This is a genomic window from Providencia sp. PROV080, assembly GCF_033688105.1.
Lineage (GTDB): Bacteria > Pseudomonadota > Gammaproteobacteria > Enterobacterales > Enterobacteriaceae > Providencia > Providencia zhejiangensis.
On record NZ_CP096346.1, the window covers coordinates 3,402,620 to 3,517,962 of the forward strand.

The 115,343-nt window shown below is 40.5% G+C and carries 115 protein-coding genes, 1 tRNA gene and 1 other RNA gene (2 of these 117 running past the window's edge); 46 read left to right on the plus strand and 71 right to left on the minus strand.

What is annotated here, in order from left to right; genetic code table 11:
* Positions 1-1,314, minus strand: the 5' portion of a protein-coding gene (locus M1F03_RS15255; protein WP_249999282.1) for an MFS transporter. 18 nt of this gene lie to the left of the window's left edge; only the first 1,314 of its 1,332 coding nucleotides appear in the window; the start codon lies at positions 1,312-1,314; the stop codon falls past the left edge of the window.
* A gap of 98 nt (positions 1,315-1,412) precedes the next feature.
* Between M1F03_RS15255 and M1F03_RS15260 the strand changes: the two genes are divergently transcribed.
* Positions 1,413-2,306, plus strand: a complete 894-nt coding sequence (locus M1F03_RS15260) for a LysR family transcriptional regulator (protein WP_318839991.1) — start codon at positions 1,413-1,415, stop codon at positions 2,304-2,306.
* Between the two features lie 156 nt (positions 2,307-2,462).
* Here M1F03_RS15260 and M1F03_RS15265 read toward each other — a convergent pair whose 3' ends face one another.
* The 24 genes from M1F03_RS15265 to M1F03_RS15380 all read right to left on the minus strand — a co-directional run bounded on the left by M1F03_RS15265 (position 2,463) and on the right by M1F03_RS15380 (position 25,671).
* Positions 2,463-3,563, minus strand: a complete 1,101-nt coding sequence (locus tag M1F03_RS15265) for an ABC transporter substrate-binding protein (RefSeq protein ID WP_154623510.1) — start codon at positions 3,561-3,563, stop codon at positions 2,463-2,465.
* A 62-nt stretch (positions 3,564-3,625) separates the two neighbouring features.
* A complete protein-coding gene (locus M1F03_RS15270) occupies positions 3,626-5,830 on the minus strand; it encodes a TonB-dependent siderophore receptor (protein ID WP_318839992.1) in 2,205 nt (734 codons plus the stop codon).
* A 521-nt stretch (positions 5,831-6,351) separates the two neighbouring features.
* A complete protein-coding gene (locus M1F03_RS15275) occupies positions 6,352-6,651 on the minus strand; it encodes an HdeA/HdeB family chaperone (RefSeq protein ID WP_014657621.1) in 300 nt (99 codons plus the stop codon).
* 317 nt (positions 6,652-6,968) lie between these two features.
* Positions 6,969-7,205, minus strand: a complete 237-nt coding sequence (locus M1F03_RS15280) for a HEAT repeat domain-containing protein (protein ID WP_154635708.1) — start codon at positions 7,203-7,205, stop codon at positions 6,969-6,971.
* 788 nt (positions 7,206-7,993) lie between these two features.
* Positions 7,994-8,722: a hypothetical protein gene (locus M1F03_RS15285; protein ID WP_318839993.1), complete on the minus strand. Its 729-nt coding sequence runs from the start codon at positions 8,720-8,722 to the stop codon at positions 7,994-7,996.
* Positions 8,723-8,779: 57 nt separating this feature from the next.
* Positions 8,780-9,942 (minus strand): IS3 family transposase gene (locus M1F03_RS15290; RefSeq protein WP_130574490.1). Its coding sequence is split into 2 segments (ribosomal slippage): positions 8,780-9,678 and positions 9,678-9,942, totalling 1,164 coding nucleotides; the frame shifts between segments, so codons are not numbered across the junction.
* Positions 9,943-9,996: 54 nt separating this feature from the next.
* Entirely contained in the window at positions 9,997-10,356 is a 360-nt protein-coding gene (locus M1F03_RS15295) for a hypothetical protein (RefSeq protein ID WP_318839994.1), read from the minus strand.
* A 40-nt stretch (positions 10,357-10,396) separates the two neighbouring features.
* Positions 10,397-12,958 carry a fimbria/pilus outer membrane usher protein gene (locus M1F03_RS15300; RefSeq protein ID WP_318839995.1) on the minus strand — a complete coding sequence of 854 codons (2,562 nt, stop codon included), beginning with the start codon at positions 12,956-12,958 and terminating at the stop codon, positions 10,397-10,399.
* Positions 12,959-13,003: 45 nt separating this feature from the next.
* Entirely contained in the window at positions 13,004-13,756 is a 753-nt protein-coding gene (locus M1F03_RS15305) for a molecular chaperone (protein WP_251464642.1), read from the minus strand.
* The gene (locus M1F03_RS15310; RefSeq protein ID WP_318839996.1) at positions 13,753-14,436 is read right to left on the minus strand and encodes a molecular chaperone; all 684 of its coding nucleotides are present in this window, start codon (positions 14,434-14,436) and stop codon (positions 13,753-13,755) included. Before M1F03_RS15310 ends, M1F03_RS15305 begins: the two co-directional genes overlap by 4 nt.
* A 10-nt stretch (positions 14,437-14,446) precedes the next feature.
* A complete protein-coding gene (locus tag M1F03_RS15315) occupies positions 14,447-15,016 on the minus strand; it encodes a fimbrial protein (protein ID WP_251464644.1) in 570 nt (189 codons plus the stop codon).
* Positions 14,982-15,536, minus strand: coding sequence for a fimbrial protein (locus M1F03_RS15320; protein ID WP_272661153.1), 555 nt, complete (start codon positions 15,534-15,536; stop codon positions 14,982-14,984). The genes M1F03_RS15315 and M1F03_RS15320 overlap by 35 nt, the downstream gene beginning before the upstream one ends.
* The gene (locus M1F03_RS15325; protein WP_251464646.1) at positions 15,511-16,209 is read right to left on the minus strand and encodes a molecular chaperone; all 699 of its coding nucleotides are present in this window, start codon (positions 16,207-16,209) and stop codon (positions 15,511-15,513) included. The genes M1F03_RS15320 and M1F03_RS15325 overlap by 26 nt, the downstream gene beginning before the upstream one ends.
* Positions 16,210-16,255: 46 nt before the next feature.
* Positions 16,256-16,834 (minus strand): fimbrial protein, encoded by a 579-nt coding sequence (locus M1F03_RS15330; RefSeq protein ID WP_251464647.1) that lies wholly within the window; start codon positions 16,832-16,834, stop codon positions 16,256-16,258.
* Positions 16,835-17,078: 244 nt separating this feature from the next.
* Positions 17,079-18,098, minus strand: a complete 1,020-nt coding sequence (locus tag M1F03_RS15335) for a hypothetical protein (RefSeq protein ID WP_251464648.1) — start codon at positions 18,096-18,098, stop codon at positions 17,079-17,081.
* Positions 18,099-18,269: 171 nt separating this feature from the next.
* Entirely contained in the window at positions 18,270-18,860 is a 591-nt protein-coding gene (locus M1F03_RS15340; RefSeq protein WP_251464649.1) for a fimbrial protein, read from the minus strand.
* Complete coding sequence (locus M1F03_RS15345) at positions 18,826-19,353, minus strand: fimbrial protein (RefSeq protein ID WP_251464650.1); 528 nt, start codon at positions 19,351-19,353, stop codon at positions 18,826-18,828. Before M1F03_RS15345 ends, M1F03_RS15340 begins: the two co-directional genes overlap by 35 nt.
* Positions 19,353-19,871 (minus strand): fimbrial protein, encoded by a 519-nt coding sequence (locus M1F03_RS15350; RefSeq protein ID WP_061064387.1) that lies wholly within the window; start codon positions 19,869-19,871, stop codon positions 19,353-19,355. The genes M1F03_RS15345 and M1F03_RS15350 overlap by 1 nt, the downstream gene beginning before the upstream one ends.
* 15 nt (positions 19,872-19,886) lie before the next feature.
* Positions 19,887-20,513 carry a fimbrial protein gene (locus M1F03_RS15355; RefSeq protein WP_251464651.1) on the minus strand — a complete coding sequence of 209 codons (627 nt, stop codon included), beginning with the start codon at positions 20,511-20,513 and terminating at the stop codon, positions 19,887-19,889.
* Between the two features lie 46 nt (positions 20,514-20,559).
* Complete coding sequence (locus M1F03_RS15360; protein ID WP_251464652.1) at positions 20,560-21,324, minus strand: fimbria/pilus periplasmic chaperone; 765 nt, start codon at positions 21,322-21,324, stop codon at positions 20,560-20,562.
* A 79-nt stretch (positions 21,325-21,403) separates the two neighbouring features.
* Positions 21,404-23,935, minus strand: coding sequence for an outer membrane usher protein (locus M1F03_RS15365; protein WP_251464653.1), 2,532 nt, complete (start codon positions 23,933-23,935; stop codon positions 21,404-21,406).
* Between the two features lie 63 nt (positions 23,936-23,998).
* Positions 23,999-24,538: a fimbrial protein gene (locus M1F03_RS15370; RefSeq protein ID WP_081335911.1), complete on the minus strand. Its 540-nt coding sequence runs from the start codon at positions 24,536-24,538 to the stop codon at positions 23,999-24,001.
* Between the two features lie 38 nt (positions 24,539-24,576).
* Complete coding sequence (locus M1F03_RS15375) at positions 24,577-25,104, minus strand: fimbrial protein (RefSeq protein WP_251464655.1); 528 nt, start codon at positions 25,102-25,104, stop codon at positions 24,577-24,579.
* Positions 25,105-25,311: 207 nt separating this feature from the next.
* Positions 25,312-25,671 carry a helix-turn-helix domain-containing protein gene (locus M1F03_RS15380; RefSeq protein WP_196713600.1) on the minus strand — a complete coding sequence of 120 codons (360 nt, stop codon included), beginning with the start codon at positions 25,669-25,671 and terminating at the stop codon, positions 25,312-25,314.
* Positions 25,672-26,830: 1,159 nt separating this feature from the next.
* On the opposite strand from M1F03_RS15380, the gene M1F03_RS15385 reads away from it, so the two are divergent.
* Together M1F03_RS15385 and M1F03_RS15390 are read left to right on the plus strand one after the other, a co-directional pair.
* A complete protein-coding gene (locus M1F03_RS15385; RefSeq protein WP_272661165.1) occupies positions 26,831-27,349 on the plus strand; it encodes an FKBP-type peptidyl-prolyl cis-trans isomerase N-terminal domain-containing protein in 519 nt (172 codons plus the stop codon).
* A 218-nt stretch (positions 27,350-27,567) separates the two neighbouring features.
* Positions 27,568-28,755 carry an MFS transporter gene (locus M1F03_RS15390; RefSeq protein WP_251464657.1) on the plus strand — a complete coding sequence of 396 codons (1,188 nt, stop codon included), beginning with the start codon at positions 27,568-27,570 and terminating at the stop codon, positions 28,753-28,755.
* A 1,537-nt stretch (positions 28,756-30,292) separates the two neighbouring features.
* Here the strand turns inward: M1F03_RS15390 and M1F03_RS15395 are convergent.
* The 18 genes from M1F03_RS15395 to M1F03_RS15480 all read right to left on the minus strand — a co-directional run bounded on the left by M1F03_RS15395 (position 30,293) and on the right by M1F03_RS15480 (position 46,896).
* Positions 30,293-30,691 carry a CrcB family protein gene (locus tag M1F03_RS15395; protein WP_196713603.1) on the minus strand — a complete coding sequence of 133 codons (399 nt, stop codon included), beginning with the start codon at positions 30,689-30,691 and terminating at the stop codon, positions 30,293-30,295.
* Between the two features lie 11 nt (positions 30,692-30,702).
* Positions 30,703-31,083, minus strand: a complete 381-nt coding sequence (gene crcB, locus M1F03_RS15400) for a fluoride efflux transporter CrcB (protein ID WP_154622752.1) — start codon at positions 31,081-31,083, stop codon at positions 30,703-30,705.
* A 45-nt stretch (positions 31,084-31,128) separates the two neighbouring features.
* Entirely contained in the window at positions 31,129-31,725 is a 597-nt protein-coding gene (locus tag M1F03_RS15405) for an ATP-binding cassette domain-containing protein (RefSeq protein WP_251464658.1), read from the minus strand.
* Between the two features lie 34 nt (positions 31,726-31,759).
* Positions 31,760-32,995, minus strand: coding sequence for an SLC13 family permease (locus tag M1F03_RS15410; protein ID WP_251464659.1), 1,236 nt, complete (start codon positions 32,993-32,995; stop codon positions 31,760-31,762).
* A gap of 102 nt (positions 32,996-33,097) precedes the next feature.
* Entirely contained in the window at positions 33,098-34,273 is a 1,176-nt protein-coding gene (locus M1F03_RS15415; protein WP_163862931.1) for an ion channel, read from the minus strand.
* A 28-nt stretch (positions 34,274-34,301) separates the two neighbouring features.
* Positions 34,302-35,297, minus strand: a complete 996-nt coding sequence (gene yut, locus M1F03_RS15420; RefSeq protein ID WP_163862933.1) for an urea transporter — start codon at positions 35,295-35,297, stop codon at positions 34,302-34,304.
* Positions 35,298-35,406: 109 nt separating this feature from the next.
* A complete protein-coding gene (locus tag M1F03_RS15425) occupies positions 35,407-36,372 on the minus strand; it encodes an urease accessory protein UreD (protein ID WP_251464660.1) in 966 nt (321 codons plus the stop codon).
* A gap of 2 nt (positions 36,373-36,374) precedes the next feature.
* Positions 36,375-37,007: an urease accessory protein UreG gene (gene ureG, locus M1F03_RS15430; protein WP_053110480.1), complete on the minus strand. Its 633-nt coding sequence runs from the start codon at positions 37,005-37,007 to the stop codon at positions 36,375-36,377.
* 31 nt (positions 37,008-37,038) lie between these two features.
* Entirely contained in the window at positions 37,039-37,725 is a 687-nt protein-coding gene (locus M1F03_RS15435) for an urease accessory protein UreF (protein ID WP_196713607.1), read from the minus strand.
* Between the two features lie 26 nt (positions 37,726-37,751).
* A complete protein-coding gene (gene ureE, locus M1F03_RS15440; protein ID WP_251464661.1) occupies positions 37,752-38,414 on the minus strand; it encodes an urease accessory protein UreE in 663 nt (220 codons plus the stop codon).
* An 80-nt stretch (positions 38,415-38,494) separates the two neighbouring features.
* Positions 38,495-40,213: an urease subunit alpha gene (locus tag M1F03_RS15445; RefSeq protein ID WP_053110486.1), complete on the minus strand. Its 1,719-nt coding sequence runs from the start codon at positions 40,211-40,213 to the stop codon at positions 38,495-38,497.
* A gap of 62 nt (positions 40,214-40,275) precedes the next feature.
* Positions 40,276-40,701, minus strand: coding sequence for an urease subunit beta (gene ureB / locus M1F03_RS15450; protein ID WP_163862943.1), 426 nt, complete (start codon positions 40,699-40,701; stop codon positions 40,276-40,278).
* Between the two features lie 20 nt (positions 40,702-40,721).
* Positions 40,722-41,024, minus strand: a complete 303-nt coding sequence (locus M1F03_RS15455; protein WP_163862945.1) for an urease subunit gamma — start codon at positions 41,022-41,024, stop codon at positions 40,722-40,724.
* A 390-nt stretch (positions 41,025-41,414) separates the two neighbouring features.
* Positions 41,415-42,194, minus strand: coding sequence for an ATP-binding cassette domain-containing protein (locus M1F03_RS15460; RefSeq protein WP_163862947.1), 780 nt, complete (start codon positions 42,192-42,194; stop codon positions 41,415-41,417).
* Positions 42,194-43,000: an ABC transporter permease gene (locus M1F03_RS15465; protein ID WP_163862949.1), complete on the minus strand. Its 807-nt coding sequence runs from the start codon at positions 42,998-43,000 to the stop codon at positions 42,194-42,196. Before M1F03_RS15465 ends, M1F03_RS15460 begins: the two co-directional genes overlap by 1 nt.
* Positions 42,997-43,965, minus strand: coding sequence for an ABC transporter permease (locus M1F03_RS15470; protein ID WP_163862951.1), 969 nt, complete (start codon positions 43,963-43,965; stop codon positions 42,997-42,999). The genes M1F03_RS15465 and M1F03_RS15470 overlap by 4 nt, the downstream gene beginning before the upstream one ends.
* Positions 43,965-45,512, minus strand: a complete 1,548-nt coding sequence (locus M1F03_RS15475; protein WP_251465240.1) for an ABC transporter substrate-binding protein — start codon at positions 45,510-45,512, stop codon at positions 43,965-43,967. The genes M1F03_RS15470 and M1F03_RS15475 overlap by 1 nt, the downstream gene beginning before the upstream one ends.
* 139 nt (positions 45,513-45,651) lie before the next feature.
* Positions 45,652-46,896 carry an ammonium transporter gene (locus tag M1F03_RS15480; protein WP_163862955.1) on the minus strand — a complete coding sequence of 415 codons (1,245 nt, stop codon included), beginning with the start codon at positions 46,894-46,896 and terminating at the stop codon, positions 45,652-45,654.
* Positions 46,897-47,606: 710 nt separating this feature from the next.
* Between M1F03_RS15480 and M1F03_RS15485 the strand changes: the two genes are divergently transcribed.
* From M1F03_RS15485 to M1F03_RS15505, 5 genes are all read left to right on the plus strand, one after another.
* On the plus strand, positions 47,607-47,957 hold the full coding sequence (locus M1F03_RS15485) for a hypothetical protein (protein WP_251464662.1): 351 nt from the start codon (positions 47,607-47,609) through the stop codon (positions 47,955-47,957).
* Between the two features lie 51 nt (positions 47,958-48,008).
* Positions 48,009-48,440 carry a hypothetical protein gene (locus M1F03_RS15490; RefSeq protein ID WP_251464663.1) on the plus strand — a complete coding sequence of 144 codons (432 nt, stop codon included), beginning with the start codon at positions 48,009-48,011 and terminating at the stop codon, positions 48,438-48,440.
* 98 nt (positions 48,441-48,538) lie between these two features.
* Complete coding sequence (locus M1F03_RS15495; protein WP_251464664.1) at positions 48,539-48,925, plus strand: hypothetical protein; 387 nt, start codon at positions 48,539-48,541, stop codon at positions 48,923-48,925.
* Positions 48,926-49,063: 138 nt separating this feature from the next.
* Positions 49,064-49,387 carry a hypothetical protein gene (locus tag M1F03_RS15500; protein WP_251464665.1) on the plus strand — a complete coding sequence of 108 codons (324 nt, stop codon included), beginning with the start codon at positions 49,064-49,066 and terminating at the stop codon, positions 49,385-49,387.
* Between the two features lie 274 nt (positions 49,388-49,661).
* Positions 49,662-50,045: a hypothetical protein gene (locus M1F03_RS15505; protein WP_251464666.1), complete on the plus strand. Its 384-nt coding sequence runs from the start codon at positions 49,662-49,664 to the stop codon at positions 50,043-50,045.
* Positions 50,046-50,141: 96 nt separating this feature from the next.
* Here M1F03_RS15505 and M1F03_RS15510 read toward each other — a convergent pair.
* Positions 50,142-50,218, minus strand: a tRNA-Ile gene (locus tag M1F03_RS15510).
* Positions 50,219-50,462: 244 nt separating this feature from the next.
* Positions 50,463-51,059, minus strand: a complete 597-nt coding sequence (locus tag M1F03_RS15515; RefSeq protein WP_154622942.1) for a GNAT family N-acetyltransferase — start codon at positions 51,057-51,059, stop codon at positions 50,463-50,465.
* 254 nt (positions 51,060-51,313) lie between these two features.
* Between M1F03_RS15515 and M1F03_RS15520 the strand changes: the two genes are divergently transcribed.
* Positions 51,314-53,335, plus strand: coding sequence for an NADPH-dependent 2,4-dienoyl-CoA reductase (locus M1F03_RS15520; RefSeq protein WP_251464667.1), 2,022 nt, complete (start codon positions 51,314-51,316; stop codon positions 53,333-53,335).
* A 74-nt stretch (positions 53,336-53,409) separates the two neighbouring features.
* On the opposite strand, the gene sstT is transcribed toward M1F03_RS15520, so the two are convergent.
* Entirely contained in the window at positions 53,410-54,663 is a 1,254-nt protein-coding gene (sstT, locus tag M1F03_RS15525) for a serine/threonine transporter SstT (RefSeq protein ID WP_154622944.1), read from the minus strand.
* Between the two features lie 273 nt (positions 54,664-54,936).
* On the minus strand, positions 54,937-55,896 hold the full coding sequence (locus M1F03_RS15530; RefSeq protein ID WP_154622016.1) for a TerC family protein: 960 nt from the start codon (positions 55,894-55,896) through the stop codon (positions 54,937-54,939).
* Positions 55,897-56,514: 618 nt separating this feature from the next.
* On the opposite strand from M1F03_RS15530, the gene M1F03_RS15535 reads away from it, so the two are divergent.
* From M1F03_RS15535 to M1F03_RS15555, 5 genes are all read left to right on the plus strand, one after another.
* On the plus strand, positions 56,515-57,183 hold the full coding sequence (locus M1F03_RS15535) for a DedA family protein (RefSeq protein WP_154622015.1): 669 nt from the start codon (positions 56,515-56,517) through the stop codon (positions 57,181-57,183).
* Between the two features lie 251 nt (positions 57,184-57,434).
* Positions 57,435-57,740, plus strand: coding sequence for a DUF883 family protein (locus M1F03_RS15540; RefSeq protein WP_154622014.1), 306 nt, complete (start codon positions 57,435-57,437; stop codon positions 57,738-57,740).
* Positions 57,741-57,745: 5 nt separating this feature from the next.
* A complete protein-coding gene (locus M1F03_RS15545; RefSeq protein ID WP_318839997.1) occupies positions 57,746-58,150 on the plus strand; it encodes a phage holin family protein in 405 nt (134 codons plus the stop codon).
* On the plus strand, positions 58,137-58,436 hold the full coding sequence (locus M1F03_RS15550) for a YqjK-like family protein (RefSeq protein WP_251464668.1): 300 nt from the start codon (positions 58,137-58,139) through the stop codon (positions 58,434-58,436). The genes M1F03_RS15545 and M1F03_RS15550 overlap by 14 nt, the downstream gene beginning before the upstream one ends.
* 233 nt (positions 58,437-58,669) lie before the next feature.
* Positions 58,670-59,065, plus strand: coding sequence for a DoxX family protein (locus tag M1F03_RS15555; protein WP_154622011.1), 396 nt, complete (start codon positions 58,670-58,672; stop codon positions 59,063-59,065).
* A gap of 94 nt (positions 59,066-59,159) precedes the next feature.
* On the opposite strand, the gene M1F03_RS15560 is transcribed toward M1F03_RS15555, so the two are convergent.
* Positions 59,160-60,056, minus strand: a complete 897-nt coding sequence (locus tag M1F03_RS15560; RefSeq protein ID WP_154622010.1) for a LysR family transcriptional regulator — start codon at positions 60,054-60,056, stop codon at positions 59,160-59,162.
* 128 nt (positions 60,057-60,184) lie between these two features.
* On the opposite strand from M1F03_RS15560, the gene M1F03_RS15565 reads away from it, so the two are divergent.
* The 10 genes from M1F03_RS15565 to dagF all read left to right on the plus strand — a co-directional run bounded on the left by M1F03_RS15565 (position 60,185) and on the right by dagF (position 69,676).
* Positions 60,185-60,886 carry a pirin family protein gene (locus M1F03_RS15565; RefSeq protein ID WP_251464669.1) on the plus strand — a complete coding sequence of 234 codons (702 nt, stop codon included), beginning with the start codon at positions 60,185-60,187 and terminating at the stop codon, positions 60,884-60,886.
* 208 nt (positions 60,887-61,094) lie between these two features.
* Entirely contained in the window at positions 61,095-63,029 is a 1,935-nt protein-coding gene (locus tag M1F03_RS15570) for a BglG family transcription antiterminator (RefSeq protein ID WP_196713616.1), read from the plus strand.
* 1,153 nt (positions 63,030-64,182) lie between these two features.
* Positions 64,183-64,521: a transcriptional antiterminator gene (locus tag M1F03_RS15575; protein ID WP_163862981.1), complete on the plus strand. Its 339-nt coding sequence runs from the start codon at positions 64,183-64,185 to the stop codon at positions 64,519-64,521.
* An 18-nt stretch (positions 64,522-64,539) separates the two neighbouring features.
* A complete protein-coding gene (locus M1F03_RS15580; RefSeq protein WP_154621967.1) occupies positions 64,540-64,905 on the plus strand; it encodes an SFCGS family glycine-rich protein in 366 nt (121 codons plus the stop codon).
* On the plus strand, positions 64,905-65,201 hold the full coding sequence (locus tag M1F03_RS15585; RefSeq protein ID WP_154621966.1) for a DUF4312 family protein: 297 nt from the start codon (positions 64,905-64,907) through the stop codon (positions 65,199-65,201). Before M1F03_RS15580 ends, M1F03_RS15585 begins: the two co-directional genes overlap by 1 nt.
* Before the next feature lie 27 nt (positions 65,202-65,228).
* Positions 65,229-66,020, plus strand: a complete 792-nt coding sequence (locus M1F03_RS15590; RefSeq protein WP_163862983.1) for a DUF4311 domain-containing protein — start codon at positions 65,229-65,231, stop codon at positions 66,018-66,020.
* A gap of 2 nt (positions 66,021-66,022) precedes the next feature.
* Positions 66,023-66,673: a DUF4310 family protein gene (locus M1F03_RS15595; protein WP_154621964.1), complete on the plus strand. Its 651-nt coding sequence runs from the start codon at positions 66,023-66,025 to the stop codon at positions 66,671-66,673.
* Between the two features lie 25 nt (positions 66,674-66,698).
* Complete coding sequence (locus M1F03_RS15600) at positions 66,699-67,838, plus strand: amidohydrolase/deacetylase family metallohydrolase (RefSeq protein ID WP_318839998.1); 1,140 nt, start codon at positions 66,699-66,701, stop codon at positions 67,836-67,838.
* Complete coding sequence (locus M1F03_RS15605; protein WP_251464670.1) at positions 67,822-68,934, plus strand: DgaE family pyridoxal phosphate-dependent ammonia lyase; 1,113 nt, start codon at positions 67,822-67,824, stop codon at positions 68,932-68,934. Before M1F03_RS15600 ends, M1F03_RS15605 begins: the two co-directional genes overlap by 17 nt.
* 1 nt (position 68,935) lies before the next feature.
* Positions 68,936-69,676: a 2-dehydro-3-deoxy-phosphogluconate aldolase gene (gene dagF / locus M1F03_RS15610; protein ID WP_196713619.1), complete on the plus strand. Its 741-nt coding sequence runs from the start codon at positions 68,936-68,938 to the stop codon at positions 69,674-69,676.
* Between the two features lie 221 nt (positions 69,677-69,897).
* Here dagF and rnpB read toward each other — a convergent pair.
* Both rnpB and rsmI read right to left on the minus strand, forming a co-directional pair.
* Positions 69,898-70,270, minus strand: an RNA gene (gene rnpB / locus M1F03_RS15615) — RNase P RNA component class A.
* Positions 70,271-70,322: 52 nt separating this feature from the next.
* A complete protein-coding gene (rsmI, locus tag M1F03_RS15620; RefSeq protein WP_154621960.1) occupies positions 70,323-71,195 on the minus strand; it encodes a 16S rRNA (cytidine(1402)-2'-O)-methyltransferase in 873 nt (290 codons plus the stop codon).
* Positions 71,196-71,255: 60 nt separating this feature from the next.
* Between rsmI and M1F03_RS15625 the strand changes: the two genes are divergently transcribed.
* Genes M1F03_RS15625 through dolP form a run of 4 tightly spaced genes read left to right on the plus strand, consistent with a single transcriptional unit; the run spans position 71,256 to position 74,632 of the window.
* A complete protein-coding gene (locus tag M1F03_RS15625; RefSeq protein ID WP_251464671.1) occupies positions 71,256-73,004 on the plus strand; it encodes a penicillin-binding protein activator in 1,749 nt (582 codons plus the stop codon).
* A 48-nt stretch (positions 73,005-73,052) separates the two neighbouring features.
* The gene (locus M1F03_RS15630; RefSeq protein WP_154621958.1) at positions 73,053-73,436 is read left to right on the plus strand and encodes a YraN family protein; all 384 of its coding nucleotides are present in this window, start codon (positions 73,053-73,055) and stop codon (positions 73,434-73,436) included.
* 20 nt (positions 73,437-73,456) lie between these two features.
* Entirely contained in the window at positions 73,457-74,047 is a 591-nt protein-coding gene (diaA, locus tag M1F03_RS15635) for a DnaA initiator-associating protein DiaA (RefSeq protein ID WP_070928925.1), read from the plus strand.
* 9 nt (positions 74,048-74,056) lie between these two features.
* Positions 74,057-74,632 carry a division/outer membrane stress-associated lipid-binding lipoprotein gene (gene dolP, locus M1F03_RS15640; RefSeq protein WP_154621957.1) on the plus strand — a complete coding sequence of 192 codons (576 nt, stop codon included), beginning with the start codon at positions 74,057-74,059 and terminating at the stop codon, positions 74,630-74,632.
* 60 nt (positions 74,633-74,692) lie between these two features.
* Here dolP and mtgA read toward each other — a convergent pair whose 3' ends face one another.
* The 3 genes from mtgA to arcB all read right to left on the minus strand — a co-directional run bounded on the left by mtgA (position 74,693) and on the right by arcB (position 78,656).
* A complete protein-coding gene (mtgA, locus tag M1F03_RS15645; protein ID WP_251464672.1) occupies positions 74,693-75,418 on the minus strand; it encodes a monofunctional biosynthetic peptidoglycan transglycosylase in 726 nt (241 codons plus the stop codon).
* Between the two features lie 8 nt (positions 75,419-75,426).
* Positions 75,427-76,077 carry an isoprenoid biosynthesis glyoxalase ElbB gene (gene elbB, locus M1F03_RS15650; protein WP_251464673.1) on the minus strand — a complete coding sequence of 217 codons (651 nt, stop codon included), beginning with the start codon at positions 76,075-76,077 and terminating at the stop codon, positions 75,427-75,429.
* 233 nt (positions 76,078-76,310) lie between these two features.
* Positions 76,311-78,656, minus strand: coding sequence for an aerobic respiration two-component sensor histidine kinase ArcB (gene arcB, locus M1F03_RS15655; RefSeq protein ID WP_163862993.1), 2,346 nt, complete (start codon positions 78,654-78,656; stop codon positions 76,311-76,313).
* 958 nt (positions 78,657-79,614) lie between these two features.
* Here arcB and gltB point away from each other — a divergent pair.
* Both gltB and M1F03_RS15665 read left to right on the plus strand, forming a co-directional pair.
* Positions 79,615-84,078 (plus strand): glutamate synthase large subunit, encoded by a 4,464-nt coding sequence (gltB, locus tag M1F03_RS15660; RefSeq protein WP_154621893.1) that lies wholly within the window; start codon positions 79,615-79,617, stop codon positions 84,076-84,078.
* A 10-nt stretch (positions 84,079-84,088) separates the two neighbouring features.
* A complete protein-coding gene (locus M1F03_RS15665) occupies positions 84,089-85,504 on the plus strand; it encodes an FAD-dependent oxidoreductase (protein WP_318839999.1) in 1,416 nt (471 codons plus the stop codon).
* 69 nt (positions 85,505-85,573) lie between these two features.
* Here M1F03_RS15665 and sspB read toward each other — a convergent pair whose 3' ends face one another.
* From sspB to zapE, 5 genes are all read right to left on the minus strand, one after another.
* Positions 85,574-86,065: a ClpXP protease specificity-enhancing factor gene (gene sspB, locus M1F03_RS15670; RefSeq protein ID WP_251465242.1), complete on the minus strand. Its 492-nt coding sequence runs from the start codon at positions 86,063-86,065 to the stop codon at positions 85,574-85,576.
* 8 nt (positions 86,066-86,073) lie between these two features.
* The gene (gene sspA / locus M1F03_RS15675) at positions 86,074-86,715 is read right to left on the minus strand and encodes a stringent starvation protein SspA (protein WP_154621896.1); all 642 of its coding nucleotides are present in this window, start codon (positions 86,713-86,715) and stop codon (positions 86,074-86,076) included.
* A gap of 1,307 nt (positions 86,716-88,022) precedes the next feature.
* A complete protein-coding gene (gene rpsI, locus M1F03_RS15680; protein WP_004258235.1) occupies positions 88,023-88,415 on the minus strand; it encodes a 30S ribosomal protein S9 in 393 nt (130 codons plus the stop codon).
* Positions 88,416-88,430: 15 nt separating this feature from the next.
* Entirely contained in the window at positions 88,431-88,859 is a 429-nt protein-coding gene (rplM, locus tag M1F03_RS15685; RefSeq protein WP_004925433.1) for a 50S ribosomal protein L13, read from the minus strand.
* Positions 88,860-89,127: 268 nt separating this feature from the next.
* On the minus strand, positions 89,128-90,261 hold the full coding sequence (zapE, locus tag M1F03_RS15690; RefSeq protein ID WP_251464675.1) for a cell division protein ZapE: 1,134 nt from the start codon (positions 90,259-90,261) through the stop codon (positions 89,128-89,130).
* 345 nt (positions 90,262-90,606) lie between these two features.
* Here zapE and zapG point away from each other — a divergent pair, with 345 nt between their 5' ends.
* From zapG to M1F03_RS15710, 4 genes are all read left to right on the plus strand, one after another.
* Positions 90,607-91,011, plus strand: coding sequence for a Z-ring associated protein ZapG (gene zapG / locus M1F03_RS15695; RefSeq protein ID WP_154622910.1), 405 nt, complete (start codon positions 90,607-90,609; stop codon positions 91,009-91,011).
* 458 nt (positions 91,012-91,469) lie between these two features.
* On the plus strand, positions 91,470-92,864 hold the full coding sequence (locus tag M1F03_RS15700; RefSeq protein ID WP_167520937.1) for a Do family serine endopeptidase: 1,395 nt from the start codon (positions 91,470-91,472) through the stop codon (positions 92,862-92,864).
* Positions 92,865-92,985: 121 nt separating this feature from the next.
* On the plus strand, positions 92,986-94,050 hold the full coding sequence (gene degS / locus M1F03_RS15705) for an outer membrane-stress sensor serine endopeptidase DegS (RefSeq protein ID WP_154622912.1): 1,065 nt from the start codon (positions 92,986-92,988) through the stop codon (positions 94,048-94,050).
* Between the two features lie 843 nt (positions 94,051-94,893).
* Positions 94,894-95,607, plus strand: a complete 714-nt coding sequence (locus M1F03_RS15710) for a hypothetical protein (RefSeq protein ID WP_251464676.1) — start codon at positions 94,894-94,896, stop codon at positions 95,605-95,607.
* A 705-nt stretch (positions 95,608-96,312) separates the two neighbouring features.
* Here M1F03_RS15710 and murA read toward each other — a convergent pair.
* From murA to mlaF, 7 genes are all read right to left on the minus strand, one after another.
* Positions 96,313-97,575: a UDP-N-acetylglucosamine 1-carboxyvinyltransferase gene (murA, locus tag M1F03_RS15715; protein ID WP_154624909.1), complete on the minus strand. Its 1,263-nt coding sequence runs from the start codon at positions 97,573-97,575 to the stop codon at positions 96,313-96,315.
* Positions 97,576-97,739: 164 nt separating this feature from the next.
* Positions 97,740-97,994, minus strand: a complete 255-nt coding sequence (gene ibaG / locus M1F03_RS15720; RefSeq protein ID WP_154624908.1) for a BolA family iron metabolism protein IbaG — start codon at positions 97,992-97,994, stop codon at positions 97,740-97,742.
* Between the two features lie 138 nt (positions 97,995-98,132).
* A complete protein-coding gene (gene mlaB / locus M1F03_RS15725; protein ID WP_154624907.1) occupies positions 98,133-98,423 on the minus strand; it encodes a lipid asymmetry maintenance protein MlaB in 291 nt (96 codons plus the stop codon).
* 4 nt (positions 98,424-98,427) lie between these two features.
* A complete protein-coding gene (mlaC, locus tag M1F03_RS15730; RefSeq protein ID WP_163863000.1) occupies positions 98,428-99,054 on the minus strand; it encodes a phospholipid-binding protein MlaC in 627 nt (208 codons plus the stop codon).
* A gap of 34 nt (positions 99,055-99,088) precedes the next feature.
* Positions 99,089-99,586 carry an outer membrane lipid asymmetry maintenance protein MlaD gene (mlaD, locus tag M1F03_RS15735; protein WP_163863002.1) on the minus strand — a complete coding sequence of 166 codons (498 nt, stop codon included), beginning with the start codon at positions 99,584-99,586 and terminating at the stop codon, positions 99,089-99,091.
* A 3-nt stretch (positions 99,587-99,589) separates the two neighbouring features.
* Positions 99,590-100,372, minus strand: coding sequence for a lipid asymmetry maintenance ABC transporter permease subunit MlaE (gene mlaE, locus M1F03_RS15740; RefSeq protein ID WP_154624904.1), 783 nt, complete (start codon positions 100,370-100,372; stop codon positions 99,590-99,592).
* A gap of 6 nt (positions 100,373-100,378) precedes the next feature.
* On the minus strand, positions 100,379-101,182 hold the full coding sequence (mlaF, locus tag M1F03_RS15745) for a phospholipid ABC transporter ATP-binding protein MlaF (protein ID WP_249999315.1): 804 nt from the start codon (positions 101,180-101,182) through the stop codon (positions 100,379-100,381).
* A gap of 483 nt (positions 101,183-101,665) precedes the next feature.
* Here mlaF and kdsD point away from each other — a divergent pair, with 483 nt between their 5' ends.
* From kdsD to rnk, 11 genes are all read left to right on the plus strand, one after another.
* A complete protein-coding gene (gene kdsD / locus M1F03_RS15750) occupies positions 101,666-102,634 on the plus strand; it encodes an arabinose-5-phosphate isomerase KdsD (RefSeq protein WP_154624902.1) in 969 nt (322 codons plus the stop codon).
* 15 nt (positions 102,635-102,649) lie between these two features.
* Complete coding sequence (gene kdsC, locus M1F03_RS15755) at positions 102,650-103,210, plus strand: 3-deoxy-manno-octulosonate-8-phosphatase KdsC (RefSeq protein WP_318840000.1); 561 nt, start codon at positions 102,650-102,652, stop codon at positions 103,208-103,210.
* A gap of 15 nt (positions 103,211-103,225) precedes the next feature.
* Positions 103,226-103,819: an LPS export ABC transporter periplasmic protein LptC gene (lptC, locus tag M1F03_RS15760; protein WP_251464677.1), complete on the plus strand. Its 594-nt coding sequence runs from the start codon at positions 103,226-103,228 to the stop codon at positions 103,817-103,819.
* The gene (gene lptA, locus M1F03_RS15765) at positions 103,803-104,351 is read left to right on the plus strand and encodes a lipopolysaccharide ABC transporter substrate-binding protein LptA (protein ID WP_154624899.1); all 549 of its coding nucleotides are present in this window, start codon (positions 103,803-103,805) and stop codon (positions 104,349-104,351) included. The genes lptC and lptA overlap by 17 nt, the downstream gene beginning before the upstream one ends.
* A 5-nt stretch (positions 104,352-104,356) precedes the next feature.
* Entirely contained in the window at positions 104,357-105,082 is a 726-nt protein-coding gene (gene lptB, locus M1F03_RS15770; RefSeq protein ID WP_154624898.1) for an LPS export ABC transporter ATP-binding protein, read from the plus strand.
* A gap of 165 nt (positions 105,083-105,247) precedes the next feature.
* Positions 105,248-106,693: an RNA polymerase factor sigma-54 gene (rpoN, locus tag M1F03_RS15775; protein ID WP_154624897.1), complete on the plus strand. Its 1,446-nt coding sequence runs from the start codon at positions 105,248-105,250 to the stop codon at positions 106,691-106,693.
* A gap of 22 nt (positions 106,694-106,715) precedes the next feature.
* Positions 106,716-107,003: a ribosome hibernation promoting factor gene (gene hpf / locus M1F03_RS15780; RefSeq protein ID WP_154624896.1), complete on the plus strand. Its 288-nt coding sequence runs from the start codon at positions 106,716-106,718 to the stop codon at positions 107,001-107,003.
* Between the two features lie 102 nt (positions 107,004-107,105).
* Complete coding sequence (ptsN, locus tag M1F03_RS15785; protein WP_154624895.1) at positions 107,106-107,573, plus strand: PTS IIA-like nitrogen regulatory protein PtsN; 468 nt, start codon at positions 107,106-107,108, stop codon at positions 107,571-107,573.
* Positions 107,574-107,741: 168 nt separating this feature from the next.
* On the plus strand, positions 107,742-108,593 hold the full coding sequence (gene rapZ, locus M1F03_RS15790; protein WP_154624894.1) for an RNase adapter RapZ: 852 nt from the start codon (positions 107,742-107,744) through the stop codon (positions 108,591-108,593).
* Positions 108,593-108,865, plus strand: a complete 273-nt coding sequence (gene npr, locus M1F03_RS15795) for a PTS phosphocarrier protein NPr (RefSeq protein ID WP_154624893.1) — start codon at positions 108,593-108,595, stop codon at positions 108,863-108,865. Before rapZ ends, npr begins: the two co-directional genes overlap by 1 nt.
* 188 nt (positions 108,866-109,053) lie before the next feature.
* A complete protein-coding gene (gene rnk / locus M1F03_RS15800; RefSeq protein WP_154624892.1) occupies positions 109,054-109,464 on the plus strand; it encodes a nucleoside diphosphate kinase regulator in 411 nt (136 codons plus the stop codon).
* Positions 109,465-109,588: 124 nt separating this feature from the next.
* Here rnk and M1F03_RS15805 read toward each other — a convergent pair whose 3' ends face one another.
* Both M1F03_RS15805 and pmbA read right to left on the minus strand, forming a co-directional pair.
* Complete coding sequence (locus tag M1F03_RS15805; protein WP_318840001.1) at positions 109,589-109,996, minus strand: YcxB family protein; 408 nt, start codon at positions 109,994-109,996, stop codon at positions 109,589-109,591.
* A gap of 199 nt (positions 109,997-110,195) precedes the next feature.
* Positions 110,196-111,536, minus strand: coding sequence for a metalloprotease PmbA (gene pmbA, locus M1F03_RS15810; RefSeq protein WP_154624890.1), 1,341 nt, complete (start codon positions 111,534-111,536; stop codon positions 110,196-110,198).
* A 174-nt stretch (positions 111,537-111,710) separates the two neighbouring features.
* Here pmbA and yjgA point away from each other — a divergent pair, with 174 nt between their 5' ends.
* The gene (gene yjgA / locus M1F03_RS15815; RefSeq protein ID WP_154624889.1) at positions 111,711-112,256 is read left to right on the plus strand and encodes a ribosome biogenesis factor YjgA; all 546 of its coding nucleotides are present in this window, start codon (positions 111,711-111,713) and stop codon (positions 112,254-112,256) included.
* Between the two features lie 383 nt (positions 112,257-112,639).
* Here the strand turns inward: yjgA and M1F03_RS15820 are convergent, their stop codons facing one another.
* The 4 genes in view from M1F03_RS15820 to nit1 are tightly spaced (at most 23 nt apart) and all read right to left on the minus strand, a layout consistent with a single transcriptional unit that may run on beyond the window.
* Entirely contained in the window at positions 112,640-112,948 is a 309-nt protein-coding gene (locus tag M1F03_RS15820) for a barstar family protein (RefSeq protein WP_154624888.1), read from the minus strand.
* An 11-nt stretch (positions 112,949-112,959) separates the two neighbouring features.
* Complete coding sequence (locus M1F03_RS15825) at positions 112,960-113,442, minus strand: ribonuclease domain-containing protein (protein ID WP_196713753.1); 483 nt, start codon at positions 113,440-113,442, stop codon at positions 112,960-112,962.
* Between the two features lie 23 nt (positions 113,443-113,465).
* The gene (gene tldD / locus M1F03_RS15830; protein WP_163863009.1) at positions 113,466-114,911 is read right to left on the minus strand and encodes a metalloprotease TldD; all 1,446 of its coding nucleotides are present in this window, start codon (positions 114,909-114,911) and stop codon (positions 113,466-113,468) included.
* A 5-nt stretch (positions 114,912-114,916) separates the two neighbouring features.
* Positions 114,917-115,343: the final stretch of a deaminated glutathione amidase gene (gene nit1 / locus M1F03_RS15835; RefSeq protein WP_154624886.1), read on the minus strand. Its footprint extends 428 nt past the window's final position; only the last 427 of its 855 coding nucleotides appear in the window; its start codon lies off the right edge, out of view; its stop codon occupies positions 114,917-114,919.

Sequence of the window (115,343 nt, forward strand, 5' to 3'; positions counted from 1 at the left end):
GGCGACTAATGACAGTAAACCGATAATCGCTGCGGCCATAAAAGTATATTGATAGCGCAATAAGTCATTTTGGACGCTGACGACACTAAAAATAGACACCAACACGACCGTTCCTACACTGAACGCAACTTGGCGATTAATGTTCCATAACACACTGCCTTGCAATAAATCCTTCCCTGTAAAATCAATTAATGCACTGATCTGAGCAGTATTAGTACACAGCCCTCCACCTGCTCCCATTAATAAATAAGCAACTATGAGTAAGGCCAAATCTGAGTAACTTGATACCCAAAACAGCAACATAATCCCTAAGCTATGAGTCGTAATTCCTACAAAAAATAGCGTTTTCTTACCAATCTGGTGATAGAGATAACCACCACTTAACATTGATAGCAAAGCCCCCGCGGCATATAACAGCATAAACATGCCCGTCTGAGCTGCGCTAAAATGTAAATTATTTTGTAAGTTAAAAATATTGAGTAAATTGACACCGGTAAATACACCAGGTACTGCGTAATAAACAATAAAAGCATTACGCAAATGACTATTTACGAGTAACTGAAAATTCAAAATAGGCGCCGAACATTTTTTGGCGTATTGAAGATATAAAACCAGAATAAAAGCAGAAAATAGAAAACTGCTCAGAGCTAGTACGGTACTGTGATAATCGTTATAAAAGGAAAAAGATAACAACAAGAACAGTAAACTAAAACTCACCATAATCAACCCTAATACATCAGGCTTTTCTCTTTGTTGCCGTCCATCATTTTTCACCCATGACCACGCTAAAATTGCCGCAAATAATGAAAAAGGCAGATTTGCGTAAAATACCCAGCGCCACGAGAATGAATCAATAATCATTCCCCCTACCGCCGGAGAAAATGCAGGTGCAATTAGGGCGACAACCATAATTAAAGTTGAAATACGATGGCGCTCTTTACCTGGAAATAGCTCAAAAACAAGCGCCTGTCCCACAGGGATCAGTAACCCACCAGCAACACCTTGAATAAAACGCCAAATGATCAAGCTATAAATTGAATGACTCAGTCCACACAATAAAACACTGACTGAGAATAACAGCATAGACAGACTGAGCAGCTTTTGGTTACCTAATTGTCCTGCTAGCCATAAACTCAATGGCATGATCAAGACTAAACCTAAGATATAACTATTAGCGACCCAAGCCACCATTGATTGGCTGGTAGAAAACGCTGAAGCAATATCAGGCAATGCAATCGCTGACATAAAAATATTAATACAGTCGATAAAGAAGCCAATTAAAAAAACAGTTGCGATTTTATATCGATAAGACATACCTACCTCCGGCGCACAAGAGTAGGTATTCCCCCTTTCTTTGTCGATATAAGAGGATTAAACTCATTGTTTAATAATGGCAAACAATCAGACTGATTATGCAAAAAAACCTTAAGCAAATAACCACTTTTCTACAAGTGGTTGATTCGGGATCTTTTACCAAAGCGGCTGATATTTTAGGCATGAGCCGCTCTATGGTCAGTATTGATATTAAACAATTAGAGATACGGTTGAATGTCAGCCTGCTCATACGTAATACACGTAATATTGCCCTCACCGAAGCAGGAAAACATTTTTATGATGACTTTAAACCTATCCAATTAGAGATAGAAGAAGCGTTTGAAAGAAGCCAAAATTTAGCAACCAATGTCACAGGCTTACTACGTTTTTCATCCACTAATGAATTTGGACAACGTTATATTTTGCCATTACTCCCTGAATTTTGCCGTCTTTATCCTAAATTACGACTGCAATACAGTTTCAATTCTTCATTAGATGATTTAGTCACCGAAAAATTAGATCTTGCAATACGTTTAGGTAATTTAAAAAGCTCATCCCTAAAAATACGTAAAATTGGTGAATACCAAATCTCTATTGTGGCAACCCCTGAACTATTAAAACACTATCCCGTTAAAGGGATTAACGATTTAGCACAAATTCCTTGGATAACCCATTCATTACTGAATTGGCAAGATACACAATACCTGCTAAAAAATACGCTAGGGGAAAAATACCCTCTTCCCATCATAAAAGGCCAATATGAATCGAATTCGGCAGCGGTGATCCACCAAATGGTACTGGCCTCTCTTGGGGTCGCTATCTGTCCTGATTGGCTCGTCAATGATGATATTCATGCAGGGCGTCTCATTCGTTTACTACCTGAGTTTTATCTACCTTCACAGAATATTCAGCTACTTTATCCAAATAGCACCACTCTACCTGCAAAAACTCGTGTATTTATTGATTACTTAGTTGGAAAATTTAGCCTATAAAAAAGCCGTGTCCTATCGCATCACGGCCTAAAAATAACATTTCTACGGTTAATAACGCTAAAAACGACTCAGCAATTAATAATGAAAGAGCTAGGCCAGACTATGTATGAATGAGCGTCATTAGCAATAGTGAAATATTAAAGTATGACGCATATATTAAAGGGTAATCCAAAACACCCCATTCGCTTTAATAGCCGTAAACTGCTGTAAGAATTCCTGCAAATTTTGTTCAGGCTGTAAAGTTGTAAAAGTTTGCGGATGCATAAACTTAGCCATAGCTTCAATAGCAAAAATATTCATTGGGTTATTATAGAAGTTATGATAAATCGCCATGACATGCTTCTCTTTCACTGCTGTCAGCGATGAAATTCCTTGGCGATCGACAAGCTTAGCCAATTGCTTTTTAGCCACCGTTGCATCTGCATCATAACCCAGTTTAACGGCCGTTGAGCGACGATTAAAATTCTGCCAATCTGCGCCGGTTAATACATAAAATTCAGGGTTTAAGGTAATAATATTTTCAATTGAGCTTTCAGCACCTTTAGCCGGAAAACTGTCTTCCACTAAATTGTTACCACCCGCAAGACTTGCTAAAACCCCAAAACCTGAACGACCATAAAGTTGGCAACAACTATCAGCAAATAAGCCTGCATTAGCCTCAATTAATACCGACGGATACGGTTTTTTCAGCTGCCCTTCAATGGCGGCTAGTTTTTCTTGGTACAGTGTCGCAAAGCGGTTTGCACGTTCCTGAGTTCCTAATAATTCGCCTAATAACACAATACTTTTTGGCGTGTTATTGGCGATATCCATACGGAAGTCAATAAAAATAACCTTGATCCCTGCGGCTTCCAGTTGTGGCATAAATTGGCTATCGCGCATCGCGGCATAATTAGATTTATGCATTAATACCACTTCAGGCGCCAGCTCAAGTAATTTTTCAATTTGAATGCCCGTTTCGCGGGTTTTTCTTAAGGTTGGTATGTTAGCTAATTCAGGAACCGCAGAAAAATAAGCCTGTTTTAAATCAGGCGCGTACTGTTCTAACGAATCACTCCAGCCAACAATACGTGAGAAAGCGTCTTTTCCCCCCGCAATATCGACCGATAAAATATCTCGCCCATCGATCAAAAATAGTTTGTCGACGGGAAGATCGACACTCACTTTGCGGCCTTGCAAATCAGTCATCACAGTGGGCGTTTTAGCTGATGCAATCACACTGACTAAACATAGTAACCCAGTTAATAGCCATTTCATTCAATAACCTCATTGAGTCATAAAGATGAGCCATCAATAAGATGGCTCACAAGATATTCAACTTAAAACGTCACACTATAATTCAACGCAAAAGTTCTTCCTCTACCTTTATAGGTATACAGATCTGCTGCACCATAATTCGGACTATATAATTTTGGCGCACGTTGCCCCCAAATCGTGGTGTAATCTTCATCCAGTAAATTTTCTACCGCAAAACTGACTTTACCAACTGGCAATAAATAACTGCTTAAGAAATCCACGGTATTATAACCATCAAGCTTGTTACCATCCGCATCGGAAACATTAAAGGTTTGCTGGCTTTGTAAACGTAGAGACCAATCATTTGGCTCCCATCCCACATATGCAGTGACTTTTGATGGGCTAGCAAATTTAACGCTCCATTTCTCCCATTTACCATCCACTTTGGTTTCTGATTTTTGCAGATTAAAGTTACTACCAACACTCCAATCACTATCTTCAAAGAAATAATCAACAGCCCCTTCCACGCCATAAATACGACGTTTATCTGACTTCATATAGATAGTCATATCCGCGTTATTAATGTCATAACTTCTGTCTGACAATGAATAATAAGCGGCAATTTGTGTGCGTAAATTATCTCCAGTATAGCGCCACCCCAGTTCATAGGAGTCAACTTTAATACCTTTCACTTTAGTATCATTAATATTAACGCTATTTTCTAATGCAAGATGCCCATTAGCATCTGGGGTTGCTGCATATTTCCCTGTTCCATAATATTTGGCAATATCGGGAATTTCAAAACCTTGAGAGAAATTAAACCATGTTTGCTGGTTTTTAGTTAAATTCACCAATAAGCCTGCATTAAATAACAAGTTATTATAATCGGTATTCCCCCCCGGCACAGCATCGGCAGATTTAATTTTACCTTCTGCTATTTGCTGTTGTTGCGCATACCCAACAAAGTCATCCACTTTGTTTTCAGTATATTGATAGCGCACACCGCCGCTTAAAGTGAATATTGGATTAATATCGTAGCTACTTTGCAAGAAAGCGGCCATATTGGTTGTGGTATAACTTGGATAACGCCCAACTTGATAGGCTTTTTTCAAATCCATGCCACCCGATTCTTTCGCTTTATCTAAATTAAAGAACATTTGATTAGCACGAAATTGTTCGTGCTCAGCGTCAGCACCATACGTCAGCGTCAAATGCTCAACCGGCTCGCTATTAAACGTCAGCTTAGTACCATAGAAATTGGTTTTTTGATCAGAGGCGCTAATACTGGTGACATCCTTTGCCTTATTTAGCGTAGGGAATGGATAGAATTTTTGTGACTCATCACGATAATAAACTTGGGCAACAAAATCTTGCCCCCAAAGGTCACCATTCGAATATTGTAAATTCAGCATGTGACGCTCAGTACCAGGTAAGCGATCTGAATTTAATTTATCACTATTATGAGCCTCGCCTTGGCCTTTCACCGCCGCAAAATCTTTGCCTAAATAAAGTCCATGTTTACCATCGGACTCACTTTTATAATATTGAACCGTGGCTTGTAGCTGCTGATTATCATCAATATTAATAACCCCAGCGCCCATGACATCCAAGCGGTCAGAAAATTGTAGGCCTGTTTGTGTATTATCAATATTAATTGCCTTACCTTTGCCATCATACCAACCACCATAACGTTGATAGGCAACGGATAAACGACCATGGGCGTTTTCATTCCCCCCACTCATGGCCGCGGCAATATTTTCATCATGATCTTTGCCATTACTAAAGCCGGTTTTTCCGCCAATTTGTAAGTCGACTTGTTTTTCTTCTTGGCCTTTTTTGGTGACAATATTAATTAATCCACCACTACTACCGCCACCATATAAAGAAGTGGCGCCAGAAATCACTTCAATATGGTTAATATTAAACGGGTCGATAGAATCTAATTGGCGGCTATCACTACGTGAAGAATTTAAACGGACCCCATCCACCATCACAATCATTGAGCGGCCACGCATATTCATACCGTAATTAGTACGCCCTTGACCGCTAACACTCATGCCGGGGATCAATTGTGACAGAATATCTTTTAACTCTTTACCTCCTTCTGCTTGCTGTTCTATTTCCGCATTATCGATAACCCAAGTAGTTTGAGCCATCTCCGACACACTTCGATAAGAACGCGTTGCCGAGACAGTCATTTCATCTTGTTTGTTTTCTGCTGCGAATGTTGCTGGTGCAATAAAAGAAGCAAAACATGGAGAGAGTATCCAAAGATGCCTAATTTTCATGTGCCTAAGATCCTAATAGGTTGTCGTGTTTTTTTACAGGCCGCTGCCGATAACATTACGGCTTTTTATCCGGCTAAATTAGCGGATAATTTTAACTGATAATAAACATACTATTAAGAACTATTATCATTCTTGTGTCTTTTTTTAGACATCGCCGACGGAAAGAAGAGGGAAAAGCAGAATATTTATAAATCAGAAAAAGAAATGTTGGAGAAGGTCAGACAAAAAGCAGGATTATCGAATCTTGAATTGCCATTAATGGACACTTATAAATAAAGTGGCTAGAAAGCGTTGCTCTAATTAAAACGATATATAAAACAAATAGTAGGGTGTTTGCCTTTAATTAAACTAAAAACAAACACCATATTAACAAGGCTTTGATTTTGTACTACCCATGATATTTCAAGTGACAACGTTGCTGATTAGGTTCGCTCGTACTCGCCACAACATTTATCTGTGCTTAACGACTTGCTCACTTATCACCTAAGTTAAACTCAAATTATTTAGGGTAGAAACTTAACTTATTTTTTTGACGCTAAGTAATCTTGTAGTGTGCCTTCAGGATGTTTCTTACAGAACTCAACGATTTGTGGCGCTTCTGCAACACTCTGTTCTGTTAACGCAACATAATCGCCACCTTTAAATTGTGTATCCATATTGGTGATCCACAATGCAACAGGTGCCCAGCTTTGTGGGTTCAGGTTAATATATTCCTGACAAGTCATTTTTTCAGGCGTGACAATATTCGAGTCCGCAGCCATCGCATTAAAAGAGAATGCTGCCATTGCAGCTAAAACGCTAGAGATAACAATCTTTTTCATTATAAACCTCTTATGTGTATAAATAATGCATAACAATGTGGCTGTTTATTTTTATCACAAACTTATTAAAGTTTATATAATCTTATTAGGATAATAAGATTATAATAAAACAAAAACGACCATCCAATTAAGGCGTTTTAATAACAAAAAATAAGTCATTATTAATGACAACTAATTAACAACATAACAAAAAATTTTTTGCTGTTAAAAAGCTGAAATAAAAATACATACTAAAGAGAGTATAAATTATTATTGTTTAATATTTTTAAACTAATTAAAGGTTGGTCAATATCATAAAATTAATTTATAAGAGAGCCTCAGTCATTATATGTAACTAAGCGACTAAAATGCTCAGATAGCTTGCTTAAAGAGCGGATGGAAGATACCGCCACTTCTTTATTTGGATCTTTGCATAGTTCAATTAATCTAATCACTGCATCTTGTTGTTCTATTGTCGCTTTATAATCACCCAATGCGGAGATCGCCGCGATCTTGACATCATCGTTACCTCGAAAAGTCAACTCGATAAGTGTCCCTATAATTTGTTTTTCCATGGTTTAGCCTGTTGTAGTAAGAAATAAGTGAATGTAATTGGTTATTTTAAGTTAAATAATTAATTACATCCTACTGTATTCAAGAACAGTTTAAGTGGCTAATTGGAGATTTACTCCCATTTATTATATGTTTTAATATTTATAGCGATAGTTCAAGTTAGACGTAAGATTTATAACATAAAATACTCGTCGTTGGATGAAAGGGCACTATCCTTCATTAAAAAACACGACTCATAGTTTAAAATCGCCATCCATACTCATTACGTACTCAGAGAAGATCGCTATGTATAAAACCTAATTGTTGAACATCAAGTTGTTGTAATACTAAATCTGGTTGAAAATGGGAATCAATTAAAGATACCTGCCGTAAAATTGATATATTCAGGACGAATAGGTATAATGTGGAGTTATAATATAGAAAAATATGAAGGCAAAAATATTATGAAGTTAAAATCTATTGAAGATTAAGACAGGCACCTGAAACTACTAATTCCACCACATGAATATTTTATAAGAGGTAACTTAATGATATTAATATAGTTACCACATAAAAAAACCGTTTAAAAAACAGCAAAAAAATCTACTTAACCATTTCAAATTAAGAAATAAGTAACATTTGTTATATTTTAACTTACTAGTTGTACTTATTAAACCCCAACACTTAATTAAGTGATTCTTTATTTAAAAAATCAACCAAAAATATATTAGAAACAATTCAATTAAACATTACAAAAAAAACAAATTAAAATAGCAACCTCTCATATTAAATAAATATGAGAGGGATTACATTACTTAGCAAATATAGATAAGTCTAAAGCACCATAATAAACACCAGGCTCAATATAGTTCTCGTCTTTGCATAAATTCCAGTCAATAGTAAATTCGCCGCTATAGGTGGAACTGCTTTCTAGTTCAATATCAAAAGTTTCACCAGTAAAGAGAATATCGCCCTCATCATCACAGTCTGAACCATTCTGATTAATTATCCCTTCAATATATAAACCGTTATCTTCATAATCTTCATTAATTAAATAGAATTTATTGGGTTCATTAATGATGTGTCCAGTCTGCAATCGAACTGAGCCTAAAACTGTATTACCAACTTGGCTATCACAATCAATTTCAACAGTCACTTGTTCATAATCAACAAGCCCTGTTGACTCATCAGAAGCAAGATAAAATCTAGGTGAAGTATTTCCATTTACATCAATAGTACAAGCATCTAATACATTGATATTAATAGAGCTAATTAAAACTTGTGACAAATCCCCCTCAGGTATAGGAGACAATGAAGCCGCATATAAATTATCAATGCGCTCTAAATCACTTAACGCGATAAAATATTCTCCAGGCGCTGCATCTTCAGGAGACAAAAATTTAATCACGCCACCTGTCACAGTAATATCTACAGAACGATCGTCATCAGCATCAAAAAAGTCATCCCCTGTGTCAGGATTAGGGGGCGTTAAACAATATGAATTACCTCTGACTGGCTCTAAATTATCAATATCAATCACTTCACCATCATGGACTCGAACAAACCCTTCATCTGTTGAACCATCATATTGTACTGGTCAAGTCCAAGTGGACACTTTTAATTGATAATTTTCATACTCAACAGGGCTCACATCCCCGTTAGCTGTATGAAGCCTTTTTACGTTATAATACTTCATGTAAGCCGTAACATCCGCAACCATTTCTTCGTAAGTTGCGTGATGGACTTTTAATATCCAGTCATGCTTTAAGCTTCCAAAGAAGCGTTCAACTACTGCATTATCCCAGCAAGCGCCTGTGTCGCCCATTGATTGCTTTATACCCATTCTGACTAAGGCTTTCCTTAGCTTTTTACTGGTGTATTGCGAACCGCGGTCGCTATGGAAGATAACTCCCTTAGGGTGCTTTCTTAGCCAATAAGCTTGTTGCAATGACTTTAAAACTAAGTCTGTCGTCATGCGTTTACTGATCGACCAGCCAACAATACGCCGCGAATAAAGATCCATGACCACGCTTAAATACATCCAGCCCTGTGCCGTTTTTAAGTAGGTAATATCACCCGCCCATACTTGGTTGGGCCGTTCTGGGTTAAAGTCCATACTGACTAAATTCGGCGCAGCCAAATGACGTTTATCGCGCTGTGTTGTTACCTTGTAAGCTACGCGCTGCCTAACGACAAGGTTAAGCCTTTGCATGATGGAACGCGTTTTATAACGACCAATAGCGAAGCCATGCTGATTCAGTTTTTTCATTAATTCACGGCTACCCAAGCTTTCACGGCTGTCTTTAAAAAGTTGCTTAGCTGTGCGATACAACATCAGTGTATCCTCAGTAATGAGCTGTGCTGGGCGTTTATCCCATGCATAGTAGCCTGAACGACTAAGCCCAAGCGTCTTACAACTTAAGCCTACTGGGTAGCCTTCTTGCCGTGCTTGGTGAATAAACTTAAAGTTTATTTCATTTCCTTGGCGAAGAAGGCCGAAGCCTTTTTTAATATTTCTTTCTCCATGCGCAAACGCTTGTTTTCAGCGCGTAGTTTGCGTAGCTCAGCACGCTCATCATCAGATAGAGCAACACCGCTGGCTTGGTCTTCAAAATGCTTTTTCCAAGCATAAATTTGGTTGGGATTAACACCTACGGCCTGAGCCGCTTCAACCACGCTGTAACCTTGCTCCGTCACCAAGGCAACAGCTTCTTGTTTGAATTCTTTGGTGTAGCTATTATATTTACGTTTCTGATTCATAATCACTCCAAGTCAGACAACTTCTAGTGTCTCAAATTGAAGTGTCTATTTGAATTAGACCAGAACATATTCAACCCATTCTGCTATTGCTGAATAATTTAAGGAAAAGTACCCTACATGATTATTATATTCATCTATTAAATAAAAATAATAGTGCCCATCCTCTTCGTATAGAATATCGTCACCAATACAAAAATATACGACATCCGTAATAGCGATCAACCCATCTAAAGATCTATTTGCAGTATTATACCTTGGTCCACTTAATGACACGCTTGCATTCGTCGAAACATAGGCAATTTCTGTATCCGGTGGAATGGTAACATCAATAGTATTAGCAAACCCTAATGAGCTATTCAGTAAACATAACGCTAAGATGGCCTTAACGACGTTTCTTTTTAAAGTCAATGCCATTATTTAACTCCTAAATTTAATATTCGCCATTTCACGCTGATTACTGACACGTTAAGTTAATTTTTCTAATTGGGTTGTCTTCCGTTACTGCAATATCTTTCAAATGAGAATAATGAGCACCACACGATGCACTGTGGCTATTTCCCCATTGGATCAGCAATGTTCCGGAATCAGGTAACCCACTCATATAAAGTTGGCCGTTATCACCCACAATACTGGTGTTTTCTTCATTTGTTTCATCATCAACCAGCTTAGCAATCGCCCCAAAAGGGATCACACCGTCTCGATAGGTTAGTGAAATTAGTGCCTGCATCCCGACACGTGTTGGGAATTTCGCTTTAACCACCGCGCCTTTCGTCGGGTAAACGTTTTGCGAGGTCTTTGGTAACGTCACATCATCGGGTAACGTATTCACATTCAAACCAATGGTATTTTTGGCGTATTCGTTCACGTTCGGGGCAACCGCATAACCAAACATATCAATTTTTGCATTACCTTGATTTAACGAGGTCCCATCCGCATCCGGTGCTTCAACTAACACCACCGAATTGCCTAATGTTCGTGCTAGTGTCACGCCACCTGAATGGATCACCATCCCACCATTGACACCCGCATTCACAGAAGAAGAACTTGATGAATAGTTATATCCCCCAGAAAAGCTGCCTTTTGAGGTGTTGTAATTCAGACTAATGGCGCTATTACTTTCTTGGTTGTTATTTCCCATACTCTGTGAAACAGAATAAGACAAGTCTCTGTCCAATAATGAACCGTGCAGCCCGACTTGCTGGCTATAGTTACCGCGGTTGTTTTTGGAAATATAATAATTACTGCTCATATTTCGTAAGTGCTCTTCATTGGTAAATAAACTGAAAGGCACATTCACATTGAAAGAAATTTGATGATTTTTAGGCCAATCATTACGGCTATCGGATTTTCTGTAGTCAATCGCATAACTGACGTTGTAATTCACCCCTTTAAAATTACCGTTATACCCTGTCGATAATTGGGTAGTTTCAGTATTGGAGTCCCAATAATCAGTACGGCTGCCACTTAAATAAATCGAACCATATTTGCCCAGTGATTGTGAAAGCGCGGTTCGGAAGCTGGAACGTTGACGTAAGCCTAACCAAGGCGCCACCCCATCATTGAGCTGATAATTATGGGTATTAAAATCAGAGAAGCTGAAGAAATGTCGAGTGGAATAACGTAATGCAGTTAAATCGACATTAGTTCCTGTAGAGGTTAAGCTTTTTGAATATTTAATCCGAAACGATTGGCCTTCTTTTCGATCACCGGAAACAAAAGAAGCCGCTGCATGGGTAATATCGACTGACAAAGCACCAAAATTACCCAATGAAATTCCTGTTCCCATCACCCCAGAAAAATAATCTTTAGAGAATAAAGAACCACCGTATAAGGTCACATCATGAGGCAAGCCATAAACCAAGCTACCCAACAAAAATTTAGCACGTTTAGAAGAGCGTGTTAAATTGCCGTTATATTCCCCTGCTGTGACTTCATATTTCATGCCACCCGGTCTTAACATCACCGGTAATGAAGAGTACGGGTAAACAAACGTTCTTTCAGAGCCATCTTCTTCACTGATATTGACCTGTAAATTTCCTGAAGACCCCGTTGGGTATAAGTCTTTAATACTAAAAGGCCCCGGTGCAACATAAGTTTGGTACACCACATTACCATTTTGGCTGACAGTGATCCGCGCATTAGATTGTGCAATGCCATTAATTTCAGGAGCAAAACCACGCATACTGGAAGGCAGCATTTTTTCATTCGAAAACAGCTTAATTCCTTTAAAAGGAATACTGTCAAACACATTACTGCCCGTTGAACTTTCCCCCACCAACACCTCACCCCGTAACGCGTTAATGGCTCGCATCACATAGGTGTTTGAAAAAGTGGATGTGCGATTAGTGTAATTACGGCGTCCTTCGGAGTTCGAATAATAATAACGATAATTTGAGCGCAAGCGCCAAGCACCTAAATTGACACCACCACGCATGCTCAAAAAAGCATTATCATTATTTTGCGTTTCCCGCTGAGATTTATTACGACTATGGCTGCCATTAAGTTGATAAGACAGCAGGATAGCCGGAATACCATTTTCCAGCATGCCTTCTGGTACGTAGCCATTAGCACGATTGTCCATATAAATCTGTGGGATACTGATTTCCATGGTCAGTTTAGACAGATTGGTTTTCACAAACGCCTCAGGAATGTAATCCCCTAACGCAATCATCTTTTCATCATCGGTGAGCTTTTGTAGCGTCGGAAGCGACGCTAAATTCACCCCAAGCTCACCGAGCATCGGTTTAGTGAATTCAGCGAAAACATCACCATCACGGCCTTTTACAAAAGTGACATCCATATTGCCCATGTCTCTTTTGTTAATAAATACCGTAATATTGTATTTACCCTCAGGCACGCTATTGGCTTTTTCAAATTGAGATAAATCGATTGAGTTCGGATCCATTCCTGACTGTAAAGACAATAGTTTTGGGTCAAAGTAATCCTCTGCATAAGAATAACCAGCAATGCCAAGACAATACGAAATAAAGCTTAGATAAAAAATTCTACTTTTCATCTTAGACGAATGATATAATTTCATAGTTATCTCTCAGTGATTTTTTTATAGTTTTTGGGTTTGCTCTGGCATTTCCAGCATGAATTCATTTAATAATCGCCATTTCACCGTGGCATTCGCATAATTCCCTTTCGGTAATGAATAACTTTGTTTTCCAAAAGGTGGAATTAATTTAAACAGTTGCATATTGTCAATTTGATGTTGACCCACCGCTAATTTCCCAAAGGTTAAATAAAGTGGAGACTGGTTATTCACAATCAGTTTTCCATCATCAAGAGTAAATTTTAATTTATCCTTAACATTGGCTATTTTAAGATTCTTAATTGCTTCTGGTCGATAATAAAACTTATAATGTAAAACTTTCGATAAGGTTAAAGCCCCATCCATTTTTTTAAAGTTCACCGTATTCTTAGTGCCTTTCGGTGGAATGGATTTTAATCGAATAAAGAACACAGATTCCCGGTCTTGCGGTAATTTTTTTAAATTATCAATTTTTTTTATTTGCCAGTTATATTCTGACTTTGCCTCTAGCCTATATAAAGGTGGTGTGATCATAAAAGGAATTGAGTTCTCCTTTTTTACATTCAGCCCTGTTGATTCATCAGGGATCGCAATATCCGCTTGAACAAGGTAGGCATTGTGATCGTTATTCTTTAATAAGAATGAGAGCCCTCGACTTTCTTGATGAAAAACTAATCTTTCACTCGGAAAACGCAAACCACTGCTAGTATTTTTTGCAGCAACCTGGTGAGCATTTAATAATCCGAAAAATAATACAACAAATGAAATTATTTTCATTTTTTAGCCTTATTTTCAAATATGAATGGCTTAGTCGCACCACCATAATCGTTCATTATTCGCCATGAAAAAGAATTCAGCCCTGCCATATCTGGGATAGTGATATTCGAATACGGTGCGATCATTTTATTTTTTATTTTACGCACATTATTCATCTTCATATCAACCAGTGTCGTGTAATACGGTGTCGGGTTATTGATGGTTAATGTATTATTTGCATAGCTCACTGATATCTTTCCATACGAGTCTTTAACTGCCATATCTAAGTTTTTAGGCCGATAATAAAGTTTAATAACCAAATTTGTAACTATGGATAATTTCCCACTACCTTTTTCATCATTTTTCTTTGGTGGAATAGCTCTTGAGCTAAAATAAAATACACTCTCACGATCTTTTGGCAATAAGCTTAATGATGCAGGAAAAATACGCATCATAAAGGTTGAGTTTTTTTCAACTCTAAAAATATTAGGTGTAATAATAAAAAAATCGCTTTTTTTATTATCTACATCATAAATTTCATTTTGAACAAGAAAGGGAGATCCCACATTATTTTTAAATGTCACAGATGCAGATTTATCACCTTCATTGAAAATGATCCGAGTCTTATTTAAACTTAAACCAGCAGAATAAGTAAAAAAAGAGAAAAAAAATAAGAAGACAGTAAGCGTTATTTTTTTCATTATAATCGCCCTAATCTGAAAAATAGCTAAAAGTGACATGAGCGGTAAAGTCACCAACATCATCTTCCGAACAGCTTTGTCTAAGATCATAACAGGCTAATACTGCGGTTAAGATAATATTTTCATCTCCATAGTCAATATCATCAAAAACGATATCTCCAACCGCAAAATTCTCTTGTTCATCTTCATCCATGATAGCGACACCAAAATAAGCATCGGGATCACTATTAAAGACATAGCCATCAGAGCCATCAACAATACTTCCAGACGTCATTTGAATATAGCTGGTTGAAAAATCACCTTCACAATCTTGAAGAATAATTTCAAACTTTCTCCTCTGCGTTTGCTCAATAATGTCCTGTATTGATACAATGCCAAAATCAATTTCATCAGAAGCTTCATAAAGATCTTCGACAATAATGTCACAGGGCTCTTGATCAACATAAGCTGTAAATTCAAAATGGATCGAATCATTATCAGCTTTCACTGAAATGGAAAACAATAAACAAAATAAGAAAGAAAAAGTAACCCAATATTTTTTCTTATTATGGTATTTGTAATGAGAGTTCAATGGCAGCATCAATATCACCTGATGTTATGGTTTGATTGTCAATTTTTGCGGCAACAACTTCAAAATAATGCTCACCAGTCCCTGACTCGACGATTGCCTCATCGCCAGAAAAAATCACTTCCTCACATGCACCATTGTCATCACCGCAGTTCATCAATAAAAAACCCACATTGATCGCGCTATCTTCATACAACACGTTATTTTTTATGTGTGTACTGCTTAATGGTGTAATCACAATATCGATGGATTCGGTGTCCTCTGAGATCCCTTCACAGCTATATTCCACCGTGAAAGACTTGCGATAATCACTTTCTTCGCCCGGCTGTAGTGCGTTCAGTACACTGCTGCTAAAAGGTTCATCAAAAATAACTTCCTGATCGCTATCTGCGGCGAATTCACAAGTTGCATTAGCTACCGTACCACTAAAATAAATCGTCGCACTTTCATCAGACAAGCTGACCTTAGGTAGTAAAACTGCTGGCAATAATACCCCTAAAAAATACTTATTGAATTTCTGCTGAATAACCATCATAACCCCCTAAATCATTAATTGCAGTCCATTTTGCTATTGCCCCTTTTGGCGTTTTTAGGTCAAAATTAATACTTGAAAATGGTGCTATCATGTTATTTTTATTATCTGAACTAATAGTCATCACTTTATTATTCAGCGTAACGCTAAATAGACTGATGTAATAAGGTGAACGATTGATAACCTCAGTTTTATTACCAACATTTTTAAATACTAGTGATGACTGTGCCTCTTTGGCTGTTTGCTTTAAATCTGTAGGTCGATAAAATAATTTGATAATATTATCAAAACCAATAATTACCCCTTCGCTGTTTTTATCTCTCGCCGGTACCATGCGGGCTTTGAAATAAAAAACAGACTCCCTATCTTTCGGCAGTTGATTATTGACCAACATAATGCGCACATCTTGTCGGCTCATTTTGTCTAAACGAAACAAAGGTGGTGCCACTTCAAAAGCATCAGGATATTGCTCATTCGCTATCGTGATTTGCGTGAGGTAATTCGTTTTTTCATCATTGTTTCTTAGTGTTACAGAAACACTTTTTTCACCTTGTGGATAAATAATGCGTGTTGCATCAATACCGACTCCTGCGGAGTAAGCAAAATTATTTAGCAATAAGAAATTAGCTACAATAATAAATAGCCAAACCTTTAACGACAGTGTGTTTTTCATAGGCTTTTATTAGGGTGATTACAAAATTGTAATCACCCTACTTTAATTAGTTATAAGCTACGCTAAAGATAACAGGAACATTCAGAATATCTGTATCGTTAGCACCATTCAGTGCGAACAGATCTGCTTGCATTGGTAGTAAATTCACCGCATTACCATCAACATCAGTAGCAGCACCTTCATCATCCGTACTCATCACCAGTGAATGATTCACACTGATTAATTGGTTTGGTTTAATTTCAGTGGCAGTGCCTGAAGCAGGATTAGTTTTAATTCCCACTGCTAATGTTTTTGCATCTGTGTTAGCAAAGAGATTGGGATTAAAGATACTTGCTTGACCATCTGCGTATAAACTTAATGCGCCAGAGGTAGTTTCAGCACCGGCACAGTTAGTTAATACTAAGTTGAAGTCTTTATTAGCAATGGATGTTGTTGGACCTTGAGTCACGCTCTCAGAGGTGAAAACACCAAAGTCAACAATCGACCCAGAGCTTGTTGCAATATCACAAGTTCCTTTCTGCAATTGTGCTTTAAAAGTTACCGTTGTTGTTGTTGCTGCCATAGCAGAACTTGCAACGCCAGCCGCTAACATTAATGCAGCGATAGATGCTAATTTAATTTTCATATTGAACCTCTTTTATAATGATATAAACGTGCGACACCACATAGAGACAGAGTTATTCTGACCCTAGATTTTTATAGAAATTACTTTATTACCCTTCAATGGGCATTTTGTTTAAAATAAATCACAATATTTGGATTTTTATATAGCATCATCAAATGATAAACAGAGATCATCGAGAATCATTTTTGATATTTTTCTTCTGCTAATTTAAAACTCAATTTTATTGATTTATTTCTAATATTAATTACTCGAATTCCAATCGAACGATCATCGATTTACTATATTCTCCTGGAATAATATTCCCGACAGACTGAACCATTCCATAAATGGATTTCCTATCCAGTATTCCTTCACGCACAGTCCAGCTTCCACTTGTCCCATTTATCGAAATTTCAAATGGTACCCATATTGTAACGCCACCTTGTGTATAGGGATTACCAGAACCATCAGCAGTAACAATAGATCCTGTAATTGTCGCATCTCCATTGCATTGGGTTGTTAATACCGTTGATTCATATTCTCCTGCCGAATTACTCGAAATAGTTCCTAAGTTAATATCGCCATCAATGTCAAAATTACACACAAGGTCATTATTTGGATCCACAATTGGTGGAATATATATAGGTGGATCGCCAAGATTATATTTCATTCCACAAGGGCCATTATGATGGTCAATATATGGAACTACATCAGGAGAATCTCCAGCACTAAATACATAAGGAGAACCTTGGCTTGGGCCCCCGGGAGGGCGTCCTGTTATTGGTGAGTAAAATCCTGCAGGCCCAGATACAACATAGATATTACCTGTAGAAGATTGTGCCTGATATCTAACAATGACAGGGTTTTCAGGCCCAGTATTACTAATACCATAATAGGAACCTATAGATACTCCTCCTGAGCTATTGGGACCATACATTGCTTTATATGACTCTTGATATATAGGTCCCATACCTGGTCGAAGTACAACAATACCAATAAATGCCTGACCTCCTAAGCACTCATTCGGAAGTGCGACTTCCATTGTTCCTGGAAAGGAGACTTGTAATTCACTGATAGTTCGAGTAACTCCATCACTGCCACGCCCTTGCCATGAGCGTCCTGTTGGTATTGATTGTGCATAACCAGTATGAACTATCTCATATTGAGGATCTAGTACTGCACCAGTTCCTGCACCACTTCCTTGGCCGCTCCATAAATAGTCTGCTGAACCACCGTAACCATACGATGATATCATTGTAAAAAATAGAATAACTAATCTATTCATATTGTCCCACCATATTACCGAGTCAATAACTCAATACACATGATTAAAATAAATATTTATTTCTGTTTTCAAACAAAGGTGTTAATAAAAAAACCTAGCATCCATTGAAGAACGAAATACCAATAAAGAAATAGATATAATGAGTAACACCATTACATTATCTATATTCTATTACTCATAACTCAACGTATAAGTCATTATTGCTTCAAAATTTCCTGGCACTAAACTTTTATTCGCCAGTGCCTCTCGCTCACCTTGTACATAAGCCTTTAAACGAATGGTCATATCTCCATCTCTTAGAGGTACAGCATAATCAGTTGTTCCGTCTATCGGAATAGGGCGACCGTCCAAATATTCTAAGCCAACTCCTGCCCCTTTTGCTTCGCTACCAGGAGTAAACATCAGTAACCCCTCACTGTTCACAGGGCCTGAAAATGAGGCTTTTACTGTACTGCCCAATGATGTATCACAATCTTTTAGCTCAAACGTAATCAAAAACCCCGATGTGCGTGTAAAGCGGTACAGAGACTTAGTTGGCGTTACCCCTAAATAATAATAAGGATCTTCAGTACCTGGGACGATAGTGCAAGGCAACGCAATCAATGTACCTTTGTAGTGAATGTCGACTGTGGAGTCCGCCCTTACTAACCATGACGAAAACAGTAAACTCGACAATAATAAGGTGCAACTCCCGCTAAAAACTTTCTTCATCATCATCTCATCCACCTTACGGATAGCGTATTTCGACTGTGCCTGTGGCATAAAAATCACCTTCCAGTAAATCCACCGCTGGGTCTCTGACGGGAACAGCTGATAACGGAATAACAGCAGAGCCACCACTCGACATCACAATCGGGATATTGGCATCATCCGGCGCAACGACTTGTCCTTGATAATACAAACGGATTGCAAGGCCATCGCGATTAGTCAGCACAGCATTATTATCGAATAATCTGGCCTCCATCCCTGTATAACCCAGATAAAGTCGTACATCGTTCCCGAGATCATCGCCACAAGTGACTCTCAATGAGAAATTCTGCATGTAATTAATACCATCAATTTTGGTAATCCCGACTTCATCAAAATCCACCATAATGGGATCATTATCCCCCGTGATATCACAGGGAGGATTGCCAATGAGATTACCGGTAAAATTGACGCGTGTTGATGCATTCGTAAACGGTGCATTGAAGCTAAGCAGCAATATTGCTATCGCACACCAAGCCGCTGACTGATTGAATCGCTGAAGTTTCATTAGTTATACTCCACCGTCAGTAATGCGGAAGCGTCAAACTCACCATCATCCAACCCGACATTCGCATTTTTCACCGGAACAACCGTTAATGTGGGCTCATTGCCATAGGTAAACGGGATCTCATCATTAAATGAGAAAGGATGACCATTTTGCTTCACCAGTAGCCCTAAACCAGTTCTGTCAGTTCTTAGTAATCGATAGCCGCCCGCCGTAAAATTTGCCCCTGAATTATTTTCAAAAAACAAATTCAAAGACGTTCCATTAACCGCATCATCACAATGTAAGCTGTACGGTATCGGCCGCTCATACGCCACACCATCAATGTTATTAATGATCATGTCACCAAAATCGACCTCAATGGTTTGATTATTATTGATATCGCAGGTTTTCAGCTCCACAGTAAACTTCACCTCAAATGACAATCGATCCGAACCCGCTTGGCTTATCATTGAAAAAGCACCGCTGAACCCTAATGCTACTGCACACAACCAAAACCGATGACTTACCATCCCTTTCATTGTTGACAGCTCCTATTACTCATACAGCATTTCAAAAGAAATAAGAGCCGAATATGCACCCGGCTGCATCTGTGCGGCGGTACGTACCGGTGAAACATAATAGGTCAGCGTCGATTGCCCTGACGGCAGCAGATCTGGATTACTCTTCTGATTTAAAGGCAAGATTTGCCCTGCCTTATCACTCAGTACTAAACCAATCCCTTGTGCGCCAGTCACTCTGGCAAAATCCGGCATCCACGGTACCGTTGGCGCAATAAAGCGAATTTTCACCGCCGGTTGCGTGCTACTCCACGCCGTTTGCCCGGTCTGAACATTTTCCAATGCACTGGCCACTTCAATACAATCTTGTAATTCAAGATGAAAAGCAGTTGGCCGTCCTTTATCACCGACTGCCTTTAGTTCCGACGTTTCAGTATTGCCCAACTCAATCGCTTGATACGCCGAGGTCATCGCTAAACGGCACGGACTTTCAGTCAGTGAACCCGACACATACAACGCACCGTTGGCACCATCGACCTGCCAGTTGTCCACAGGACGATACAAACGGGTGTTGTTATCTTCTGCCTGACTGCCCCATGAACAGACAAGTACGCTGCCAAACAACACAGAGGTGACAGCATGATTTAATAATTTGTGTGTCATCGGTTATTCCTTATCGTCATGATGCAGACAAAGCAAATGTAATGGTTTACGGTGTCGCAGGCTTATCGTTCGGCACCACGTGACATTGGCTACCTTGACATTGGAAGGTCAAGTTTGGACGCCCACCGTAATCATTGATGTAAGTCACGACCGGACGCTGTCCTAATGTATTGGCACTCACTCCTAACGCACTTTCACCAAATGGTGGCAGCATAATAGGTTTGAATTCTTTTTTATCTTTACTGTCCAACGCCTTCAGGCTGTCTGCCGCATTAATCACGGTCACGTAATACGGCGTTGGATTTTTGACCATTACCGTATCTCCTTGCTTTTGCAGGGTTAATTTCTCTTGCCATGGTGCGCCCATTTTTGCCGGTACAATCGCTTTCGGGCGATAGAACATTTTCACCCGTGTTTGTAAGGCAATCTGTAACGTGTTTGGCTTATCACTTTTTGGTGGTATTTCACGCAAGTTAAAGTAAAACAAGCTCTCGCGATCTTGTGGCAAGGTGCTAATCGCTGGCAGGGCTTCGATTTTCACTTGGCTAGATTTGCCGGGCTCCACACGCTGCACTGGCGGCAATACCACCAATGGCGAAGTAATTTTGTTGCCCTCGGCATCATCAATCCATGCCTGTGCCAAATACGGTAATTGTTTATTGTTATTAGAAATGTTGAGTGACATCGATTTTTGGTCACCGTTGAAAATCACCCGAGTACGGTCAAGACCAATCGCTGCGTGTGCTATGCTGCTTAAACACATCACACCCATCACACCCGCGATAAAAGCGTATTTTTTATTCAGTTTCATGCTGTTATAACCTTTTTAATGTCATCTCGGAGACACCATCGCGTCACCGCAAATTCTGTTCATGCCGTGCTAACGTGTGTTATCGCTGCGCTAACTGCTTTGCTACTAGCGGAGTACACTGCAACAACAGCGATGGATTGTTGATATCGATACTCTCAGGGAAAGCCACTTGGCACCCGTCATCGTCTCCCCACTGGATGGTCATTAGGGAGTTTGGCTCAATACCGCTGATATACGCACTGCCGCTGTCTCCTACGATGCCGGTGCTTTGGCCTTTTGTATTGAATATTTGCGCCCCAAACGGAGGGGAACTGCCATCCGGTAAACGCAACACCGTCATCGCTTTTTGCCCTGCCACAACCGCAAATTCACGGTAACCCACCGCCCCTTCGGTTAAGGTCACTTGCACCACTGATTGTTGGGCATCCACATCATCTGGCAGCGCGTTTAAGTCAATTTGAGCTTTACTGCGGTAATAACTGTTCATGTCACCAACCACTGCTTTACCAAATAGATTGGTGGTCACCGGTGCCCCAAATCCTTTGACGGGGACATTGGCAATGCCATCAGTGTCCACCAGTAGGCGAGTTCCACCAGGGACACTCATGCGGTGTGCACCACCGCCTTCTGCCGTCAGCGTAATCCCACCCGTTGCCGATAACCCAAACGCGGTATATTGATTATTGGCGTAACTCGCATTGCCCGAGACACGCGCCGTATCACCTTGGTGAGTTATATACGCTGTTCCACTCGCCCCTTTACGGTTTGAGCCGACCCCTAGCTGATAATTGGTGCGTGCATCAATACGGTCATGGTAAGTCACCCGATTAACCGTGTCATAGCGGCTGCTATTTAAGGAATACCCCATATTGGCGCCATTACTCAGCGGGAACGAGGTCGATAAATAAACACTGTCATCGGTCACCCCGTTATACATACTGCGGTTGGCCGACAAGTTAACGCTGACATTTTTAATCGCCCCGACATCAAAATATTTGGATAACGTCAGGCTGTAGTAGTTGTTTTCCGGTCGATCCCAATAGGTTTGATGGTTGTAGTTCAAATACAACGACATGCCGATATCGCGGAAGTTTTTGCTCAGTGAAATGGTGTACAGCTCTTTGCTGCCGCCATAACGAATGCCTGTTTTCGTTGCCTGTAAGAAGTCTGACATACTCATAAAGTCTCGCTCGGAGAAGCGATAACCCGCAAATTGGATTTGGCTGTCAATGGCATCAAAACGTTTTGCGTAACTGACACGATAAGAACCGCCGTTAATGGTGTTTTCACCGGCTAAGCGAGCGAACGATTGAGTGATATCAAACGACAGGGCACCAAATGCCAGTAAGTCACGACCGATACCCGCTGAAATCGCTTGGTAGTTTTTGCTGCCAATCAAACCACTGAACAGCGACCAACCGTTATTCACCCCCCACGACAACTCACCCGTAATAAAGTTGTCACCTTCTTTATGGCGGTCAACGCTATTTGGCTGACCCATCGCCAACTTATATTGGATCTGCCCTGGGCGAGTTAAGTAAGGCAAGTTGGCGGTATCAAGTTGATACTCTTGCACCGTGCCATCTTGCTCTTCAATCTTGACATCTAACGTCCCGCTGATCGCATCGCTCAAGTTTTGAATACGAAACGGGCCCGGTGCCACTTGTTCGGTATAAATCACACGCCCTTGCTGGCTTATCGTCACCGTCGCATTGGATTGTGCGATCCCCGTTACTTCCGGTGCGTAGCCGCGTAAATTCGGCGGCAACATGTTCAAATCCGAGCGCAAACTGGCGCCAATAAAACGGAACGAATCAAACATATTTGAGTTCAGGTAATCTTCACCCAAAATCAGTTTGGCTCCGAGAGCTGGTAGCGCACGAAAGGCGTAAAATCGATTCCATTGCAGATCACGATTGACCGCTTGCGTCGAGCCAGTGGCGTGATTTAAACGTCCCTGCCAGTCCGCACGAAAACGCCATGCACCTAAGTTTACCCCCGCCACCCCGTTACCGTTTAAGGTGTAGGTATTATGACCTTTGTTGTGCGGGCGATAAGTGTTACCGTTAATGTTGTAATCCAACAAAATCGCAGCTATCCCTTCATCCCAACGCGATGGCGGATCCCAATTAGGGGCCGTATACTCCATGTAAGCTTGTGGAATACTCACGTACAATGAAGAGGTTGAGAGATCGCCACGTACCTGTATACCCGGCAAACTATCCAAATTTAAACATTGGTTATTGTGCCACCAAGTCCGCTTTTTCAGGCTCTCTTCCGTCAGCCCGAGTTGCTCCGTTATCTCAGGTGACAAACACGGCACACTGCCTTGCGGATCATTGTCGGGCACATAAAAAGGAATTTTGACTTCCGGCAAGGCATCATCATTGACTTTTAACGCCAAGCTGTAGGTTCCCGGCATCACGTAGCCCGCACGGGAAAAGTGGTCAAGGTTGATATTTTTTTTGTCTTCCACATCCAATACATCAGTATTGAATTGGATAGTCTCTGTCGACACCGATGCAAAGGCTTCGCCGTGACCACCCAAGGCAAACGCAATGGACAGCGACAGCAGTGCAAGGCGAAAAGGAGTGGCCTTTGGTAAAGACATAAAAAATATCCCTCGTGAACAATCACAATAAAAAGAAGTGCCAATAAAATCGCTGCCAGCGGTTTAGTAATAATCGACTTTAAAGCGGATCAAACTTTGGTAAGGCCCAGCTCTCAATGGCCGAGAATCCGAGACCAAGCGTAATTGATAAGCCAGCCGCATACTCGGTGGCACAATATCGTGCTCTGGGGACGCTTCACCCGGTATCACTTGACGCAACTGTGCGTCTTGCATCAATAACCCCACACCCCGCGCCTCACCAAACACTTGAAATAACCCATTATCTGCCGGCGCATCAAAAGTCATGCGCAGTGCGCGCCACGTTTGCGTTGGGTCACTGTGTTTGACTAAATTGCAGTTCACCAACTGAATTTCAAAATCTTGTTTGGGACCTTGGCCTTCTTGGCGGATCGTGCCAATCGGCAACACCCCCATATCAATGATCTGATCACGGGATTCCATGGCAATTGTGCAGGCTGCATCGGTAATTTCACCGTTCATGGTCACCGTACCTGCACCTTGCCCAGCTGCGTGCGCCAAAGGTGAGGTAAAACTCGTCGCGAGGAGTAACGCACTCCATCCGAATACTGCTTGACGCCCCATGGTTTTACCCTCCTTTGAATGACACGCTAGTGTTCTAATTACTCGTAGCTCATGGTGAAGTTAGCCAGTGCAGTGAATTCACCTGGAACGATAGTTTCGCCATCACCTTTCAAATAAGCAGAGAACAGCAGCGAGTTGTCACCATTTTGAATCTTTAGGTCAGTTCCCGCAGAGCCATCTAATTTCACAGGTACGCCACCTAAACCGGCAATTTGAACACCTGCGCCAGATGCTTGACCTTGAATAGCCAGTGAATCCGCCAAGTTAGGGTTCACACCGCCCGTAAAGGTAACGGTTGCCGTATTGTCTTTTAGAGTAGTTGTATCGCAGTCAACCAGCTCGATAGTGAATGGCACTGGACGAGAAGTACCACCATCCTCTAACTGTGCAGATGCTACTTGACCTAGGTTAACCGTTTGGTCAGTTGACTCCGGTGCAATACCACAAGCAGCTTCGATGATAGAGCCATAGAAAGTCACAGTACCTTGACCTGCACTGACTGGAGCAGCCATAGCTGATGCGCTCATTGCGCCAGAAATCAGAGTTGCTAAAAGAATCTTTTTCATATTGGTTACGCCTTTACGATGAATACTAAAAAGAGCAAGCCATTAATAAGCTCGCTTGGTTAAATAATTAATGGTATTTATTTTTAATAAATAAAAACAAATAGAATACTTTCTGAAAACAGAAAGTATTTTCTTTATTCTCAGTTAAATTTAAAACTTTAAATAACTCAACATTCTTCAGTGAAATATTAATCGACTACGTTAGTATTAGCCGACTAAATTATTCATCTTTGCTGACAGAGCATTCTCACCTTTATAGTAAGGAGCTGGAGGCAAAAATAAATTAATATAATGAGAACTGACATTCTTTTCCATATCATTAATATTAAGATAAACCGAACTGAAGAAATTACTTAAACTACAATCTAACTCATGTAAAATAACAAAGAGAGTATCAACATTAATATTACAGACCCCTCTTTCATACCGAGATATTTGCTGCTGAGAGACATTTAATTTTTCAGCCAACTGTTTACCCGTTAACCCTCGCTTCTTCCTTAAACGAAATATCTCTTTTCCTACCGCAGTCATAAAAATACTTTTTGACACTTCTTGTTCCACTATCATATTAGGCTCCCAATTCCTGATACAACTAACTTCATTTATTAAAGCCCGCTTGTACGAAAATGTTTATTGCCTCGCTCTGTTGCAAATAAATTTACTTTACCTGCCACATAAAATCAAACAAGCCAATATCTATCAAGCAGTTATTGATATAAGCTAAATATCCAAATAACGAGTAATCAGAGCACAAAAAATCACATTCCCCTGATACATTCAACATTCTTATTAAGAAGGTACAAATTAGCCCAGAGTTTTATTTTAAGTAAATCTCAAAAAGACTGTTAAATAGATAAATAATTCTAAAATTTACACTTTTTCAGATATTAAGTGATAACACCTAGGAATGATAATGTGAAAAAATTTTATTTAGATGTTCAAAACAAAACAAATCAAATAAAATCAATTAGTTATATTTGCACCTGTTTTTTATACCCCCTTCTTTTTTGGATATTATATTTTGTAATATCTGTAATATGATTTTAATAACACTAATTATTCAACATTAAATGAGATAGAAAACTTATTTTTATTGAATATTTATTTTTCATTTATATTCTGATAGAATCCTTCTTAATTATTAAAAATTATCATTAATACCTAATCCACTTTGGAAAAGTCATCATTAAATGAAAGTGGCTTACTTATTTTCGAGATCTTATTATGAATAAAATCATTCACTATACTGCTTATTTGTCGATAACCTCATCAAGCTTTATCTTTTCACATTCTCTGTCAGCGAATGGAAATCAACTTTCTGGGTTATTAAAGTTCGCTAATGAGTATGAAGAAAAAAACGCTTGAAAAGCATTAAGAAGAACCAACCTTATGATGATAAAGAAAGTCGAATTCAATTACCTCAACTAAAATTGAAGATACTCATCCAGAAAGTTCAAGCATTAAGTATTAATGAGAGACAATATAAAATACAGATTCAACAACAAGAGAAAGAGCTATTACAAGCTAAGCTGAATAAAATTAATAATGAGCTATTAATTTTATTGAACAAGAAAAACCACAGTCTCAAATAGAAGACTCTCTAAATAAATCCAAAAATGACAATCTCAATTTGAGAAATAATATAAAATTATTAAGTCAAAGACTCGAATAATCAGAAAAAGCACAAAAAATAGCAATCGAACAAGCGCTATCTCTCAAACAACCCATAGCGGTTGAAAAATTAAAAGGCAGTGAAGCTTTAAAACAAGCTTATGCTGCCGGTATTGCTATTGGCCAAGATGCAATGACTATCCATAAAGAGAATCAATCTTTTGGTCAAGATATGGATAAAAAAGCATATTTAGCCGGTATTACTGATGCTATTGAGGGTCGCTCTTTACTTTCACCAACCGAATTACAGACAGCATTAATTGCCTCTAATTCAGCAGTCACAAAAAATCGTGATTCTAAAAAAGAAGAACAAGCTAAACTGGCAAAAAACTTTTTATCTAATTGGTCAAAACAAAAAGGCGTTGTTTCTGACCCGCTAGGCTATTCCTATAAAATTAACTATGTAGGGCAAGGTAATGCTTATGCACAATATAATTTAGGGTGGCTAATGCAAAAAGGTGAAGTAGAAAATGCTTCACCCTATGCCGCACGCTACTATTTTGAGCTGGCTTGTAAGGGGGGTTTAGAAAAAGCTTGTTTAGAATTGGAAAGGCAAAGCTCTACCCATTTTTAGAATCTATAGCCGTGAGTTTAAATGGGCTCACGGTCTCCCTCTTTCTACATTGATTCCGTTTACTTCTTATACCTACTCCGTATATCACCATAAAATCCTAATATTCGTTCTTTAGAATGATAGTCACTATCCGTAATTTCACACTAAAATCGACCATGATTTAACCTTTATTTAACAAATATTATAAAATAATATTCATTATTGACCGAGGTGCTAATATGAGCGAATCGCTGCACACACAAGATGTCAATGCTCCACCTTCTACCGTTGTTCTAAAATCCTCATTAAGCTTATTGCTTGCGATTATTATTTTTTCCGCTATTGCACCCGGTATTCTAATGACGGCTCCCGCTGTTGCAGCACAACTGGGCTTACAATGGCATTTATCTGCTGACAAAATCGGTTATTTATTTTCAGCAGAGCTAGGTGCAATGAGCTTTGCCACTATTCCCGCATGGTATTGGATCAACCGCATTAGCTGGCAAAAAATAGCGATTATCTCCGCAATCATTTTTATTATTGGTAACTTAATTTCTGCATTCGCAACCACCTACACCGTTTTACTGATTATTCGTTTTATTGCATCATTTGCAGGTGGAACGCTGATGATCTTATGCATATCAAGCGCTGGCAAAACAGAAAACCCAAGCCGAATGTATGCTTTTTGGGTACTTGGACAACTCGCATTAGGGACTATAGGACTGCTTGTTTTACCACCTTTATTTGAACTATACGGGCTACGTATTGTTTACTTTATACTTGCGGCTTGTATGCTCCTTTCTTTTCCTCTTATTCGTGCATTTCCCAATGTCATAATGAGCGAAGAGCAACATCAATCATCACCCGTCAATTTAAAAAGTACATTCGCGAATAAAGCGATCGCCATTTTAGCCGTATTGATTTTTTATATTTTTTTGAGCCAAGTTTGGACCTTTATAGGCGTGTTTGGTCAGAACAGCGGATTAAATGCTGAAGAAAATGGCCAAGTTTTGGCAATTGCGACGATTTTGGGCATGATTGGAGCAATTATTGCGGCTGTTATTTCTACCCGCTTTAAAACCAGCAAATTAGTTTTGCTAGGATATGCACTATTAGTGATAAGCGTTCTTCTATTAATTGCCTCACCGACTGTAGTACGATTTGTCATAGCCGCGCTATTGTTTAAATTCACGTGGACATTTGTACTCCCATTTATTATGGGGGCGGTATCTCAACTAGATACCAGCGGTAGGTTAATGAACAACATGAATTTAGTCATTGGTGGAGGGATGGCGATTGGGCCTGCTATTGGTGGATATATAATAGCGAACTCGACAAACATGATGCCATTTATCAGTTTTGCTATCTTATGTATTCTATGTTCATTGGTTTTAGCTGCTTATTTTATGGTGCGCTCAAAGCCATAACATTTAAATAAATGACATAAGGACTTAGGTATTAGCCTCCTAAATATCAAAGTCCTTAATAATAAAGAATAAAATACCAAATTAGATATTCAATAGATCGAGAACACGGCTATTCTCTGATGACTCTATATAATATCAATCTCACAAAACCACGAATGCGGCTAGTCAGGAGATAGACGAATATTCAGTTTTATCAGCCGTATAAAGTACTTTAATAACTTTTTGATAAATCATACTTCAGCTGAGAATATCAGGTTATTTTAATAGGTTATACCTATTAAAATATTTCGTTTTCCTAAATGTAACTCAGTATTATATGATGCTAGATACCGTTTACTTAAAGAAAATAAATGACATTATTTCCCTTAAGTCCTCATCAGATTAATGACCGATAGATAGACCATCAAGATAACAGATTTTAATGCACAAAGATTTTCACTAAAAAAAAACCATTTCTACAACACAAATATACAGTAACCAAAAGTTAATAAATAATTGTGATTGTAGAAATAGCAATATAGACAAAAAATTAAACTTAAGAATATAGTATCGCTATTAAAGCTAAACCTGGGAGGAACAAGCTATTTATACAGCGAGTATAATCTAAATTTAACCAACATATTTAAATCGTCGTTACACCTAATTCGTGTTCAATATTATTCTAGCACTTTCAAAATTTCAATACTGAAAAGGTGCCTAATTCAATATATAAATTTAAAAAACACATCAAACAAAAAATCAAAAGCCAATAAAATCAACGCATTAAACAAAATATAATAATAAAAAAAGCAATAAAAGCAGGCCTTAACGCAAATAAAAAAGTGCCATTTAAGACTAATCCCAACAAAATAGATAAAAAAACAGTAGAAAAACCCAATAAAAACTCAACCCGCAAAATTTACAGCATTAAAATTATAAAAAAACATAATAAAAAATTAAAGAAAGCCAGAGAACAATAAAAATACAGATTTAAAACCCAAAACACAATTTTTTTTAGATTACTGGTGATTTTTTATAGAACCATTTATCAAAAATAAACAGCAAAATTAAATCTAACTTATATTGTTTATAAGTTAGATTTGATGTTTGAATTGGCTCTAAAGTTAAAAAATTGATTTTTAAGAAAAGGAAATGGATAGCTATAGAAGCTACGAGAATAAAAATGATAATCTCAATATTATTTTTTATATAACGATAAAATGATTACTCTGGCAAGTACAGTCGCTTAGTCCATATAACAAACCATGCATTTAACTAATATTATCCCTTACTCAAATACCAATAGCTAAAAGTGCCACTAGCAAAACACAATTTAGGAACTGAGAGCCTATTATTTGGCTTTTAGATGATAGTTTAATCAAATTTCTTTTCTCATGGTTAGGCAACAATAAAATAGCCAGAATTTAATGGAGGTATAGAGATCCCCCATTAATGCACACTGTATTGACTGAGATTCCTAGCCATTGAATCAGTCGCTAGGAATACTACACCTTAACAAAATTGCTGAAATTTGAAGTATGACGAGCATATACTAAAATCAAACACTATGATTAGGGCTGTTTCTGTATTGTTTGCTACCTAATATATAACCGAAATAAATAACCATAAATCCAACGACAACACTCAATATTAAATATACGACGCCAGTCCATACATATTGAGGATATTTTATTATCTCTACTGCACCGTACACAAAACTAGAAAATGTAGACAGCCCTCCCATCACGCCTGTGGCAAAAAAAGCATTCATTGATTGGCCAATGCGTTTACTGGTGAGTAGCCCTGCAACAATACCCAATAAAAACGAAGCACTAATATTGGCGATAAAGATATCTAAAGGGAACTGGTCTGCCATTTTCGGTACAGAAATCATTAATAGCTCGCGAAAAATTGCGCCAATAGCACCACCGATAAAAACTAAGATTGCAATATTCATATTCTTATCCTTTAGTTAATCAACCATGCGCCAAAAAACGCAGCAATCAGACCCGCAATAATTGACAGTAATAAATAAAGCAACGCTAACATTTTTTGTTTAGTTTGTGTCAGCTTTAACGCATCAAGCTGCATACTACTAAATGTTGTATAACCGCCTAATAGGCCAGTTAATATGGCTGATTGTAAGAATGAGCCATAACGGTCATCCCAATCTAACAAAAAATAACTGCTTAAAAAACCGATTATAAAAGCACCTGACACATTAATAATGAAGGTCGATAAAGGAAACTTACCGTGGTATTTTTCACCGACTAAACGCCCAATCCACCAGCGTAATAATGAACCGATTCCACCACCAGCACCGACTAACGCTATATCAAAAGCAACCATATTGAGTGCCCCAATTTATTTAATTTAAAATATCATTGTCATACTTCAAGTAGAGGATATTTCCCAAACTGACGTACATACCTTTTCTAATAACATTTTATTATGACTAAAAATAATCATTGCTAATGGCCTTTCTTGTGATAATTCAATCAGAAATTGCCAAATATCTTTTTGCAAATGCGCATCAAGCTGCGCGGTTATTTCATCGGCGATTAATACTTTAGTGCGGGGATCAAGTGCTCTTAATAGCGCAATACGTGCAAGTTCTCCGCCCGAAAGCTCACTCGGGCGCCTTTCTAACCATTCTGCTTTAATTGACAAACGTTCAAGATATTCCGCGACTGGTTCCCATGCATCATTGACACTCGAGCCAACCGTTCGGTATGGATTAAAACTTTTCTCTGGATGTTGAGGTACCAACTGTATTGGACAATAACCTGTTGCCGGTAATGGCTTACCTTCAAATAAAACTGAACCATTAGAGGGCGCTTGCCATTGCGCTAATACTCGACCTAACGTGGTTTTACCAAAACCACTTGGTGCAGAAAATCCTAAGCGCTCATTATTATGTAAGCAAAAAGAAAGGTCGCTCCATAGTGTATTCCCTCCCTGAGTGATACGTATATTTTTTACTTCTAACATCCCCCCTCCTCCTTACACTCAAAAGTAATCATTATTAGCTAAATAAGATCCGACCCGCTGCAATCGACATACAGATTAATGCAATAATACCGCCTGACTTTGTAAACTCTAAAAATGAAATTTTAATACCATGTTGGGCTGATTGATCGACAGCAATAATGCCTGCAAGGCTACCAAAAACAAAAATGTTACTTGAAAAACAGGCTCCAAAAATGAGTGCTGCACCGAGTGGGTCGGCATTACCATCTGGGGAGACGAATTGAATTAACAGCATCACAGTCGGTGTTGTACCAATAAAGATACTCATAATACTTGAGACCAAAAATAGCGTAATAGGGCTACTCAGGTCGATGCCTTTATTTAATAAATAATGCAAAATATCCTGCGGGACGCCGGTCTTAGCAAATGCGGCATTAATAATGAACAGCCCCATTATTAGCAGCAACAAGTCACCATTGACATGTTTTAGCATATCACTAGAGGCGATTTTCCTATTTAATAATAAAAAACAAGCCGCGGAGAGTGCAACTAACTCTCTAGGTAAGTCTGTAAACAAAAACGCAATAATCACAATGGCAATTACAATGGCTGCTTTGCCCGTTTCCCATTGATTAAATGGGATCACCGTATGTGTTTTAGGAGGTAACGCAGCTTTTTGGCTTTCAGGTAAATACCAATTTTTATGATAAAGTAAGCTAATGACACACCAAACGACAGGTAAAGAAAGCAATACAGGAATAGCGGTAATATGTAGCACTCCGATAAATGAAAGGTCTAAGCCTTGGGCGACTATCATATTTTTAGGACTACCAATCAATGAACCTGCCGCCCCATTGTTTGCTGCGAAACAAAAACCCAATAAAAATGGAATTGGGTTCAGTCCTCTTGCTAATGTGATTGAAATTAATAATGGCGTCATTGCCACAACCACCACATCATTAGTCAGTATCGACGCTAGCACAGCACCAACAATAATAAAGACAAGTAACAACTTTGGTGGACTAATTTTGAGGATAGCCATTTCATTCGCGACTTTATGATAAAAGCCAGAAACGGTGAATGAAGCCGATACCACCATCAACCCAAATAGTAATCCAACAGCTTGATAATCAATCGCATCCCAAGAAGCTCGCGGAGTAATAAAACCAAAACCAATCATTGCCAAGGCGCCTGCAACAGCCGCCCCCGTACGGTCAATTTTTATTCCTGGAAACGTGCCAAAAGCCATCGCGATATAAACAAGCACGAAAATAATAATAATTGAATCCATATTTAGCTCACCATTTTTATTCTTGTATTATTTCATTTGAACTAAAATAAAATAATGAGCTGTCGTCACTTCACAGCTCATAGTCATCTCTCTACTCATCTTCTAAGTATCTAGAATATTGTTCGAGAAAATAATACTTTCAATTATTTGGCTATTAATATTCTCACCAAAAATCATTTTAATTAATACTTCACTGCCTAATGACGACAAAGAGATCAACAGATCCGCGTGCAGTAATTTCAGATTTTCGTAGTTATTATCATCATTGACGACCATAACACTTTTAATATTGGCACCAACGATCTCTTTAGCCGCCAGCATGGCAATCGTGTTTTCGGCATCTAAATCTCCAAGTATAAACAATGCCTTAGCATCAGCTAAATTCACTTGATTTAAACTTTTCTTATTGATTTGTGATGTCGTGATCACTGGAGCATTATCTGGATAATTGTTTTTGTGTTCTTCTTTACACAGCACCATGACATCTAAATCACGCTTTTTTAATCCATGATAGGTGTTTAACGCTAAAGGGCTAGCACCGATAATGACATAATGATCTTTCATACGGAATAATCTCTTTTTGACAATCTCTTGTGTGCTCTTTGCAAACACGCCTAAAAAATAAACAATAGAAGTGGTAAAAATTGTAATACCTAATATCACAATAGAAATGGTAAATAATCTTGCCTCTACACTAATAGGAACAATATCCCCGAATCCTACCGTTGTCATACAAACCAGTGCAAAATAAAATGCAGAGGAGATATCGGTTATATGAGGTTGGAATTGGTCACCAAGATACAATGACCCAAATACGGAATATCCCAGTAAAGCAATCAAACTGACAAATGCAACAAAGCCAGCACCTGATAAGCTATGACGGTGAAATATTTTCCAATTTGCAATCAATGCAATTAATATCAGCAATGAGAGAGTTCCCGTTAATACATTTTCTCTTGCTAATAGCAAGTTAATGAGAACAAGAACAAACAGCATAAAGCAACTAAATACCCATCCTATTCTGATACCTAAATAAATAGGTAATGCCAAAATAATCAATACAACCCCGATAGCAAACCGAGGGATATCGAGCAGTTTAATAAAACCTAAGGATTGCAACCAATCAACAAAATTATGGTGTTGTGAGGATAAATTAATATTATATGATGATAAAATAGGGAGTATTATCAATAGCCCATCAAGCAAGATCAATAAAGCTAATGTTGTCCTTATTATCGTCATATTTTGAATGTATTTATAAATTGCATTCTTTTTCATATTGATATGACCTAAAATTATATTCTAATTATGACTGCCTATGCTCAGGCATAATATCTTGGTTCGGTACTAAAAATAGCCATGACGCTAATACGAAAGGCATCGTTAATGTCGGTATGCCAAATGGCTCCAAAATAATGTCTAATGCACCTTGAACAAAAACAGTAAAAATAACGCCAACGATGGCATAGGCTAATACTCGATAACTCGGCTTATTAAATGTTGAACCTAAAGCAATTGCCGTTAAAACGGCACTAAATGAATATAATCCAGTATGGATGCTAACAAAATCGCCTTTCAATAATATTGCAACAATAAATGCTAATAACGAACCAACAATGGCAAACACCGCCGCCCATATTGAGCTCACAGCAAGTCCAATAACAAAAATAATACCGACAATCACACTACTCAGTAAAAAGACTTCAGAAACGCCACGGAAAATATCAGCAACAATATCACTATGTGGAATACTACCAATTGGTTCAATAAATTGTTGAGGAAGTGCTGGTGCTGGTAAAGCAACACCTTTTATGCCTAAAAAACTATAACTTGCTAATAAGATAGTCCAAGAAACCAATACAAAAGGCGCAGTTAATGCCGCAACTTTCCAGTTTTTCAAGAAATCCATTAATGATATGGTCGCGATCACCGAAACAATACTACCTAAAACAATCGATAACCAAACAAAGGGAGTATTTTCTAAAAAGGTGGGTAAAGCCACCCCGACTAAACAACCATTATAACCATATAGCCCTGAGCGCAATGAGGCTGTATCCAGCTTGCTAATATAAGCGGTTAGCGTTGATACAACCGTACCAAGTAAACAACCAAAAGCCACTGCGGGCATACTTTCTAAAAATGCCCCGATAAAAATTGCGATAAAAAATAGCAGCCCAGTTAATGGGTTATTTTGAAACATCACTTGAGCACAGCCACGAAGTGTGACATCAATAAACTGTACTGTTATATTTTTATCAGCAAGCTGATTCCAAGCATTTTTATTTATTGTTGAAGTGTTCATCGTAATGTCCCTTCTAGTCCTTGGCATAGGGATAATTAAGATCGTTAATCAACGATCCTAATTATCATTATTTGACGAGTTATCTTTGTAACTTAATAAGCTTGTGGGTTTAACGCCATAAAAAAGGCTCTTGTAATGTTATTCCCAATATTTCTTCACGTGCTATTTGCCAGAAATATCTCACAGCCTCTTTCACTTTTGGAGTATCAACACCCAATGCTTTAAAAATTAAACCACAATCATTCGGTAATTGAGTCGCCCCAAATGCAATATTGTTCTCTGTATCATAAATAGCTTCTAGGCGCTCTAAAATACGACTATGGTGAATTTTTGGCGTTAGCAAAATAACATTACCGAACGTATCAAACTTATTCATCACCGCAGTAGTCATTAATTGTTCTTTTTTAGGCTCTAAAATATATTTCTCAACAAACAACTCTTTATTTGATGAAGACTCAGCTCTGATATGCGAAGAAAAAATATCAAAACCAAATTGCTCATCTTGGTGATGATATTTACGCCCCGACATCAATATTTCAGAATATATCATTGTCGCACTCGGATGAATATTAATCCGAGTATCAGTAATAAAACGTGAATTACGATGAGGTATAATGGGATCAGGTAAATACTCTAAATAACCATCTTCTTCAACGATAATATTTTGGAATTGTGTTGCATAATTTGCTTCCATCATATGCACTTTCGTTGCAGATTGTGTGGTTACATGAGCACATGCCCCCTTTTCAACAATGATATCTAGCGCTTGGCGGTCACCCTGCAATAGGCACCCTGACGTAGAAATCATGGTGACACAAGGTAGCTGTGGCATCATTTCATCCCAATAGAGTGCTTTTTGCACCAAAGATGGAACACGACGTTCCATCTCTACGAGCTCGCTGCGATATTCGCCTTGTGCGAATCTTAGCTTGAGATAACCACTTTTACCCACCGCACCACTTTGCATTTGTTTAGGCTCATCTTGATAGATGGCAAGTTCAGGTGCATTGTTACCGAGTGTATGTGCTTGAACACGTGATGGTGTATTTGCGATATCTGCCCTGAATTGAGTCATATTTAGCCCCTTGATGATTGATGGGTAAATAAGAATTTATCCATAATCATATCAACCAGTTCAACAACACCTTCTCCAGTTTTACAGTTAGTCATCACATACGGGCGATTACCACGAACCACCTTCGTGTCGTGCTCCATCACTTCAAGGCTCGCGCCAACGTAGGGGGCTAAGTCAATTTTGTTAATCACTAAAATATCAGCCTGTACTAAACCAGGACCATTTTTACGGGGAATTTTTTCGCCTTCAGCCACATCGATAACATAGATATAAAAGTCAGCCAATGCTGGACTAAAGGTCAATGTTAGGTTGTCACCACCACTTTCAATCATGATCACATCGCTATCAGGAAAACGCTCTTCCATATCTTCTACTGCGGCAATGTTCATACTTGGATCTTCACGAACCGCAGTATGTGGACATGCTCCGGTCTCGACACCTAAAATTTTCTCTTCGTCTAAAATTCCTTTTAAAGTACGTTTAACTTGTTTCGCATCTTCAGTGGTCACAATGTCATTAGTGATAATTAACGGTTTAACACCACGCTCAATGAGGATCGGAGTAATTACTTCAATAATTGCTGTTTTTCCTGAACCTACTGGTCCACCGATACCAATCCGAGTCATTTTTTTCATCATTATTCCTCAAAAATTTTTTAGTTAATCATCAGTTCATAAACAAGCGAACAAACGATTTTGTATGTACCGCTGCCAGCACATCAATCACTGGCACATACGAGGCCATTTGTTGAATATCGCCACATGCTGCAATGTCACAAAAAATGTCGATATCTTCATTCAATTCAAACAGAATATGTTGTGTTTCATAATGCGTAATACGCATCAAGCGCATCGCCGCACTCAAAATAGTCATGGCAATACCATATTGATGCATGACCACCACATCTCTTTCTGTTATCCCTTGAACCGCCATTACAATGGCTTGTGTCACTGGCTGAGTTCCTGGCGCTGTGCCGTTTTTTATTTGTTCTAGCCACCAAGCAACCTGCTGGTTTTCAAATATATGTACTGATATCTCAGCGAGTTTCTTTCCCATACGGGTAGTCATTATTCTCGCTTCTTCATTTAATTTACGATTGTGTACAGCCCAATCGATATTAATTAATGCCTCATTATCTTGTGCGATAACAGCTCTATGGGCAGCAACTACCGCAATACCATCAGAGCTTGCCGCGACATTGAGTGATGTACGGACAAATGACTTTAGCGTTTCTTTATCGTGCACAACGCCTTTTTGTATTGCCGCCTCTACGCCATTCGAAAAGGTAAATGCACCGATAGGTAGCGCTGAGTCACCAAACTGCATTATCCTAATTAAATCAGATGCCTTCATACCATAATCCTTACCGGCAATGACCATTAATGCTTATGTGTATGGCTATGCCCATGATGGTGATGGTCGTGATCGTGGTCATGATCGTGGTCATGTGAGTGACTATGTGCATGCTCATGGATTTGACCAATTGCAACATGCACATGCGTATCAGTATCTTCTGCGCCACCGAATAATAAACGTGCTTCTGAATGAGTCAGTTTTGGTAAAATAGACTCACCTTTTACAAAGGCAAAGGTATCTGGAGAAAAACCATGGGTACGCATGACCGATTCCATGACTTTTTCACTTACGGTTAATGGCACATAAACTTGATTATCTTTTAAAACTGCTTTCCAGTGCTGGTTTCCTAACGCATGCCCCAGTTCAAAACTGACACGAATTTGCTCTTCAGCGCTGAGCGTTTGCAGACGCTGCAAATTAACCATCATCACGTCACGCAAAGAAATTTGCACAATAACCATCGTATTGGCAGCTTCATCAAATAAAATTACATCGCCATCAGAAAGCAAAACATTACGATCTAATGCTATACCGAGATCTAGGCCTTTTTCTGTATGTTTACGACAACGACTCTTCTGTGCTTCACGTTGGTCAAGTATCAAAACATCTAGCTGCGCTTTTTGACTTTTTTCTTGCCAAACTGGATCCTTTTTTACATTTCCAAGAATTTGTTCAATGATGATCATCGCATTACCTATTACGTTAATTCTGCCTGCTTAAAGCAGGCAGAAAGTAAAACAATCAAATTACGGGACGTGTCGCAGTATTAACCAAAGAAATAACGTTGGTTCATCGCTGCTTCACTAATCGGTTGGCAAGTAGCATGTTCGCCATTTACTTTTACAGCAAAAGTTTCAGGATCAACTTCAATGTTCGGAGTTTCACCATTACGAACTAAATCACGCTTACCAATCGCACGGCAGTTGTTAACCGCAACAACTTGGCGCTCTAAACCTGCTTTTTCTTTAACACCATCATCTAATGCCGCTTGGGAAACAAATGTGACACATGTGTCATTAACTGTTTTACCCATAGCACCGAACATTGGACGATAGAATACTGGCTGTGGTGTCGGCAGTGATGCATTTGGATCCCCCATTGCCGCCCAGTTAATCAGGCCACCTTTAATAACCAGTTTTGGTTTAGCACCAAACATTTTTGGATCCCACAACACCAAGTCAGCCATTTTGCCAACCTCGATTGAACCTAAGATGTGACTCACACCCTGAGCAATCGCTGGGTTAATGGTGATTTTTGCAACGTAACGTAGAACGCGGAAGTTATCATTACCCGGTGCATCTTCAGGCAGTTTGCCACGTGAAGCTTTCATGGCATTAGCAGTTTGAATGATTCTTAACCAGTTCTCTCCAACACGACCCATCGCTTGTGAGTCACTCGAGAACATCGAAATTGCGCCCATATCATGCAATACGTTTTCCGCTGCGATAGTTTCAGGACGAACACGGCTTTCAGCAAAAGAAACGTCTGATGGAATATTGGGGTTTAAGTTGTGGCAAACCATGATCATATCAAACAATTCTGATTGGCTATTAACACCAAAAGGAAGTGTTGGGTTAGTTGAACTTGGCAACACATTGGGCTGGCTAACAACTTTAATAATATCTGGTGCGTGACCGCCACCCGCCCCCTCAGTGTGATAGGTGTGGATAGTACGGCCTTCGAAAGCTTCGATCGTATCTTCTACATAACCACCTTCGTTCAGGCTGTCTGTATGCACAGAAATTTGCACATCAAACTCATCCGCGATACGCAGTGCGTGACGGATTGCGTTACCTGTTGCGCCCCAGTCTTCATGTACTTTTAAACCTGCTGCACCAGCAACCAATTGCTCTATTAATGGTTCTCGCGTATATGAGTTACCTTTACCCAAAATACCGACGTTGATTGGTAAGCCTTCAATGGCACGCAACATCGCACGCATGTTCCATGGACCCGCAGTTACTGTGGTACCGTTAGTGCCATCAGTGGGTCCAATCCCCCCACCAAAGAAAGTCGTCACACCATTTGATAACGCCGCATAAGCCTGCTGAGGTGAAATTAAATGAATATGGGTATCGATACCTGCGGCAGTTAAAATTAAGTGTTCACCTGAGATAGCATCCGTTGCGACACCCACGACCATTCCTGGGGTGATATTGTCTTGAACATTTGGGTTACCACTTTTACCAACCCCAACAATTTTACCGTTTTTAATCCCTACATCAGCTTTGATCACACCTAAACGTGCATCCACAATCGTGACGTTGGTAATAACGAGATCAAGAACGCCGTTATCACTGGTAAAGGTATTATTTGCCCCCATACCATCACGTAAAGATTTACCTCCACCATAGACAGACTCTTCGCCATATCCACGCAAATCTTTCTCGATTTCAATATACAGATCTGTATCACCTAAACGAATTTTATCGCCGACTGTTGGGCCAAATAGGCCGCTATATTCTTGTCTAGAAATTTGTGGCATTTTATTTACCTTTAAAGTTAATAAGGTACATAGTTATTTATCGTTATCGATAAACAACACAATTACTGTTCTTTATGTTTGTAACCGCGAGCGATCGCTTCATTTAATGCAATCGCTTTTGCTGGACGTTCTGTTGTTGCGACGTTATTACCTGCCCAACCATCAACGAGGTTATTAAATCCATAAACAGTTTGTTTTCCACCGAAAGGGATAAGTGATACTTCAATTTCATCGCCTGGCTCAAAACGTATTGCAGTCGTAGAAGCAATATTTAAACGCTTACCATAAGCCGCAGAACGATCAAATTCTAATGCGTGGTTAACTTCAAAAAAATGAAAGTGAGAACCTATTTGTATCGGCCGGTCACCTGTATTTCGCACTTTTATTTTAGTTTCAGGTTTGCCTACATTAAATTCAATTGGGGTATCCGCTAAAATAACCCCACCTAAAGGTGTAGGTGCTTTTGTATCTGTTTTCGCGTTGCTCATATGTTCACCTCGTCATTAGCTTATTTTATCGGATTATGAACAGTCACCAGACGTGTGCCATCAGTAAAAATAGCTTCAACCTGTACGTTTGGAATTAAATCCCACACACCATCCATAACATCTTTTTTAGTTAAGACAGATGCGGCTTCTTTCATCACATCTTCAACGGTTTTACCATCGCGTGCACCTTCTAAAGCCGTAACCGTAATAATGGCAACCGCTTCTGGATAATTTAATTTCACACCACGATCACGACGTTTTTGTGCAACGTCTGCGAGTGTATAAACCATCAATTTTTCAATTTCCCTTGGGGTTAATTGCATAACGCCTCCTCGATTGATAAAAGTTTGTATTTATCAATACAGATAAATATTTATTAAACGCGTTAAATAGCCATACTAAAAATAATTCGAGATGTAGGTTAGCGACAATCGAAAATAGGCGTGGACATAGATAAACGATATAGTCCGGCTCGCTGAGCGTAGTCACTCCCACTGAAACTTAAAGCATGACAAATATAAACAATCCGTTGCGATATGACTCCTTGTAAAAACAAATAACAAGTTCGCTGTATTTAAAAAACATTCATATTAAAAGCATCTTATTTTATTAAAAAGATAATCATTAAATGATTAGTCAAAATAAGTTTGTTAATATTATTAATGATTTTAGATTAAAAAATTTGGCATCCTATTTAATTAAGCGCAAAATAGTTATTGTTTAAACTTCATAAATTGATGCTCAGGTAAAGAGTTCCATAACGATTGAAGCCATTTACCCCCTCCGCCATTTTGTAATTTTTCACTCGTTAATACTTCTTCCAGTGACCCATTGCGTAAAAGTGCAATACGATCAGCGAAACGAACAGCCATCGCAAGATCGTGCGTTACCCACAAAATACCTTTCCCATCTCTACACAATGACTTGATATGTTCCAATAGTTGGATGGCATGTTCATCATCCAGCCAAGAAGAAATCTCATCGGCTAAGATATATTCGGCACGTGATAATGTAGCACTACAGGCTAGAACACGTTTTGCCATTCCACCTGATAATTGACTTGGATAATTATTCACCACACTTGATTGCAAGTTATATTGCTGCAAATGCTGAGCCACATCATGCATTTTGATATGTTGCCCACTGAGCACGGCAGCCCTTTCTAGTTGAGGGCCGATCCGAATTAAAGGATTTAAAGCACTCACCCCTTGTGGTATATAACATAAAGAGTTACCACGATACTGCTGCTTAGTTTTTTCCGTTAGCTTATTACCATTTAACACGATATTGCCATGACAGCGCATATTGTCAGGTAATAGGCCTAAGCCACTTTGTAATAATAGGCTTTTGCCTTCACCACTGCCGCCCACTAGCGCAACCATCTCTCCAGGGCGGACATCCAATGAGATATCGTTCAACAATGGCTGCCAACGTTTCTTTCCTAGCCAACGAAACTGTGCCACATCTACGGTTAAATGATCAAAACTTAACATCATGCTCCCCTTAACCATAAGTTCTGGACAGATTTAGCAAACTGGTCAAATAACAATACCAATCCTACTAATGCAAGCCCCGGAAACATCGCTAACCACCAAGCACCTGTACTTAAATAACGCAGCGCATCCGATAATAAGATCCCTAACGATGGCTCATGTGGTGACAAGCCAAAACCCAGAAAACTCAATGCAGCGCTATGTAAAATAGCATGTGGAAACATCAATAATGTTCCAACCATCCACTGCGGTAAAATCATTGGCAGATAATCATATCGGCAACGGTATAGCGCACTGTTACCAATGCGACGCGATAACATGATGTAATCTGCTTGCTGCACTCGCAATAACTCAGAACGTAAGATAAGCGTTAATTTTGGCCAGTGAGTTAATGCAACCGCCCAAATAACGCCCGCCTTCCCTCCCCCGAGGGTAAAGCAGATTAAGATCAGCAAAAGCAAATGAGGCAGTGCTAATAATGAATCGATGATACCACGTACGATGTAATCCATTGTTTTGCTAAATGACGATAAACCCGCCATCACGACTGCGATTAAACCACTCGATATCGCTGCCGTCGTACCAATCTGTAAACTAGTCGCTAAACCTTGAAATACCCTATCCCATAAATCACGCCCCAAATTATCAGTACCGAATAAATGAACTAATGACGGTGCTTGACGACGATCTAACAGGTTTACTTCGATATCCGTTTGTGAAAGCCATATGGCATAAATCGCTAACACACATAAACAAACTAAAGAAATAACTAACTTCAGTAAAGCTCGGTTTGGGTTATAGGTCATGATCCTCTAATCACTCCCTGATTAATCTTTTTCAATAACAAATCTGAAAGGCTATTGCTGAAAAAGATCACTACTGCACACAGCATAACAATCCCCATCAGCAATGGAATATCTCCCCGTAGCCCTGCATCAATAGTCGCTTGCCCTAAACCGGGGTACGCAAATACCTTTTCAGCCAATAATGCACCACTGAGTAATTCCCCCACCGAAGCAAACTGTAAACACATCGCTGGTGTAATCGCATGTTTTAAAACATGAAAACTCACCATTGGCCACCCTTTATCACCCTGCGCTTTCGCATAGTGGATAAACTCACTATTCATCACTTCCGCCACTTTAGAACGAGTGTGTAAGGCGATATTTCCCACTCCCAGCAGCCCTAGAGCAATCACTGGTAGCACCAAATGATGGATTTTTTGTGACCATGTCGCTGTTTGTTCATCTAAGCCGATTGGCCACGCACAACAAATTGGTGCCCAATGCAACGAAACTGCAAATAATGACAGTAATAACAATCCTATCCAAAACACAGGGATAGAAGCTAATAAGTAGGATAATGTTGAAATCACCCTATCTGGCCAACGATTCAGGTAACGCCCCGCCACTAATCCTAAGACAAAACCTATAATCCCAGAAAATAACCACGCTGATATCAATAATGCTAATGAAGGCGCTAATCTATCAGCTATGACTTGTGATACTGGCGTGTTATAGAGCATAGAATAGCCCATATCACCTTGTAATAGCTGCGAAAACCAACGCCAGAACTGCATCCATAATGGCTGGTCAAGTCCCCAACGAGCAGCAATCAGTGGATACTGCTCAGGGGGAACATGCATTAAATCATTACCAATATAAGCTTTTATCGGATCAATAGGTGAATAGCTTAAGAGGATAAAAACCCCTATCGCTGTCACCAATAACAAACAAATAAATCGCAGTAAAAGCCCTACTGTTGTGCGCATTATTTACAGGTCCAAGCCCAATCATCAACGTTATTCAATACAGACCAAGAACCATGAATTTCAGGTGCGCCTTTACCTAATTCAACACAGTTATCTAATAAATAGATATGTTGAATATTCATCAACCATGCCCAAGCCGCATCCCCTTGGATACCCGTTCCTGTTTGGCCATTCCAGTCCACTTGCTGCCATAATGGAATCGCTGCGGTTTGGTCTGGTTGACGCAGTGCCTCTTCAATAACTTCATCGATGGCTGGATTTTTATAATACCCAGGGTTATAGAAGCCAACACCAGCAGCCTTACTGCTATAGTTATGAACAAGTTCCATTGGATCAAGGCTACCCCAACCAAATAATGTTGGGTTGGCATGCATGTAGCGTTCAACAGTTTCCCAACTTCCTGATTTCAGATCCATTTCAATACCGATAGGTTTCAAACTTGCTCTGACCGTTTGAGCTAAATCACGACGAGTCGTATCACCGCTGGCATACCATAGGGTCAGCTTGGCAACTTTACCGTCTTTTTCTCTCAGACCATCTTTATTTAATTTCCAACCCGCCTCTTCTAAAATAGCTTTCGCTTTTTCTACATCACCATCTTTAAACGATGATTTAGGGTTATTCCAAGGTAGCCCTTCAACCCCTGTATAAGCAGGGATAGCAAATCCTTCGAGTACTGTTTCAGCCAATAATTTACGGTCGATCACATAGTTAATCGCTTTTCGCACTGCTACATCGGAGGTGATATCGTTACCAATTGGATTACCTTGCGCATCTTTTTCACCTGCGGGAGGAATAGGGAAAGAGATCCCTCGATTCTCTACACTATGGCGTTCAACCAATTTCATATCTTTGACATTTTTAGCATTAGCTGCGATAGCAGCAGGAATACGCACGATATCAAGTTGACGACTCTGTGCCGCCGCAAAAGCGGAGTCCTCATCAAGGAATACGAAAACCATCTTATTAAAATCGTTTTTTGGCCCCGCATAGTATGGATTTTGTTCAACAATCAATTGCTGCCCAGGTTGAAACTCCACCAAACGATATGGACCCGCACCAATCGGATTATGTGCATATTTTTTAGCATCGTACTTATCAGCAGAAACAATACCTAATGAACCTAATACGTTAATAAAGGTACTTTGAGGCGATGATAATGTAATCTTAACGGTTAACGGATCAATCGCTTCAGCCTTAGCAAAATTCCCCATATCCACTTTACCGCCACTTGCAGCGGCATTGTTATAAGTGAAAACCACATCTTTTGCCGCTAATGGTGAACCATCAGAAAATTTTAAATCTTTCTTTAATTTTAGCGTCCAAATTTTACCATCATCAGAATGTTCATATTTATCAAGCATATAACTATGCCATGATAAATCTGCATTCTGTTTTAACAGCGGGCTATGAAGAAGCATATAGCTGCCATGGCTCCACCCTAACATAGGGTCAAAACCTTCTGTTGGCTCAGAACCAATCGCCAGACGTAAAGTATGTTGATCTTGTGGGATAGAATCGGCTAAAGCACCCATAGATAGCCCCATTAAGCATGCGGCTTGGATCGCTATTGCTAATTTCTTTTTCATCTTATCCTCTTCATATTTTGTTCATTTTTATAATATTGTTATTTAAAAATAGGTTTAATCAGAAACTAAGCCACCTAAGTGGCTTAGTGACTAAACACTAGTTGGATTTTTCTCTATAAGCATCTTCATCAAATTCAGTGATATCTAAATCATCACCTACAGTCTGTTGATTCACTTTGACTGGGGTAAATTTATTGATGACCCATAGAATTAACAATGTAAATACAAACGACCATAAACTCGTAAAGACAACAGCAACAAGTTGCTTAACAATTTGCATGCCATTTCCTTCAAGTAAACCAGCGGGTCCTTTAGGGTTCCAAACGGTTGAAGCAAATACCCCGACCAAAATAGAACCCGTGATCCCACCTACACCATGCACACCAAAAACATCAAGTGCATCGTCTAAATGACGTCTCACTAAGAAAACAAAGAAATAACAAACAAGGCTAGCAATAATACCAATGATTGCCGCTGAGCTGATTGACACATAACCTGAAGCCGGTGTGATCGTTGCTAAACCGGCCACGGCTCCCGTTAAGAAACCAACTAGTTTTGGCTTACCAGTATGCAGACGCTCGATGATAAACCAAGTGACTGCTGCGAAAGCCGCCGCAATATCAGTAGTTAAAAATGCAGAAACCGTTACTGTATTCACTTGCAGCTCAGAACCAGCGTTAAAGCCATACCAACCGAACCACAGTAAAGCAGCACCTAATGCAATATAAGGAATATTATGTGTTCCGTCTGATGGCACCATTCGTTTGCCAACATACAGCGCTGATGCTATAGCAGCAAAACCTGCTGTTGCATGAACAACAATCCCACCCGCAAAGTCAACAACACCCCACTTAGCAAAAAGCCCCTCTGGGCTCCACACCATGTGAACAAATGGACAGTAAACAAATAACGTCCATAAGGTCAAAAAGATCAGGTAAGCAGGAAAGTTAACCCTATTTGCGAAAGCGCCTGTAATTAATGCAGGTGTAATAATGGCAAACATCATCTGATAGCTGAAATGCACCAGTATGGGTAGCCCGCCATCATTTCCTGTATACATCGTTTGAGGACTAATGTTATTTAAAAACGCATAATAAAACGGATCGCCAATGATGCCATTAATCGATGGGCCAAAAGATAATGAATAACCGACAACAAACCAAATAATAGCCACCCATCCCATAGAGAAGAAACTTTGGGACATTATGGTAATAACACTTTTACGAGAAACTAGGCCACCATAAAAAAAAGCCAGTCCTGGAGTCATTAACATAACTAAACTTGTACATAGCAACATAAAGGCTGTATTTGGAACATCCAAAACCGACAATATATTTTCCATAAACATTATCTCATCTGATAGTCATATAAACCTATAAACACTTATTCTTATTAATGTTATAAATAAGCCCATTCTTACAATATTAAACTACTTATATAATAGAATAAGCATAACGATTATCAACATTATTATTAATAAAATATAAATTATTAACATATTCAACTTAAGTGATAATCCAAAATCAACAATCACTATAAACCCTAAATTATATATTTTGAATATACCCACATAAGGCTAGAGAACAATTACATTAATTAAATTAATGACTCGTATTCACTAGATACAAAAAAGACCAATAAAGAGCATCCAATTAAGATAATTAATAAACGAATACATCATAATATTGACATTAACCAAATGAAAAATAATTAAAAACAAAAATAATTAAAACTTACTCAGCTTCATAAATGAATGATAAATTTACCCCTATAGAATTTCTAATTTTAAAATAGAACGATTCATTCATAATCATTGTCATATATAAACCAACAACGACAATTATGTTTATACATTTAACACACCACGTATTTAAGTTTTAATTAAAAAGCAAAATCACACTCTTTTAATATAAATAAAGAGTATAAACTCACTATTTTTAATCATTATTATCGAACAGTTAAATACATAGAGAATATTGATTAATTATTGTCTGTATTATAATCTACTTTGCTGCGGAAAATAGACAGCCACCTGAACATTCAAAAACGATTTTGTTCCCTTCTAACGTAACAGGAATAACCTTAACTTTCATTACGCTATCACCTTCAATAATTGTCTCTGCTTTTACACGACGGGCAATAAATCGAATCACCGACAAAGGCTATGCTTTGGTTTGTTTAGTAAGAAAAGAAGGTTTAAAAGATGGTGCTGTTGACGTTTTAGAAGGCATTGTTAACTCAATTCTTTATCCTATTGATACTGTTATAGGTTTATCGACAGCTATTTCGAATTATGATCAGACTATTGATGCAATTAAAGTTTCAGCAATTCAATGGGATGAGCTGTATGAATATGCGTTAGCTAATGATCCTAATTTGGTAGAACCAATATTAGGTGCATGACAAGGTAAAATTCTTGGAAATGCGGGTAGGAGCGTCGTAGTTTCTGGAGCAATGGCAAAAACACTTCAGAAGGTTGCTCAATCTAAAAATGAGATAGAAAAGCCTCCTCCTACAGCAACATCGCCATCTGGTACAAAACATCCTTTGCTAGATGATGCAATTCCTCGAAATGGTGATAGATCTATTGTTAACCAAGAAGTGCTACCTACATGTAGGCATAATTCTTATGGAATGGTTTTAGATACAATGGGTAAACCTGTAAATATAGTAGACTTGATCAATAAAACTCCCTCAGCACCGAGGGGAACAACATCTATGCAAGTAGCTGGAATTTTAAAAGCAGAAGATGTTGAAGCAAGTGCATGGGCTGGTCGTAAAGTTAATGACATATCTCGTTATACTTCGAATGGAGCACCTATTATGGTTAGAATTATAGATAAAAATGATGGGAATATTTTCTTCATATTGTTGTTTTGCTGTTGATAGAGTAGCGAGTAGGAATGGCATCCCTGTTGTCGCAATTAGAGAACCATGGGAAAACACTTTACAGGGAAAGTGATTATTCCTAAAGGATGGCAGAAATGATTTTACAAATCGAATTTCCAGATAATTTATTGTTAAGTCAACTAGAACAGCAAAAAAAAATACCTTGTCACATACAAGTATCTAATAAGTTTGAAGTCGTTTTTGAAATTGAATCAACAAGAATTATTGGAGAAGTGAGCGAATATAATAGAACATTGTTCGAACAAAGAGTTATAGCCAGAGCTGGTGGCAATTATATCTATAATGAGCCATCTTTAATAACATTAAGTCGCGCTAGTAGAGGGGTGTATAGAGTCGTTGATCTCTGCGTTTTTTATAGCGATTTTGGATGGTGTTCAGTCATTGAAAACGGCGATTACATGGAACCCCACCCATTTTGGGATCATGATGATGAAGATCCAGACTTTAAACCGAGACTGTAATTTAAAAGGCGCTCGAACTGCTAAGATAAGAGGCGCGACTGATAATGTAACTCGTTATTATAAAAATGGAAAATATCTAGATAAAACAGTCGATGGAAAGATAATATCGTTTGGAAAACAATAAAAGGTGAATACGTTATGTGGCATGATTTACATATTACGAATGTGGGTCGGATAAGAAAAACAGTTGCTGAATTCACGGTTACGATGATCCCTATTTTACCTTATTCAAAAATGAAGGTGAAAATTTATGAAAGCCAATCTGGAAATTTTACTGGAATGACTGATTTAGCAATAAAAAGAAAATTTGATGGTTCTCCCGAATGTGCTATTGGGTATGGAGATACCATCGAGAAGGCGTTAGAAGATACGATCCTTTATTTTAATAAAATGCTAAGTCAAGATGGCTTTACTGAATTAACCGAAGATGATATTAGCTACGCAGAGTGGTCTGATTTTTAAATGTATAAAGATCCCTGTTCAGTGCTGGGATCTTCCTTGAAAATCTTACTCCCCCTCACTCAGCCGGATAATCAACTGTCCGGCTTGGCAAGTGAGGGGGTAGTGACTGCCTACTTAAAATATCCTACTCATTCAATCAATTACCGATTAAGGTGAGTTGGGATTGAGTTTACCTCGGTTAGGGGTGTCAAACCATCTACAACATTTTCACAAAATGAACTTAGTGTTTTACAACAAAAGCTTAATAAAAATATTGAGATTAAAATAAAAAATAATGTTACTGATCATCGGCGTACAGGTGTCTTTTCAAGTCTTCGCGAATACCGTGGTATATCTCGACCCATTAAATATCGACGCATTAGGCGTCCACACTAAACCCGTTCCCCATAACGCACGTTTGATCGATAAACTGAATAATCACACTCTACTGATTACTGACGATAATGTACTGACTGATCCACAGTATGGCGTAGAATTTATCAATGACTATTGGGTCGTCAATACAAAAACGAATAAAAGCCAATACATTTATTTGGATTACAATACTGGCATTGTCAATTTATCCAAACATGATGCAGGTGTACTGGTGATTTCGAGGGAAGACGAAACGGATCGGCTCACCTCTACTGAAGAGGTCAGCATGGGTGTATTGAATTAGATAATTGAGCCATTCTGCCCCAAAACTTTACCTGACCCAAAATCAGGTAAAAACAAAAAGGAGTTAGGTGATTAACACCTAACTCCTTAATAAATTTGGTGGCCCCTACTGGACTTGAACCAGTGACCAATCGATTATGAGTCGACTGCTCTAACCAACTGAGCTAAGGGGCCGAAGTGGGAGCGATTATACGTGCTGTTTTCTCTCAGGTCTAGTCTTTAAAAACTGTATGGTGATTTTCTGTCCATCTCCATTAACCGCCTTATTGTTCAGCAACATATCATTATCAAAAACTATCATTCTCAATTAAATCATAGCATTTAGAGGCTGCTCCCAATTCTTTGAAATTGACCATATGAACATATAGATAAGGATCAAAACGACTATCTAATCGCTAGCCAAACACCAAAGTTAATACTAACGCGGTCTCTCCATCTGCCACTGCAAATGTCGTTTGATTGATGGCCATTCAGACATAATAATACTGTAAACGCAGGTATCGCGTAGCTCCCCTGTTCGGGTATAAACATGGCTTCTTAAAATCCCATCCAGTTTTGCGCCAAGCCTTTCAATTGCTCTTCGGCTTTGTTGATTCAAAAAATGCGTTCTGAATTCAACAGCGACACAAGATAAGCTATCAAACGCATGTTGCAGCAATAAAAACTTCGCTTCTGTATTAATAGCCGTTCGTTGCACTTCTTTGCTATACCATGTCGCTCCAATTTCCACACGACGAGTCTCTTGATCAATTTTATTGTAAGAAGTCATCCCAACTGGCTGATTAGAACTTTTATCGATAACGGTAAAAGGCAGCATCTCTTTTTGCTGATAGAGCTTTAAACGACGATCCACATCTTTAGTGACATTTTCTGGCTCGGGTACTGAGGTATACCACAGCTTATGCAGATTATCCCGCTGGATAATTTCCCTAAACTGCTGGTCATATTGATGGGTTAGCAACTCAAGTCTCACGTACTTGCCTTCAAGTTCAATAGCTTGGTGAAGTTCTTTCATAATTAATCCTCTTTATCAGTACGTGACGGAAAAACTAACGACTTATTGGCTAACGACCTTGATAATAAAATTGTTTTACACCTTAAGTATGACAAAAAAATAAAATAACCGTTGCTCAGTCAACTTGTCAGCAATTTACTCATAAATCATATGATAAATATCACATTTTTTTAACATATTTTTCTATTGATAGCCCCATTGAGCTAGAGTTAACTCATCTGACCTGTTACCAAATCCCGCTGGGGAGTATAAATATGAGCAATTTTCCACATCTTTTCACCCCTCTTGATTTGGGGCACACCGTATTAAAAAATCGTATTTTAATGGGATCCATGCATACGGGTCTTGAAGAACATCCTGAAGGAAGCCGCCGTTTAGCTCATTTTTATCGGCTACGGGCAGAAAATGGCGTAAGTCTGATTATTACTGGTGGGATTGCACCGAATCAAGAAGGGGCATTGACTAAACATGGCGCAGTACTCGATAAAACTGAACAGCTCCCTTTCCACCAAGAAATAACCTCAGCGGTACATCGTGCTGACGGTAAAATCGCTCTACAGATCTTACATGCGGGCCGCTATGGCCTACACCCTGATATCGTGGCACCAAGCGCCATTCAAGCAGAAATCATTCCTTTTGCACCGAAAGAACTAACGCCCGAGCAAATCCAGAAAACAATAAGTGATTTTGTCACCACCGCTAAGCTGGCGCAACAAGCTGGTTATGATGGCGTTGAAATTATGGGTTCTGAGGGCTATCTAATTAATCAATTTATTGCAAAACGTACCAATCAGAGGACCGATGAATGGGGTGGTAGCTACGATAATCGGATCCGCTTTCCGCTTGAGATTGTGCGCCAAACTCGCCAAGCGGTAGGAAGCGACTTCATTATTATTTACCGTCTTTCTATGTTAGACCTTGTTGAGGATGGCTCCAATTGGGAAGAAATCGAGCATCTCGCAAAAGCCATTGAGCAGGCCGGTGCAACAATGATTAATACTGGTATCGGCTGGCATGAAGCAAGGGTTCCAACGATTGCCACACAAGTTCCACGGCATGCTTTTAGCTGGGTAACTGAAAAACTAATGGGCAAAGTCGCTATTCCACTGATTACAACCAATAGAATAAATGATCCATTTGTAGCTGAACGGATCCTCGAATCAGGACAAGCTGACATGGTTTCAATGGCTCGACCATTTCTTGCCGATGAAGCGTTTGTTCGTAAAGCCCAAGAGAATCGAGCCGATGAAATCAACACGTGTATTGGTTGCAATCAAGCTTGCCTTGATCAAATTTTTATTGGCAAACTTGCGACTTGCCTCGTTAATCCACAAGCGGTTAGAGAGCTAGATTTTCCAAATGAAAAAGCAACGCAGATAAAATCGGTTGCCGTTGTCGGTGCAGGTCCCGCGGGGCTTTCATGTGCGATTTATGCAGCCAAACGCGGCCATACAGTCACACTCTTTGAAAAAGCTGATCAAATCGGTGGCCAATTTAACATGGCAAAGCAGGTCCCAGGTAAAGAAGAATTTCATGAAACGATCCGTTATTTTTGTCGTCAATTAGAAATATTGAATATTGATGTCAAACTTGAACATCAAGCAAAAGCCAGTGATCTCGTTGGATTTGATAACGTGGTTATCGCGACAGGTGTGGTCCCTCGAACCATTAGTTTAGAAGGAAGAGAGCATCAAAAAGTATTATCTTATATTGATGTTTTAACTGGTAAGCGTTCTGTTGGCCAGTCAGCGGCCATTATTGGAGCCGGAGGTATTGGTTTTGATATTGCCGAATTTTTAAGTCAAAAAGGTGAAAGCAGCAGCTTAAATAGCTCACTATTCAACCAAGAATGGAATATTGACACCCGTATTCATTCTGCGGGAGGGATTTTTAATAGCCGGCCGACCCCAGTACAATCATCTCGCCAACTTTATTTACTGCAACGAAAAAATAGTAAAGTCGGTGCTGGTCTTGGAAAAACAACTGGTTGGGTGCACCGTTTATCATTAATGAAACGCGGGGTGCAGATGTTTAACGGTGTTGAATATATGCGAGTTGATGATGAAGGGCTACATATTCGCTACCAAGACAAATTACATTGCCTTCCCGTTGATAACGTGATTCTTTGCGCTGGCCAAGAACCCTATCATCCGTTGAAAGAGTCGCTTGCAGAGCAAGGTATTCAGGCTTATGTCATTGGTGGTGCCGATGTTGCAGCAGAACTTGATGCAAGAAGAGCGATAGAGCAAGGAATGAAGGTCGCCTACCAGATATAACAAGCGTTATTTGTCATCATGAATAGACAATAAAAACCCGCTATTGAAGCGGGTTTTTATGATTAAATAATGTATTAGTCTTCTTGTGATAATTGCGCTATTGGATCAGCCAGCCTTTCATCTTCAGCTAGGCAAACCGCAGCGGTAAACAAGACATCCGTTGAAGAGTTCAGCGCTGTTTCAGCCGAGTCTTGCAGCACACCAATCATGACACCAACCGCAACCACTTGCATCGCAATTTCGTTTGAAATGCCAAACATGTTACAAGCCAATGGAATAAGTAATAAAGAACCGCCAGCCACACCTGAAGCGCCACACGCACAGACTGCCGCTACTACGCTCAACAACAGAGCCGTTGGAATATCAACAGGGATGCCTAAGGTATGCACAGCAGCGAGTGTCAGTACAGTGATTGTCACTGCGGCACCGCCCATGTTAATCGTCGCTCCTAGCGGAATAGAAACTGAATAAGTGTCTTCATGTAAATTCATACGACGACACATCCCCATATTCACAGGAATATTCGCCGCTGAACTGCGGGTAAAGAAGGCGGTAACACCGCTTTCACGTAGGCATGCAAACACTAATGGATATGGATTGCGTTTAATTTTCCAATAAACTATTAATGGGTTAACAATTAATGCAACGATTAACATACAGCCAATCAATACCGCGAGGACATGGAAGTAACCTTTTAACGTTGCAAATCCAGTGGTTGCAATCGTTGAAGATACTAAGCCAAAAATCCCCAATGGCGCTAAGCGAATGACCACTCTCACTAACTGAGTCACGCTTTCTGAGAAATCTTGGATCATACTTTTCGTCGTGTCATTTGCATGACGTAAAGCAATACCAAGACCAATTGCCCAAGCAAGAATACCGATATAATTACCTTTAATCAGTGCATCAACGGGGTTGGCAAATATATTGATTAATAACCCTTTAAGTACTTCCCCTATATTCCCCGGTGGCGTCAGCTGTGTATCACCTACCACCAATACCAACTTCGATGGGAACATAAATGAGCCAACCACTGCCACTAATGCCGCAAAGAAGGTACCTAGAATATACAATACTAAAATGGGTCGAATATTAGTTTTTTGCCCCTTACGGTGGTTAGCGATCGATGCCATGACCAATACCCAAACCAATATCGGTGCAACTGCTTTTAACGCACTAACGAATAAATCACCTAATAACCCAACATTTTTAGCGGCTGAAGGCCATAACCACGCCAATAAAATACCCGCAATCAAACCAACGAGTATTTGCTTAACTAAGCTGCCCTTAGTGATAACTTGCCATAACCCTGTTTTGTTCGTTTCCATAGAAGACCTATATTTTATTAATCATTATTAGGAATAAAATGTGTTTGCCTTGCCAGTATAAGGAATAAATACCTTATTAAAAGGCGATTATTTTAAATATAGACAATAATTTATTTTATTTAACAATATATTTACATATCTGTGATCCTAATTGTATTTTGTTTCTTATAGTAGGATCTCAACATTGAAAATGTATGATATTTTTCAGTCTCTTAAATAAAAAAGCACTCGATTTTTTAAGTCGAGTGCTTGAATCTAACTAGGAGTGAAATGTTAGTTTTTCGCTTCGTTTCTCTTATTTACGATCGCATTAATCACTAGTGTGATAATTAAAATAGCCGCGACTGTACCTAACGAAATTGCTGTTGGAATGTGATAAATATCCATTAGCAACATTTTTATGCCGATAAAGGTCAAAATGACAGCTAAGCCATACTTCAACATACTGAATTTCTCAGCTACCCCTGCCAATAAAAAGTACATCGCACGTAAGCCTAAAATCGCAAATAGGTTAGAGGTCAATACAATAAATGGGTCTGTTGTCACCGCAAAAATTGCAGGAATGCTATCAACAGCAAAGATGACGTCACTGATTTCCACGAGGATCAGCACTAAAATCAGTGGGGTCGCAAAAAGTAAGCCATTGCGTTTAATGAAAAATTTCTCGCCGTGCAATTCATCCGTCATACGTAAATGAGAGCGCACCCATTTCACTAATGGCTTATCCGTAATCGGAGAATCATCCTCTTTAGCGAAAGCCATTTTAATCCCTGTAAACAACAAAAACAGGCCAAAAATATATAGAATCCAGCTAAATTGAGAAACTAACCAACTCCCTGCGAAAATCATTATGGTACGTAAAACAATCGCACCCAGTACGCCGTAGACCAACACTCTTCGTTGCAAATTAGCAGGGATCGCAAAATAGCTAAATAACATCAGCCATACAAAAACATTATCAACGGCCAACGCTTTTTCTAACAGATACCCCGTTAAGAAAGCCATGGTCTGGCTATTGGCGAATTCAGGGCTAACCGTATCATTTAAATACCACCAAAAGCCGCCAGCAAAAATTAACGATAGAGTGACCCAAACCGTACTCCAAGCAGCGGCTTGTTTCATCGACATCGCTTGGCCTTTATGTTTACCCTGCCAAAACAGGTCAACAAGTAACATAATGAGTATGATAACGGCGAAACTACCCCATAAAACAGGGTTACCAACAGAGTGCATATTATTTCCTTAATAACAAAAAACGGCTGACATCTTCAGAAGACATCAGCCGCTTAAATGCTTTAACCTAGAGTTATTATCTTTTGGTTGTCAACAATGAGCATACCTCGCCTTCTGGCAAGGTCTCACTTACAACACAATAACCCAAGATTGGAAATCGTGGTGCTCGGTTACCGGGTGCTTTTTATGCACCGTAATGACGATAAACCGACAAGAAGAAGTTACTCCCCTTTGCTATGATGCATAAGATAGGGTAATTAGTCCTAAAAAGCAATAATTAGCAAAGCCTATTTAACGAATAATTTTTCAAATTCCCTTGCACTAGCAAAGCGCTTTTTTTACCATTTTCATCAAAAAATACACTAATAGACGCTATTTTTACGTTATCTATCCCTTATAGTGATAGTCACCAAGAAGGGCCACTAACTCAAAAACTTAAATGAATTCTAAAAATAGAACGAGAATTTGCTGTTTAGTTATTTTTTGTTTTGTTAAAGTGGGCATGCTTTAAACTAACAGCCTGAGGAAATATGACTTTTCTTTTAGGTATTCGCATAATCCATGTCTTCCCTACCCAACAATAAGATTGTTGCTGTTATTGCCGTTTAGGAAACATTAATGGAATTAGTTAAAGAACTATTTTTTGCCCTTTGGCATCAAGACTACGTAACCCTATCCAACCCAGCGTTGGTCTGGGCTATTTATTTTATGTTATTCGCGATTCTTTTTCTTGAGAATGGGGTGCTTCCTGCCGCATTCCTACCAGGTGACAGTTTATTGATCCTCGTTGGTGTTCTCATAGCAAAAGGAACACTAAGCTACCCGTTAACGATTGTCATTTTGACAGCAGGAGCTAGCCTTGGCTGTTGGGTTGGTTATATTCAAGGTCGATGGCTTGGCAACACCAAACTCGTTAAGGGTTGGCTAGCGCATCTCCCTGAGCATTATCACCAACGTGCATATGGTTTATTCCATCGTCACGGTCTGGCTGCATTATTAATTGGCCGCTTTCTTGCTTTTGTTAGAACACTGCTACCAACAATTGCTGGGCTCGCGGGACTGCAAAATGGTCGCTTTCAAGTCTTTAACTGGTTAAGTGGCCTACTTTGGGTATTAATCCTGACAGCCATCGGTTTTGGTTTCGGGAAGAGCCCAATATTTCTTCAGTATGAACATCATATTATGAACGTGTTGATGCTAATCCCTGTTGGCCTCCTTATCATAGGCCTGATTGGCAGCATTGCAGTGGTGATTAAGAAAAAGCTTTCCACAAAAAAAGCGAACTAACCGATGAGAGGCTCTATAAGCCTCTCATGTTTCTCTTACCTTCCCGATAACTCACTATTGAATAATCTATTTTTGATGAATTCTGCTTTTTATTTTACATAACTTTTACATTATTCTTTCTTATTTAAAATCGCACACTCTTTTACATTAATTTAATCAATAATTAGCCTATTAGTCATTGCACTTACTGTAAAAATAGCTATTGTTAATAACTACAATTTATATTTTTTCTATTGATAGGAGGTTCCATTATGTCATCGAACAATTCATCAGAAGATCTACGCGCAGAACTAAAATCACTGGCTGACTCTCTCGAAGCGATGCTTAACGATACTGGAAACAAATCGAAAGAAGAAATAGACAGCCTAAAACAAAAAGCTCAGGACGCTCTATATACTTCACGCGCTAAACTAAACCAAGCAAGTGAAAAAATTACAGAGCAGACCAAAGAAATTGCAGGCCGAGCAGATAACTATGTCCGTGAAAATCCATGGACGGGTATTGGCATTGGTGCTGCCGTTGGTGTCGTTCTAGGCGTACTACTCGCTAAGCGTTAATTTGTATGGAACAACAAGAGCGTCAGGGCCCCGGTAAAGGGGTCCTTAACACACTACAACGTATCGCAGGCATTGCGGTACAAATGGTTGAGACTCGCATCCAGTTAATTGCCGTTGAATTAGAGGAAGAAAAAGCCACACTGATTCAACTTATTTTAATGGCGGGTATCACCCTACTCTTCACTGAATTCGGTTTAATGTGCCTTATCGGCTTAATTTTTTGGTCGGTTGATCCGATTTATCGCTATCAAGCTCTTGCTATTACGACCGGAGTTCTCATATTGCTCGCCATCACTGGCGCCATTTGGACGCTAAAAAAAGCAAGGCAGTCGACTTTATTAGGTGCAACCCGAGAACAGTTGAAGGAAGATTCGAAGGCACTAACGAGCGCAGAAGATGAACAAAAATAAGCGACAATCAGTGGCTGAAAAAAAACAACGCTTGATCAAGCAAATTGAACAGCAGCGTCATCAGCTATCTATGGCGTCAAAGGAATGGCTGGAAGTCACTGAACCTTACGATCGGTCGTGGCAAATTTTTGTCTCTTTTCGCCCTATTTTCATTGCTGCCGCTGGTTTGATATCTATTTATACCCTAAAGCAACCTAAGCGGATCTTCTCTCTAGGAAAAAAAGCACTAACAACATGGGGATTAGTGCGCTCTATCCAGAATGCGGTAACTACAAGTAAAAAATAATCTTTTTCCTCTCTAAACCTGAAGTAACCTCTTTCAGGTTTTTCTTCACTCGTCTCTTATTCAAATTTTTTGCCCATCTTTGTTAATAACCTTTGCTTTTTATTGAATCTACAAATAACTAATATAGCCACATCAAATGATTTCTAATCATTTAGTGCTAAAAAAAACAGTATATCGCGATAAAAGTCGCATTTTATTGATATTTGCTGACCCTCGTTAGCTGGAGAATCTTAATGAAAAATTTAGAAAGTAGCGTGTTATTACTCGCTCGAATTATGATGCCAATTCTGTTTATCGTCGCTGGGTATGGCAAATTAGGTGATGCTTACGCAGGTACTCAACAATATATGCAAGCGATGGGCGTTCCAGGATTTTTACTGCCTCTAACGATTTTATTAGAGCTTGGGGGTGGACTCGCTGTTCTGTTTGGTTTTCTGACAAGAACAGTGGCTATTTTTACTGCGATTTTTTGTGTATTAACATCGCTGCTTTTCCATATTGATTTCAGTGTAGCGCCTAATAGCTTGATGTTTATGAAAAATATGACCATCGCTGGCGGCTATTTATTACTAGCAGTCACAGGCCCTGGTAAATTGAGCATTGACCACTTACTCAATAAAAAGTGGTAATAAACGCCTTTTTCATCATTAGCCTTATCTTAACTTGATAACCGACTTTGGTTTGCACCTCTATATATCTTGTATAGAGGTGCTTTTTTATTCGTTATTTATTAACAAATAATTTAGGTATTTCTCGTAAGCACCAAGATTTTGCTTCTCCCATGCTATCTCGACGCCATGCCATAATAATATTCGTTTGATGGCTATATTCCGCACTAACAACGCGTAAACGTCCTTCACGTATATCCTGTTCAACCATAGGATATGGCATCGTTGCCACGCCTAATCCAGCCAATAAAGCATTACGCTTATCTTCGATCGTTGATACCGTTAATCTTTGCTGTTTATCTAATAGCTGCACAGTGATAACAGGACGCTCCCGTGCTGTATCAGCAACAGCAATCCCCCTATATTTAATGCGAGTTGTATCCGAAAGCGGTTCTGGTTCTTGATGAATCGGGTGTTCTGGACTAGCCACATATACATGGTTAATGCTGTATAAGGATTTAGAGTTAATTTCAGACGATGAGCGAAAATGCATATCTGGAGCGATGACAATATCAGCTTTACCACTCTCAAGCCGCTCCCACGCTCCCGCGAGTACTTCCGTTAAAATAGAAAGTTGCGTGTCTGATTTTTCTGCTAACTTATCAACCAAGGGGAATAAGTAGTATGCAGGTATTAATGCTTCACATACAATTGTCAGGTGAGTTTCCCAGCCTTTAGCCAGCGCTTCAGCATCGGAGGTTAGCTTTTCCGCGGCTTCAAGTAATACTCTGCCTCGCTCTAACAGCATTCTGCCAACGTTAGTGAATTTCGTTCTATGCCCTGAACGATCAAATAGAATAACATCTAATTCTTCTTCTAATTTTTGCATCGTATAGCTGAGCGCCGAGGGCACTCGACCCAATTCGTCAGCAGCAGCAGCGAAACTACCACGCCGGTCGATTGCATCCATCACCCTTAATGATTCAAGTGTTAATGCTCTCTCTTTACTCATGGAATATCTCTTTCAGTAAATTTGAATGAAGTAAACAGATTAACTGGCTAACAATTCAACGTCCAGCTATTTATTATAACAATATAAATTTTTGTATATTTTTGTCGATTGAAGGAGGGTTAGCCACCATGATGACATTAAGACAAGTAAAACACTGTGGTAAGGCTGACTATGGTTGGTTACAAGCGCGTTACGCGTTTTCCTTCGGCCATTACTTTGATCCTGATTTTATGGGATTTAAGACATTAAGAGTACTTAATCAGGAAGTTATCGCACCTGAGAGTGCTTTTCAGCCTAAAACCTACCCACATGTGGATATTCTTAATTTTGTATTACAAGGCAGTGCAGAGTATCGCGATAGTTTAGGAAATAAAATTGAAGTCAGTGAAGGTGAATGTATCCGCTTCTCACCACGCCCTGATTTAAGTTATAGCGAACACAATATGTGTTCACATAAACCCTTAACACGCCTACAGTTGTGGTTAAATGCTTGCCCGCAACAAGAGTATTATCCGACTCAAAAGATCAGTTTACCAACAGAAAGTAACATGTTAGTCGCCTCACCCGATGGGGTAAATGGCAGTATTCAATTACGTCAACAAATTTGGGTTACACAGCTTAATGTCACGTCAGATAATCCACAACACATTCAGTTGAAGGGAAAAAATGCTTATCTCCAATCTATTCACGGTGGAGCTCGCCTACAAGGTAGTAGTGGTAACACAATAGAAATGAGTTGCAATGATGGCGTTTTCATTCAGGACGAAAATACGTTAACACTCTCATCAGCAAAATCAATGCGCGCTTTACTTATTGATATTGGTGAATAACCTTTGAAGGGCCAACTTTCTTTTTTGGCCCCTCAAAAAATGCCTTCCTCCTAAAAATCCTCTTTTTTTGCGAAGATATTCTCAAATTTATGATCTTCCATACTCCGCATGTTGATAGCCTTATGATAGAGTCCAAGCAATAGTCAGCCAAAATAGAGTGGGTATTTTGGTTATTAAGCTTATTATTTTAGGTCTAGAAGGTATTTTTGTGGCTTTATTCACTCAACAGCGACTTAATCAAATTTTTGCAAGTATACTCGAAGAGGTTGTCCCTCAAGATGAGCTCGCAAAGCGTTTTTCTGTTTCAACACGGACGATACGCTCTGATATCAATGAAATAAATGAGCTAATACAAAACTACAGTGCCCATATTCTCTATGAGCGAGGCCGTGGCTATCGCTTAAAAATCGATGATGAAGGGCTTTTTGCTAAATTGACCCAACAAACTCAAGTCGAAAATAGTATCCCTCGGACAAGTAAAGAGCGTGTCGATGCCTTACTGCTAAAACTATTAATGCTGTCTTTGCCAGTAAAATTGGATGATATTGCCGAAGAGTGGTTTATTAGCCGTGGAACCCTGCAACAAGACATGAGCATTGTCAGAGAACATTTGCAGAAATATCAGATCTTATTAGAAAGCATTCCCCATCAAGGGATCCGTTTAAACGGGAGCGAATGGGCTATTCGGGCCTGTATGACAGAAACCCTTTGGCGACGTTTTTCATTGCAAATTAATCAGGACTTATCCATTTTTCAGCCTGAGTGTTTAGATAACCTCGATTTAACCTATATCGATAAGGTTCTTCATAACAGCATGAACCGTTTCGATGTTCGCTTAAGTAATGAGGGGCACTTATATTTGGTTTTCAACTGTGCTGTGACGATCTTACGTATTACTCGTGGTCATGAATTAACATCTACGGTGAAAAACCATGATAGTGAAGAGACGCTACGTAAAGCCTGTGAAGAAGTCTCTAAAGGATTGATCTATTTTCTTGGAAACGACTTATCCAGTGCAGAGCTGAGTTACCTACATGATCAAATCATCGCCCAGCGGATCAGTCATCAAGATGCCGCTCAGCAAAAAAGTGCTAATCACAATGAATTGGTTGAATATATTCTTAATTATATTAACGAATTGTATAACTATGACCTACGCAGTGATGAAAAGCTGAAAAAGGATCTCAATACTCACATCGCTGCATTAATGACACGGCTTCAATATCACATTATTACCCCTAATCCATTATTAAGTGATATAAAACAATATTATCCCTTTGCATATGATGTCACTCTCAGCGCACTCACCAGTGCCAGTAAGCAATTACTGCCTTACCCCATCAATGAAGATGAACTTGGCTATCTTGCGGTGCATATCGGCGTCAGTCTAGAAAGGAATTATGGTGCAGGGTCAATTCGTCAAACAGAAGTGCTTGTCGTCACCGATGCTGGAAATTCAACATTTCGAGTTGTTGAATCAAAGATCATGCGTGAGTTTCCACAACTCAAATTTAGCCGAGGACTAACACTGCAAGAATATGAGTCGTTAGATGAGGTCGAGGAAGACTTTGTGATCACCACAGTGCGTATTTCGGAAAAGAATAAGCCTGTCATAAAAATAGCCCCTTTCCCGACGCCTTATCAATTAGAACAAGTCGGTAAATTGGCAATGATGGATCAAACTCGCCCTTATATTATTGAACGCTTCTTTGATGAACGTTACTTTATGGTGATTAATGACAAGATCAGCCAAGAAACTTTATTCCAAACCGTTTGCCATAAATTACAACAAGATGGCTATGTCACTGCTGATTTCTATCCCTCATTACAAGAACGTGAATCGATTGTTTCTACTTTGCTTGGTGAAGGAATTGCATTACCCCACTCTTTAGGCTTACTGGCAAATAAAACAGTGGTTGTCACCATTGTCGCCCCCAAAGGTATTGAATGGAATAGAGAGACGAAAGAAAACGCGTATGTGATTTTCCTGCTGGCAATCAGTAAAGCTGACTATGAAGAAGCCATGGCGATCTACGACCTGTTTGTCACGTTTGTGAAAGAAAAAACCACCCGTAGACTTATCACTGTTAAGAATTTCAATGAGTTCCAAGTCATTGCTAAGGACAGCCTAGCGCGAATATAGGGGTTAAAAATTCAGTCGAAATAAATCATTTAAGCAAGAAATACACAAAAGATGGCCATTAATAAACGTAGAGGTCATACCCAAGGACTGAAAACTCTAGCAATATGATATTACTTCAGTTTAATAGAAGTATTAATATGGCTGAACGTCCGAATGCTTCTTGGGTAAAGCAAATAGATTTAAGAGTACGGCAGAACGACAAGTGTTATAACAATCACACTAAATTACGATTATTCTACGCGTAGACAGCACATAAAAATTAAGGCATGACTCAATCCACGGTGAAAAATATGTTTAACCTCAACTAAGAGAGAGACCTTGATAAACAATATAAAACATTTCAATTTACAGCCGATTGCAAACAAAATAAGTTCATAAGGGTTTTTGTGGTCTATTGATTGAAATAAGACTGACCCCTTACTCATAAATAATAGAAAATGGTGGGGCTAGCTTTAACGTTTACAATTATCTAGCGGATTATTAGCTAAACCAACCATCATTCTTTCCTATGGATGTAAAGACAGCCTAGATAAATACAGGTCGACTCAAGTTATTATGAATTCATCAACAATCAATTTTAATTACTAACCATGAATATCATCATCATCAAATAACCTATTGCTTCTATACCTTAGCATGATGAATTTATCCTTCTGGAAAGATCTTTTGAGTCAAACCTACACTTCCACTTATTATTGGAAAAATCGCTATTCCCGCATTTTGCGTGATCATGACCGCAAATCCATCATTTTATTTATCACCAAAATCGCCTTTTTGTTGTGCCATATTCGTAAGTGGAAATGCAAAATGACCTTTAGCGCCTATTTCCACTTTTTCATTTCCACTTCTTTTTTAATCACAATGCCTGTTTTCCATCACTAGCAGAAAATCATTAATAGGTTGAATTTTAATACATTAATGTAGCTCCCTACTTAAGACTACTTATTTTCAATACTCGAAAAAAGTCTAAATTTCCATTTAATTTCCGATTAGCTCGGATTTCATACACAAAAGCACGTTATATCCTTCCAATTAATTTCCACTTACAAGTGGAAATTCAATGTCTGCACAAGTTCTCTTGAAGCGACTAAGGTATTTATCATAAAGGAACAAAGCAGTTTAATTGCATTATTACCTTGGATTTTAAACAGTTATGAGTGAATCAGTTGTCGTTTTTAAGATGTCGGAAAATAACCTCGATATCGATGAGGTAACACAAGAACTGCTGGCCGTCATTAGTGGCTGGCTTAAACAGGAAAATTGCTACACCACGGATGTACAACAACAGATGTTGGAGTCTCATCTTAGAGCCATGGTGGTTAGAGCTAAAACGGGTGAAGCCTTACCTGAAGTCGATATCAGCCTATTTGATGAGATTTCAGAACACTCGATTGCTTTATCGCAACGCGTTGTCGATACCCTACCAGGGCTCGCGCCAGAAGAGACATTTTTACTCTCTGTTCACTTTGAAGTTATCCGTTCGAATGATTAATTTTTGAGGAATATCACTATGAAACAAGTTGTTGTTGCTATCGGAGACCGTTTAGGAAAAGGCCAAAAAGTGGCAGTAGGAGTTGAAAGTGCAGGCGGTAAAGCCATTGTTGTCCCGGGTGTAGCGGCAGATATGAAGCTCGGTGATGTTATGAATGCTGAACACGCTGATTTAGGTATCTCCTTTTGTGGAAGTGGTGGTGCAGGTGCTATCACAGCACAAACTAAATACGGCTATAAGGCGCGTTATGGCATGCGCTCGATTGAGGAAGGCGAAACCGCGATTGCTGAGGGTTGCACTGTTTTAGGCTTTGGCTTTATGGATAAAGAAGAATTAGGCGAGCGTTTAGTTAAAGCTTACCTCAAAAAATACGGCGACGCGTAATGAAGAAATCTATCGAAACGGTTGTGCGAGTCTCTGGGCAAGGTGACAGCAAACAAAAAGCCATTGCTGATGCACTGAACTCGATTCAACGCACGGTACTAAAAGAGAGCAATGACATTATCCTGCGAATCGAACCTAAGGATGTTGCCGTTGTGAGTGCATATTCGCACTCGCGGACAGAAAAGTTTCTTTTCGTTTTTCTGCCGCGCAAACGTGAACATTTCCGTGTGGTGCTCGACGTTTCGCTAGATGTCACCCTACTTTCTGTCAACGAAATACCATTTACAGAACAATAAAAACAATTCAGGTCTGGAGGCATTTCCATGAGTGAAACTGCATCTTTCTTAGAAATACTGGGTATGTCCCTCATTATAGGCGGCCTATGTGGCTTTGGCCTTGGTGCAGGTGCTGCCCGCATGTTCCACGCTCCTACAGTCCAAGGGATGGGGGCATTCCGTACACTCGGCGAACTGAATGCATGTGAAGGCGATCCTGCTTCTCACTTCTCGTTCGGTTTAGGCTTCTTCTTTAACGCATGGGCATCCTCGGTTGCCGCCGGTGCATTCACACAAGACGTTGACCACCGCATCATTCCTAACTGGGGTGCGGCTGCATTGCTCTCTAAAAACCGTAATGTCGCTGAAACACTGCATAACCCGAAAAAAATGGCTCTAGCTTGTACCATTATCGGTGCATTGGTTGTTGCCTTCTTAAATACAACAGCGTCCGCTGTTCCTGCTGCGTTACAAACGACAGCAATCAACGTATTAGTGCCTGCTGCAAACCTACTGGTAAATACCGTAATGCCAGTTATTTTCTGGTTAGCCGCGATGGATGCAGGTCGACGCTCAGGTTTTTGGGCTACCCTTTTCGGTGGCTGTGCACAACTCATTATGGGAAATGCTATCCCTGGCTTGGTTCTGGGTATCCTGATCGGTAAAGGTGTTGATGATAACGGCTGGAACCGTGTCACACGTACGATGATGATCACCGTTGTCTTACTGTTTGTTTTAAGTGGCTTCTTCCGTGAGTTTGACCTGAAGATGATCACCTCTTTCAACTTAGATAAACCTCTGTGGCTTGAATACATCCATGGATTACTGAGCGGGAAATAATTATGACAACTGAAATTAACAAACAAGATTTTTGGTACGCTGAGTGGTCGTTCCCTATTTTTGTCGGGCTATTATCAGCAGGCATTTTTGCTGGGACTCACATGTATGTTGTTTACGGATTCGGCGCATTTAACGAAGTTGCTTTCGTCGCAATGTTAAAAGCAGGCTTAGATACAGGCGTTTACGGCGCTGTTGCGGCATTTGGTGCGAGCTTCCTGTTCGCACGGATCATCGAAGGCTCCCTAGTCGGTATTTTGGATATCGGTGGTGCATTACAAACAGGTATTGGCCTTGGCGTCCCAGCGCTATTTCTTGCGGCGGGTTGGGATATTTTGGTTACCAATTTCTGGATCTCCCTGATTACTGGTTTGTTACTCGGCGTGTTAATTGGCTTGATCATTGTATTTGCGCGTAAATTTACCATCGCACAAGCCAACTCGACATTCGGTGCTGACATAATGATGGGAGCAGGTAATACGTCCGGTCGTTTCTTAGGTCCTTTAATTATTTTGGCTGCGATGGCTGCCTCCATTCCGATTGGTATTGGTTCGCTGATTGGTTCACTCATCTTCTATGTATGGCAGAAACCTGTCGCAGGTGGTGCAATTTTAGGCGCGATGTTATTTGGTTATTTCTTCCCTCTCGCCGCCTAATGACTAAATAGCAAAGAAGGTAATTATGTATTCTTTAATCATCAAACAGGGTAAACATATCGATGGAACATTAATCGATATTCTGATTAAAAATGGAAAGATCGAAGCTGCGGGCCCGGCGTTGGCCTGCAACCAACAAGCTGAAAAATGGATTGATCTAAAAGGAAAAACCTATGTCAGCGCAGGGTGGATTGATTCGCACGCGCACTGTTTTGTGGAGTCACCTATTTACTTTGATGAGCCCGATTTAGCAGGTGCTGCTGGTGGGGTTACCTCACTGGTTGATGCAGGCAGTGTCGGTGCTGATGATATTGATAAATTTTATCAGCTAACACAAAAAGCCCAGACTAACGTATTTTCCTTATTAAACATTTCACGTATCGGTATTATCGCGCAAAATGAATTATCTGATATGAATAATATCGACGAAACCTGTTTCCAAGAGGCGATAGAACACCACGAAGGTTTTGTTGTTGGAATGAAAGCACGCATGAGTAAAAGTGTCGTTGGTGACAACGGTATTGCTCCCCTCCTCAAAGCCAAACAGATGCAGAAAAAGCATCGATTGCCATTAATGGTACACATTGGTAATAACCCACCTAATATTGATGAGATTGCAGATTTATTGACGCGTGGGGATATTATTACTCACTGCTTTAATGGTAAGCCGAATCGCATTCTTGATAATGATGGAAATTTAAAACCGTCGATTGCACGTGCACTTGCGCGCGGTGTGATCTTAGATGTCGGTCATGGCGGTGAAAGCTTTAGCTTTAAAGTCGCAGAACAAGCGATGCGTATTGGTACCTATCCAGACATTATTAGCTCTGATATCTATCATCGAAATCGGGTTAATGGTCCAGTTTATAGCCTTGCTTTTGTGATGACCAAATTCCTGTGTATGGGCTTTAGCGCAGAAAAAATATTGCGCTGTGTGACAGAAAAAGCCGCCGATTTATTAGCTCTACCTGCAAAAGGTTATTTAAAGCCTGGCTTTGATGCCGACATCACACTGTTTGATTTAAAAGAAGAAGCCACTGAACTCACGGATGCTGAAGGCGAACGCCGCATCGGTACTCATCGCTTTGTACCCATTGCCGCGATTATTGGTGGAAAACATATTATTCATGCAGAAGGCGAATCTGAACATGCAATCGATTTATGAGAAGTATCAACTAAAACACGTGATTAACGCCTCTGGCCGCATGACCATTCTTGGCGTTTCAACCCCAACACCAGAGGTGGTTGAACGTGTCGCTTATGGCCTTAATCACTATTTTGAAATTAAAGATTTAGTGAATAAAACTGGCGATTACATTGCGAAATTACTTGATGTTGAAAGTGCCGTTGTGGTTTCTTGTGCTTCCGCGGGGATCGCACAAGCCGTTGCTGCTGTGATTGTACGTGATGACGATGACTTGCTGCTAAATTTACACGCATCCTCTAAGGCTGTTCCACGTGAAATCGTCTTACCCAAAGGTCATAACGTTAATTTTGGTGCCCCCGTCGATACGATGATCACACTCGGTGGCGGCAAAGTGATTGAAGCGGGTTTTGCTAATGAATGTTCGGCGGCTCAACTTTCCGCGAAGATCACGCCACAAACAGCAGCTATTCTGTACATCAAATCCCACCACACAGTGCAAAAAAGTATGCTTAGCGTGAGCGAAGCCGCGGCTGTTGCTCGTCAACATCATGTGCCACTGATCGTTGACGCCGCGGCAGAGGAAGATCTGACCAGCTACTATCAATCAGGCGCTGATTTAGTGATTTACAGTGGTGCTAAAGCGATCGAAGGACCAACCAGCGGCCTCGTTGTGGGTAAAAAAACCTATATCGAATGGGTAAAACGCCAAAGCCAAGGTATTGGCCGCGCAATGAAAGTCGGCAAGGAAGGCATTTTAGGATTAACACTGGCGATAGAACAATACTTAACCGCCACAAAAGAAACTGGCGCTGAAATGGTGAATCGCATGAATGGCTTTATTGAAGAGCTCAATGGGATCCCTGCGATTTCGGCTCGCATCGTATGGGATGCTGCCGGACGTGATATCGCCCGCGCTGAAATTAGCTTTGATGAAAAAATGATGGGTAAAACGACCTATCAAATCATGAGCGAATTAAAACAAGGGGATACTGCAATCTACTTTCGCGAATATAAAGCCAATGAAGGTAAGGTAGAAGCGGATATTCGCAGTGTCAGCAATGATCAACTGAATATCATTGCAGAGCGTATCCGTTTGTTAGTCAAAGGAATTTAACATGAAATTATCACCAAACTTTTACCAAAACCGTGTTTGCCTGAATGTCCTCGCTGGCAGCCATCAAAATGCCAAAGATATCTATCAAGCAGCTGAAACCTTTGTCGTTGTTGGTGTACTATCGAAAAATTACCCTGATTTAGATAGCGCGATTGCGGATATGCGTGTTTACGCAAAAGAGACCGATAATGCGCTATCTGTAGGACTTGGGGCAGGTGACCCTAATCAATCCACCATGGTTTCATTAATTTCTCAGGAAATCCAACCACAGCACGTCAACCAAGTGTTCACAGGTGCACCGATTAGCCGTGCACTGCTTGGACAAAATGAAACGTTTGTCAACGCGTTAGTGTCACCGAGTGGTACTGTTGGTATGGTAAAAATCTCTACTGGCCCACTCAGTTCTCAGGCGCCAGAAGGAATCGTTCCTGTTGAAACCGCCATTATGATGCTGAAAGATATGGGTGCAAGCTCTATCAAGTTCTTTAATATGAAAGGATTAACTTATATTGAAGAATATAAAGCGGTTGCTAAAGCCTGTGCGAAGTTTGATTTTTCACTAGAACCAACAGGTGGCATTGATTTGGAGAATTTTCCACAAATCCTGCAAATCGCCCTCGATGCTGGTGTGAAGAAAATTATTCCGCACATTTACAGTTCAATCATTGATAAAGAAAGCGGCGACACCCGTCCAGACGATGTGCGTAAGTTGCTAGAAATGGTTAAACAAGCCGTTAAGTAGCTATTTAAAAAACCGTCAGCAGTGATTCTTTTTTAATAAGTTTGAATAGCACTGACGTTTTTTCTCAGTAACTCACGTTATGGTAAGGCAGCAACTGGATCACTGGAATTTTTGCTCAGTCATTCCAGTTGTGGCAAGGCGGCAAAACGAAGATATCCCTAGGTGCATACTAAGGTATGTCACTAGGGCTAACGCAGCCACGGTTTGAAGTATGATGAAAAAATTGGAGTTGGCCGATAAGCCGGGTTCTGTCTTGGACAACCATTCATCTAGGCCAGCACTTGCGCACTGGCTCCAGCAACCTACCCGAGTTCAATGCGGGCCGCACCATATGAACCCCTATTTGGTCTTGCTCCGGGTGGAGTTTACCGTGCCACGAACTGTTGCCAGTCGCGCGGTGCGCTCTTACCGCACCCTTTCACCCTTACCTGTGCCTGTAAACAGGCCATCGGCGGTTTGCTCTCTGTTGCACTAGTCGTAGGCTTGCGCCTCCCAGACGTTATCTGGCACCCTGCCCTATGGAGCCCGGACTTTCCTCCCCTCTACCCGTCTCCCGAAGGACAACGATAGAGCAGCGGTTGTCTGGCCAACTCCGCTGCGGATTATAGGCACTTTGCCTAGCCTTGTATAGGGGTTTATGCAGTTATCAATCGTTATTAGGTTGTTCAAGCATCAATTTATAAAGGCGATTTTTCTTTAAGCCATAAATTTCAGCCGTAATCGCTGCCGCTTTTTTAGGGGGGAGCTCCTGCTGTAGCAGATTCAACGTACGGATAACATCAGGTGAAATGTCATCGTCATCCGGATTTGCTTTATAGCCTTCGACTATCAGCACCATCTCACCACGATGACGATTTTCATCCTCTTTTACCCAAGCGAATAGCTCCCCGACAGGCCGTCCTTCAATTGACTCCCAAGTCTTTGTGATTTCACGAGCAAGCACCACATGACGCTCGGGTCCCCAAACTTCAATCATGTCTGCTAAACTATCGAGTAAGCGATGTGTTGACTCATAAAAAATTAATGTACGCGTCTCTCGTTCAAGTGCTTTAAGGACATCTTTTCTGCCTTTACTTTTGGCGGGCAGAAATCCCTCATAGCAAAAACGGTCAGAAGGCAAACCCGCGGCACTAAGCGCCGTGATTGCAGCGCATGCTCCGGGTAATGGCACAACACGGATCCCCGCTTCACGGCAACGAGTGACTAAATGATAGCCAGGATCGTTAATTAAAGGTGTACCTGCATCGGAAACTAATGCGATACTATCGCCCTGTTGAAGTCTGCTAATTAATTGATCTGCCTTCTGCTGTTCATTATGATCATGCAAGGCGAACATGCGTGCATTAATGGCAAAATTCTGTAACAGTATTCCTGAATGCCGTGTGTCTTCTGCAGCGACAAGGTCAACATGTTTAAGAACATCCAACGCACGTTGCGTGATATCGCCCATATTACCGATAGGGGTGGGCACGATATACAGCGTGGATGCCATAACCACTGCTTGATTAGGTTGATTCATTGTTTCATCCGAATAGCCGGTTTAAAATTAAGCAACTGAAAATACACCACTGGATACAGTATGCGTCCTTCAATTTTTTTGCATGTAAAAAAAGGGTTAATCTGCACAGCAATGCTATCAGCTTTAATGCTGTCAGGCTGTCAGCTTACAGGGGATAACAAAGCACCTATTACCCCAACGACACCGGAACAGATCAGTTCCGAAATAAATCGGTATCAGTCTATCATTGATTCCGCGCAAGGTAAGCCTTCTAGCGATGTTCTGCGTGCTTATATTGGTCAAGAAGCCTTATTGACCGAACAAACAGCCCGCCAAGCCAATATCGATAGCACATGGCAAATGTTAACACAAATGACGCCTGAGCAAATTCAAGGCATTGGCGCTGACGAAATCACCTTAGCAGGCTGGGTCGATTTACTCGATATTTATCTCAATAATCGAGATGATGTTGCAACGCTAAAAGCAGGTGTTGATGATTGGAAAATTCGCTATCCAAATCACCCAGCAGCACAAACACCGCCTAGCCAACTGCTACAATCCATGCAGCCACCTGTCGGTAAAAACCCTAAAATAGCCCTTTTTCTGCCAATGAGTGGTCAAGGAAAAGTTTTCGGTGAAGCTATCATGAAAGGCTTCATGGATGCACAAAAAGGTTTACCACAAGCGCCGGCTGCAACGTCAAATACAGCACCAACGCCTGAGCAAAGTAGTCATAATGATGTATTAGAGCAAATTTACGCTGAGGTGGCCGCGGCAACAGGTAATGATAATGCAACCAATGATGCTGATATCGTTAACCCGTCTTTGAGTATTGCAGCTACACCAACCAATTCCCAAAGTATCAAAGTATTTGATACCAATGGAAAGCAAATCTCTCAGTTGTTGCAACAAGCCCAAAGTGAAGGCTTTACTTTAGTGGTAGGCCCGTTATTGAAACCTGAAGTACAGGCGATTGCACAAGCAGGTTCGCCGTTAAGTGTCCTAACTCTGAATGAGTTAGATGCCGATAAATTGCAGCCCCGCCCCAACCTTTGCTATTTTTCACTGTCTCCTGAAGATGAAGCTAAGAATGCCGCGGCACATATCATGGCTGAGGGTAAACGAGCGCCATTAATTTTAGTGCCGAACAATGCCTTTGGTGAACGTATTGCCAAAGCATTTGCTGAAGAGTGGCAATCAAAAGGGGGGGCTACCGTCCTTAAACAATCTTTTGGTTCTGTGGCCTCGCTGAAAGAGTCGATTAACCGAGGCGCGGGGATTCGTATGACCGGTACACCTGTCGTCGTCAATCCCCCTGTTGCAGCAAAATCGATTGATGGGCAAAACTATCCTGAGCTTTCACAACCAGAGCCTCAAATGAGTTCCTCTAATTCTATCGATGCGGTCTATATTGTTGCCACTCGTGATGAGCTAACCTTGATCAAGCCGATGATTGAAATGGCGATTAGTAGCCGTCAACGCCCAGCCCTATATGCAAGTTCACGCAGTAACCAAGCCGGCAATGGCGCTGATTTTCGTTTCGAAATGGAAGGCTTAAAATTCAGTGATATTCCATTATTAGCTGGTGCAAATAACAATTTACGCAAACAGGCCCAACAAAAGATAAATAATGATTATTCGTTGTTGCGCCTCTATGCGTTAGGTATCGATGCTTGGTCGCTAGCGAATAACTACGATCAACTACAACAAAATGCCCAATTCCGTCTACAAGGTGCATCAGGTACTTTGAGTGTGGGAGAAAACTGTGTTGTTTACCGCGACCTTCCTTGGTTACAGTTCAACCAAGGACAAATCAAATTAGCAAGATAATCTTGCCGTGCAATTAGGATGATTGCCCAACTTTAAGACAAGGACGTCATGCAACCTCTCAAAAAAACATTAAAATGGTTAGCTGGTCGGTACTATGAAAGTCAAGTACAGGCCTTCCTGCAACAACAGGGGTTAACATTTGTTGAGCGAAATGCCAGAAATCGCCATGGTGAAATCGACCTAATTATGCGCGATGATACTGGTTGGGTATTTGTTGAAGTACGTTTTCGTCAAGACAAACGATATGGTGGCGCACTCTTATCAATCGATAGATGCAAACGCAGGAAACTGATTGCTGCTGCTAAATATTGGCTTGCCGAAAAACAAGAAAGCTTCGAAACTACTGCATGTCGTTTTGATATCTGTGCGATTACTGATCGTCAGTTTGAATGGATACAGAATGCCTTTAACGATAGTGAACATGTTGGTTAATTTCACAGGAAAATAAGCAAGTGCTGGATAGAATTAAAGTCTGTTTTACAGAAAGTATTCAAACTCAGATAGCAGCAGCAGAAGCGCTGCCCGATGCTATATCACGCGCAGCAATGATGATGGTTCAATCACTGCTAAACGGTAACAAAATTTTATGTTGTGGAAATGGGGCTTCTGCCGCAACAGCGCAACGCTTTGCGACTAGCATGATCCACCGATTTGAAACTGAGCGTCCAAGCCTACCCGCACTCGCTCTCAATACGGATAATGCAGTGTTAACGGCCATTTCCGGTAGCAAACAACCCACTGAAATCTATGCTAAACAGGTGAGAGCACTCGGTCAGCATGGTGATGTTTTAATGGCTATCTCAACACATGGTAATAGCAGTGATATTATCAAAGCCGTTGAAGCCGCTGTCACTCGTGATATGACAATTGTTGCTCTGACAGGTTATGATGGCGGCGAACTTGCGGGTCTCTTGGGACCACAAGATGTTGAAATACGTATACCATCACAACGTAGTGTCAGAATCCAAGAGGTTCATCTTCTTACGGTGAATTGTCTTTGTGATCTCATCGATAATACACTTTTCCCTCATCAGGATGATTAAGGAGCAAAAATGCGATTACTCCCAATAGTAGCCATTATTCTTAGTATGACAATGCTACAAGGCTGTATCGGCGCTGCCGTTGTCGGTTCTGCTGCGGTTGCGACAAAAAGCGCAACTGACCCACGTTCTGTCGGCCAACAAGTTGATGATGGTACGTTAGAAGCGCGCGTCAGCGGCCAATTGAATAAAGATAAAGACATAACAGGCAAAGCTCGCATTATTGCGACCGCTTATAAAGGAAATGTTTTGCTGACAGGTCAAAGCCCTGATTTATCTTGGGCTGAGCGAGCAAAACAAATAGCAGCAAATGTTGAAGGAACTAACGCTGTCTATAATGAAGTTCGTCAAGGTGAACCTGTTGATTTAGGCACCGCGTCAAAAGATACTTGGCTGACAACGAAAGTGAAATCAAAGATCCTCACCAGTGATGCTGTGAAGTCATCCAGCGTGAAAGTGATTACTGAAAATGGTGAAGTCTTCTTATTGGGTATTTTAACCAAACAAGAAGGGGATGCTGCGGCAAAAATCGCCAGTGAAACAGAAGGTGTTCGTCGTGTCACGACCGCTTTCACCTATCTCAATTAATCATAAACAATAATATATTGTTATAAAAAGAAAAGTCATGAATGAAAATTCATGACTTTTTTATTCGTCAGGACCGATGGTATTATTTTTCAGATAATTCCTACCCCCAAGAAGGTACATCTGATTCAAGATCCAAGCCTGTCTCTTTAACACATATGAAGAGGGTGATTTTACCTTAAACCTGTGAGGATTCGGCAAAACAGCCACTAATAGTGCAGCTTCTTCCATAGTTAGTTGATTTGCTGACTTTTTAAAGAATTTTTTTGATGCCTCTTCAACCCCAAAAACCCCCTCATCAAACTCAACTATGTTTAAATAAACAGTCAATATTCTTGTTTTTGACCACATAAGCTCCATAACAGGAGTCATCAATGTTTCAAGGCCTTTTCTTATCCAGCTTCTCCCATCCCATAACCACAAGTTTTTTACTGTCTGTTGAGAGATAGTTGAAGCCCCTCGAATTGTGCTTTTTTTACTCATATTATGCTTATAAGCCTTCTCTATAGCTTCAAGATCAAAACCCCAGTGATGAGGAAAATTTTGATCTTCTGCTGCTATAACAGCCAAATATAAGTAAGGAGAAATGTGATTTTCATCAACCCATTCCGAACGAGAAACATAAGAAAAATTTAAGTTTATCCATGCGGATAATTGCCTTTCTACCATGACAGCAGAAAATGGCACTGGCACGAATTTAAACGCAATCACAGTCAAAAACCAAACCGCGACTAGCGAAAGCAAAACTTTCCGTAACCAGCGCCATAATCGAGAAATTATCATGCTCATCGAGTCAATTATGCCATTTCTAATACTTTCTCAACGAGCTTATTAATACCGACTTCAGCCTCGGAGATTGATTGAGCCAGCATATAAGCGGGAGTCGTAATAACTTTATTAGCATGATCGACTACAATATTATCCACTGTGCAGGTAATGTGTTTACCCCCCATCTTTTCGATCTGAGCAATCGTTTCCTTATCATTACCAATTGTTAATTCAACTGAAGTATTGAGGAGCTTAGGAAGCATGACCGGTGCTATGCACATCAGACCTAGAGGCTTTTTCTGCTGGTACATTTGTTGGACTAAACTTAATAGTTCTTTATTAATTTCACAGTCACTTCCTTTAACCGCAAAATCACATAAATTCTTTGCCGCACCAAAACCACCAGGAATTATGAGGGCATCCAGCTTATTTGCGTCAGCAGAGGATAAAGGCGCTATTTTCCCACGAGAAATACGTGCAGCTTCCTCCATTTGATTACGATTATCCTTTTTCAATTCACCAGTAATGTGATTTATTACAGTAGGTTGAGATTCATTTGGTGCAAAAAAATGAACTTCAGCATTTTTTTTACTCAAAGCAAGCATAGTTAACACTGACTCATGAATCTCGCTTCCATCAAAAACACCGCATCCACTTAAAATAACCGCAATTGATTTCATATCTTGCTCCATTTGTAGTAAATTATCACTGAACCGCGAAAAGGGAATAAACATCAATCTTCATCACAGATTTTAATGAATCTTGTAACAAAATCGCTAATATTTGGTATCTTGGTATTATTCCCTTGAGCAGTAATCAAATTTTAAAGGTCTGCCCAAAAAGAAAACCATAGGTAGATCAACGATTTCCCTGGTGTTGGCGCAGTATTCGCGCACCCCAACTTCGGTTGGGGTTATTTTTTTGTACGTCTATCAACGTAGTTTCTTAAAGTTTCTATATCCGACTTCCAATCTTGCTTTAATTCATCAACCCACTCTTGTACATTATCCCACCAAGCAGGAAGTTCAGGTGATTGGATCTGCTGGGCGATGTTTTGTAGGTTCTTCAATCCGACAGAACCGGCTGCCCCTTTAATTTTATGCGCCTCTTCAACGATACCTTTCTGATCTTTAGCCACCATATTGGAATCTAAAATAGCCAAATATCCCGGTATCATTTTTTCAAAGACTTCAAGGCCATCGTAAATGACCTTCGGACCGATCAACGACAAGTATTGTTCTAGCATTTCGCAATCGAGTACTGACTCATCGGTATCGCTAGAAACGCTTTGTACGCCATCCTGAGGCGTTTCGTTGGTATTCTCACCCCAGTATTGCTCTATGACCTGTTTAAGGGCGGATACCGCTAGTGGTTTACTTAAAACGCCATCCATTCCTGCGTCGAAATACTCTTTCTTATCTTTTAAAACATTTGCAGTCAATGCAATGAGCGGAGGAAGTTCGTCTTTGCGATAACGCTGGTTTAATTGTTGTGCGATATCAATTCCAGTCATATCAGGGAGCTGAATATCCAGCAACACTAAATCGTATTCACCAGGGGTAAACATCGCTAACGCCTCTTTGCCATTCATTGCGACATCAACGGTGTTACCCAATTTTTCTAGCACAGAGCACGCCACAACCACATTGAGTTCAATATCTTCCACCAGCAAAATATGCAAGGCTGGTAATGGATAGTCATCATCACTTTCTTGAGAATCGATAACTTCTTCTTCAACAACAGGGGCAACGATCGAAAGCGTAAAGGTTGAACCTTTGCCTATTTCACTTTCAACCTGAATATCTCCCCCCATGTTTTGGGCTAAACGACGCGATACCGATAAACCGATGCCAGTTCCTGTTGCAGGTTTACCACCAGCGCTATCGGTCACTTGATAATACATCGCAAAAATTTTATCGAGTTCGTCTTTCGGAATACCAATACCACTGTCTTGCACACTGAAAAACAGTTTGTCTTCTCCTTCTCGCCAGATGCTTAATTTAACCTCACCTTGCTGCGTGAATTTGACGGCGTTGCCAATTAAATTCCATAGAATTTGACGAAGTCGTGTGCCATCTGTCAGCACTGTCTCTGGTAGGCCTGTCGCAACATCCATCACAAATCTCAAACCTTTCGGTTGCACTAACAAGCCACTAAGGTTTTCTAAATCATTAACAAATTGCGGTAATACAACAGGCTGGTTATCCAGTTGTACCTTACGACGCTCAATTTTATCCATTTCAATCACATCATTGAAAATATTCCCCAATGTGACTGCACTGACATGAATCGTTTTTAGGTAATTCATTTGTTCAGCTGTTAGGTCGGTATCTAATAGAATACGACTCAGCCCAACAATACCATTAAGTGGTGTACGTAATTCATGGCTGATTGTAGAAATAAACGTTGTTTTATCCCTACTTGCGTTCTCTAAAGCCTCTTGATAACGCTTACGTTCCGTAATATCTCGACCAAAGCCCATCAAACCGTGTCGTTTACCCACTCTGTCATAGAAAGGAACTTTACGTAGCTCGAAACACGCTTTTCTACCATCAGGATAAACAAGCCATTGTTCATAGGTAAGCGAGACATTGTGACGGAAAACCTTTTCATCGGTTTCCATAACTTTTGAGGCGATTTCAATATCATAGATATCCATCGGCGTTAAACCAACGAGGTGTTTTTCACTCTTACCTGTGAGTAACTCCATGGCTCGGTTACACCCTGAAAACTCGTTATTCTCATTGCGGTAATAAACCAAGTCAGGTGAGGCATCAAGGAATGAGCGTAACAGCACAGATTGCTGTTCAAGCTCAATTTGAGTTTGCTCGCGATGCTTCATTTCTTGTTTTAATTGCTCAAGCAACTCAAGGTGGGCTCTTTCTGCCCTTTCACGCTCAATAATTTCCTGATTTAGCTGCTCAATATTGCCTTGTAATTGACTATTTAGTTCTGCATCACGCTTACGCATCACCTCCAACTTATCAACCATGCGAGAGAGGCGTTGTCGTGACTCTTCCAGCTGTTCAACAACAACAGATAAAAAATAAACAGCCAGAGGCGTAATAATTAAGCCAAAGAAAATAGAACCGACGAGATCGAGACTATCGACCTGCCCACGTAACACAATGGTTACTGCCATTTGCATTATCATCGCCAGAACGACCAACGCAGATGCAAGCAGGAGAGAAAACCTAACTAGCCCTAGCTTCATCATGAGATCGACATAATATTGCGCAAGACCGCGAAGTACTTTCATAACCACCCCTTAATATGATACTCACTGAATCATATATCAAATGAGGCACATTCGATTCATTGTTGGTAAAAAATGTCGATCCGGCTCATTAATCTTAAGTGTTTTTATCGACACGATATTTCACCGTACTCGATGAAATCTTTATGGTCATCGCTTTATTATTACCAAATAAAATAATGTAATATTTAATATAATCAAGCCAAAATAGCACTAAAAATGAAAAATAAACTTTATTTTTCAAAATCATAAGTATTTATGATGATTTCCCGTTATCTTATTAATTTTATAAAACGACAAAAAACAGAGCAAAAAACCAGATAAATTTAAAAATTAAAAATATATCATTACCTAATAAGTAAAACCCGATAGAGTTGCGACCAAAAAGCGCACTTATTAGTGATGTATATCACAGCATTTACAAAAACAAGACCTGTGTCACAAAAGCATTTTTGGTAACTTTTTTCTTCTTAATCAATTAAATAACATTATTTTATATCGCAAATAATGTTATTTACGCGCTATTTGACCTAGAAAAAGAATCTCGCTAATTTAAAACCTTACCGTGTCCGCCCTCTCATCTGATGACGTATACATAACGATTACCCTCATACACTGTTTATTTTTATTAATAATGAAAACAGCGAATTACTGACGCTGTCATTTGGTGTGCGCAGAAGATTAGCCACTAAAAATAATGAATAAATAATAAATGAGTAAATTAAAAACAATGAGTTCGTTCTGCTTATAGAAACTAACCATTTGAATTTATTAGATTTGTAATGAATGAGCAAAGAAGTACGCTAAAACAGTTGTAGTTATGGTCTTTACAGGACTCTTCTTCCCTGTATTTCACACTACAACTCGGCGATAGGAGAATGAATCCTTAGACACAGTTCAAGCTGACTAGGGAGCAAAACGCAGGTAACAACGTTGTAGTACGAAAGACGACGGAGAATCTATGCTGTACGATAAAAGATTAGAAAAAGACAATTGTGGCTTCGGCCTTATCGCTCATATTGAAGGTGAGCCTAGCCATAAAATCGTCAGAACAGCAATCCACGCACTTGCAAGAATGCAGCATCGTGGAGCGATCCTTGCCGACGGTAAAACGGGCGATGGATGTGGATTGCTATTGCAAAAACCCGACCGTTTTTTTCATTTAGTTGCACAGGATCAGGGTTGGCGCTTAGCACGCAATTATGCTGTTGGTATGATCTTTTTAAGTCAAGATGACGCGATTGCCGCTGACTGCCGGCGTATTGTTGAAGAAGAGATCTTAGATGAAACTCTAGCGATTGTTGGCTGGCGTGAAGTACCTATTAACCGTGAAATTCTCGGTAGTATTGCCCTCGCAAGTCTCCCTAAGATTGAACAACTCTTTATCAATGCGCCCGCAGGCTGGCGCCCTCGAGATCTCGAAAGACGTTTATTCATCGCCCGTCGTCGTATCGAAAAACGTATTACCGATAGTGATTTTTACATTTGTAGCCTCTCTAACCTTGTGACGGTTTATAAAGGGCTATGTATGGCCACCGATTTACCGCGCTTTTTCCCTGACCTTGCTGATTTACGCATGGAATCCGCTATTTGCCTGTTCCATCAGCGTTTTTCAACCAATACGATACCACGCTGGCCATTAGCGCAACCATTCCGCTTTTTGGCTCATAATGGTGAAATAAATACGATCACGGGTAACCGCCAGTGGGCTAGAGCACGTTCATATAAATTTCGAACTCCCCTTATCCCTGATTTGCAGTCAGCGGCACCTTTTGTTAATGAAACAGGATCCGATTCTAGCTCCCTAGATAATATGCTGGAGTTGTTACTTAATGGCGGGATGGATTTGATTCGGGCGATTCGTTTACTAGTACCTCCGGCTTGGCAAAATAATCCTGATATGGATGAAGACCTCAAAGCCTTCTTTGATTTTAACTCCATGCATATGGAACCTTGGGATGGCCCAGCAGGACTCGTCATGTCCGATGGTCGCTACGCTGCCTGTAATCTTGATAGAAATGGCTTACGTCCAGCACGCTACGTTATTACTAAAGATAAATTGATCACCTGTGCATCGGAAGTCGGTATTTGGGATTACCAACCCGATGAAGTCGTTGAAAAAGGGCGTGTTGGCCCCGGTGAATTAATGCTTATCGATACTCAAGAAGGCCGCATCTTACAGAGTGCAGAGACCGATAACGACTTAAAAAGCCGCCATCCCTATAAGCAATGGCTTGAAAAAAATGTGATTCGCTTAATTCCTTTTGAAGCGATGGAGCAACAACAAGATACCGTTGGTCAGCGCTCAATGGATAATCAAACGCTGGCAACCTATCAAAAGCAATTTGCCTATACGAGCGAAGAATTAGAACAAGTTATTCGTGTGCTTGGTGAAAATGGTCAAGAAGCGACGGGTTCAATGGGGGATGATACTCCATTTGCGGTATTGTCACAGCGACCACGTATTCTCTATGACTATTTCCGTCAAATGTTTGCACAGGTCACAAACCCACCGATTGATCCGCTGAGGGAAGCTCACGTCATGTCACTCGCCACCTGTATTGGGCGAGAAATGAATGTATTTTGCGAAGCTGAAGGGCAGGCTCATCGATTGAGTTTCAAGTCCCCTATTTTGCTCTACTCTGATTTCCAACAGTTATGTCAACAAGATAGCCGCTATTATCAAACACAGACTATCGACATGACTTACGCATCGTCAACCCACTCATTAAAACAAGCTATTGAAAATCTTTGCCAAGAAGCCCAACAAAAAGTTCTCGACGGTGCTGTTTTACTCGTACTTTCTGATCGAAATATTTCTCCGGAGCGCCTCCCTATTCCTGCCGCGATGGCAGTCGGTGCGGTCCAACGCTGCTTAGTCGAAAATAATTTACGATGTGATGCTAACTTAATCATTGAAACAGCAAGTGCCAGAGATCCACATCACTTTGCCGTTTTGTTAGGTTTTGGCGCGACAGCGATTTATCCTTATTTAGCCTACGAGTCGCTGGCTGCTATGTCTGAAAGCCAACTTTTTGATAAACCACTTGGCAAAGTGTTATTGAATTATCGTAACGGCATCAATAAAGGGTTATATAAAATTATGTCGAAAATGGGTATTTCGACAATCGCCTCATACCGTTGCGCGAAATTATTTGAAGCTGTGGGCTTACATGAAGAAGTGACTCAACTGTGTTTCGAGGGTGTCGTTAGCCGCGTCAGCGGGGCTAATTTTAGTGACTTTGAGTTAGATCTATTTAATTTATCTCGTAAAGCATGGTTACCCCGTCTACCGATAGAACAAGGTGGCTTGCTCAAATATATGCATAATGGGGAATATCATGCCTACAACCCAGATGTTGTCAAAACCCTGCAAAATGCAGTGCACAGCGGCAATTATGATGATTACCAAAAATATGCTCAGCTCGTGAACAATCGCCCTACGGCGACGTTTCGTGATTTGTTAGCATTAAAATTGACAAATAAAGCCATTTCCTTAGCCGATGTTGAACCTGAAGAAGCACTATTTTCTCGCTTTGATACTGCCGCCATGTCGATCGGTGCATTGAGCCCAGAAGCCCATGAAGCCCTCGCGATTGCGATGAATACATTGGGCGGTTTTTCAAACTCTGGCGAAGGAGGTGAAGATCCTGCGCGTTATGGCACACAAAAACGTTCTCGAATCAAACAAGTTGCCTCAGGGCGTTTCGGTGTAACGCCTGCGTATTTGGTCAATGCTGATGTTATCCAGATCAAGGTTGCTCAAGGGGCTAAGCCGGGTGAAGGCGGCCAGCTCCCCGGAGATAAAGTCACGCCATATATCGCACGTTTACGCTATTCCGTGCCGGGCGTTACACTGATCTCCCCACCACCACATCACGATATTTATTCGATTGAAGATTTGGCACAACTGATTTTTGACCTTAAACAAGTTAACCCACATGCTTTGATTTCCGTTAAATTGGTTTCAGAACCCGGTGTTGGTACTATCGCAACCGGTGTTGCAAAAGCCTATGCCGATTTAATTACCATTGCGGGATATGATGGAGGCACAGGTGCTAGCCCTATTAGCTCAGTGAAGTACGCGGGATGCCCATGGGAATTAGGCCTTGTTGAAACTCAACAAGCACTTGTCGCCAATGGTTTGCGCCATAAAATTCGTTTGCAAACGGACGGCGGTCTCAAAACAGGCCTAGACATCATCAAAGCGGCAATACTAGGTGCTGAAAGCTTTGGCTTTGGTACCGGCCCAATGGTTGCCCTTGGGTGCAAATATCTACGCATATGCCATCTCAATAACTGTGCAACGGGTGTTGCAACACAAGATGAAACATTAAGACAACATCATTACCATGGTTTACCAGAACGTGTTATCAATTACTTTCGATTTATTGCCAGAGAAACGCGTGAACTGATGGCGGCATTAGGCGTCACTAAACTCACCGACCTCATTGGTCGTACCGATTTACTCGAGATTATTGAAGGAACGACCGCTAAACAAAACCGAATTAATCTGCAAAGTTTGTTAGAAACGAGCGAACCGCAGCCAGAGAAAGCCGTTTTTTGTACAGAAACTAATCCTCCATTTGATGAAGGCTTACTGAATCAACGCATTTTACAAGATGCAGAACCTTATTTGGCTCAGAAGCAATCGAAAACCTTTTTCTATGACATCATGAATACCGACCGTTCAATTGGTGCCGCCTTGTCTGGTGAAATTGCTCGTCGCTTCGGTGATCAAGGCTTCGCAGCCACACCATTACAGCTCTATTTTACAGGAACGGCTGGGCAAAGCTTTGGTGTCTGGAATGCAGGTGGAGTGGAATTAATTTTAACGGGCGATGCCAATGACTATGTTGGTAAAGGGATGACAGGAGGCGTTATCGCTATCCGTCCACCAGTGGGCTCTTCATTTGCCACCCATAAAACCACTATTGCTGGTAACACCTGTTTATATGGTGCAACAGGCGGTAAACTCTATGCAGCAGGCCTTGCGGGTGAGCGTTTCGCGGTCCGTAACTCAGGCGCAACGGCGATTATTGAGGGAATTGGTGATAATGGCTGCGAATATATGACAGGTGGGATAGTGTGTGTCCTTGGCAGCACGGGGATCAATTTTGGTGCAGGTATGACGGGGGGCTTTGCTTATGTGCTTGATGAAGAATCTCACTTCTCACGCCGGGTCAACAATGAGATGGTGGAACTACTGTCAGTCAATGATTACCCAATTCACGCTGAACATCTGCGTGGATTAATTACTGAACATGTCCGTTTGACGCAATCAGCGCGCGGTGAAGCCATTCTCGCGGATTGGGAAAATTGGGTTTGCCACTTTACTTTGGTCAAACCCAAATCAAGCGATATCAATGCACTCTTAGGCCACCGTAGCCGTTCTGCGGCTGAATTACGCGTCCAAGCACAGTAAGGAGAGAAAAATGAGCCAGAATGTTTATCAATTTATCGACTTACAACGTGTTGATCCGCCTAAAAAAACGTTAAATGTACGTAAAATTGAATTTGTAGAAATCTACGAGCCTTTTAGCGCGATCCAAGCTCAGACACAGGCAGATCGATGCCTTTCATGCGGTAATCCTTACTGTGAATGGAAATGTCCGGTGCATAACTATATCCCCAATTGGCTCAAGCTTGCCAATGAAGGACGTATTATCGAGGCCGCAGAGCTATCTCATCAAACCAATAGTTTGCCTGAGGTTTGTGGTAGAGTGTGCCCTCAAGATCGTTTATGTGAAGGTGCCTGTACCTTAAATGATGACTTTGGCGCTGTCACTATCGGTAATATTGAGCGTTATATTAACGATACCGCCTTTGCAATGGGCTGGCGTCCTGACCTTTCTCATGTTGTCCCTGTGAATAAATGCGTTGCTATTATTGGAGCTGGGCCTGCTGGTCTAGCCTGTGCCGATGTGTTAGCTCGCAATGGCGTACAAGCGACCGTGTACGATCGCCATCCTGAAATTGGTGGGTTACTGACCTTCGGTATTCCGGCTTTCAAACTCGAAAAAGAAATTATGACCCGCCGTCGAGAGATCTTTACCTCAATGGGGATTGAATTCAAACTCAATACCGAGATTGGTAAAGACCTGCCATTAAATCATTTACTTGCTGAATATGACGCCGTATTCATTGGTACAGGAACTTATCAGTCCACCAAAGGACAACTCGCCAATGAGAATGCAAAGGGAGTGTATGATGCTTTACCTTACCTTATTGCCAACACTCGCCAATTAATGGGCTTTGAAAACCCAGCCGATGCACCTTATGTCAACCTTAAAAACAAACAGGTTGTCGTCCTCGGTGGCGGTGATACCGCAATGGATTGTGTGCGTACCGCTATTCGACAAGGCGCGAAAAAGGTGATTTGTGCTTATCGTCGCGATGAAGCAAGTATGCCTGGTTCACCACGAGAAGTGAAAAATGCTCGAGAAGAAGGGGCTGAATTTTTATTCAATTTACAACCGGTGAGTATTGAAGTCGATCAGAAAGGCAATGTGTGTGGAGTCAAAGTAGTCAGAACACAGATGAGTGAGGCTAGAAATGGACGCGCTCAAGCAGAGGTTATAGAGGGTTCTGAACACTTATTACAAGCGGATGCGGTGATCACGGCATTCGGCTTCCGCCCACATGCCATGCCTTGGCTAGCAGAGCATAATGTGCAGCTAGACGCTCAGGGGCGGATCATTGCAAGCTGTGATGAGCTGTTAGCTTACCAAACATCAAACCCCAAAATTTTTGCTGGGGGAGATATTGTTCGCGGTTCTGATTTAGTGGTGACGGCAATTGCTGAAGGGCGCAAAGCGGCAGATGGTATCTTATGCTTTATGGGCGTTTAATCAGCGAACAGATCGCAAAATAAAAACAGAGGGGAAACCCTCTGTTTTTTGATCGATATACCTTACGAATTACTTAATGACTCTGAGTGATGGCCTACCTTTAGGGGGTGGCGTAGGCTCATCATCTGAAGATGACGAGTGCTCACTTGTTGGGTCTGATTCATGGACCAACGTGATGTTATCCGCAGGGTTTTCTTCAATCCCTTCAAGATCAGCTGATAACTGTTCTTCATAGGCGGCTTCCGGTTCAAACATCATCCCAGCGCCATTTTCACGGGAGTAGATTGCGATAATCGCGGCCATTGGCACATATACTTGACGAGGTACACCACCAAAGCGCGCACTGAAGCGTACTTCATCATTCGTAATCTCAAAGTTACCTACTGCGCGCGGTGCTATATTCAATACAATTTGCCCATCGCGAGCAAATTCCATTGGCACATTGATATTTGGCACAGTGACATCCACAACCAAATGGGGCGTCATATCATTATCAAGCAGCCACTCGTAATGCGCACGTAATAGATAAGGGCGTCTCGGTGTCATTGGCGCCATTTCCATCATGCCACTTAGCCTCGTGCCGAAAGACGCATTTCGCGTTCTAACTCAGTCAGTGAAGCTAAGAATGCATCACGTTCAAAAACACGTTGCATGTACATTTGCAGATGTTTGCTGCTTGATGGTTTGAGTTCGATACCTAGTACAGGTAAACGCCACAACAGCGGGGCTAAGTAGCAATCAACCAAGCTGAATTCTTCACTCATAAAGAAAGGCATTTCAGCAAAAACAGGTGATACCGCAATCAGCTCTTCTGCTAACTGACGACGTGCGTTATCCGCTTCCTGTGCCGTTCCCTTTTCAATTTTGTACATCAGAGAATACCAGTCTTTTTCAATGCGGTGCATCAGTTGGCGACTTGTACCACGAGCAACTGGATAAACAGGCATGAGAGGAGGATGAGGAAAACGCTCATCTAAGTATTCCATGATAATATGTGGGTCATATAGGGTCAGATCACGGTCAACAAGAGTAGGTACACTCTGATATGGGTTTAGATCGATCAGATCTTGAGGCAGATGACCAGGTTCGACATGCTCAATCTCAACGCTAACCCCTTTTTCAGCCAAAACGATACGAACTTGATGACTAAAAATGTCGGTTGGGCCTGAAAATAATGTCATTACCGAACGTTTGTTAGGAGCGACAGCCATTAAAACCTCCAAGTTGAATAAAAATGAACTAAACTGTAATAAGTTTTTGAATAATTACGAGCCCGCCCATTTTACAATCCCCTGTGCCAAAGCTCTCATTTATCCATATAGAAAGTCAGCACAACCCTCTCGCTGTAGTGCAGCGAGAAATAAGAAAATAAAAAGCAGTCGCATATTCTAGCAGATTTTGTACAACTTAGGGGGACGTAGATGAGAAAATCATAACTAAATGTAGTTTAAAGTAGATAAAAGACAAAAAATTAGAATATCAATTCAATAATACATGTAAAACTAGTTAAAAAACCTTAGAGCTAACTCTAAAAAATGTTTTTTTAAATAAAAAATGTCAGCCTAAAAATTCTCAACTAACGCCTACTCATAAAGAAAAATGCTGGTAAGGTAAGTTATATCTATTTTGTATAGTCGAACATGAAATAAGTAAGATGGCAAATAAAACAACCAACTTAGAGATTCAATATACAAACGTTTCTAAAAGCTTATTTAGGGAAGCTTGGAAGGCGAACACTATTCCACTTTAAAATGGCGTTTAAACTGTCAGTTTCGATTGTTTTTCCCTCAATAGACGAATGATTTGTGGTGCGATTCTGAATTCTCAAGTAATAACTCTATGATGCAACCCGTTCGCATACCCACAAAAATTTTTATCCCCGCTGACGGCTCTGTATTGCGCACTTTCGCTGCATAAACATTAATGAAGATTGAACTGCTTGATTCGCTCGAATAATAGAAATCTCGTCTGACACGAGTTACTTAAACCGGCAGGTAAATCAATGACAAAACCTCTTACACTAGCGCAATCAACTTAATACTATCTCAGCATCAAAAATCCGTTATTAAATGAATCAGTTTTATTTTGATCATTTTTATTGGCCCACCTTACAATACGAAAGCCAACATGAACAATAATATGTCTTAGAAAAGAACGCTTTTACCCATTCGATTTGTCTTGCCACCTAGATACTATTAATTTGCATATCAAAGAAGTTCAGCCTAGGTTATTTCCTGTTTTCCGAACACAACTCATTGAGTACTTGGGTATATTATTCAAATAATAATACACAAATATTATGTGCATTGATTTTCCAATAAAAATTCAATTTGAAGTCTATCACTAATATATTAAATTCAATGATATTTATCTTTTCCAGCACGCGCCATAGCGCGAATTCAGATAAAAGAAACCGCTCGCAGCTCATCAATAAACATCAAGCAATATATTGCGCCCAATAAAAAACCCGCCATAAAGACGGGTTTTTTCATCAATTTTATGCCCAAAGGGCAATAAATTAACGTTTGGAGAACTGTGGACGACGACGTGCTTTACGTAGACCAACTTTCTTACGTTCAACAGAACGCGCATCACGGGTAACGAAACCAGCTTTACGCAGATCAGAACGAAGAGTCTCATCATAAGCCATCAGTGCACGGGTGATACCGTGACGGATTGCGCCTGCCTGACCTGAAATACCGCCACCTTTTACAGTGATGTACAGATCCAGTTTTTCCAACATTTCAACCAACTCTAGCGGCTGACGAACGACCATGCGCGCAGTTTCGCGACCAAAGTACTGTTCCAGTGTACGCTGATTGATTGTGATGTTACCGCTACCTGGCTTAATGAAGACACGAGCGGAAGAGCTTTTGCGGCGACCAGTGCCGTAGTATTGATTTTCAGCCATTGCCTATAATCCCGATTAAATGTCAAGAACTTGCGGTTGTTGTGCCGCGTGGTTGTGCTCGTTACCTGCGTAAACTTTCAGTTTACGGTACATTGCACGACCCAGAGGCCCTTTTGGCAACATGCCTTTAACCGCGATTTCAATCACACGCTCAGGACTGCGAGCAATCATTTCTTCGAAAGTCGCTTGCTTAATTCCACCTACATGGCCAGTGTGGCGATAGTAGATTTTGTCTTCGCGTTTATTGCCGGTAACAGCAATTTTTTCTGCATTCAGAACGATGATGTAATCACCAGTATCCACGTGCGGAGTATATTCCGCTTTATGCTTACCGCGCAGACGGCGAGCCAATTCAGTTGCAAGACGACCTAAAGTTTTGCCATCTGCATCAACAACGTACCAGTCGCGTTTTACGGTCTCTGGTTTAGCTGTAAAAGTTTTCATTAAAACTTACCCAATATTGAAGTTACACGTTGGTGAACACTCATGTTCATAAGCTTTGTGAGGTTCACACGACTCTTGTCCAGCAAACCCACCCCTTCGAGCAGCCTAGCCGGCATTAATGCGATATTTCTTGGGAAATAAAAAACATCGCTGTAACGTGGGGTCGCAAGATTATAGAGAAGTCAGCAATAAAAATCGACCCCAAAAACACTTTTTTTTCTTCTTGTCTATATTAGATGTTTTTTTGTACAAAAACCACCAATGAGACTTAAGCCAAATGTGGCATCTTCAAATACTCTTCACTTTGCATTTCTTGTAAACGAGATAAGCAACGCTGATATTCAAATGTGAGCAAAGTACCTTGATAGAGCGATACCATAGGCACTTGCGCATTAATGATTAACTTCACTTTTCGTTCATAAAACTCATCCACTAACGCTAAAAAACGCCGCGCCGCACTCTCTTGTTTACCGTCCAAAGCAGGCACATCATACAAAAGTACGGTGTGATAACAATTGGCGAGATAAATATAATCATTTTGACTACGAGGCTCCTCGCACAACGCTTTAAAGCTAATTGCCAGCACCCCTTCTGCGGCGTTTATCGCTTGCATTTTACGATGATTAACTTCCAAGATCGGTTGCTGTTCGCCTTTTTTCCCAGCCAGTTTGTTAAAAACCTCATTGAGATGTTGACGACTTTCATCATTAATCGGCGATAAGAAAAGATGGGCTTGAGTTAATGTTCTTAGTCGATAATCAACCCCAGCATCCACGTTCATAATTTCACAATACTTTTTAATCTGCTCTATCGCGGGTAAAAACCTCGCACGTTGTAAACCGTTGCGATATAGGTCATCTGGGATAATATTGGATGTCGCAATTAGGGTGATGCCTCGAGCAAATAAGCCTTCCAGTAAAGTGCCTAAAATCATTGCATCAGTAATATCAGACACAAAGAACTCATCAAAACACAGGACATCTGTCTGCTTTTTAAATTCATCAGCAATAATATCCAATGGGTTTTCTTGACCTTGTAAAGCCATCAGGTCGTCTTGGACCTTTTTCATAAAGCGATGAAAGTGCAAACGGAGTTTTCTATTTCCTGGCAAGCTTTCATAGAACATATCCATCAGCCAGGTTTTTCCTCGCCCCACGCCACCCCACATGTATAGTCCTTTTACAGGCTCGATCGTTGAGGTATGTTTTTTGCCCAATAAGCGCCCTAAACGCATTTTTAGGCCTGAAGGCTTCTCATTGTGTTCATTTAAAGAGGATGTCGAGATCAACTGCTGATAAATTTCATTTAGACGCTCTACTGCACGTCTTTGTACGTCATCAGGCTGATAGTTACCTTCAGCAAGAGCCTGTTGATAACGCATAATCGGGGTTATCGGTGACATTAACTGAATAATCCTTGAAAAATTTTCGGTTTTTTTACCGTTATATGGTATACACTGCCCTTATTATAACCAGATTCATTTATTATTTAACGTCTAGTTAACGAATGTTAGAGGAGTAAGGAATTTCGTCTTAGTATTCCACTCTTTAGTGATTAACCGGAATTTACTCGTTATACTTCAAGTTGCAGCGTTATTGACGACATTTATTCAGACTCGTCATAGCATTATCTATACTCTTAGCGACTTATTCACTTGTCGCCTCGCTGCACCTCGAATGATTTAGAGTATAGTAATAGATGGATAAGCTTAATTTCTGCGAACAGTGAAGTAAACGAAGGAGTCAGCATGACCTGGGAGTATGCACTAATTGGACTAGTTATCGGTTTCATTATCGGCGCCTTAGTCGTCCGTTATGGTAACCCAAAACTTCGCCAACAAAAGACAGCACAAGCTGAATTAGACAAGAAAAACACTGAGCTAGAAGAGTACCGTAAGGAGCTCGTCAGCCATTTTGCTCGCAGTGCAGAGTTACTTGATAAAATGGCTCGTGATTATCGTCAGCTATATCAACATATGGCACAAAGCTCCTCAGAGTTAATGCCAGATATGCCCGCTCAAGATAATCCGTTCAATTATCGCTTAACGGAATCAGAAGCTGATAATGATCAGGCGCCAGTAAAAATGCCACCGAGAGATTATTCAGATGGTGCTTCTGGCCTGTTCCGCCCTTTAGATGAAAAAGAAAAGTAATTATTCATATATCATCTAAATGGTTCGTGAATCAGAATGAAGAAAAATAATGAGTCTTGAAGGTGGTTCGACACCTTCAATTGCTCTATCACACGAAATATAGCTAACTTATTCACCAGTAAAATCATTTACTGGTGAATACCACATATCCTTTTTTGTTTGGTTAGCACTGGCGAGTTTACTGCTGCTAACTAGTCAGTTAAATACAACACGACAAAATATCGTCTTATTTAAAGTATTTCTTTTTATTTCAAAACTGTATAGAAGTTCTATTTCATCTACAATCCATGTAAATAGATGTAAAAGAGTGGATATTTGCTACCTGTTGTATGAACTTTTGCGCATAATCCATAGTCATAGCTATCAGTAAAATCAAATCTGATATGAGAAAAATATCGTGATGAGTGCAGCATTGCTGCTACCTGATAAATTTTATTCTTGAGAGAATCTACGGAATGATGAAAAGAAAAAATTTCTTTCTCACTGCGGTCGCAATGAGCCTAGGGTTATCCCTGTCAATTTTACCTTCGATTAGCAGTGCGGCTTTACCTGCAACATTACCAGCCACGGCACAGAGCCAAAATATGCCAAGCTTAGCACCGATGCTTGAAAAAGTGCTCCCTGCTGTCGTCAACATTCATGTTTCTGGTACACGTGTTCAAAACCAACAAATCCCAGAAGAATTAAAATTCTTCTTTGGCCCGAACATCCCTTCACAGCAGCAAAGTGTTAGACCATTTGAAGGGTTAGGTTCTGGTGTAATCATTGATGCTGCGCAGGGTTATATTTTAACCAATAATCACGTGATTGATGGTGCAGATAAAATTCAAATCCAACTTAATGATGGTCGTGAGCTCGATGTTAAGCTGATCGGTAAAGATGCACAGACAGATATCGCATTATTAAAAATCACCAATGCAAAAGACATTAAAAATCTCACTGCCGTTAGCATGGCCGATTCCGATAAATTACGCGTCGGTGACTTTGCCGTTGCCGTAGGTAACCCATTTGGTCTAGGACAGACTGCAACTTCAGGGATCATTTCAGCACTTGGACGTAGCGGCTTAAATCTTGAAGGTCTAGAAAACTTTATCCAAACAGATGCCTCTATCAACCGTGGTAACTCCGGTGGTGCCTTAGTGAACCTAAATGGTGAACTGATCGGTATTAATACCGCAATTTTAGCACCGGGTGGCGGTAACATTGGTATTGGTTTCGCAATCCCAAGTAATATGGCTAAAAACCTCAGTGAACAACTCATTAAGCACGGCGAGGTGAAACGTGGGATTTTAGGTATTAAAGGTACCGAAATGAATTCGGATATTGCAAAAGCCTTTAATATTGATGCTCAACGTGGTGCATTCGTGAGCGAAGTTCTGCCTAAGTCTTCCGCGGCTAAAGCTGGCATTAAATCAGGTGACGTCTTAGTCTCTGTCGATGGTAAGCGTATTAACAGCTTTGCTGAGCTGAGAGCTAAAATTGGTACCAGCCAGATCGGTAAAGAAATCACGATTGGTCTGATCCGTTCAGGCAAGCCAATGGATGTTAAAGTTGTTTTAGAAAACAATGAAGGCGAAGCGACTAAAGCGGAAAAACTGAGCGAATCATTACTTGGCGCCACACTATCTAACGCAACCGTTAGCAACACTAAAGGTGTACAAGTTGATAATGTCGCACCAAAATCACCTGCTGCCGCGGTTGGCTTAGTTAAAGGTGACTTAATTTTTGGCGTGAACGACGTTCGTGTTGAAAGTATTGAACAGTTCCGTAAAGTGATTGATGCAAAACCGCCAGTACTGGCAATGAAAGTCTTACGTGGTGGTGAGACACTCTATCTGCTCATGAAAAATTAATCACAACACAAAATTGTTGTAAAAGATCAAAACAGGTACAGTACAAACTGCTGTGCCTGTTTTTTTATGTTATGCTCAATCTCCCTGTACTAACATCAACAAGTTGAATACTCGATATCTTATGGTGAAAAAGCTTCTCTGGGCAGCAATGCTAGGTCTAATAACCGCGATGATCCTTATTGTTGCGGTGCCTTCCCTACGCCCTCAAGGGTTAGCTGATTTGCTTTATGGTAAAATAGATAACGAACCTATCAGTTATAATAAAGCCGTCCGGAAAGCCGCACCGGCTGTCGTTTATGTGTATAGCAGCTCTAAAGGGAGTTTTTCTCAATCAGGCCGTGAATTAAAATCACTGGGTTCAGGCGTGATTATGAGCGCCAACGGTTATATCATTACCAATAAACATGTTGTTGATAATCCAGATCAAATTCTAGTTGCCTTACAGGATGGTTCAATCTTTGATGCTCTATTAGTCGGCTCCGATACATTAACGGATTTAGCGGTACTCAAAATAGATGCCGAAAACCTTCCTGTCATTCCTATTAATAAATTGCGTGTCACCCATGTTGGAGATGTCGTCCTTGCCATTGGTAACCCATACAACATAGGGCAAACAGTGACTCAGGGAATTATCAGTGCAACGGGCCGAGTTGGCTTAAGCTCCACCCGACGTCAAAACTTTCTACAAACGGATGCTTCTATTAATTCAGGTAACTCAGGGGGAGCCTTAATTAATACAGAAGGGGAATTAGTCGGTATTAATACCCTCTCCTTCAGTGCGGGCCAAGGGATCAGTTCAGAAGGTTTAAGTTTTGCTATTCCTACCGCCCTAGCGACAAAAATAATGGAAAAATTAATCCGTGATGGCCGTGTGATCCGTGGTTATATTGGGATCACGGCACGTGAACTACCACAGATTAGAACTAATAATAACAATATTGACCAAATCAAAGGGCTACGTGTATTCCAAGTTGCAGCTAACGGCCCTGCGGCGAAATCGGGGATTCTTCAAGGCGACATTATTTTATCGGTAGATAATAAACCCGCCGTTTCCGCCGCAGAAACAATGGATTTAGTCGCAGAAATTCGCCCTGGCAGTAAAGTACCCGTAAAAATTTTACGTGATGGTGAAGTAAAGGATGTGGATGTTATTATTGAAGAAATTCCTGAAGGCCAAGCTGGCTAGCAAAGGGTTCCTTTACGCTAATTCACGCCATAAAACTAGGTTTCAGCCCCGTATAAAATAGGCCGTTACCATTTACGGTTATTTTAACGTTAGTGTGATTACTGGGTGATATATATTTATTGCCTTATTTTTAATTTATCGGTAGATGTCAATTTTCATTATCTCATTACCTATTTTCTCCCTTCAGAAAATGCGTAGTCACTTTTATCTTTAAATAGCCTTTTTCAGTTCAACACACTTTAGCCAATTGACGTATTACGCTTTTCTGCTCGGATAGCCGATAATTAGCCTTATCGCTGAGCCAAAAATGATATCCGATGTGACTCATACAGAGTATTGCCAATATTTCTTTTCCTTTTAAACGCTACGAGTATTAGCGCATGACTAACGTTCTTATATCAGTTTAATAAGACACATTGCTACATGTCTGATTTCATTATTAATCAATGAACTCTAAAATTCGATATTTAATAAACTCTCGTCTAAAAATAAAACAATACGATTTAAAATAGAAGACTTAAATAGACTAAATAAAAAAACATTTCCATTTCAAAAAATTAAATAGATAAAAAGCCATGAATAAATTGATTATCAGTTTATAGAGCAAGTTTTATATTCTATTCATGCCAGCAAATAAGGAATATCAACCAAAAATGGTTAATTAATTTATATCCAACCTCTATTTTAGAAAAAAAAGAGCATTTAAAAAACCAACCATAAAAAATAATGGTGATTTAATTTTAATTTAATCACTTTCTTGTGCAAGATATTTCTGTCATCTATCTTTAAATTGAAATTTACAGATGCTATGTAAATAAAAAAAATCTCATTTAAGGAATAATTATGATTAAGAAAATCTCAGCAACCATTATGCTATCATTGCTATTTGCTTCTGGTGCACAAGCGGCTTGTAAAATTGTGAACTCCGGATTGCAAAATAAAACAATATACGCTGGTGAAAAAAATTCCATGATTGTTAGCAATATCCAACAAGCTGGAAAAGTTTTAGCTGACACGCTTGTTACACCACAAGAAATATCTCTGCAAACCCATATTGATTTAGAAAAAGTATTATTTGTTTGTGATGAATCAGATAAAGATAAACTCTATGAGTTAGCCTATAGACCTTATGGTTGGGCTGATAATGCAACACCGGCATACAGTGAAAATAAGATTCAATTTTTTAAAACAAGTGCTGTGGGAGTTTACTTCCAGTTTTTCTTGGGTGAAGGTTCTGAATATGAATTCCTTCCATATAAAACAATGAAAAAAATATCATCTAGCCCATCTGTAACACAACCGAATAAAATCGAAGTAAAATTAAAAGATTTTTCAGGTGTTAGAAACTTACAAATTCGCTCAGATAATATGAATGTCCCTAATGGTGAACAAACAATTGCGGGTGTTTCCCGTGGAATTGTCGCATTTATTGGCCCTGGTATTAATGATAATTTAAATAATTCTAGCGGAGTTATTACTGCATCTCCGGTTGGAGAAAGTTATTTAAATGTCGCTCAATATCCGGCCAAAGTAAAATTAGACCAATGCGCGCAATAAAATAAATGTTCTCCACGAAACGTTAGTGACAATATTCACTAACGTTTTTTATTTTTAATGAAAACATGTTTATATTGATATTAAAACTATTTAATTAAGCGGTTAAAAACAATGAGAGCACTGTTAATATTATCGATACAGTAGCAAATACCGTGAGCTTAACAAATGATTTACTAAGAAGATATAAAGATTGAATTCCTCTTTCCCATAGGACCCAATGATTCCCCCTAAAAATAGCCAAACAACTGCGATGTTGTTGGCCTCCTTCAATCAAATCATGAAACTTATAGTCAAATGAGAATTCAGCAAAAAATTAATCAAATCTCACGTTATCTATATTAACGCTGTTAATAGCAAAAATAATCGTCTTGGCCTTAGCTTTTATTTTGCAGGACCAAGCTCTCTTTTCTCTTTGTTAATTAACGTCTTCAATTAAAGGTAAAAGGAGGCATATCAAAAGTGATAAATACAGGTTCATTTGAGGGGGAGAAGATGCTCACGGTAAGTGGCGAGCATCAACACATTAAATATCACAATAATGTGATTAGGAGTCATTACTGGGCATTGAAACGTATGTTCAGCCTCATACTCGGCCTTAAGCGACCAGAATCACCTTTTAAACGAATAAAGGGATTGAAAGTGAAGCAAGCCCTTCGTAAAGGGCAAGCAAAATGTAGACTTTCTTCTGTATTGGCAACAGCACCCTTAATCTTCAGAGTGGATACGCTCAATATTCGCACCTAAGCCACGTAGCTTATCTTCAATGTGCTCATAACCACGGTCAATGTGATAAATACGATCAACTGTCGTCGTGCCTTCTGCGATACAACCCGCAATCACCAAACTTGCAGATGCACGTAAATCCGTTGCCATAACTTGCGCGCTCGTCAGTTTCTCAACACCATGACATAGCACTGTGTTGCTTTCGATTTCAGCATGAGCGCCCATACGGATAAGTTCAGGGATATGCATAAAGCGATTTTCAAAAATGGTTTCAGTGATCATACCAGCCCCTTCAGCCACTAGGTTTAAAAGGCTAAATTGAGCTTGCATATCTGTCGGAAAACCTGGGTGTGGTGCGGTACGTAACGTCACTGCTTTGGGACGTTTACCTTCCATATCAAGGCTGATCCAATCGTCACCGATTTCAATTTTAGCACCTGCTTCACGCAGTTTTGCCAAAACAGCATCCAGTGTATCTGGACAGGCATTGCGGCAAATCACTTTTCCTCTTGAAACGGCTGCTGCAATAAGGAAAGTGCCGGTTTCGATACGGTCGGGTAACACACGGTAAGTTCCCCCACCTAACCGTTCAACCCCTTCAATAACAATACGGTCAGTACCCGCACCAGTAATTTTGGCACCTAACGTATTCAAGAAGTTAGCTGTATCCTCAATTTCTGGCTCACGGGCAGCATTTTCGATCGTCGTTGTCCCTTCTGCCAATGTGGCTGCCGTCATAATGGTGACAGTCGCGCCCACACTGACTTTATCCATAACGATGCAAGCGCCTTTTAAACGGCCATCAACGGTCGCTTTTACATAGCCATCTTCTAATACAATGTGTGCGCCAAGTTGCTCTAACCCAGAAATATGTAGGTCAACAGGACGTGCCCCGATAGCACAACCACCTGGCAATGAAACTTCCCCATGACCAAAACGTGCAACCAACGGCGCAAGAGCCCAAATTGATGCGCGCATGGTTTTAACTAGATCATAGGGAGCACAATATTCTGTAACATGTCTTGCATCAACATAAATGGAACCATTGCGCTCAACTTTGGTTCCTAATTGATTGAGAAGTTTGATAGTCGTATCAATATCTCTAAGTTTAGGGACATTTTGTATTTCTACTGGCTCTTCGGCTAGTAGCGCAGCGAACAGAATTGGTAGTGCAGCATTTTTGGCACCGGAGATTGTCACCTCACCCTCTAAACGAGTGGGCCCTTTAACTAAAAATTTATCCATTCGGTTACTCTCGTATTCATATTCATCCTATTTCGGATTGCAAATGTCTTCAGAAAAAGTAGGACTATCGCGTTCCTTACGCCTAGTGCTATCTTTATTGACTCACTGCATGCAACCCGAGATAGTTTTGAGTATAGATTTTAAATACTGTTCGCAGTTTTTTATCAAAAACCGTTTAGCTTGCGGTCACGTGCCCAATCAGCTGGGGTATATGCCTTAATTGAAAGCGCATGAATACGGTTGTCCGCGATATACTCCATCAAAGGAGCATAAACAGCTTGCTGCTGCTTGACTCTGCTCATATTTTCAAACATGGCACCGACGGCAATAACCTGAAAGTGGCTGCCATCACCATTAACAATCACCTCATCCAGAGATAGCTTGTCCATCAATACTTGTTTTATTTCGTTGGTTTCCATATATGACTCAATTTTATCATCATCGATTTTGGTATAAATAGACGTCTATCCTAAAGGATCCGAAACAAATCTTAAACCAAAGAAAACGCCCCCGGTGCATAAAAACACGCAGAGGCGCTTTTTTTACACAAACTGACCTTAACTTAGCAATAATGACTTAACGCCATACAGTTCCATCAAGGTTGTTAAATTATCGCTCATTCCCACTATTTGTAGTGAGCGTTTTTGCTGCTCAAACTCACCTTTTAAACGGACCAACATAGCGAGTCCAGTTGAGTCAACGTGATCCAAGCCTGACACATCGATTTGCTCAACTTGGGATAACAAAGTCTCACGCTGCTCCCAAAATACAAGCAAAGACTCTCGGCCTAATGTGCCAGATAGTTTAACTGTTGACGATGCGGTGTCCCACGTAAGCGCATGACTCATGTGATTATTTCTCATCCAGAGTAATAGGTGCTTTCGCACTGATTTCTAACTGTTTTGTTAGACCATCAATACCTTGTTTACGTAAAATATCGCCCCATTCATTTTGCTTAGTGGTGATCATACTGACACCCTCTGCAATCATATCATAAGCTTGCCAGTGGCCTGTTTTGCTATTTTTACGCCATTGGAAGTCTAGGCGCACAGGCGGGCGACCATTAGGATCGATAATGGTGACTCGGATCGCGACGATATTTTTATCGCCAAGAGGCTGCTCTGGCGCTATTTGATACGTTTGACCATGGTACATCGCCAATGCTTGGCCATAGACTTGTTCAAGGTAAGCTTCAAAAGCGGCAAAATATGCTTCACGCTGTGCAGGCGTTGCATTTTTGTAGTAAGTTCCTAGTACGAGTGCTCCCGCATATTTAATTTGTACATAAGGCAGCAGCTCTTCACGAACAATAGTTCGTAAGTAGTTAGGATCTTTACGGATTTTAGGCTGTTCTTCCTTCAATCGTGTAAACGTTTTTTCAGCCGCTTCATCCATGAGTTTATAGGGGTTGGTTTGGTCAATCGCCATTGCAAATGGTGCAATCGCCAGCATGGCTATCATCATTAAGCGCTTAAACATAAATTATTCCTTCTAAATCCGTATTAATGTCGAATCAATTTGCTGTAGGATCAGCACCTTGACTATCTCCACTCTTATATAGGAACTGCCCTATCAGATCTTCTAATACCATCGCAGGTTTAGTATCTTCTAAGCGCCCCCCATCTTTAAGGGTTTCAATTCCTAATTCTTCACCAGAAGGGCCAATATTCATTGCAATATATTGTTCTCCTAGCAAACCAGAAGTACGAATAGATAACGAACTTGAATCTGGAATGTTGTCATACTCACTCAACAAATCAATTTTCACATCAGGCACATAGTTATCTTTATTCAGCGTAATGCTTGCAACTCGACCAATCACAACACCGCCCACTTTCACTGGGGAACCTTCTTTTAAGCCACCAATGTTTTCAAAAGAGGCAGAAACCTGATAGGTGGATTGACTACCAATTGACTTTAAATCAGCCACTTTTAGACATAGAAAAACAATTGCTGCAATTGCCAGCAGCATAAAACAACCTACCCATATTTCACTTTTTTTACTTTGCATGACTTAGTTCCCAAACATCAGTGCTGTAAGTACAAAATCTAGACCAAGAACCGCGAGTGATGCATGAACAACGGTTCGTGTTGTCGCTCGGCTTATCCCTTCCGATGTTGGGATAGCGTCATAGCCATTAAACAATGCAATCCAAGTGACTGTGATGGCAAAGACAAGACTCTTGATAAAGCAATTCACAATATCCATGCGCCAATCAACAGAAGATTGCATTGAAGCCCAAAAAAAGCCTTCATCAATCCCTTTCCAATCAACGCCAACCAATGCACCACCGAGGATCCCTACGGCAACAAAGATAAGTGATAGCAATGGCATACTAATAAAGCCAGCCCAAAAACGCGGGGCAATCACTCGACGTAAGGGGTCGACAGCCATCATTTCAAGGCTTGATATTTGCTCAGTCGCTTTCATCAGGCCGATTTCAGCGGTTAATGCAGAGCCAGCACGCCCTGCAAACAGCAGTGCTGTCACGACAGGCCCTAATTCACGCAATAACGATAATGCCACCATCATTCCGAGACTGGCTTCAGCACTAAAGGTTGTTAGAACAAGATAGCCTTGTAACCCAAGCACCATACCAATAAATAGCCCTGAAACTGCAACTATTAACAATGATTGCACACCAACAGCGTACAATTGCCTAATTAACAGTGGCCATTGTTTGGAAAATTCGGGTTTTCCAAACAATGAACGAAACAGCATATAGCCGGCTCGCCCAAAAGCCGAAAAAATTTCAATCCACCGACGTCCGAAGGCAGCGATTGCCTCTACTATCATCTTATTTTACCCTAATAAATCAGCCAGATAATCATTGGCGGGGAAACGGAATGGTACAGGCCCGTCAGCAATACCATCTAAAAACTGCCTAACGCGTGGTTCTTGGTTATCTCTTAACTCATCACCAGTCCCTTGTGCAATCACATGCTGCTGAGCAACGATATAGGCATTGTCAGCAATACTAAGCACTTCTGGCACATCATGAGAAACCACCACGCAGGTCACGCCTAATGCTTGATTCAGCTCATCAATCAATTTGACTAGCACGCCCATCGTAATGGGGTCTTGTCCAACAAAAGGCTCATCAAACATAATTAGCTCAGGGTCAAGTGCGATAGCTCGAGCCAAAGCTGCTCGTCTTGCCATCCCCCCCGATAACTCTGAAGGCATCAATTTTGCAGCCCCTCGTAAACCTACCGCTTCTAGCTTCATCATGACCGTAGTATGGATCAATGATTCCGGTAAGTGAGTATGTTCACGTAAAGGAAATGCTACGTTGTTAAAAACATCCATATCAGTAAATAGCGCCCCAGACTGGAACAACATGCTCATTTTTTTACGAGCCTGATACAGTTTTGAGCGTGATAATTCCGGAATATTATCACCATCGAACCAAATTTCACCTTGATTTGGGCGTAACTGGCCGCCAATAAGGCGTAATAGCGTGGTTTTCCCTATTCCCGATGGCCCCATAATTGCCGTTATCTTACCCCGTGGTACTGTTAGGTTAATATTTTCAAATATTTTCCTATTGCCACGAGTAAAAGACATGTCACGCACTTCGATTAAGTTGTCTGTCTTTGTTTGCATTTGTTTGATAGCCCGTCACATCATCAATTTTTATTTTCTCAAAGCGCTAGGCTCGCGATTTTACAGAAAAATAGACCAAAAATCGTCTAATATCACATCTGATTTTATTTATAGTATTATAACGTTCTAAATAGCGTTATTGGTGTGAAAAATGTGTTTTTTTATATCTAAAAGATACATACAACAACAGAATTATTAATAGTTAAACATTATTTTTGCGCAATTGAAGCAGATAGCTCTTAGACTTTAAAAATTTGTTATTCGTTGAGAATACTAAAGTTCATCATTCTTTATTTGGTTTATGATGCTAATGAATACCGAGAGCCACTGACTTAAGCTTTTGTTAATCTCCGCCAGTCATCATTGATTAAAATATAATTAATATTCGACTGATTTGACAAAGCACTTACTGATAGTAAGTATTCGTTATACAATTCGCGCTCGCTAATCCGATTAACTGAAAAGCTACGCATGGAACAGAAAATGTCAAACATCGATTTTCAGCAAGTAGGCAAAGAAGTTCTCCATATCGAAAGTGAAGGCCTAAAAAATTTAGAACAATATATCAACGATGATTTTACCCACGCTTGTCAGCGCATTTTTGCTTGCCAAGGAAAGGTCGTTGTGATGGGTATGGGAAAATCGGGTCATATTGGGCGAAAAATTGCAGCAACCTTGGCCAGTACAGGTACACCTTCTTTCTTTGTGCATCCTGGCGAAGCTAGCCATGGCGATCTGGGAATGATTACCCATAAAGACATTGTATTGGCAATTTCTAACTCTGGTGAATCGAGTGAAATCCTAGCGCTATTGCCTGTTTTAAAACGAATTAAAGTTCCATTGATCTGCATGACCAATAACCCTAATAGTAATATGGGTAAATATGCCGATGTTCACCTCTGCATAAAAGTGCCAAAAGAAGCGTGCCCATTAGGCTTGGCCCCTACCACAAGTACCACCGCAACACTGGTGATGGGGGATGCATTAGCGATTGCCTTACTCACCGCGAGAGGCTTTACGCCGGAAGATTTCGCACTTTCTCACCCTGGTGGCGCACTTGGGCGCAAACTTTTATTATTAGTTCGTGATTTAATGAATGTTGGTGATGATATTCCTCATATTCCACAAACAGCGACGTTACGTGAAGCATTAATTGAGATTACTCGCAAAAAATTAGGCATGACTGTGATTTGTGATGACGAGATGAATATTGCTGGTATTTTTACAGATGGTGATTTGCGTCGCATCTTCGATATGGGTATTGATCTTAACAACGCAAAAATAGCCGATGTGATGACGCCAGGTGGCATCAAAATAACCCCGAATATGTTAGCGGTAGAAGCACTTAACCTTATGCAGTCTAAACATATTACTTCATTGATGGTCGCAGAAGGTAATAAGCTAGTCGGTGTTTTACATATGCATGACCTTTTACAAGCTGGTGTTGTATAAAGAAAAGGAATGATTATGGATCCGCACTTTCAGGACACGTATTACGGTCCTGTAACCCAAAATGTTTTAAAAAAAGCCGCTAAGATTAAATTGTTAATCTGTGATGTCGACGGTGTCATGTCTGACGGCCAAATTTACATGGGAAATAACGGCGAAGAGCTGAAAGCATTTAACGTGCGTGATGGTTACGGTATTCGCTGTTTGTTGACCTCGGGTATCGACGTGGCCATTATCACTGGCCGAAAGGCAAAATTGCTTGAAGATCGCGCAAAGACACTCGGTATTACATATCTTTACCAAGGACAGAGCGATAAGCTTTTGGCGTATCATGAACTGTTAGATACACTAAAAGTAAGCGCGGAAGAGACAGCCTATATCGGAGATGATCTTATTGATTGGCCTGTCATGGCAAAAGTTGGGCTATCTGTAGCGGTTGCTGATGCACACCCATTGCTACTACCAAAAGCCGATTACGTTACACGCATTGGTGGTGGTAAAGGAGCAGTTCGTGAACTTTGCGATTTGATCCTGATTGCTCAAAATAAACTGGAAGAAGCTAAAGGCTTATCGATTTAAAGAATAAAGACACCCATGAGTAACGCTAAAAAGTGGTTAATTATCCTGTTATCCTTGATAGCACTTGGCCTGATCGGTTGGAACCTCGCTGGTTATGATACCAGCACCCCAACAGCAGGCGTTATAGATAACAGTCAACCTAATTATCAAACTGATGATTCAGTGACATTCGTCTATAATCCAGCAGGTGATTTGGCCTATAAACTTGTATCAGATAAAATTGATAATTATACGGCAGACAAACTCACTTGGTTTACTAACCCTGTTTTGACAACTTATAACGAAGCAGGCTTACCGACATGGACTGTACGGTCACTCAAGGCCAAACTGACGAATGATAGAGTGCTCTATTTGTATGACGATGTCCAAGTCGATAGTTTAAGCCCTGATTCACAAATTCAGCGAATTTCAACCCAAAGTGCTGTCGTTAATCTGATAACACAAGATGTTTCATCGGATGATAAAGTTACCATCATCGGGCAAGGCCTTAATTCTACTGGTTTAAAAATGCGCGGTAACCTGCGTTCAAGAACCGCAGAGTTAATTGAAGATGTAAAAACTCATTACGTGCTACAAAAAGAAGAGCAAAAAAATGAATCAAGTAAATAAAAAGCGTTTTATTCAAGGAGCCGTTGCCAGCGCAATTTTTGCTCTTAGCGTACCAGCTTCCGCATTAAAATCTGATACACAACAACCGATGACAATTAACTCAGTCAAGCAGTCCCTTGATTTAGAGAAAAATGTCACCACATTTACAGATGATGTTGTGATTAAACAAGGTTCTATTGATATCAGAGCCAATAAAGTCGTGGTTACGCGTCCTAGCAGTAACTCTGACAAAATTACGATAGAAGCGTTTGGTAATCCAGTGACGTTCTATCAACTACAAGATGATGGTAAGCCAATTAAAGGCCGAGCAGCGAAAGCACGCTACGAAGTGGATAAAGAACTGCTGACATTAACAGGTAATGCCTATCTTGAGCAGTTAGATAGCAATATTAAGGGTGATAAAATTACCTATATCGTGCCGACACAACAGATGGAAGCATTTAGCGATAAAGGCAAACGCGTCACCACAGTATTATTGCCATCACAGTTACAAGAGAAAGGCCCCGCGGCAAACAACGGAAAGAGTAAATAATCGTTATGGCGACATTAACCGCTGAGAATCTGGCAAAAGCCTATAAAAAACGCAAGGTCGTTGAAGATGTCAGCCTTGAGGTGAAGTCTGGTGAAATTGTTGGTTTACTTGGTCCTAATGGTGCGGGTAAGACGACCACCTTTTATATGGTGGTCGGAATCGTCCAGCGAGATGCAGGTAAGATTACCATTGATGGCGAAGATATTAGCCTGTTGCCTCTTCATGAACGCGCACGCCGTGGTATTGGCTATCTGCCTCAAGAAGCCTCAATTTTTCGCCGCTTGAGCGTTTATGATAACCTGATGGCAGTGCTAGAAATACGTCATGACTTAAATTCAGACCAACGTAAAACACGTGCTGAAGAGCTAATGGAAGAGTTTAGTATCACCCATTTGCGCGATAGTATTGGTCAATCGTTGTCAGGTGGGGAACGTCGCCGTGTTGAAATTGCTCGCGCATTAGCCGCGAATCCGAAATTTATCTTGTTAGATGAGCCGTTTGCTGGTGTTGACCCAATTTCAGTATTGGATATCAAAAAAATCATCCAACATTTACGTGACTATGGTCTGGGCGTGTTGATCACCGACCATAACGTGCGAGAAACACTCGATGTCTGTGAAAGAGCTTATATTGTGAGCCAAGGGCACCTGATAGCACACGGAACACCTGAGATGATCCTCGAAAATGAACAAGTCAAACGCGTTTATTTAGGGGAAGGCTTCCGTCTATAAGTTATTAGTCATAGACTCTAAAATAAGTCGAGCATCGCTAGGTGACAGAGACACGATTTGTTGAATGTCTTAATAAATCAGAAAGCAGGTCAACAACATTCGCTAGCGATACCGTCACTGGTTGTATGACAAATATATTTTTGAGATGGAGATAAAAGACCATTCATGAAGCAAAGTTTGCAGCTCAGAATCAGTCAGCAACTTGCAATGACACCCCAACTGCAACAGGCTATCCGCCTGTTGCAGCTCTCTACACTTGAGCTACAACAAGAAATCCAACTCGCTCTAGAAACCAACCCCCTTCTAGAACAAGAAGAAAATGCCAATGAATTAGATTCGCTGGATGACATCGATATCGACACTGATAGTAGCGAAATCGATACCAAAGATGCACTCGAAAAGGGTGATATGCCCGATGAGCTCCCACTGGATGCCAATTGGGATGAGATTTACACCGCTGGCACACCTTCAGGCACCAGCAACGACTACAGTTTCGATGAATTACCGGTCTACCAAGGGGAAACGACACAAACCCTACAGGACTATTTGCAGTGGCAATCCGAGTTAACCCCTTTTACCGATACGGATCGTGCTATTGCGACAGCAATTATTGATTCTATTGATGATTCAGGCTATCTCACCACATCAATTACCGATATCCATGAAGGTATTGATAACCCTGATATCACTTTGGAAGAAGTGAGCGCGGTTTTAAAACGAATCCAACATTTTGATCCCCTTGGAGTGGCGGCACAAGACCTTAAAGAATGTTTACTCATTCAGCTATCTCTCTATCCGAAAAATACCCCTGGATTAGAGGAAGCTCGCACGATTATTCGCCAACACATCGATTTACTGGCAAATCGCGATTTTCGCCAGCTCACTAAGCTGACTCGATTAAAAGAAGATGCACTAAAAACCGCTATTGATCTGATATTGACGTTGAATCCCAAACCCGGCCAATCCATCAATACCGGAGAGTCTGAATATGTCATTCCTGATGTTTTAGTGAAAAAAATCAATGGACACTGGCAAGTTGAATTAAATACAGATAGCATCCCTAAACTAAGTATTAACAATCACTATGCTTCACTGATAAAAGATTCAGTAAGCGAAAGTGATTCACAGTATATTCGTAGCAATTTGCAGGATGCTAAATGGCTGATTAAGAGTTTGGAAAGTCGCAATGAGACCTTGTTAAAAGTCGCAACTTGCATTGTTGAACAGCAACAAGAATTTTTCGAACTCGGCGATGAATATATGAAACCCATGATATTGGCTGATATTGCTTATCAGGTCGATATGCATGAATCGACAATATCGAGAGTCACAACGCAAAAATATCTCCATAGCCCTAGGGGAATTTTTGAATTGAAGTATTTTTTCTCTAGCCATGTGAGTACCGATACTGGAGGAGAAGCTTCCTCAACGGCAATACGTGCGTTAGTGAAAAAACTGGTTGCTGCTGAGAATCCAGCAAAACCATTGAGTGACAGTAAATTGACCAGCATGCTGGCCGAACAGGGCATTCAGGTTGCTCGTCGAACTGTCGCTAAGTACCGTGAATCGTTATCTATTCCGCCCTCAAATCAACGTAAAAAGTTGGTTTAATTGACAAAGTAAGGAAGATTGTATGGAATTTCAGATTACTGGACACAATATCGAAGTCACCCCTGCATTGCGTGAAACTGTTGAGAAAAAAATCAAAAAATTGGAGCAATTATTTGATCGTATCAATGGTATTCAAGTCGTTTTAAAAGTTGAAAAAGTTCAGCAGATTGCTGAAGCAACTGTGCAGGTGAATGGTGCAGAACTCCATGCGTCAGCTGAAGAAAACGACATGTACGCAGCAATCGACCTACTGGTAGACAAATTGTCACGCCAGTTAACCAAACATAAAGAAAAACTGAGACAACACTAGTCTATTTATGGTGAAATCACTCAGTGATTTATGACCAATAAATAATTAAAACCAGATAGCGTACCCCGCTATCTGGTTTTGTAGTCCTAAGCGAACAATAAAATGAACAGTGATATAGAAATCCAATTAAGCGCCGTATTATCACCAGCCTGTACACGTAATAACCTTGTCTGTACTAGCAAGAAAAGGGCTCTCGAGATTATTAGTGAACTCGCTGCCGCAGAGTTGGGATTACCGGAAAATACGGTATTTGAAGCATTACTCACCAGAGAAAAAGTCGGAACAACAGGTATTGGTAGTGGAATCGCCATTCCTCACGGTAAGTTAGCAGAAGGTGAACATACGCAAGCTGTTGGCGTTTTTTTGCATCTTGAAGAGCCTATTGCCTTTGATGCCATCGACAATCAACCTGTCGATCTGCTTTTTGCATTACTTGTGCCTGCCGATCAGTGCAAAACACACCTGCACACGTTATCGTTAATCGCCAAAAAATTAGCAGACAAATCTTTTTGTAAGCGTCTCAGATCGGCACAAAGTGACGCTGAGCTATATAGTATTATTACTGAGTAATCTATAATTGAATGACTTTGTCATCACAGGGTTACATGTATATAAAATTTTGATATTTTCTATATAGCTGTACTGACATAAACTGTGATGTTTTAATAAGTAAGCAAAAGTTCGATTCAACTATCGAGATCATATGATCATCGAAAAGAAACAAAAGGGAGTTAGCTCATGGTGCTGATGATTGTCAGCGGCCGTTCCGGTTCGGGAAAATCCGTTGCCTTACGTGCGCTGGAAGATATGGGTTTCTATTGTGTGGATAACCTGCCGGTTGTGCTGCTTCCAGAACTGGCCAATTCACTCGCAGATCGTAATATTTCAGCCGCTGTGAGCATTGATGTGCGTAATATGCCCGATAACCCAGAGATCTTTGAAGAGGCATTAGATAGATTACCTGCTAGTTTTTCGCCTCAACTCTTGTTTCTGGATGCTGATCGCAACACATTAATTCGCCGCTATAGCGATACGCGTAGGTTACATCCTCTTTCCAGTAAAAATTTATCGCTAGAGAGTGCGATAGATGAAGAAAACGAGCTGTTAGAACCACTACGCTCTCGTGCTGATTTAGTGATAGACACCTCTGAAATGTCAGTGCATGAATTAGCAGAGATGTTGAGAACACGTTTAATGGGCAAACGTGAACGTGAGCTCACCATGGTGTTTGAATCTTTTGGTTTCAAACACGGTATCCCTATCGATGCGGATTATGTTTTTGATGTCCGCTTTTTACCCAATCCGCACTGGGATCCTAAATTACGCCCAATGACAGGGTTAGATCGCCCCGTTGCTGCATTCTTAGATAGGCATACTGAGGTCCATAACTTTATTTATCAAACACGCAGCTACCTAGAATTGTGGCTGCCAATGCTTGAAACAAATAATCGTAGTTATCTGACTGTCGCTATAGGCTGTACTGGCGGTAAACACCGTTCTGTTTATGTTGCTGAACAGCTAGCTGATTATTTTCGTTCCCGCGGCAAAAACGTACAGTCCCGCCACCGAACGTTAGAAAAACGGAAATAATGACACTAAAAGCGACCATCACCTTAAAAAACCGGCTTGGCATGCATGCTAGGCCGGCAATGTTACTTTATGAATTAGTTCAAAAATTTAACTCTAGAGTTATTTTACGCAATAATAATCATATCGAGGCTGAGGCGGATAGCGTTATTGCGATGTTGATGTTAGACTCAGAGCAAGGAAGTACCATTGATATTGAGGTTAGCGGCCCTGATGAAGATCAGGCTTTATCCGCGATAATTAACCTGTTCGAAAGTGGATTTGATGAAAGTTAGTATAATCAACCAATTATTTACGAACTAAATATCAGTTGTTTTACAACTATTGGCTCAGAGATCGTGATCATGATCTCTTCCTTTTGGAGCTTGAAGAGCCTAATATTTTATACAATTTTATCACAGCGACACCCCCTACCTTATTGGGTGGGGGGTGTTTGCTTTGTACGTCTCTATTGGAGTGTGGTATGACAAAGCCAACAATTATTATCAATGATTTAGATGCAGAGCGCCTAGACGCACTATTGGAACAAGCTGCTTATGCAGGTACCCCAGTTGCTGACGCATTGAATGATGAACTTGATCGTGCAGATATCCTGTCACCACAGGAAATTCCTGCTGACGTCGTCACAATGAACAGTACTGTGCGTTTTCTTGATCTAATCAGCAATGAAGAACGCACGCGTACGTTGGTTTATCCAGCATCATTAAAAGATAGTGCGGAACAACTCTCTGTAATGGCACCCATTGGCGCTGCTTTACTTGGTTTACGTGTCAATGATGAGATCAGTTGGGCATTACCTAATGGTGTTGAAACTCGCGTTAGAGTACTTGAAATTATTTATCAGCCAGAAGCGGCTGGTGAGTTTCACCGTTAATGCCCCAATAACGCGCTAGTACTGTGTTAGGGCCCATAAGGGCGCCTAACACATTTTGCCTTACCGTATCACCTTCACTCTTTTCAATCCCCATTTCATCACTTCTAAAGATGAGTGACTCAACTCATTCCATCAACAAATTCGTGGCATGTTTTTTTACCATATGCACGAACTGTTGACTTTCCTCTGTCGATACAAAACAACGAGCAGGAATAATAATGGTACTGACACGGTCAAAAAACAGGTATAACAAGTCGCCATCTGTTCGGATAAACGTAAATTTTTCCCACTTGATAAATGAAGAGCCATATTCGCTGGTTTCATGAATGCCTTGTTCATCAAAATAATACTGCTTTTCAGAAAAAAGTAAGCTATCGGGATCAGGTATTGCACACCGGAAGGTCTGTAATATTCGAGCCGCTATAAATAAAAATAAGCACAGTGAAATAAGCAATGCCATCGAAATTTGGGCCAATGTGATGTTAAGCAGTTGCAACGCCACCACAAATACAACAATAAAAATGATAAACATCACCAAAGGAATGGACGAACTTTTCCCCTTATAAAAATAATTATTTTTATAGCAGTAGTTATTGAACCGTATATATTCATTACGATTTAATGTTACTCGAATGGGGTCTACCATATAAACATATCCTATTGTGAGCAAAAAACTGAGGAGCAATCGCTCCTCAGACTCCTTTATACAACAAATGCTCGCTATAATGCCATTATTGGCCTGCAATGCTCATTTCAGGCAGTAGTACTGAACCACACTGAATATTGCTTCGCGTTTCAATATCATCTGCGATAGTAACCATATTCGCCCACATCTCTTTAAGGTTACCCGCAATAGTAATTTCGCTCACTGGGTATTGGATCTCACCATTTTCGACCCAAAAACCGGAGGCACCACGCGAATAATCCCCCGTGATCCCACTGACTCCCTGCCCCATCAATTCAGTGACAATTAGGCCTGTGCCCATTTGTTTTAACAGCGCTTCAAATGATAAACCTTGCCCTGCAATGCGCCAGTTATGGATGCCCCCTGCATGCCCTGTACTTTGTAGCCCCAACTTTCTAGCTGAATAGGAAGTCATCAACCAAGTTTGCAGCACACCCTTTTCAATAATATTGCGCTCGGTAGTACGCACACCTTCACTATCAAATGGTGATGAGGCGAGTCCACCGATTAAATGAGGCTGTTCATTGATGGTTAGCCATTCAGGCAAAATTTGCTTGCCAAGGCTATCCAATAAGAAAGAGGATTTACGATAAATACTGCTACCGCTGATTGCCCCAACAAGATGACCAAACAGCCCTGTCGCCACTTCAGCAGCAAAAATAACGGGAGCCTTCATTGTTGGCAGCTTTCTTGGTGATAAGCGTGCCAATGTACGACGAGCGCACTCTTGCCCCACCCATTCTGGTGATTTCAAAGCACTCAAGCTGCGTCCAATGGTATAAGCATAATCGCGTTCCATATCACCGTTTTGTTCCGCAATCACACAGCTCGACATAGAATAACGACTTGAACAATAGCTTTGTAGCATACCGTGTGAGTTACCAAACACGCGAACACCATAATGACCATTAAAGCTGCCACCTTCCGTATTCACAATACGTGAATCGACCTGAAGCGCTGCCATCTCGGCTTGTGATGCTAACTTTATCGCTTCCTCTGGTGTAATGTCGCTAGCCTGAAATAATTGTAGGTCAGGCGCTTCAAAAGCGAGTAGTGATTTTTCAGCAGGGCCAGCACAAGGGTCTTCCGACGTATAACGAGCAATATCGACAGCGGCTTGTACTGTGCGTTCAATGGCTGCTGGGCTTAAATCGGTAGAAGACGCACTACCTTTACGTTGATTGTGATAAACCGTGATCCCCAGCGCCCCATCACTATTGAATTCAACATTCTCGACTTCACCTTGGCGGGTACTGACACTAATTCCAGTGCTTTTATTCACCGCGACTTCAGCCGCATCACAACGGCTTTTTGCAAAAGAGAGCGCTTGTGCGACCGCATCTTCCAGTTTTTTACGTTGTTCACTGACTTGTTCAGTTAAATTCATCGACTCAATCCACATAAAATGGGGTAAACCTGGCTTTTTTACACCAACTCACAAATGTCGGGTAGTCATCAGGGCTTTTTCCCAGTTACAATACATAATATATGAATGTTAACATCCACAACGCGGCAGGTCATGTAATTACATCGCTGCGTTCTGTAAAAAGGAAATTGAGATATGGCCAAACAGCCTGAAGACTGGCTGGATGATGTACCAGCGCCACAAGATGAAGACGATGATGAGATCATTTGGGTCAGTAAAAGTGAAATTAAGCGCGATGCTGAAATTCTAAAAAAACTGGGCGCGGAGCTCGTTGAATTAAGCAAAAGTGAACTTGAGCGCATTCCACTCGATGCTCAGTTACTTGAATCCATTGAACTGGCACAAAAAATTAAGCGTGAAGGTCGCCGTCGTCAACTGCAATATATTGGCAAGTTGCTACGTTCCCGTGATGTTGATCCTATTACTGAAGCATTAGATAAACTAAAAAATCGTCATAACCAGCAGGTTGTCATTCTACATAAGCTTGAGGACCTACGTATTCGCCTTGTTGAAGATGGCGACAGTGTGATTGAAGAAGTGGTTGCTCTATTCCCTCATGCAGATAGACAACAGCTCAGAGCGCTCGTGCGCAACGCCAAGAAAGAACGTGAAAGTAACAAACCGCCGAAAGCTTTCCGTCAAATCTTCCAATACCTAAAAGAGCTATCTGAAAGCGCGTAAATTATCCTCCCCTATACCGAGTGAGATATAGGGGAAGATGTCAAAAATAGTGTCCCTCTAAGCACTACTTCGCTTCTTTTATATCAACGTCATATCCACCCATAATACCTTTTTAAGGTTCTCTATGGGGATGGCTGCCTCAATAATCGTTGACTCCTCAAAGAGCCCGTCAATTACCAATATATCCCAATTTTTGATCTCTCATCGTGCTTGAGCCCCCACTTATCGACGGGAGGAGGGGCGGAGGATCATGATTTAAAAAATTAGCGATATCTTATCGTTTGGGGAAATTTTTGTGGGATCTTAGTATGGCTTTCTTCCATACATCGCATTGAAAAGAGCGTTTTTAGCTGAGAAAAATGGGAAGCAGATTTTCTCAATAGTTAGATCTGTTTTTCACAGCCTGATTGTTCATCATCATTTTCACACACAAATATTAGGTCATCCCCCCATAAATCATGCGCATCGTGCATCATCGCGATGATATCGTCAAACGTCGATTTTTGCTCATCGCTAAGATGAGTAAAGACGATAGTAACAGGCAATTCGATACCTGCTGACACACTATCCCACAACGCATCAAGGTTTTTACCAAACCAATCTGGCAATGAAAATTGCAGCTCAAATTGGCGATAAAAATCCTCAATGCTACTAATTTGTTGAAAATTAAAGATAACAACAGGACGGCTCATATCAATACTCTTTAATTAATTTCTTGAAAGCTTTTGTAGTGATCTCGCGTGACATAAATCATGCCATCTGAGGAGTATAGCAAACGGTCGGCACCGCGATGCCCACAGTTATAATTCAGATCAGCTTCATACCATTGGCGATTTGGTGCAATAGGTAAACGCTGTTCACGATTTGAAAAACGGTCACCACCGATAGCTTTACCTGGGAGCACATCACACAAGTTGCCTTGCTTAGGGTTCCATCCTGCCCGACGAGCTTCCTTTTTAGTGACATAAAAACGGGGCAATTGATGGTGTTTTTGCATATACCCTACCACATTGGCTTGTTTTGTTAGCTCATCTATTTGTTGAACATGTTGATTCTGTATTGCTTGCTCTGATGTTGAAGCAGGCTTTTCAGCCTGCTTTTTCTCTTGTTGCTCGCCCGCATTAAAATATAAGCTAAGTGCGATCAACACAGCCATCAACAGCATAGAAATAATACGTTTATTCATCATTACCCTCCTTGGCTTCTCGTTTAAGCTGTACCACCAACGGTCATTTTATCCAATTTCAGTGTCGGCTGCCCAACCCCAACAGGAACACTTTGCCCTTCTTTACCACACACGCCAACCCCTTTATCAAGCGCAAGGTCGTTGCCTACCATGGAAATTTGCTGCATGGCTTCAACGCCAGAGCCAATCAAAGTTGCGCCTTTAACAGGCGAGGTAATTTTACCCTTTTCAATGAGATAGGCTTCAGATGTGGAGAAAACAAACTTACCCGAAGTGATATCGACTTGGCCACCACCAAAATTAGGTGCATAAATGCCTTTATCCACACTAGCAATAATATCCTCAGGTGTTGAAGAGCCTGCTAGCATATAGGTATTCGTCATACGCGGCATCGGTAAATGCGCATACGATTCACGCCGTGCATTCCCTGTTGGCGCAACCCCCATCAAACGTGCATTCAACTTATCTTGAATATAATTTTTCAAGACTCCGTTTTCAATCAACACATTATATTGACCAGGAACACCTTCATCATCAATAGCTAAGGACCCTCGGCGACCTGCGATGGTTCCATCATCAACAACAGTGCAAAGCGGAGAGGCGACCAATTCACCAATTTGCCCAGAGAACACAGAAGTGCCACGGCGGTTAAAGTCACCTTCTAAACCATGCCCAACCGCTTCGTGAAGGAGGACTCCCGGCCAGCCCGCGCCCAATACAACAGGCATCATACCCGCAGGCGCAGCTATTGCAGATAAATTAACCAGCGCCATACGCACCGCTTCTTTAGCATACTGCTCTGCTAGCACCTGACCTTGATGAATTCCAAGGAAATACTCATAGCCATAGCGACCACCACCGCCACTGCCGCCACGCTCGCGCTTACCTTCATGTTCCACTAGCACACTGACTGATAAACGAACCAGGGGGCGAATATCAGCCGCTAATGTTCCATCAGTCGCAGCAACGAGTACCTGCTCATAAACACCCGTAAGGCTTGCATTAACTTCGATCACGCGAGGATCTTCGGCTCGGGCTACCTGATCGACGCGATGCAATAAGGCAATTTTTTCTTCGCGAGATAAGCTTTGTAGTGGGTCCGTTGCCGAGTATAGCTTCTTGTAATCTACCTCGGTTAAAATCTGTGATTTGCCATGACCTTGTTCGTTAACAATGCTACGTGCAGCTGTCGCACTTTGTTGTAATGCCATCAACGAAATCTGATCTGCATAGGCAAATCCTGTTTTTTCACCATTTACAGCTCGAACACCAACACCTTGGTCAATATTATAAGAGCCATCTTTGATAATACGATCTTCTAACACCCATGCTTCGTGATAGCTCGATTGAAAATAAAGATCGGCATAATCGAGCTTACGCTCAGATAATAAACCTAATGTGTCATACAGTTTTTGGTGGTCAAGACCATTGGCAGCCAGCAAATGTTCGCTGACAGAAGCTAAACTCATAGTGTTTACTCTTTTTCTGTTTCTTTTTTAATCAATGACGTCAGTTGCGGTCTAAAGCGGTTATGTTTTACCACTCGAATTTGTTCCCGCATCCCATGTAAACTCTCTGTTTGAATATTTAAAACTGTCGAAGCGACAGCATCAACATTCTTTTTCATTACTTTGCCCCAGCCATCAACGGCTAAGGTATGTCCCCATGTTCTACGGGTTCCATGCACACCAACCTGAGCAGGTGCGAGTATAAAGCATTGGTTCTCAATCGCTCTTGCTCTTAACAATGGCTCCCAATGTGCTTTGCCGGTATAACGTGTGAAAGCGGCAGGGACAGAAATAATTTCAGCACCTTGCTCACGCAAAGCCTGAAATAAGCCAGGGAAACGAAGATCATAACAAATCGTCATCCCTAAGCGACCGACGGGTGTATCCACCACT

Bases quoted from the DNA above. Each gene is read 5' to 3' on its own strand.
- M1F03_RS15580 (WP_154621967.1), top strand. From the start codon at position 64,540: ATGAAACAAGTTGTTGTTGCTATCGGAGACCGTTTAGGAAAAGGCCAA.
- M1F03_RS15825 (WP_196713753.1), bottom strand. From the start codon at position 113,442: ATGAATAAACGTATTATTTCTATGCTGTTGATGGCTGTGTTGATCGCA.
- M1F03_RS15480 (WP_163862955.1), bottom strand. From the start codon at position 46,896: ATGGAAAATATATTGTCGGTTTTGGATGTTCCAAATACAGCCTTTATG.
- M1F03_RS15560 (WP_154622010.1), bottom strand. From the start codon at position 60,056: ATGAGTAAAGAGAGAGCATTAACACTTGAATCATTAAGGGTGATGGAT.
- M1F03_RS15265 (WP_154623510.1), bottom strand. From the start codon at position 3,563: ATGAAATGGCTATTAACTGGGTTACTATGTTTAGTCAGTGTGATTGCA.
- M1F03_RS15395 (WP_196713603.1), bottom strand. From the start codon at position 30,691: ATGAATATTGCAATCTTAGTTTTTATCGGTGGTGCTATTGGCGCAATT.
- M1F03_RS15320 (WP_272661153.1), bottom strand. From the start codon at position 15,536: ATGGTTATTCAGCAGAAATTCAATAAGTATTTTTTAGGGGTATTATTG.
- M1F03_RS15470 (WP_163862951.1), bottom strand. From the start codon at position 43,965: ATGCGCACAACAGTAGGGCTTTTACTGCGATTTATTTGTTTGTTATTG.
- M1F03_RS15360 (WP_251464652.1), bottom strand. From the start codon at position 21,324: ATGAAACTGAATAAAAAATACGCTTTTATCGCGGGTGTGATGGGTGTG.
- kdsC (WP_318840000.1), top strand. From the start codon at position 102,650: ATGGATCCGCACTTTCAGGACACGTATTACGGTCCTGTAACCCAAAAT.
- rnk (WP_154624892.1), top strand. From the start codon at position 109,054: ATGACAAAGCCAACAATTATTATCAATGATTTAGATGCAGAGCGCCTA.
- ureB (WP_163862943.1), bottom strand. From the start codon at position 40,701: ATGAGCAACGCGAAAACAGATACAAAAGCACCTACACCTTTAGGTGGG.
- elbB (WP_251464673.1), bottom strand. From the start codon at position 76,077: ATGAAATCAATTGCGGTTATTTTAAGTGGATGCGGTGTTTTTGATGGA.
- yjgA (WP_154624889.1), top strand. From the start codon at position 111,711: ATGGCCAAACAGCCTGAAGACTGGCTGGATGATGTACCAGCGCCACAA.
- M1F03_RS15630 (WP_154621958.1), top strand. From the start codon at position 73,053: ATGCAACCTCTCAAAAAAACATTAAAATGGTTAGCTGGTCGGTACTAT.
- kdsD (WP_154624902.1), top strand. From the start codon at position 101,666: ATGTCAAACATCGATTTTCAGCAAGTAGGCAAAGAAGTTCTCCATATC.
- dolP (WP_154621957.1), top strand. From the start codon at position 74,057: ATGCGATTACTCCCAATAGTAGCCATTATTCTTAGTATGACAATGCTA.
- M1F03_RS15565 (WP_251464669.1), top strand. From the start codon at position 60,185: ATGATGACATTAAGACAAGTAAAACACTGTGGTAAGGCTGACTATGGT.
- rplM (WP_004925433.1), bottom strand. From the start codon at position 88,859: ATGAAAACTTTTACAGCTAAACCAGAGACCGTAAAACGCGACTGGTAC.
- M1F03_RS15460 (WP_163862947.1), bottom strand. From the start codon at position 42,194: ATGTTAAGTTTTGATCATTTAACCGTAGATGTGGCACAGTTTCGTTGG.
- ureE (WP_251464661.1), bottom strand. From the start codon at position 38,414: ATGATCATCATTGAACAAATTCTTGGAAATGTAAAAAAGGATCCAGTT.
- crcB (WP_154622752.1), bottom strand. From the start codon at position 31,083: ATGGTTGCTTTTGATATAGCGTTAGTCGGTGCTGGTGGTGGAATCGGT.
- M1F03_RS15700 (WP_167520937.1), top strand. From the start codon at position 91,470: ATGAAAAGAAAAAATTTCTTTCTCACTGCGGTCGCAATGAGCCTAGGG.
- npr (WP_154624893.1), top strand. From the start codon at position 108,593: ATGACACTAAAAGCGACCATCACCTTAAAAAACCGGCTTGGCATGCAT.
- sstT (WP_154622944.1), bottom strand. From the start codon at position 54,663: ATGGAAACGAACAAAACAGGGTTATGGCAAGTTATCACTAAGGGCAGC.
- M1F03_RS15350 (WP_061064387.1), bottom strand. From the start codon at position 19,871: ATGAAAGGGATGGTAAGTCATCGGTTTTGGTTGTGTGCAGTAGCATTA.
- M1F03_RS15465 (WP_163862949.1), bottom strand. From the start codon at position 43,000: ATGACCTATAACCCAAACCGAGCTTTACTGAAGTTAGTTATTTCTTTA.
- M1F03_RS15535 (WP_154622015.1), top strand. From the start codon at position 56,515: ATGGAATTAGTTAAAGAACTATTTTTTGCCCTTTGGCATCAAGACTAC.
- M1F03_RS15415 (WP_163862931.1), bottom strand. From the start codon at position 34,273: ATGAAAAAGAATGCAATTTATAAATACATTCAAAATATGACGATAATA.
- mlaC (WP_163863000.1), bottom strand. From the start codon at position 99,054: ATGTTTAAGCGCTTAATGATGATAGCCATGCTGGCGATTGCACCATTT.
- dagF (WP_196713619.1), top strand. From the start codon at position 68,936: ATGAAATTATCACCAAACTTTTACCAAAACCGTGTTTGCCTGAATGTC.
- mtgA (WP_251464672.1), bottom strand. From the start codon at position 75,418: ATGAGCATGATAATTTCTCGATTATGGCGCTGGTTACGGAAAGTTTTG.
- M1F03_RS15300 (WP_318839995.1), bottom strand. From the start codon at position 12,958: ATGAAAAGTAGAATTTTTTATCTAAGCTTTATTTCGTATTGTCTTGGC.
- M1F03_RS15260 (WP_318839991.1), top strand. From the start codon at position 1,413: ATGCAAAAAAACCTTAAGCAAATAACCACTTTTCTACAAGTGGTTGAT.
- mlaB (WP_154624907.1), bottom strand. From the start codon at position 98,423: ATGAGTCATGCGCTTACGTGGGACACCGCATCGTCAACAGTTAAACTA.
- zapG (WP_154622910.1), top strand. From the start codon at position 90,607: ATGACCTGGGAGTATGCACTAATTGGACTAGTTATCGGTTTCATTATC.
- M1F03_RS15820 (WP_154624888.1), bottom strand. From the start codon at position 112,948: ATGAGCCGTCCTGTTGTTATCTTTAATTTTCAACAAATTAGTAGCATT.
- ibaG (WP_154624908.1), bottom strand. From the start codon at position 97,994: ATGGAAACCAACGAAATAAAACAAGTATTGATGGACAAGCTATCTCTG.
- M1F03_RS15435 (WP_196713607.1), bottom strand. From the start codon at position 37,725: ATGAAGGCATCTGATTTAATTAGGATAATGCAGTTTGGTGACTCAGCG.
- M1F03_RS15445 (WP_053110486.1), bottom strand. From the start codon at position 40,213: ATGCCACAAATTTCTAGACAAGAATATAGCGGCCTATTTGGCCCAACA.
- hpf (WP_154624896.1), top strand. From the start codon at position 106,716: ATGGAATTTCAGATTACTGGACACAATATCGAAGTCACCCCTGCATTG.
- lptB (WP_154624898.1), top strand. From the start codon at position 104,357: ATGGCGACATTAACCGCTGAGAATCTGGCAAAAGCCTATAAAAAACGC.
- rpoN (WP_154624897.1), top strand. From the start codon at position 105,248: ATGAAGCAAAGTTTGCAGCTCAGAATCAGTCAGCAACTTGCAATGACA.
- M1F03_RS15315 (WP_251464644.1), bottom strand. From the start codon at position 15,016: ATGCTGCCATTGAACTCTCATTACAAATACCATAATAAGAAAAAATAT.
- lptA (WP_154624899.1), top strand. From the start codon at position 103,803: ATGAATCAAGTAAATAAAAAGCGTTTTATTCAAGGAGCCGTTGCCAGC.
- M1F03_RS15540 (WP_154622014.1), top strand. From the start codon at position 57,435: ATGTCATCGAACAATTCATCAGAAGATCTACGCGCAGAACTAAAATCA.
- M1F03_RS15365 (WP_251464653.1), bottom strand. From the start codon at position 23,935: ATGTCTTTACCAAAGGCCACTCCTTTTCGCCTTGCACTGCTGTCGCTG.
- M1F03_RS15345 (WP_251464650.1), bottom strand. From the start codon at position 19,353: ATGAAACTTCAGCGATTCAATCAGTCAGCGGCTTGGTGTGCGATAGCA.
- zapE (WP_251464675.1), bottom strand. From the start codon at position 90,261: ATGTCACCGATAACCCCGATTATGCGTTATCAACAGGCTCTTGCTGAA.
- M1F03_RS15605 (WP_251464670.1), top strand. From the start codon at position 67,822: ATGCAATCGATTTATGAGAAGTATCAACTAAAACACGTGATTAACGCC.
- M1F03_RS15425 (WP_251464660.1), bottom strand. From the start codon at position 36,372: ATGACTCAATTCAGGGCAGATATCGCAAATACACCATCACGTGTTCAA.
- M1F03_RS15490 (WP_251464663.1), top strand. From the start codon at position 48,009: ATGGCAAAAACACTTCAGAAGGTTGCTCAATCTAAAAATGAGATAGAA.
- M1F03_RS15335 (WP_251464648.1), bottom strand. From the start codon at position 18,098: ATGAATAGATTAGTTATTCTATTTTTTACAATGATATCATCGTATGGT.
- M1F03_RS15325 (WP_251464646.1), bottom strand. From the start codon at position 16,209: ATGAAAAACACACTGTCGTTAAAGGTTTGGCTATTTATTATTGTAGCT.
- mlaF (WP_249999315.1), bottom strand. From the start codon at position 101,182: ATGCAAACAAAGACAGACAACTTAATCGAAGTGCGTGACATGTCTTTT.
- M1F03_RS15280 (WP_154635708.1), bottom strand. From the start codon at position 7,205: ATGGAAAAACAAATTATAGGGACACTTATCGAGTTGACTTTTCGAGGT.
- M1F03_RS15295 (WP_318839994.1), bottom strand. From the start codon at position 10,356: ATGGCATTGACTTTAAAAAGAAACGTCGTTAAGGCCATCTTAGCGTTA.
- M1F03_RS15665 (WP_318839999.1), top strand. From the start codon at position 84,089: ATGAGCCAGAATGTTTATCAATTTATCGACTTACAACGTGTTGATCCG.
- rapZ (WP_154624894.1), top strand. From the start codon at position 107,742: ATGGTGCTGATGATTGTCAGCGGCCGTTCCGGTTCGGGAAAATCCGTT.
- M1F03_RS15545 (WP_318839997.1), top strand. From the start codon at position 57,746: ATGGAACAACAAGAGCGTCAGGGCCCCGGTAAAGGGGTCCTTAACACA.
- mlaD (WP_163863002.1), bottom strand. From the start codon at position 99,586: ATGCAAAGTAAAAAAAGTGAAATATGGGTAGGTTGTTTTATGCTGCTG.
- M1F03_RS15555 (WP_154622011.1), top strand. From the start codon at position 58,670: ATGAAAAATTTAGAAAGTAGCGTGTTATTACTCGCTCGAATTATGATG.
- mlaE (WP_154624904.1), bottom strand. From the start codon at position 100,372: ATGATAGTAGAGGCAATCGCTGCCTTCGGACGTCGGTGGATTGAAATT.
- M1F03_RS15405 (WP_251464658.1), bottom strand. From the start codon at position 31,725: ATGTTAGAAGTAAAAAATATACGTATCACTCAGGGAGGGAATACACTA.
- murA (WP_154624909.1), bottom strand. From the start codon at position 97,575: ATGGATAAATTTTTAGTTAAAGGGCCCACTCGTTTAGAGGGTGAGGTG.
- lptC (WP_251464677.1), top strand. From the start codon at position 103,226: ATGAGTAACGCTAAAAAGTGGTTAATTATCCTGTTATCCTTGATAGCA.
- M1F03_RS15520 (WP_251464667.1), top strand. From the start codon at position 51,314: ATGAGCAATTTTCCACATCTTTTCACCCCTCTTGATTTGGGGCACACC.
- gltB (WP_154621893.1), top strand. From the start codon at position 79,615: ATGCTGTACGATAAAAGATTAGAAAAAGACAATTGTGGCTTCGGCCTT.
- M1F03_RS15505 (WP_251464666.1), top strand. From the start codon at position 49,662: ATGTTACTGATCATCGGCGTACAGGTGTCTTTTCAAGTCTTCGCGAAT.
- degS (WP_154622912.1), top strand. From the start codon at position 92,986: ATGGTGAAAAAGCTTCTCTGGGCAGCAATGCTAGGTCTAATAACCGCG.
- tldD (WP_163863009.1), bottom strand. From the start codon at position 114,911: ATGAGTTTAGCTTCTGTCAGCGAACATTTGCTGGCTGCCAATGGTCTT.
- M1F03_RS15585 (WP_154621966.1), top strand. From the start codon at position 64,905: ATGAAGAAATCTATCGAAACGGTTGTGCGAGTCTCTGGGCAAGGTGAC.
- M1F03_RS15305 (WP_251464642.1), bottom strand. From the start codon at position 13,756: ATGAAAATAATTTCATTTGTTGTATTATTTTTCGGATTATTAAATGCT.
- M1F03_RS15310 (WP_318839996.1), bottom strand. From the start codon at position 14,436: ATGAAAAAAATAACGCTTACTGTCTTCTTATTTTTTTTCTCTTTTTTT.
- ureG (WP_053110480.1), bottom strand. From the start codon at position 37,007: ATGAAAAAAATGACTCGGATTGGTATCGGTGGACCAGTAGGTTCAGGA.
- M1F03_RS15625 (WP_251464671.1), top strand. From the start codon at position 71,256: ATGCGTCCTTCAATTTTTTTGCATGTAAAAAAAGGGTTAATCTGCACA.
- M1F03_RS15495 (WP_251464664.1), top strand. From the start codon at position 48,539: ATGATTTTACAAATCGAATTTCCAGATAATTTATTGTTAAGTCAACTA.
- sspA (WP_154621896.1), bottom strand. From the start codon at position 86,715: ATGGCTGTCGCTCCTAACAAACGTTCGGTAATGACATTATTTTCAGGC.
- M1F03_RS15500 (WP_251464665.1), top strand. From the start codon at position 49,064: ATGTGGCATGATTTACATATTACGAATGTGGGTCGGATAAGAAAAACA.
- M1F03_RS15475 (WP_251465240.1), bottom strand. From the start codon at position 45,512: ATGGGGCTATCTATGGGTGCTTTAGCCGATTCTATCCCACAAGATCAA.
- M1F03_RS15595 (WP_154621964.1), top strand. From the start codon at position 66,023: ATGACAACTGAAATTAACAAACAAGATTTTTGGTACGCTGAGTGGTCG.
- M1F03_RS15515 (WP_154622942.1), bottom strand. From the start codon at position 51,059: ATGAAAGAACTTCACCAAGCTATTGAACTTGAAGGCAAGTACGTGAGA.
- M1F03_RS15710 (WP_251464676.1), top strand. From the start codon at position 94,894: ATGATTAAGAAAATCTCAGCAACCATTATGCTATCATTGCTATTTGCT.
- ptsN (WP_154624895.1), top strand. From the start codon at position 107,106: ATGAACAGTGATATAGAAATCCAATTAAGCGCCGTATTATCACCAGCC.
- yut (WP_163862933.1), bottom strand. From the start codon at position 35,297: ATGAACACTTCAACAATAAATAAAAATGCTTGGAATCAGCTTGCTGAT.
- M1F03_RS15590 (WP_163862983.1), top strand. From the start codon at position 65,229: ATGAGTGAAACTGCATCTTTCTTAGAAATACTGGGTATGTCCCTCATT.
- sspB (WP_251465242.1), bottom strand. From the start codon at position 86,065: ATGGAAATGGCGCCAATGACACCGAGACGCCCTTATCTATTACGTGCG.
- M1F03_RS15380 (WP_196713600.1), bottom strand. From the start codon at position 25,671: ATGATAGTGGAACAAGAAGTGTCAAAAAGTATTTTTATGACTGCGGTA.
- M1F03_RS15355 (WP_251464651.1), bottom strand. From the start codon at position 20,513: ATGACACACAAATTATTAAATCATGCTGTCACCTCTGTGTTGTTTGGC.
- M1F03_RS15530 (WP_154622016.1), bottom strand. From the start codon at position 55,896: ATGCACTCTGTTGGTAACCCTGTTTTATGGGGTAGTTTCGCCGTTATC.
- M1F03_RS15370 (WP_081335911.1), bottom strand. From the start codon at position 24,538: ATGGGGCGTCAAGCAGTATTCGGATGGAGTGCGTTACTCCTCGCGACG.
- M1F03_RS15340 (WP_251464649.1), bottom strand. From the start codon at position 18,860: ATGCCACAGGCACAGTCGAAATACGCTATCCGTAAGGTGGATGAGATG.
- M1F03_RS15550 (WP_251464668.1), top strand. From the start codon at position 58,137: ATGAACAAAAATAAGCGACAATCAGTGGCTGAAAAAAAACAACGCTTG.
- M1F03_RS15600 (WP_318839998.1), top strand. From the start codon at position 66,699: ATGTATTCTTTAATCATCAAACAGGGTAAACATATCGATGGAACATTA.
- M1F03_RS15275 (WP_014657621.1), bottom strand. From the start codon at position 6,651: ATGAAAAAGATTGTTATCTCTAGCGTTTTAGCTGCAATGGCAGCATTC.
- M1F03_RS15805 (WP_318840001.1), bottom strand. From the start codon at position 109,996: ATGTTTATCATTTTTATTGTTGTATTTGTGGTGGCGTTGCAACTGCTT.
- rsmI (WP_154621960.1), bottom strand. From the start codon at position 71,195: ATGAATCAACCTAATCAAGCAGTGGTTATGGCATCCACGCTGTATATC.
- M1F03_RS15375 (WP_251464655.1), bottom strand. From the start codon at position 25,104: ATGAAAAAGATTCTTTTAGCAACTCTGATTTCTGGCGCAATGAGCGCA.
- rpsI (WP_004258235.1), bottom strand. From the start codon at position 88,415: ATGGCTGAAAATCAATACTACGGCACTGGTCGCCGCAAAAGCTCTTCC.
- M1F03_RS15455 (WP_163862945.1), bottom strand. From the start codon at position 41,024: ATGCAATTAACCCCAAGGGAAATTGAAAAATTGATGGTTTATACACTC.
- M1F03_RS15330 (WP_251464647.1), bottom strand. From the start codon at position 16,834: ATGAAAATTAAATTAGCATCTATCGCTGCATTAATGTTAGCGGCTGGC.
- M1F03_RS15575 (WP_163862981.1), top strand. From the start codon at position 64,183: ATGAGTGAATCAGTTGTCGTTTTTAAGATGTCGGAAAATAACCTCGAT.
- pmbA (WP_154624890.1), bottom strand. From the start codon at position 111,536: ATGAATTTAACTGAACAAGTCAGTGAACAACGTAAAAAACTGGAAGAT.
- M1F03_RS15390 (WP_251464657.1), top strand. From the start codon at position 27,568: ATGAGCGAATCGCTGCACACACAAGATGTCAATGCTCCACCTTCTACC.
- M1F03_RS15270 (WP_318839992.1), bottom strand. From the start codon at position 5,830: ATGAAAATTAGGCATCTTTGGATACTCTCTCCATGTTTTGCTTCTTTT.
- arcB (WP_163862993.1), bottom strand. From the start codon at position 78,656: ATGAAAGTACTTCGCGGTCTTGCGCAATATTATGTCGATCTCATGATG.
- M1F03_RS15410 (WP_251464659.1), bottom strand. From the start codon at position 32,995: ATGGATTCAATTATTATTATTTTCGTGCTTGTTTATATCGCGATGGCT.